Annotated in this window: 70 protein-coding genes and 3 pseudogenes (1 of these 73 only partly in view); 34 read left to right on the top strand and 39 right to left on the bottom strand. The window is 70.9% G+C overall.

Annotated features, from left to right (window positions below; translation table 11 throughout):
- Window positions 1–303, bottom strand: a pseudogene (locus tag J7E91_RS35840) (CDP-alcohol phosphatidyltransferase family protein); the annotation flags it as partial.
- Window positions 304–551: 248 nt separating this feature from the next.
- On the opposite strand from J7E91_RS35840, the gene galE reads away from it, so the two are divergent.
- The 4 genes and pseudogenes from galE to idi all read left to right on the top strand — a co-directional run bounded on the left by galE (window position 552) and on the right by idi (window position 4,298).
- Window positions 552–1,535, top strand: a complete 984-nt coding sequence (gene galE / locus J7E91_RS11730; RefSeq protein WP_214901685.1) for a UDP-glucose 4-epimerase GalE — start codon at window positions 552–554, stop codon at window positions 1,533–1,535.
- Window positions 1,536–1,677: 142 nt separating this feature from the next.
- On the top strand, window positions 1,678–2,619 hold the full coding sequence (locus J7E91_RS11725) for a cation diffusion facilitator family transporter (RefSeq protein WP_214901683.1): 942 nt from the start codon (window positions 1,678–1,680) through the stop codon (window positions 2,617–2,619).
- 225 nt (window positions 2,620–2,844) lie between these two features.
- Window positions 2,845–3,567 (top strand): annotated as a pseudogene (locus J7E91_RS11720) (class I SAM-dependent methyltransferase); the annotation flags it as partial.
- A gap of 137 nt (window positions 3,568–3,704) precedes the next feature.
- On the top strand, window positions 3,705–4,298 hold the full coding sequence (gene idi / locus J7E91_RS11715; RefSeq protein ID WP_214901681.1) for an isopentenyl-diphosphate Delta-isomerase: 594 nt from the start codon (window positions 3,705–3,707) through the stop codon (window positions 4,296–4,298).
- Here the strand turns inward: idi and J7E91_RS11710 are convergent.
- Window positions 4,264–4,743 carry an ATP-binding protein gene (locus J7E91_RS11710; protein WP_214901679.1) on the bottom strand — a complete coding sequence of 160 codons (480 nt, stop codon included), beginning with the start codon at window positions 4,741–4,743 and terminating at the stop codon, window positions 4,264–4,266. The genes idi and J7E91_RS11710 overlap by 35 nt on opposite strands.
- Window positions 4,744–4,837: 94 nt before the next feature.
- The gene (locus J7E91_RS11705; protein ID WP_214901677.1) at window positions 4,838–5,449 is read right to left on the bottom strand and encodes an HdeD family acid-resistance protein; all 612 of its coding nucleotides are present in this window, start codon (window positions 5,447–5,449) and stop codon (window positions 4,838–4,840) included.
- Window positions 5,450–5,530: 81 nt separating this feature from the next.
- Between J7E91_RS11705 and J7E91_RS11700 the strand changes: the two genes are divergently transcribed.
- Entirely contained in the window at window positions 5,531–6,271 is a 741-nt protein-coding gene (locus J7E91_RS11700) for an enoyl-CoA hydratase/isomerase family protein (RefSeq protein WP_214901675.1), read from the top strand.
- 12 nt (window positions 6,272–6,283) lie between these two features.
- On the opposite strand, the gene J7E91_RS11695 is transcribed toward J7E91_RS11700, so the two are convergent.
- Window positions 6,284–6,928, bottom strand: coding sequence for a DJ-1/PfpI family protein (locus J7E91_RS11695; protein ID WP_214901673.1), 645 nt, complete (start codon window positions 6,926–6,928; stop codon window positions 6,284–6,286).
- An 11-nt stretch (window positions 6,929–6,939) separates the two neighbouring features.
- Window positions 6,940–7,956 carry a GlxA family transcriptional regulator gene (locus J7E91_RS11690; RefSeq protein ID WP_214901671.1) on the bottom strand — a complete coding sequence of 339 codons (1,017 nt, stop codon included), beginning with the start codon at window positions 7,954–7,956 and terminating at the stop codon, window positions 6,940–6,942.
- Window positions 7,957–8,067: 111 nt separating this feature from the next.
- On the opposite strand from J7E91_RS11690, the gene J7E91_RS11685 reads away from it, so the two are divergent.
- The 3 genes from J7E91_RS11685 to J7E91_RS11680 all read left to right on the top strand — a co-directional run bounded on the left by J7E91_RS11685 (window position 8,068) and on the right by J7E91_RS11680 (window position 11,675).
- On the top strand, window positions 8,068–8,928 hold the full coding sequence (locus tag J7E91_RS11685) for a hypothetical protein (RefSeq protein WP_214901669.1): 861 nt from the start codon (window positions 8,068–8,070) through the stop codon (window positions 8,926–8,928).
- 115 nt (window positions 8,929–9,043) lie between these two features.
- A complete protein-coding gene (locus J7E91_RS35835; protein WP_167367988.1) occupies window positions 9,044–9,190 on the top strand; it encodes an LPFR motif small protein in 147 nt (48 codons plus the stop codon).
- Between the two features lie 94 nt (window positions 9,191–9,284).
- On the top strand, window positions 9,285–11,675 hold the full coding sequence (locus J7E91_RS11680; protein WP_214901666.1) for a Tex family protein: 2,391 nt from the start codon (window positions 9,285–9,287) through the stop codon (window positions 11,673–11,675).
- Between the two features lie 102 nt (window positions 11,676–11,777).
- Here J7E91_RS11680 and J7E91_RS11675 read toward each other — a convergent pair whose 3' ends face one another.
- Both J7E91_RS11675 and J7E91_RS11670 read right to left on the bottom strand, forming a co-directional pair.
- A complete protein-coding gene (locus tag J7E91_RS11675) occupies window positions 11,778–13,415 on the bottom strand; it encodes an ABC-F family ATP-binding cassette domain-containing protein (RefSeq protein ID WP_214901664.1) in 1,638 nt (545 codons plus the stop codon).
- Window positions 13,416–13,598: 183 nt separating this feature from the next.
- On the bottom strand, window positions 13,599–14,627 hold the full coding sequence (locus J7E91_RS11670; RefSeq protein WP_214901662.1) for an oxidoreductase: 1,029 nt from the start codon (window positions 14,625–14,627) through the stop codon (window positions 13,599–13,601).
- Window positions 14,628–14,694: 67 nt separating this feature from the next.
- Between J7E91_RS11670 and J7E91_RS11665 the strand changes: the two genes are divergently transcribed.
- Window positions 14,695–15,624 carry an FAD-binding oxidoreductase gene (locus J7E91_RS11665; protein ID WP_214901660.1) on the top strand — a complete coding sequence of 310 codons (930 nt, stop codon included), beginning with the start codon at window positions 14,695–14,697 and terminating at the stop codon, window positions 15,622–15,624.
- A gap of 201 nt (window positions 15,625–15,825) precedes the next feature.
- Here J7E91_RS11665 and J7E91_RS11660 read toward each other — a convergent pair whose 3' ends face one another.
- The 3 genes from J7E91_RS11660 to J7E91_RS11650 all read right to left on the bottom strand — a co-directional run bounded on the left by J7E91_RS11660 (window position 15,826) and on the right by J7E91_RS11650 (window position 20,824).
- Window positions 15,826–17,562 carry a BCCT family transporter gene (locus J7E91_RS11660; RefSeq protein ID WP_374224670.1) on the bottom strand — a complete coding sequence of 579 codons (1,737 nt, stop codon included), beginning with the start codon at window positions 17,560–17,562 and terminating at the stop codon, window positions 15,826–15,828.
- 71 nt (window positions 17,563–17,633) lie between these two features.
- The gene (locus J7E91_RS11655; protein ID WP_214901656.1) at window positions 17,634–18,917 is read right to left on the bottom strand and encodes a M14 family metallocarboxypeptidase; all 1,284 of its coding nucleotides are present in this window, start codon (window positions 18,915–18,917) and stop codon (window positions 17,634–17,636) included.
- Window positions 18,917–20,824: a Xaa-Pro dipeptidyl-peptidase gene (locus J7E91_RS11650; RefSeq protein WP_374224672.1), complete on the bottom strand. Its 1,908-nt coding sequence runs from the start codon at window positions 20,822–20,824 to the stop codon at window positions 18,917–18,919. Before J7E91_RS11650 ends, J7E91_RS11655 begins: the two co-directional genes overlap by 1 nt.
- 235 nt (window positions 20,825–21,059) lie before the next feature.
- Between J7E91_RS11650 and J7E91_RS11645 the strand changes: the two genes are divergently transcribed.
- Together J7E91_RS11645 and J7E91_RS11640 are read left to right on the top strand one after the other, a co-directional pair.
- Window positions 21,060–22,583, top strand: a complete 1,524-nt coding sequence (locus J7E91_RS11645) for a M1 family metallopeptidase (protein ID WP_214901652.1) — start codon at window positions 21,060–21,062, stop codon at window positions 22,581–22,583.
- 136 nt (window positions 22,584–22,719) lie between these two features.
- Entirely contained in the window at window positions 22,720–23,754 is a 1,035-nt protein-coding gene (locus J7E91_RS11640; RefSeq protein ID WP_214901651.1) for a LacI family DNA-binding transcriptional regulator, read from the top strand.
- 36 nt (window positions 23,755–23,790) lie between these two features.
- On the opposite strand, the gene J7E91_RS11635 is transcribed toward J7E91_RS11640, so the two are convergent.
- From J7E91_RS11635 to J7E91_RS11625, 3 genes are all read right to left on the bottom strand, one after another.
- Window positions 23,791–26,568 carry a glycosyl hydrolase gene (locus tag J7E91_RS11635; RefSeq protein WP_214901649.1) on the bottom strand — a complete coding sequence of 926 codons (2,778 nt, stop codon included), beginning with the start codon at window positions 26,566–26,568 and terminating at the stop codon, window positions 23,791–23,793.
- 182 nt (window positions 26,569–26,750) lie between these two features.
- Complete coding sequence (locus J7E91_RS11630; RefSeq protein WP_214901647.1) at window positions 26,751–27,635, bottom strand: oxygenase MpaB family protein; 885 nt, start codon at window positions 27,633–27,635, stop codon at window positions 26,751–26,753.
- 24 nt (window positions 27,636–27,659) lie between these two features.
- A complete protein-coding gene (locus J7E91_RS11625; RefSeq protein WP_251015537.1) occupies window positions 27,660–27,917 on the bottom strand; it encodes a hypothetical protein in 258 nt (85 codons plus the stop codon).
- Between the two features lie 234 nt (window positions 27,918–28,151).
- Here J7E91_RS11625 and sph point away from each other — a divergent pair, with 234 nt between their 5' ends.
- Together sph and J7E91_RS11615 are read left to right on the top strand one after the other, a co-directional pair.
- The gene (gene sph, locus J7E91_RS11620; RefSeq protein WP_214901645.1) at window positions 28,152–29,177 is read left to right on the top strand and encodes a sphingomyelin phosphodiesterase; all 1,026 of its coding nucleotides are present in this window, start codon (window positions 28,152–28,154) and stop codon (window positions 29,175–29,177) included.
- 122 nt (window positions 29,178–29,299) lie between these two features.
- Window positions 29,300–30,310, top strand: coding sequence for a cation diffusion facilitator family transporter (locus J7E91_RS11615; protein WP_214901643.1), 1,011 nt, complete (start codon window positions 29,300–29,302; stop codon window positions 30,308–30,310).
- Between the two features lie 217 nt (window positions 30,311–30,527).
- Here the strand turns inward: J7E91_RS11615 and J7E91_RS11610 are convergent, their stop codons facing one another.
- The gene (locus J7E91_RS11610) at window positions 30,528–32,051 is read right to left on the bottom strand and encodes a serine hydrolase (RefSeq protein ID WP_214901641.1); all 1,524 of its coding nucleotides are present in this window, start codon (window positions 32,049–32,051) and stop codon (window positions 30,528–30,530) included.
- A 29-nt stretch (window positions 32,052–32,080) separates the two neighbouring features.
- Between J7E91_RS11610 and J7E91_RS11605 the strand changes: the two genes are divergently transcribed.
- Window positions 32,081–32,680 (top strand): TetR/AcrR family transcriptional regulator C-terminal domain-containing protein, encoded by a 600-nt coding sequence (locus J7E91_RS11605; protein ID WP_214901639.1) that lies wholly within the window; start codon window positions 32,081–32,083, stop codon window positions 32,678–32,680.
- Between the two features lie 129 nt (window positions 32,681–32,809).
- Complete coding sequence (locus J7E91_RS11600; protein ID WP_214901637.1) at window positions 32,810–33,538, top strand: MerR family transcriptional regulator; 729 nt, start codon at window positions 32,810–32,812, stop codon at window positions 33,536–33,538.
- A gap of 193 nt (window positions 33,539–33,731) precedes the next feature.
- Here J7E91_RS11600 and J7E91_RS11595 read toward each other — a convergent pair whose 3' ends face one another.
- Genes J7E91_RS11595 through J7E91_RS11580 form a run of 4 tightly spaced genes read right to left on the bottom strand, consistent with a single transcriptional unit; the run spans window position 33,732 to window position 39,502 of the window.
- Window positions 33,732–35,906 carry a 3-hydroxyacyl-CoA dehydrogenase NAD-binding domain-containing protein gene (locus J7E91_RS11595; RefSeq protein WP_214901629.1) on the bottom strand — a complete coding sequence of 725 codons (2,175 nt, stop codon included), beginning with the start codon at window positions 35,904–35,906 and terminating at the stop codon, window positions 33,732–33,734.
- Between the two features lie 36 nt (window positions 35,907–35,942).
- Window positions 35,943–37,157, bottom strand: a complete 1,215-nt coding sequence (locus tag J7E91_RS11590) for an acetyl-CoA C-acetyltransferase (RefSeq protein WP_214901627.1) — start codon at window positions 37,155–37,157, stop codon at window positions 35,943–35,945.
- Window positions 37,158–37,217: 60 nt separating this feature from the next.
- A complete protein-coding gene (locus J7E91_RS11585; RefSeq protein ID WP_214901625.1) occupies window positions 37,218–38,360 on the bottom strand; it encodes an acyl-CoA dehydrogenase family protein in 1,143 nt (380 codons plus the stop codon).
- A complete protein-coding gene (locus J7E91_RS11580; protein ID WP_251015521.1) occupies window positions 38,357–39,502 on the bottom strand; it encodes a CaiB/BaiF CoA-transferase family protein in 1,146 nt (381 codons plus the stop codon). Before J7E91_RS11580 ends, J7E91_RS11585 begins: the two co-directional genes overlap by 4 nt.
- A 132-nt stretch (window positions 39,503–39,634) precedes the next feature.
- Between J7E91_RS11580 and J7E91_RS11575 the strand changes: the two genes are divergently transcribed.
- Entirely contained in the window at window positions 39,635–40,840 is a 1,206-nt protein-coding gene (locus J7E91_RS11575; RefSeq protein WP_214901623.1) for a trans-acting enoyl reductase family protein, read from the top strand.
- A 31-nt stretch (window positions 40,841–40,871) separates the two neighbouring features.
- Here the strand turns inward: J7E91_RS11575 and mmpA are convergent, their stop codons facing one another.
- On the bottom strand, window positions 40,872–41,054 hold the full coding sequence (gene mmpA, locus J7E91_RS11570) for a morphogenic membrane protein MmpA (RefSeq protein ID WP_214901622.1): 183 nt from the start codon (window positions 41,052–41,054) through the stop codon (window positions 40,872–40,874).
- Window positions 41,055–41,125: 71 nt separating this feature from the next.
- Window positions 41,126–41,827, bottom strand: a complete 702-nt coding sequence (locus tag J7E91_RS11565; protein ID WP_214901620.1) for an endonuclease V — start codon at window positions 41,825–41,827, stop codon at window positions 41,126–41,128.
- Window positions 41,828–41,861: 34 nt separating this feature from the next.
- Between J7E91_RS11565 and J7E91_RS11560 the strand changes: the two genes are divergently transcribed.
- Window positions 41,862–42,164 (top strand): YciI family protein, encoded by a 303-nt coding sequence (locus J7E91_RS11560; RefSeq protein WP_214901618.1) that lies wholly within the window; start codon window positions 41,862–41,864, stop codon window positions 42,162–42,164.
- Window positions 42,165–42,382: 218 nt separating this feature from the next.
- Here the strand turns inward: J7E91_RS11560 and J7E91_RS11555 are convergent, their stop codons facing one another.
- Window positions 42,383–43,456 (bottom strand): oxidoreductase, encoded by a 1,074-nt coding sequence (locus J7E91_RS11555; protein ID WP_214901616.1) that lies wholly within the window; start codon window positions 43,454–43,456, stop codon window positions 42,383–42,385.
- Window positions 43,457–43,607: 151 nt separating this feature from the next.
- On the opposite strand from J7E91_RS11555, the gene J7E91_RS11550 reads away from it, so the two are divergent.
- The 3 genes from J7E91_RS11550 (at window position 43,608) to J7E91_RS11540 (ending at window position 47,170) form a co-directional block, all read left to right on the top strand.
- Window positions 43,608–44,024 carry an SsgA family sporulation/cell division regulator gene (locus J7E91_RS11550; protein ID WP_214901614.1) on the top strand — a complete coding sequence of 139 codons (417 nt, stop codon included), beginning with the start codon at window positions 43,608–43,610 and terminating at the stop codon, window positions 44,022–44,024.
- A 328-nt stretch (window positions 44,025–44,352) separates the two neighbouring features.
- Window positions 44,353–45,969, top strand: a complete 1,617-nt coding sequence (locus tag J7E91_RS11545; RefSeq protein ID WP_214901613.1) for an ABC-F family ATP-binding cassette domain-containing protein — start codon at window positions 44,353–44,355, stop codon at window positions 45,967–45,969.
- A gap of 226 nt (window positions 45,970–46,195) precedes the next feature.
- A complete protein-coding gene (locus J7E91_RS11540) occupies window positions 46,196–47,170 on the top strand; it encodes an acyl-ACP desaturase (RefSeq protein WP_214901611.1) in 975 nt (324 codons plus the stop codon).
- Between the two features lie 125 nt (window positions 47,171–47,295).
- Here the strand turns inward: J7E91_RS11540 and J7E91_RS11535 are convergent, their stop codons facing one another.
- The 3 genes from J7E91_RS11535 to J7E91_RS11525 all read right to left on the bottom strand — a co-directional run bounded on the left by J7E91_RS11535 (window position 47,296) and on the right by J7E91_RS11525 (window position 50,266).
- Entirely contained in the window at window positions 47,296–48,891 is a 1,596-nt protein-coding gene (locus J7E91_RS11535) for a GMC family oxidoreductase (RefSeq protein ID WP_214901609.1), read from the bottom strand.
- A gap of 91 nt (window positions 48,892–48,982) precedes the next feature.
- The gene (locus J7E91_RS11530) at window positions 48,983–49,228 is read right to left on the bottom strand and encodes a WhiB family transcriptional regulator (RefSeq protein WP_214901607.1); all 246 of its coding nucleotides are present in this window, start codon (window positions 49,226–49,228) and stop codon (window positions 48,983–48,985) included.
- Window positions 49,229–49,285: 57 nt separating this feature from the next.
- A complete protein-coding gene (locus J7E91_RS11525) occupies window positions 49,286–50,266 on the bottom strand; it encodes a multicopper oxidase domain-containing protein (RefSeq protein ID WP_214901605.1) in 981 nt (326 codons plus the stop codon).
- A 176-nt stretch (window positions 50,267–50,442) separates the two neighbouring features.
- Between J7E91_RS11525 and J7E91_RS11520 the strand changes: the two genes are divergently transcribed.
- Together J7E91_RS11520 and J7E91_RS11515 are read left to right on the top strand one after the other, a co-directional pair.
- Complete coding sequence (locus J7E91_RS11520) at window positions 50,443–52,932, top strand: ThuA domain-containing protein (protein ID WP_214901598.1); 2,490 nt, start codon at window positions 50,443–50,445, stop codon at window positions 52,930–52,932.
- A 60-nt stretch (window positions 52,933–52,992) separates the two neighbouring features.
- Window positions 52,993–55,155: an OmpL47-type beta-barrel domain-containing protein gene (locus tag J7E91_RS11515; protein ID WP_214901730.1), complete on the top strand. Its 2,163-nt coding sequence runs from the start codon at window positions 52,993–52,995 to the stop codon at window positions 55,153–55,155.
- A 22-nt stretch (window positions 55,156–55,177) separates the two neighbouring features.
- Here J7E91_RS11515 and J7E91_RS11510 read toward each other — a convergent pair whose 3' ends face one another.
- Both J7E91_RS11510 and ligD read right to left on the bottom strand, forming a co-directional pair.
- Entirely contained in the window at window positions 55,178–56,266 is a 1,089-nt protein-coding gene (locus J7E91_RS11510) for an ABC transporter permease (protein WP_214901596.1), read from the bottom strand.
- A 7-nt stretch (window positions 56,267–56,273) separates the two neighbouring features.
- A complete protein-coding gene (gene ligD, locus J7E91_RS11505) occupies window positions 56,274–57,287 on the bottom strand; it encodes a non-homologous end-joining DNA ligase (protein ID WP_214901594.1) in 1,014 nt (337 codons plus the stop codon).
- A gap of 95 nt (window positions 57,288–57,382) precedes the next feature.
- Here ligD and J7E91_RS11500 point away from each other — a divergent pair, with 95 nt between their 5' ends.
- Entirely contained in the window at window positions 57,383–58,459 is a 1,077-nt protein-coding gene (locus tag J7E91_RS11500) for an ATP-dependent DNA ligase (RefSeq protein ID WP_214901592.1), read from the top strand.
- Window positions 58,460–58,466: 7 nt separating this feature from the next.
- On the opposite strand, the gene J7E91_RS11495 is transcribed toward J7E91_RS11500, so the two are convergent.
- Window positions 58,467–59,924, bottom strand: coding sequence for an NAD(P)/FAD-dependent oxidoreductase (locus J7E91_RS11495; RefSeq protein WP_374224671.1), 1,458 nt, complete (start codon window positions 59,922–59,924; stop codon window positions 58,467–58,469).
- A gap of 482 nt (window positions 59,925–60,406) precedes the next feature.
- Between J7E91_RS11495 and J7E91_RS11490 the strand changes: the two genes are divergently transcribed.
- A complete protein-coding gene (locus J7E91_RS11490) occupies window positions 60,407–62,494 on the top strand; it encodes an MDR family MFS transporter (RefSeq protein ID WP_308376376.1) in 2,088 nt (695 codons plus the stop codon).
- A gap of 12 nt (window positions 62,495–62,506) precedes the next feature.
- Here the strand turns inward: J7E91_RS11490 and J7E91_RS11485 are convergent, their stop codons facing one another.
- From J7E91_RS11485 to J7E91_RS11465, 5 genes are all read right to left on the bottom strand, one after another.
- Window positions 62,507–63,628, bottom strand: a complete 1,122-nt coding sequence (locus J7E91_RS11485; protein ID WP_214901588.1) for an HTTM domain-containing protein — start codon at window positions 63,626–63,628, stop codon at window positions 62,507–62,509.
- Window positions 63,625–64,251, bottom strand: a complete 627-nt coding sequence (locus tag J7E91_RS11480) for a DUF5819 family protein (RefSeq protein WP_214901586.1) — start codon at window positions 64,249–64,251, stop codon at window positions 63,625–63,627. Before J7E91_RS11480 ends, J7E91_RS11485 begins: the two co-directional genes overlap by 4 nt.
- A 164-nt stretch (window positions 64,252–64,415) precedes the next feature.
- Complete coding sequence (locus J7E91_RS11475; protein ID WP_214901584.1) at window positions 64,416–65,063, bottom strand: endonuclease; 648 nt, start codon at window positions 65,061–65,063, stop codon at window positions 64,416–64,418.
- Window positions 65,060–65,401 (bottom strand): DUF3140 domain-containing protein, encoded by a 342-nt coding sequence (locus J7E91_RS11470; protein ID WP_214901582.1) that lies wholly within the window; start codon window positions 65,399–65,401, stop codon window positions 65,060–65,062. Before J7E91_RS11470 ends, J7E91_RS11475 begins: the two co-directional genes overlap by 4 nt.
- A gap of 153 nt (window positions 65,402–65,554) precedes the next feature.
- Window positions 65,555–66,022 (bottom strand): YchJ family protein, encoded by a 468-nt coding sequence (locus tag J7E91_RS11465; protein ID WP_214901580.1) that lies wholly within the window; start codon window positions 66,020–66,022, stop codon window positions 65,555–65,557.
- A gap of 145 nt (window positions 66,023–66,167) precedes the next feature.
- Here J7E91_RS11465 and J7E91_RS11460 point away from each other — a divergent pair, with 145 nt between their 5' ends.
- Window positions 66,168–67,946 carry an FAD-dependent oxidoreductase gene (locus J7E91_RS11460; protein WP_251015520.1) on the top strand — a complete coding sequence of 593 codons (1,779 nt, stop codon included), beginning with the start codon at window positions 66,168–66,170 and terminating at the stop codon, window positions 67,944–67,946.
- Here the strand turns inward: J7E91_RS11460 and J7E91_RS11455 are convergent.
- The 5 genes and pseudogenes from J7E91_RS11455 to J7E91_RS11435 all read right to left on the bottom strand — a co-directional run bounded on the left by J7E91_RS11455 (window position 67,907) and on the right by J7E91_RS11435 (window position 74,899).
- Window positions 67,907–71,281: an NACHT domain-containing NTPase gene (locus tag J7E91_RS11455; protein WP_214901578.1), complete on the bottom strand. Its 3,375-nt coding sequence runs from the start codon at window positions 71,279–71,281 to the stop codon at window positions 67,907–67,909. The two genes, J7E91_RS11460 and J7E91_RS11455, sit on opposite strands and share 40 nt — an antisense overlap.
- Before the next feature lie 25 nt (window positions 71,282–71,306).
- Window positions 71,307–72,057, bottom strand: a pseudogene (locus tag J7E91_RS11450) (amino acid ABC transporter ATP-binding protein).
- On the bottom strand, window positions 72,054–72,935 hold the full coding sequence (locus J7E91_RS11445; RefSeq protein WP_251015533.1) for an amino acid ABC transporter permease: 882 nt from the start codon (window positions 72,933–72,935) through the stop codon (window positions 72,054–72,056). Before J7E91_RS11445 ends, J7E91_RS11450 begins: the two are co-directional and overlap by 4 nt.
- A gap of 2 nt (window positions 72,936–72,937) precedes the next feature.
- Entirely contained in the window at window positions 72,938–73,837 is a 900-nt protein-coding gene (locus J7E91_RS11440; RefSeq protein WP_251015519.1) for an ABC transporter substrate-binding protein, read from the bottom strand.
- 108 nt (window positions 73,838–73,945) lie between these two features.
- Entirely contained in the window at window positions 73,946–74,899 is a 954-nt protein-coding gene (locus J7E91_RS11435) for a helix-turn-helix domain-containing protein (RefSeq protein ID WP_308376387.1), read from the bottom strand.
- Between the two features lie 137 nt (window positions 74,900–75,036).
- On the opposite strand from J7E91_RS11435, the gene J7E91_RS11430 reads away from it, so the two are divergent.
- The 7 genes from J7E91_RS11430 (at window position 75,037) to J7E91_RS11400 (ending at window position 83,167) form a co-directional block, all read left to right on the top strand.
- On the top strand, window positions 75,037–75,456 hold the full coding sequence (locus tag J7E91_RS11430; protein ID WP_214901570.1) for a cupin domain-containing protein: 420 nt from the start codon (window positions 75,037–75,039) through the stop codon (window positions 75,454–75,456).
- A 58-nt stretch (window positions 75,457–75,514) separates the two neighbouring features.
- Window positions 75,515–76,795 (top strand): VWA domain-containing protein, encoded by a 1,281-nt coding sequence (locus tag J7E91_RS11425; RefSeq protein WP_214901568.1) that lies wholly within the window; start codon window positions 75,515–75,517, stop codon window positions 76,793–76,795.
- Complete coding sequence (locus tag J7E91_RS11420; RefSeq protein WP_214901566.1) at window positions 76,795–77,589, top strand: hypothetical protein; 795 nt, start codon at window positions 76,795–76,797, stop codon at window positions 77,587–77,589. The genes J7E91_RS11425 and J7E91_RS11420 overlap by 1 nt, the downstream gene beginning before the upstream one ends.
- 134 nt (window positions 77,590–77,723) lie before the next feature.
- The gene (locus J7E91_RS11415; RefSeq protein ID WP_214901564.1) at window positions 77,724–79,043 is read left to right on the top strand and encodes an MFS transporter; all 1,320 of its coding nucleotides are present in this window, start codon (window positions 77,724–77,726) and stop codon (window positions 79,041–79,043) included.
- Between the two features lie 5 nt (window positions 79,044–79,048).
- Window positions 79,049–80,257, top strand: coding sequence for an anhydro-N-acetylmuramic acid kinase (locus J7E91_RS11410; RefSeq protein ID WP_214901562.1), 1,209 nt, complete (start codon window positions 79,049–79,051; stop codon window positions 80,255–80,257).
- Window positions 80,258–80,323: 66 nt separating this feature from the next.
- Complete coding sequence (locus J7E91_RS11405; protein ID WP_214901560.1) at window positions 80,324–82,237, top strand: M64 family metallopeptidase; 1,914 nt, start codon at window positions 80,324–80,326, stop codon at window positions 82,235–82,237.
- A 207-nt stretch (window positions 82,238–82,444) separates the two neighbouring features.
- On the top strand, window positions 82,445–83,167 hold the full coding sequence (locus tag J7E91_RS11400; RefSeq protein ID WP_308376373.1) for a transcriptional regulator: 723 nt from the start codon (window positions 82,445–82,447) through the stop codon (window positions 83,165–83,167).
- 99 nt (window positions 83,168–83,266) lie between these two features.
- On the opposite strand, the gene J7E91_RS11395 is transcribed toward J7E91_RS11400, so the two are convergent.
- On the bottom strand, window positions 83,267–84,712 hold the full coding sequence (locus J7E91_RS11395) for a nucleobase:cation symporter-2 family protein (protein WP_214901558.1): 1,446 nt from the start codon (window positions 84,710–84,712) through the stop codon (window positions 83,267–83,269).
- Between the two features lie 328 nt (window positions 84,713–85,040).
- Between J7E91_RS11395 and J7E91_RS11390 the strand changes: the two genes are divergently transcribed.
- Window positions 85,041–86,261, top strand: a complete 1,221-nt coding sequence (locus tag J7E91_RS11390) for an ROK family transcriptional regulator (RefSeq protein WP_214901556.1) — start codon at window positions 85,041–85,043, stop codon at window positions 86,259–86,261.
- Between the two features lie 20 nt (window positions 86,262–86,281).
- Here the strand turns inward: J7E91_RS11390 and xylA are convergent, their stop codons facing one another.
- On the bottom strand, window positions 86,282–87,454 hold the full coding sequence (xylA, locus tag J7E91_RS11385; RefSeq protein ID WP_214901710.1) for a xylose isomerase: 1,173 nt from the start codon (window positions 87,452–87,454) through the stop codon (window positions 86,282–86,284).
- 97 nt (window positions 87,455–87,551) lie between these two features.
- Here xylA and xylB point away from each other — a divergent pair, with 97 nt between their 5' ends.
- Window positions 87,552–88,721, top strand: partial view of a xylulokinase gene (gene xylB / locus J7E91_RS11380; protein WP_214901554.1) — the 5' portion only. Its footprint extends 297 nt past the window's final position; only the first 1,170 of its 1,467 coding nucleotides appear in the window; the start codon lies at window positions 87,552–87,554; its stop codon lies beyond the right edge, outside the window.

Below are 88,721 nucleotides of genomic sequence, written 5' to 3'. Positions count from 1 at the left end.
GCCGCGCACGGCGCGGGCCAGCGCGGCGCGAGCCGCGGGCTGCGCGGTGAGCGCGCCGGGGGCCGCGGCGGCCGGGAAGCGGGGGTCGGTCAGCGCGAGGCGCAGGGAGTGGACGTGACCGACGAAGCGCGGGTCGACAAGTGCTACCCGCTCACCGGCGGGCGCCTCGTCGAGCAGCTTGGCGGTCTGCTCGGCGGCGTCGCCGTCGGACCCGGCGTACCGTACGACGAATCCCAGCGACCGCAGATCGCCCTCGAGCGGCGATCCGGGTACCGGCGGGCCGGTGAGGATGGCGGTCGACAGACGAACTCACTCCTTGGCGCTGGGCAGGGGCTGGCCTTGCGTGGCATGCGGCATTGCGGCCCGGCACGGGCGCGAGGCATGTCGGCAGAGGCTATCGGATGAACGGAAGCAGGAGTTCATGGCCCGTTAACGCCCGGATAAGACCGGGCCAGGACGCGGGCGGCCCACCGAGATCATCTTGGTCGATCAGCGCCCCGCCCCACAAACCGCGACCGCCGGGGGTCCGGACACGGCCTAGGGTGGCCGTTATGACATGGCTGATCACGGGTGGGGCGGGTTACATCGGCGCGCATGTGGCGCGGACCATGGCGGCGGCGGGTGAGCGGGTGGTCGTCCTGGACGACCTCTCGTCCGGGATCCCGCAGCGGCTGCCCGAGGACATCGCGCTGGTACGCGGCTCCGTACTGGACCGGGAGCTGCTCGACCGTACGCTCGCCGAGCACGGCGTCACCGGTGTGGTGCATCTCGCGGCGAGGAAGCAGGTCGGGGAGTCGGTCGAGAAGCCGCTGCTCTACTACCGGGAAAATGTGTACGGACTCACAGTGCTCCTGGAGGCCGTCGCGGCGGCCGGGGTGCGGCGGTTCCTCTTCTCCTCCTCCGCCGCCGTGTACGGCATTCCCGAGGCGGAGCTCATCTCGGAGGACGCCCCCTGCGTCCCCATCAATCCGTACGGCGAGACCAAGCTGGCCGGCGAGTGGCTCGTGCGGGCCGCGGGCCGGGCGCACGGCTTCTCGACCGCGTGCCTGCGCTACTTCAATGTGGCGGGCGCGGCGAGGCCGGAGCTCGCCGACACCGGAGTGTTCAACATCATTCCGATGTTCTTCGACCGGATCACGCGCGGCGAGGCCCCCCGGATCTTCGGGGACGACTATCCGACGCCCGACGGCACCTGCATCCGTGACTACATTCACGTCGCCGATCTCGCCGATGCCCACCTGTCGGTCGCGCGGGCGCTGACCGCGCGGGACGAGCCGGCGGACATGACCTTCAACATCGGCCGCGGTGAGGGCGTCTCGGTGCGCGAGCTCGCCGATCTGGTGGGCGAGATCACCGGTTCCACGCTCGCCCCCGTGGTCGAGCCGCGTCGCCCCGGCGACGCGGCGAAGGCGGTCGCCTCATCCGATCTGATCGCCAAGGAGCTGGGCTGGACGGCCGGGCGCGGGGTACGCGAGATGGTCGCCTCGGCGTGGGAGGGCTGGCTTCTCCGGCATCCCGATGCCGCCCGGAACTGATCAGGCCGTCGCTCTGACCTGCGGTCATTTCCGCAGGTCAGAGCACATGACAACGGTGTTCAGTCCCGTGTTGCGCATACCCCCCGCCCGTAGTTCACTGGCTGCTCGGCAGACCATTCACACCACTGGGGAGGCGTCCTTCATGGGGGCTGGGCACGATCACGGGCATACGCACGGGGGGCCGCCGCCCACCGGCACAGCGGCCGCCGCGTACAAGGGGCGGCTTCGTATCGCGCTCGGCATCACCCTGACCGTCATGACGGTCGAGATCGTCGGCGGTCTGCTCGCCAATTCGCTGGCGCTGATCGCCGACGCGGCCCATATGGCGACGGACGCCCTCGGCCTCGCGATGGCGCTCCTGGCGATCCACTTCGCCAACCGCCCGGCGACCACGAAGGCCACCTTCGGGTACGCCAGGGCCGAGATCCTCGCCGCGCTCGCCAACTGTCTGCTGCTGCTCGGCGTCGGCGGCTTCCTGCTCTTCGAGGCCGTCGACCGTTTCATCACCCCGGCCGAGACCAAGAGCGGTACGGCGATCGTCTTCGCCCTGGTCGGTCTCGTCGCCAACATGATCTCGCTGTCCCTGCTGATGAAGGGCCAGAAGGACAGCCTCAATGTGCGCGGCGCCTTCCTGGAGGTGCTCGCGGACACCCTGGGCTCGGTCACCGTGCTGGTCTCGGCCGGCATCATCATGGCGACCGGCTGGCAGGCCGCCGACCCCATCGCGTCGCTGGTGATCGGCCTCATGATCGTGCCGCGCACCTGGAAGCTGCTGCGGGAGACGCTGAGCGTGCTCCTGGAGATCGCGCCCAAGGGCGTGGACATGGCGGAGGTACGGGAGCACATACTCGATCTGCCGGGCGTCGACGACGTACACGATCTGCATGCCTGGACGATCACCTCGGGCATGCCGGTCCTGTCCGCGCATGTCGTCGTCAGCCAGGACTTCCTCGACTCGATCGGGCACGAGAAAATGCTGCACGCTCTCCAGGGCTGCCTCGGGGAGCACTTCGACGTCGAGCACTGCACGTTCCAGCTGGAGCCCGGCGGTCACGCGGAGCACGAGGCGAGGCTCTGCCACTGATCCGCCGGTGCTGTTAGGGTCTTCGACGAGACATCCAGGTCTCGGGGACACGATGAGGGGAGCTGAGGTTGATGGCCGTCACGGTCGACGCTGCTGCGAGCAGTGTCCGGTTCCTCCTCGACTCCCGGGCTCTCGGCTGACCCCTTCGTCGCGATCTTCCGCGATCTTCGTGCGCGTCGGCCGGAGCCCTCACACCAAAGGGTTCTCACGTTGACCGACAACGCCATGTTCGAAGCTTTCATGACCCTGCACCGCGGGCTTCCCCGCCAGGGCCCCGGCTCCGACGCCACCACCCGCCACCTGCTCTCCCTCGCCGGACCGCTGCCGCACCGGCCGCGCGTGCTCGACCTGGGCTGCGGCCCGGGCAGGGTATCGCTGCTGCTGGCGGCGGAGTGCGGCGCCGAGGTGACGGCCGTCGATCTGTACGAGCCGTTCCTCGCCGAGCTGCGGAGCGCCGCCGAAGAGCGCGGGCTCAGCGGCCGGATCCGTACCGTCGAGGGCGACATGGGCGAACTCCCCTACCCGGACGGGTCGTTCGACCTGGTCTGGGCGGAGAGTTCCGCCTACAGCATCGGCTTCGACACCGCGCTGCACAAGTGGCGGCGCCTCGTCGCACCCGGCGGCGCGCTCGTCGTCACCGAGTGCGAGTGGACGTCCCCCGATCCGTCGGCCGGGGCGCGCGCGTTCTGGGACCAGCACTACGCACTGCGCACCCGGTCCGAGAACACCGCGGCGGCCGTCGCGGCCGGCTACGACGTGATCGGGGTGTACGGACAGCCCGAGAGCGACTGGGACGAGTACTACGTCCCGCTCGGCGCCCGTGCCGACGCGGCCGACCCCGCCGTGCCCGGAATGGAGCAGGCGCTCGCCGCCACCCGTGAGGAGATCGCGGTGCGCGCGGAGTACGGCACGGAGTACGGTTACACGGGCTACGTACTGCGGCCCGCCGCCGTCCTGAGCTGACGTACTGTCCGCCCCCGCCGCTCCGTGCGGCGGGGGCGGACATGCGGTGGGTGCCGTGAAGTACGGACAAGACGCTTTTTTACGGCAGACTTGGACGCCGGGTACCGAAGCGAAGGATGGTCATGCCGAGCACACCAGTCACCGCGGCGAACAGCTCGTCGAACGGCACAGCGGAAGAGATCCTGCTCGAGCTGGTCGACGAGGACGGCAATACCATCGGCACCGCGGAGAAGCTCTCCGCCCATCAGGCTCCCGGCCGCCTGCACCGCGCCTTCTCGGTCTTCCTCTTCGACGAGTCGGGGCGGCTGCTGCTCCAGCGCCGCGCGCTCGGCAAGTACCACTCCCCCGGCGTCTGGTCCAACACCTGCTGCGGACACCCCTACCCCGGGGAGTCGCCGTTCGCCGCGGCCGCCCGGCGTACGTACGAGGAGCTGGGGATCTCCCCCTCGCTGCTCGCCGAGGCGGGCACCGTCCGCTACAACCACCCCGACCCGGACTCCGGCCTGGTCGAGCAGGAGTACAACCACCTCTTCGTCGGGATGGCCCAGAGCGCGCTGCGGCCCGATCCGGAGGAGGTCGGCGAGACGTCGTTCGTGACGCCGGGCGAGCTGGCCGAGCGGCACGCGAAGGCGCCGTTCTCGGCGTGGTTCATGACGGTGCTGGACGCGGCGCGCCCGGCGATCAGAGAGCTGACGGGCCCGGCCGCGGGCTGGTGACGGCCGGCCCCGCCAGCGGCAGGGCGACCCGGATGACCTTCCCGCCGCTCGCGGTGTGCTCGATGTCGCACACCCCTCCGGCCTCGGCGGTGATCTCCCGCACGAGGAGCAGGCCGCGGCCGCCGGTCTGCGCGTAGTCCCGCTCCAGGGCCTTGGGCCGGTAGGGGTGGTTGTCCTCGACGGAGACCCTGATCCACTCCCTGCCGATCGCCACCTCGACGGCCAGCTGCGGAGAGAGCAGCGCCGCGTGCCGTACGGCGTTGGTGACCAGCTCGGAGACGATGAGCAGCAGCCCCTGCAGCAGGTCGTCCTTTGCCGGTACGCCCTGCCGGTTCAGCAGATCGCGGACGGCGTGCCTGGCCTCCGGTACGGAGGCGTCCGTGGCCGGGGCGGTGAAGCGCCAGACTCCTTCGTACCCCGCCAGTGCGTCTTCTCTCGTCACCACGCGTCGAGTGTTGAGAACCCGGCAGTCCGGACCCGCCCACTGAACACAAGTCGGTCGTAATCGATGGTTTTTGACCGCGCCGCCTATGACAGCGTCAGTTGTGCGTCTCTTCCTGATCCCCCGATGTCGCTGCCGAGACCATGTTGACCATCTGACGGCCGCCCATGCCGATCGCGATCAGGCCGAGCCCGTCGAAGAGCAGCGCGAGAGAGAAGAAGCAGCCGAGTACGTACAGGCTGCTGTGCGGCCAGTCGAAGAGCACGAAAAGGCCGAGCAGTACGCCGAAGGCGCCCTGCACCAGCGTCCAGCCGAACTGCGGGCCGCGCACCACCACACTGCCGACCAGCCGGAAGACGCCACCGGTCAGGAAGAGCAGCGCGGCGAACATCGTCAGCGCCTCCGCGGTGCTTTCGGGGTGGCGGATGACGACGATTCCGGCCGCCAGGTTCAGCGCGGCGACCACCACACCGAGCCAGAAGAAGTTCGATCCGCGCGACTGGACCGCTTGGAGCAGCCCGACGAGACCGCCGACGAGCAGCAGCCAGCCGAAGAGGAGCATCGAGGTGAGGGTGGCCACGCCGGTGTAGACGAGGCCGACGATTCCGCCGAGCACGAGAACCGCGCCGAGGACGGTCAGCCAGCCGAAGCCGCGCCTGAGCTTCTTGCCCTCACTCGTACCCGCACGTGTACGCCCGCGACCGGCCATGAGCGACTCCTTAACGCAGCGGCGTCCGCTTCTCGCCCCTTCTTGATCATAGGTTCGTACGGTCCGGATAGCATCCGGCGCATGGAGCCGCAGCTTGAGCACACCGTCGCGGACGGGGTCGCCACCGTCGTCATCAGCAACCCCGCCAAGCGCAACGCCATGACCGCCGGCATGTGGGCCGCGCTGCCCGGGCTGCTGGAGCGGCTGGCCGGGGACCGGGGCGTACGGGCGCTCGTGCTGACCGGGGCGGGCGACACCTTCTGCGCGGGGGCGGACATCTCGTCGCTACGCGAGGGCGACGCGCCGCAGGGGCTCGCCGTACGGGCCGAGGACGCGCTGGCCGCGTTCCCGAAGCCGACGCTGGCCGCTGTCAGGGGCTACTGCGTCGGCGGCGGCAGCCAGCTGGCCGCCGCCTGCGACCTGCGGTTCGCGGAGGAGGGCGCGTCCTTCGGGGTGACGCCCGCCAAACTCGGGATCGTCTATCCCGCGTCGTCGACCCGGCGGCTCGTCGCGCTGGTGGGGCCTTCGGCCGCCAAGTACCTGTTGTTCTCGGGCGAGTTGATCGGTGCGGAGCGGGCGCTGCGGACCGGTCTGGTGGACGAGGTGCTGCCCCGGGGGGAACTCGCCAAGCGGGTGGCCGAGTTCACGCGGGTACTCGTGTCGCGCTCGCAGCTCACTCAGGCCGCCGCGAAGGAGTTCGCCGACGGCCGGGGCGACCGGGACGCGCACTGGGCCGGGCAGGCGCGCGGCAGCGGCGACACCGCCGAGGGGGTCGCCGCCTTCCTGGAGCGCCGGGCCCCGGACTTCACGTACGAGGTGTGATCCGGGCTCCGTTCAGTCCTGGACGGTCAGGACCTTGTCCGCCTGACCACGCCAGTACGCGACGATCTCGGCCGGGGCCTTCTCCGGTGAGCCGGCGTCATACGGCGGCTGGGGGTCGTACTCCGTGAGCAGCTGCACGGTCTGTGCGACGGCGTCCCCGCCGATCCGTCCGAGCAGGTGGAGTGCCATGTCGATGCCGGACGAGACGCCCGCGGCCGTGACGTACTTCCCGTCGAAGACGACGCGCTCGCCGGTCGGTTCGGCGCCGAGGGACCTCAGGTCGTCCAGTGAGAGCCAGTGCGTCGTGGCGCGGCGGCCCTTGAGGAGTCCGGCGCCCGCGAGGACCAGTGAGCCGGTGCATACGGATGTGGTCCAGGTGCTGGTGGCGTCGGCCGTACGCAGCCAGTCCAGGATCGTCTCGTCGCGCATGGCCTGCCTGGAGCCGGGGCCGCCGGGCACCAGAACGATGTCGGGGCGGGTCACCTCGGCGAGCAGCCGGTCGGCGACGAGGGCGAGGCTGCCCTGGTCGTTACGGATCTGACCGGCCTCCTTCGCGACGAACACCGTCTCGGCACCGGGCAGCCGGGCGAGCAGCTCGTAGGGCCCGACGGCGTCGAGCGTGGTGAAGCGGTCGTAGAGCAGAACGGCGATCTGCATGGGTGGTCCTCTCAGTGGGTGGGTTGCTGTCGCGCGGGCTGCGCGGGGGCGTGGAAACGGCGGCGGTACTCCGCCGGTGATGTGCCGAGGCTCTTCACGAAGGCGCGGCGCATCGCCTCGGGTGTGCCGTAGCCGCAGGTCCGGGAGATCTCCTCGATGCCGTCCCTGGAGTCCTCCAGGAGCCGCCGCGCGTGTTCGAGGCGTACTCGCTCGACGTACTTGCCGGGAGTCGTGCCGGTCTCGGACTGGAAGGCGCGGGCGAAGTGGCGGGGCGAGAGGCTGGCGCGGGCTGCCAGCGACTCGACCGACAGGTCGTCCCCGGGGTGCTCGGTGATCCACTGCTGGACCTCGCGCAGGGGTTCGCGCTGCGCGGTCTGGGCGGTGAGCTGGGCGCTGAACTGGGCCTGGTTTCCGGGGCGGCGGAGGAAGACCACGAGGTGGCGGGCGACGGTGAGGGCGATGTCCCTGCCCAGGTCCTCCTCGACGAGCGCCAGTGCCAGGTCGATGCCCGCCGTGACGCCGGCCGAGGTCGCCACGTTCCCGTCGCGGACGAAGATGGGGTCCGGGTCGACCTCGACCGCCGGGTAGGTGCGGGCCAGGTGGTCGCTGACCCCCCAGTGCGTGGTGGCGCGGCGGCCGTCGAGGAGTCCGGCCGCGGCGAGCAGCAGCGCTCCCGTACAGACGCTGACGAGGCGCTCGGCGCGCGGGGCGTTCTCGCGCAGCCAGTCGATCAGGCGCGGGTCGGGGTCGCGGGTGCCCTGGCCGCCGGGGACGAGGAGGGTGTGGGGCGCGGGTTCGTCGGTGAGGGCCGCGTCGGGGACGAGGGTGAGCCCGCTGGAGGTGCGGACGGGAGAGCCGTCGAGCGAGGCCGTGCGGATGCGGTACGCGTCGTCCGGGCCCCCGCCGGCCCGGCCCTCCGCGGCCTGACTGGCCGCGCCTGCGAAGACCTCCACCGGGCCGGTTACGTCCAGGCTCTGCACGTCGTCGAACAGAACGACGAGCACGGACCGTACGGATCGCTGCGTCATGCGCCCATCCTTCGGGACGCCCGCGCGTGTCCGCAATGACGAGTACCCCACCTTTACTGCCACGGGGCCCCGACACTTCCCGGCGTACTGACCAGTCGGTAGCATACGGACATGACCTCTCTGCCCGCGCGCGCCGGCCGCCGCTGCCACAACGTCCTCAATCCGCTGCACTCGACCGTGTACTTCTCCCCGGACTTCACGAAGGAGCTGGCGGGGGTGGGCATCGAAGACGGCAGGGCCGCCTACTTCGCGGGCCGCGGCGCCGCCATGGGGGCGGTCGGTGCCGGCGTGATCACCGCCGCCTTCTTCAACTTCAACCACGACCTCGTCGCGCGCCACGTCCCCGAGGTGTGGAGCATCGCGTCGCCCGGCGTCGTACTCGAAGCGCGGCTGCGCGCCGTCGACACCACCCTGCGCAGGCTGCTCGGCGAGGAGGCCGTCGCCTCCGACGAGATGGCCGAAGCAGCCGGGCTCGCCCTGCGCGCCGCCGAGGCATGCACCCGCCACGCGCGCCCGCTGTACGCCGCCCACGCCGACCTGCCCGTACCGGAGCGGCCCCACCTCGCCTACTGGCATGCCGCGACGCTGCTGCGCGAGCACCGCGGCGACGGTCACCTGGCGGCGCTGCTCGCCGCCGGGCTCGACCCGCTGGAGGCGCTGGTCAGCCACACGGCGACCGGCAAGGGCATGTCACCGCGCTGGACGCTGGCGACGCGCGGCTGGCGCCGTACGGACTGGGATGCGGCCTCGGAACGGCTGCGGGAGCGCGGCCTCCTGAACGGGGAAGGCGAGTTGACCGAGGCGGGCACGGCGCTGCGCGCCGAGCTGGAGGAAGCGACGGACCGGCTCGACGCGGCGCCGTACGAGCACCTGGGCGCCGAGGGCACCGAGCGGCTCACGGAGCTCGGCCGCGGCTTCCTCGGAGTCGCGCTGGGGGCCGGCGCGTTCCCCGACGATCTCACCGGCAAGTGACCCGGCACGTGACATTGCCCGCTGAGCGGGGCGTTTGCGCGGCGCGATGACGGACACCCGTGCTGTGTCGGACAACGCAATGTGTGTCCGGCACCGAGACAGCAGGAGGTACAACGTGTTGCGTGCGATTGCAGATGGACTCCGGATGATCGGCTCGGCCATCGCGACGGTAGTGACCTTGCCCTTCCGGCTGGTCGCCAAGCTCTTCGGAGGGGCGTCGAGCACCGCGTCCCGCGGCGGCGGGCGAGCGCGCCGCGCCTGACGGCCCGGCCGGGGCGCGCGCGACACGGGACCCGACGACCCTGCACAATGCAGGCTCAAGCACAGCCCGCAGGAGAAGGCGAGTCGGGAACATCGTGACGACGTCCATCGAAGGCAGGATCGCCGAGGAACTCGGCGTAAAGGAGCGGCAGGTCCGAGCCGCCGTCGAATTGCTCGACGGCGGCTCGACCGTGCCGTTCATCGCTCGCTACCGCAAGGAAGCGACCGAGATGCTCGACGACGCGCAGCTGCGCACCCTCGAGGAGCGGCTGCGTTATCTGCGGGAGCTGGAGGAGCGGCGGACCGCGATCCTGGAGTCCGTACGCGAACAGGGCAAGCTGGACGAGGCCCTGGAGGCGCGCATCCGGGCCGCCGACACCAAGGCCCGGCTGGAAGACATCTACCTGCCGTTCAAGCCCAAGCGCCGGACGAAGGCGCAGATCGCGCGCGAGGCGGGACTCGAACCGCTGGCCCAGGGCCTGCTGGCCGACCCCTCGGTGGAGCCGCTGGCGGCCGCCGCCGCGTTCGTGGACTCCGAGGAGGGCGTGGCCGACGCGCAGGCCGCTCTGGACGGTGCGCGTTCGATTCTCACCGAGACCTTCTCGGAGGACGCCGATCTGATCGGTGAGCTGCGTGAGCGCATGTGGTCGCGCGGGCGGCTGGTCGCGAAGGTACGGGAGGGGAAGGAGGAGGCCGGCGCCAAGTTCGCCGACTACTTCGACTTCGCCGAGGCCTTCACCGCGCTGCCGTCGCACCGGGTGCTCGCCATGCTGCGGGGCGAGAAGGAAGACGTACTGGATCTGGTCCTGGAGCCCGAGGAGCCTTCGGAGGCCGCCGGGCCTTCCACGTACGAGAACATGGTCGCCCGGCGCTTCGGGATCTCCAACCAGGGCCGCCCCGGCGACAAATGGCTCGGCGACACGGTGCGCTGGGCGTGGCGGACCCGGATTCTGGTGCACCTCGGCATCGACCTGCGGCTGCGGCTGCGTACGGCGGCTGAGGACGAGGCGGTACGCGTCTTCGCGACGAACCTGCGCGATCTGCTGCTGGCAGCGCCGGCCGGGACGCGGGCGACGCTCGGGCTCGATCCCGGTTTCCGTACGGGCGTGAAGGTCGCTGTGGTGGATGCGACGGGCAAGGTCGTCGCGACCGATGTGATCTACCCGCACGTGCCCCGGAACAAGTGGGACGAGTCACTGGCGACGCTGGCCCGGCTCGCCAAGGAGCACGCTGTCGAGCTTGTGGCCATCGGGAACGGTACGGCTTCCCGTGAAACCGACAAGCTCGCCGGTGAGCTGTGCGAGAAGCACCCCGAGCTGAAGCTGACGAAGGTGATGGTCTCGGAGGCGGGTGCGTCCGTGTACTCGGCCTCGGCCTTCGCCTCGCAGGAGCTTCCGGACATGGATGTGTCGCTGCGCGGCGCCGTGTCCATCGCGCGGCGGCTCCAGGATCCGCTGGCCGAGCTGGTGAAGATCGACCCGAAGTCGATCGGGGTCGGGCAGTACCAGCACGATCTGGCGGAAGTGAAGCTGTCGCGCTCGCTGGACGCGGTGGTCGAGGACTGTGTGAACGGGGTGGGCGTCGACGTCAATACCGCCTCCGCGCCGCTGCTTTCGCGGGTCTCGGGCATCAGCTCCGGGCTCGCGGAGAACATCGTGGCGCACCGTGACGCGCATGGTCCGTTCCGGTCGCGGAAGGGGCTGAAGGACGTGGCACGGCTCGGCCCCAAGGCGTACGAGCAGTGTGCGGGCTTCCTGCGCATCCGGGGCGGCGACGATCCGCTGGACGCGTCGAGCGTGCACCCCGAGGCGTATCCGGTGGTGCGGGCGATGGTGAAGACGGCGGGGAGCGGGGTCGGGACGCTCATCGGGAACACGGCTGTGCTGCGGTCCCTGCGGGCCGCTGACTTCGTGAACGACACGTTCGGGCTGCCGACCGTGTCGGACATTCTCAAGGAGCTGGAGAAGCCGGGGCGCGACCCGCGGCCCGCGTTCAAGACCGCGACCTTCAAGGAAGGCGTCGAGAAGATCGGCGACCTGGCGGCCGGGATGATCCTGGAGGGCGTGGTGACGAATGTCGCCGCGTTCGGGGCGTTCGTGGATGTGGGGGTCCATCAGGACGGGCTGGTGCATGTGTCCGCGCTGTCGAAGACCTTCGTCAAGGACCCGCGGGATGTGGTGAAGCCGGGTGACGTGGTCAAGGTCAAGGTCATGGACGTCGACATTCCGCGTAAGCGGATCTCGTTGACGCTGCGGCTGGATGACGACGTGGCGACGGCGTCTTCCGGTGAGGGGAAGCGGGAGCGGAGCAGCTCTGGCGGCCGTCCGCCGGCGCAGCGACAGGGTGGCCGCGAGCGTCGCGGTGGTGGCGGCAGCGGTGAGCGCCGTGGTGGCGGCGGAGCTTCGCGGCAGGCGCCCGCGCCGGCCAACAGCGCGATGGCGGATGCGTTGCGGCGGGCCGGGCTTACGGATCCGAAGCGGGGCTGACGGGGTCGGGTGGGGCGGGTGCGGTGCGGGTTCCGCTTCGGGGCTTCGCCCGACCCGCCCCTTCCCGACCGGGGCGCCGGTGGCTTACGCCCGGCGCCCGCGTCAGAGTTCGGTGACCTTGCCGTCCGCGACCTCGACGCGGCGGGTCGTACGGACCGCGTCCAGCATCCGGCGGTCGTGCGTGACCAGCAGCAGCGTGCCCTCGTACGAGTCCAGTGCGGACTCCAGCTGCTCGATCGCCGTCAGGTCCAGGTGGTTCGTCGGCTCGTCGAGGACGAGCAGGTTCACGCCCCTGCCCTGGAGCAGCGCGAGCGCGGCGCGGGTCCGCTCCCCCGGGGAGAGCGTGGTGGCGGGGCGCAGTACGTGGTCGGCGCGCAGGCCGAACTTGGCCAGGAGGGTGCGTACTTCCGCCGGTTCCGTGTCGGGGACCGCCGCGCAGAAGGCGTCGAGGAGCGACTCGGAGCCGTAGAAGAGGCCGCGGGCCTGGTCGACCTCGCCGACCACGACACCCGGGCCGAGCGCCGCGTGGCCCTCGTCCAGCGGGAGGCGGCCGAGGAGGGCGGCCAGCAGCGTGGACTTGCCCGCGCCGTTGGCTCCGGTGATCGCGACGCGGTCGGCCCAGTCGATCTGGAGCGACGCCGGGCCGAAGGAGAAGTCGCCGCGCCGCACTGTCGCGTCGCGCAGTGTGGCGACCACCGCGCCGGAGCGGGGGGCCGCCGCGATCTCCATGCGCAGCTCCCACTCCTTGCGGGGCTCTTCGACGACGTCGAGGCGTTCGATCATGCGCTGCGTCTGGCGTGCCTTGGCCGCCTGCTTCTCGCTCGCCTCACTGCGGAGGTTGCGGCCGAGCTTGTCGCTGTCGGTGGCCTTGCGGCGGGCGTTCCTGACGCCCTTGTCCATCCAGCCGCGCTGCATCTGGGCCCGGCCTTCGAGCGCGGTCTTCTTGTCGGCGTACTCGTCGAAGTCCTCGCGGGCGTGGCGGCGCGCGGTCTCGCGCTCCTCCAGGTACGCGGCGTAACCGCCGCCGTAGAGCTTGATCTGCTGCTGGGCGAGGTCCAGCTCGAGGACCTTGGTGACGGTGCGGGTGAGGAACTCCCGGTCGTGGCTGATGACGACCGTGCCCGCGCGAAGGCCGGAGACGAAGCGCTCCAGGCGCTCCAGGCCGTCCAGGTCCAGGTCGTTCGTGGGCTCGTCGAGGAGGAACACGTCGTAACGGGAGAGGAGGAGGGAAGCCAGGCCCGCGCGGGCCGCCTGGCCGCCGGAGAGGGCTGTCATCGGCTGGTCGAGACCGACTGTCAGGCCGAGGCTCGCGGCTACCTCCTCGGCGCGCTCGTCGAGGTCCGCGCCGCCCAGGTCGAGCCAGCGGTCGAGGCTGTCCGAGTACGCGTCGTCCGCACCGGGGGTCTCGTCGACGAGCGCCTGAGTGGCCTCGTCGAGGGCGCTCTGGGCGGCCGCCACTCCGGTACGCCGGGCCAGGAAGGCCCGTACCGTCTCGCCGTCGCGGCGCTCGGGCTCCTGCGGGAGATGCCCCACGGTGGCGGTGGGCGGCGAGAGCCGCAGCTGGCCCTCCTCGGGGGTTTCGAGCCCGGCGAGGAGGCGCAGCAGTGTGGACTTGCCCGCGCCGTTCACGCCGACGAGGCCGATCACGTCGCCGGGGGCGACTACGAGGTCGAGCCCGGAGAAGAGGGTGCGGTCGCCGTGGCCTGCGGCGAGATCTTTGGCGACGAGAGTGGCAGTCATCAGGCCACGATCCTACCGAGCGCGCGGGACTGGCCGACCGGCAGCGGTGTGGGTGGGTTGCCATGGAGCCGACCGCGTGGGTGGCGGCGGGCTGACCGCCTGGGTGGCGGCGAGCCGTCGGCGTGGGTGGCGGCGAGCCGTTGGCGTGGGTGGCGGCGGGCCGTCCGCGTGGGTGCGTAGGTGTCAGTGGATCATCCGGGTCACCAGTACCGCTCCCGTGGTGCGGGCCACGATGAACGACTGGCCCTTCGTCGCCCGGGCGTCCAGCGGGATCCGGTGCTTCCCCGGTTCCAGCACGTCATGGAAGACCTCGTGGGTGTGCGTCCGGTACAGCCGGTCCAGGCGGTACGCGATCAGCTGTACCCGGCAGGTGGACGTCACCTCGACCCCCGCCTCGCCCTCCACCGCCACCAGCCGCGTGAGGCGGCGCCGCTCCGGTGGGCTGCGGTCCAGGGCGGCCTCCAGCTGGGCCACGAGGAGAGGGACGATCGGGGCCAGGCCGTCCACGTAGGCGACCTCGGCACCCGCTCGCTCGAACGCGGCCCGCGTGGTGGCGCGCGTGTGCTCGTCGACCGCCCTGCCGAAGGCCACCGCTCCGTACGCCCGCAGCTCGTCGGGCGGGACGTCGGCGGCGTCGCTGGTGATGTCCGCGCCGATGTTGATCGTGCGCAGGGCGGCGGCCAGTTTCGCCAGGACGTCGACGCGCGCGCCGATCAGCAGGACGCGGCGGCGGGGCGGCGGCTCCTCGTCACCGGCCACGAGCAGCTGCTCCAGTGCCGTGCGGTACTCCTGGCCGCGGAAGCGGAACGGGCCTATCCCGTGGTAGCCGTTCAGGTCCAGGTCCGCGGTCTCGTCCGTCTGCCAGGCGAAGTCCCGCCAGACGAAGTCGTCCCCCACCCGCTCGATCACGGCGGTCACCGCGCCGCATTCCAGGCTTTCGCACTCGGGGCAGCCGTAGATGACGTACCGGCCTGCCGGGAGGGGCGCGTCCGCTTCCAGCAGCAGGCTGCGTACCTGGGCCGTGAAGATGGCGGGCGGTACGTCGGAGGCAAGGGGGCTGACCGCGTCGAGGTCGGAGAGCTGGTGGAGCAGCGGGTGGCCGTCGATGATGAAGTCCATGAAATCGCGGTGCACTTGGTAGTCCCCGTTGATGAGAACACCACCGGCCCGCATGGCCGGAGCCAGCCCGAAAGTCACGTAGTCGGCAGACATGTCCTGAGTATCCCCACCTATGACGTGATGTGAGCACAGCAGCGCGGATTGGCGTTAGCGTCCGGTCATGAGCGGTGAAGTGGTAGTGGTGGGCAGCGGGGTGGCAGGGCTGGCCACTGCTGTCGTCCTCGCGGAAAGTGGCTGGTCGGTGCGGGTGTGGAGCAGGGAGCCGGCGGAACGGACCTGCTCGGCGGTGGCGGGCGCGCTGTGGTGGCCGTACCGCGTCGAACCCGAGGAACTGGTGGGCGACTGGTCACTGGACTCGCTGCGGGTTTACGAGGAGCTCGCCCGTACGCCCGAGGACACGGGTGTGCGGCTCGTGGCCGGGGTCATGGCGGGCACCACGCTGGCCGGGCTCGGCGCGTGGGGTGCGGGGGTGGCGGGGTTGACCGATGGTTCGGACGGCTTGCGCGCTGTCCTGCCGCTGATCGACATGCCGGCACATCTTCGGTACCTGCGGCGCAGGCTGGAGGCGGCGGGAGGTGTGGTGGAGCTGCGCGGCGTGACGCGGCTGGCGGAGGCGGCGCCCTCCGCTGGGCACGCCGTCGTCAACTGCACCGGGATGGGAGCGCGGGAGCTGGTGCCCGATGGTGGAGTGCGGCCGGTGCGGGGACAGTTGGTCGTCGTGGAGAACCCTGGGGTCGAGGAGTGGTACGTGGGGGCGACTGGTGGCACGGATTCGGTTTATCTGTTTCCTCAGCCGTACGGGCTGGTCCTCGGCGGGACCGCCCAGGAGGACCAGTGGGAGCAGGAGCCCGATCCTGCGGTTGCGCGGGCGATCGTGGAGCGGTGCGCGTGGGTTCGGCCGGAGGTGGCGGGGGCGCAGGTGCTTGAGCACCGGGTCGGGCTGCGGCCCGCGCGCGACGGAGGCGTACGGCTGGGGGCGGAGCGGCTGGCGTCCGGCGCGTTGTGCGTGCACAACTACGGGCACGGCGGGGCGGGGGTCACGGTCGCGTGGGGCTGCGCGCGGGAGGCGGCGCGGCTGGTGGGGGGTTGAGGGGCGGGTGGCCGGGGTGGGCGCGGGGGGGGGGGGGGGGGGGCGGGGGGGGGGGGCCGCGCCGGGGCGTCTCCTCGGGTATCGAACGTTCGGGTAGGTGCTGGTTCGTTCTCGGGGGTTGCGTTCGACACCCTGCGGGGAGCGCCCCCGCACGTCCCCGCCCGGCACCTCGGAGCGCGAGACGGTGCCGGGCTCGTCCCGTCAGGGGTGCTGCTTGTCCTGGTCGGTGCCGTCCTCCGGGGTGCCGGGGCCGATGCGGATCTCGAACTCACCTGCGTACTTCTCGTGGCCCGCGATCACGGCGCTCTCCACCGCCTCCTCGGCCAGCTCCCCGCGGACGATCAGCGGGTCCTGGCGCAGGTCGCGCATGAGGGCCAGGCACATGCCCACCATGACGAGTACGAAAGGTGCCGCCACAAGGATGGTGAGGTTCTGGAGGCCGGCCAGCGCGTCCCCCTTGCCGTCGCCCACGAGCAGCATGACCGCCGCCACCGCGCCGGTCACCACGCCCCAGAAGATGACGACGAAACGGGCCGGTTCGAAGGTGCCCCGCTGGGAGAGCGTGCCCATCACGATCGACGCGGCGTCGGCCCCTGAGATGAAGAAGATGCCGACGAGGATCATGACCAGGAGGCTCATGACGCTCGCGATCGGGAATTGCTGGAGTACGCCGAAGAGCTGGCCCTCGGGTGTCGACGCGTCTCCGAGCTGGTCGCGCTCCTGGAGTTTCATCGCCGTACCGCCGAAAACGGCGAACCAGACCAGGCTGACGCTGCTGGGGACGAGGATGACACCGCCCACGAACTGACGGATCGTACGGCCGCGGCTGATGCGGGCGATGAACATGCCGACGAACGGCGTCCATGAAATCCACCAGGCCCAGTAGAAGACCGTCCAGCTGCTCAGCCAGTCGGCTACGTCGCCGCCACCGGTCGCCGCCTCGGTACGGCCTGCCAGCTGCGGGAGTTCGTCGATGTAGGCGGCGAGGGAGGTGGGCAGGAGGTCGAGGACGATGATGGTCGGGCCCGCGATGAAGACGAAGACCGCCAGGATCACGGCCAGGACCATGTTGGTGTTGGACAGCCACTGAATGCCCTTCTCGACGCCGGAGACGGCGGAGAAGACGAAGGCGGCTGTGAGGACTCCGATGATGGAGATCAGGAGTCCGGTGCCTGCTTTCTCCATCCAGCCCAGTTCCCGGAATCCGCTGCCGATCTGCAGGGCGCCCAGGCCGAGGGAGGTGGCGGAGCCGAAGAGGGTGGCGAAGATCGCGAGGATGTCGATCACCCGGCCGGGGGTGCCGTCCGCGCGCTTCTGGCCGATCAGCGGCACGAAGACGGCGCTGATGGTCTGCCGCCTGCGGCGCCGGAAGGTGCTGTACGCGATGGCGAGGCCCACCACCGCGTAGATCGCCCAGGGGTGGAGGGTCCAGTGGAAGAGCGTGGTGGCCAGGGCCGTCTGCATGGCGTCCGCCGAGTCGGCGGGATCGGTGCCGGGCGGCGGGGTGACGTAGTGCGCGAGCGGCTCGCTCACGCCGTAGAACATCAGGCCGATGCCCATACCGGCGCTGAACATCATCGCGACCCAGGAGACGGTGCGGAATTCGGGTTCTTCGTGTTCCTGGCCGAGCTGGATCCTGCCGTAGCGGCTGACGGCGAGCCAGAGAGCGAAGACGACGAATCCGGAGGCGGCCAGGACGAAGGCCCAGCCGCCGTTGTGGATCAGGCCGCTCAGCAACGTGTCGGAGACAGTCTCCAGCGCCTTGGTGAAGACGATGCCCCAGATCACGAACGCGAGGGTGAGAACGGCCGTCACGCCGAACACCACCCGGTCGGTCCGGGGCGTCTCGTCCTCGTGCGGGTGGCGGCCCGGGAGAGCCGCCCTCACCGGCAGCCGAAGCCGTTGAGCCGGTTCCTGTTCGTGCGACACAAGCGGCACCTTTCGGGAATCACGGAGCCTGATTTCGCTCTCCCGTACCCCCTACCACATGTGTTGCACGTCACAACTCTCTAACAGGTGGTGTCGGGCCTCCCGGTCGTGAGGTGGTACGCCGCACGGTCGTCGAGCAGGAGGGCGGCCAGGTTTCGCTGGGACTGGCGCAGCGGTACGTACGCGCCCTCGGAGTTCCGGTGCGAGGTGATGCCGTGCAGTGCCAGTTCGTCTCCTACTTCCGCGTACTGCGCCGGCGAGAGGTGGTAGCCGCAGGGGGGATTCTGGATGGTCTCGGCGGGGGTGGCCGGGTCGTTGTCGGCGCCACCCAGGTAGACCGGGCCACGGTCCGCGAAGCCCTCCAGGCGTGCGCGGGCGGTGGCGGCCCTAATACGTTCGCGGCGCTCGTCCGCGAAGGCCAACGCGCCGGTGAGCGCTGCCAGTTGGGTGTCCACGCGGCGCTTCTTGTTGAGGGCGGGGCTCTTCTTTTCCTGCTCGGTGAGAGCGTCTACCCGGGTTTCCACCAGGAGGCCTACCGAGTGCTTGATTCCGGCCGTGTTGCGCAGGATGCGCTCCTGGCCGTCGCCCGCCACCTGTTTGACCGGCTCGCCCGTCACCGGGTCCGTCCAGATGCCGTAGATGCCGCTGCTGAAGCCGGCGTCCTCGGCGTGGGGGCGTACATAGCTCTCGGACAGGGTGTGGGCCTCCGCGTGCACCTGGTGGTGCGTGTTCGGGTTGCGGGGCCAGAGGGACAGCAGGTCCTTGTCGTAGTACGGCGGGGTGGCGCCGTACTCGTGCAGGTCGTAGACGATGTCGGGCCGGTGGTCACGGATGACGGCGGCCATCGCCCGGGCCTCGGCTGTTTTGAGGGCGATGTGGTCGCGGTTGATGTCGACGTTGTCGGAGTTGGTACGGGTGTTCGCCGCGCGGCCGTCGGGGTTGGCGGTGGGGATGACGAGGACCGTGGTGCGGGCGAGGAAGTCGAGAGTTTGCTTGTCCTTGGCGTAGGCGAGGTCCCGGACGGTCGTCAGGCAGGCTTCTCGTCCTGACGGTTCGTCGCCGTGTTGGGAGCAGATCAGCAGGACAGTGCTGGAGGTGTGTCGTTGGGCCGCTATGCGTACGAGTTGGAGCGGGCGGCCCTCGTCGGTAGTGCCGATCGTGGACATCGTGACGCGGTTGGTGGCGCGGTCGACCGTGGTCAGGAAGGTCTGTTCCTCGGGCTGGGTCGTCCAGCGGGCGCCGTCGGTCGCCTCGAAGCCGGTACGGGGCGGGGCCGGGGTCGCCTGGGCCGTAGTGGTGGCCAGTGGTGCGATGAGGGCCGCTGCGGCGGCGCCGATGATGAGGGGCCGGATACGCGTGTGCATCAGCGGGTGGCTCCCGGGATCGGGCGGATGGAGCGCGGTTCGGCCACGCCGTCGAGGCGGGCGCCCGGCGGGGTGGAGACGCGCGAGCCGGCGGTGGCGCGGGCGAATGCCTTCGCGCCGCCGACGACCGGCAGCTCCGCGGCCGTACGGGACAGGTCGATGCCGAGGGTCGGGGTGGTCGAGGGCGGGTCGATGAGGCCCGCGTCGGTGCCGCCGACGATCAGCGCGAGACGGTGCCCGGCGGGCACGACGTGGTCGGAGGCGTGGAGGTCCAGGGTGATCGTGTAGCGCTTGCCCGGTGTGAGCGGGCGGCCCTTGCCAGCGTCGGCGTAGGTGCCGAGGTCGGCCCAGCCACGGCTGAAGACGGTGTAGTCGACGTTCGCGGTTCGGGCCTTCGTCTCCTTGAAGCAGGAGCTGTCACCGGTGGTGCTCGGGCCCCAGCAGGTGCGGTGGGTGAGTGTGGTGATGCCTTCACCCGAGGCGGTGTAGTCGCGGATCGTGTCGGGGCCGAGGTCGACGAGGACCGCGGAGAGGTGCGCGGTGGAGGTGGAGGGTGTCGCGGTGATCGTCACCTTGGAGGAGCCGGACAGGCGCAGGTCGCGGGTGAGCGGCTTGGTGGTGAACCCGGCTTTGGAGGGGGTGGATTCGTCGATCCGGGCGGCCCAGTCGCTTTCGCCGAGCTTCGGGTCGTCGGTGAAGGTCTCCGTGGCGCCGGGCGCGGCGGGCTTCAGGGAGAGAGTGCCGACGCCGGGCGCGGAGCCCTTGCCCGGGCGCAGGCTGGTGGCGTCGGTGGAGCGGGGCGGCCAGACCTTGTCCGTGGACCACTGGTCGGGGGCGCGCTCGATGTCGGCCATCGGCTCGCGGTCGATGCCGTTGTCGAAGCCGAGGAGTTCATGGTCGAACCAGCGGTGCAAAGTCCTCACCCAGTCTCCGCGGCGGAAGTCGAACGGGTCGACGTGGCCGGTCTGTGACAGCCAGATCTTGCGGTCGACGCCGGCGTCGGCGAGGGCGTCCCACCACTGGCCGAAGTGCTTGGCGCGGACGTTGAGGTCCTGCATGCCGTGTACGGCGAAGACGCTGGCCTTCACGTTGTCCGCGTCCGGTACGTAGTCGCGCTCGGCCCACAGGCGGGTGAAGTCGCCGTTGCGCGGGGCCTCGTCGACCAGGCGCTTCTGCACGGCCTGGCAGCGGGTGCGGGCTTCGGGGCTCTCGACGTAGTCGGACAGCCACTCGGGGCCGCTGTCGTAGAGGGGGGCGCCCTGGGCGAAGTAGTAGTCGTACCAGGAGGAGATCGCGCCGATCGGGACGATCGTCCTGAGGCCCTCCACGCCGGTCGCCGCGACGCCGTTGGCGATGGTGCCGTCGTAACTCTTGCCGATCATTCCGGTGTTGCCGGTGGTCCAGCCGGCCTTGGCGCGCTCGCTGCCGGTGCGGCTGGTGTACGCCTTGCCGCGGCCGTTCAGCCAGTCGACGACCGCCTTCGCGGACTGGATGTCGGAGTGGCCGCCCACGTCCACACAGCCGTCGGAGCGGTTGGTTCCGGCGAGGTCGACGGCGACGAAGGCGTAGCCGCGGGGCACGAAGTAGTTGTCGTAGTAGAGCGGGAACTGGACCGGGTTGCCGTTCGCGTCGTACGTCTTCTTCTGGCTCTCGTTGCCGCGCCCGCAGCAGGAGTAGTACGGGCTGGCGTCCATGATGACGGGAATTTTGCGGCCCTGTTGGGCCGGCTCCCTGGGGCGGACGATGTCGACGGCCACCCGGTCGGTCCTGCCGTCCGCGTCGCCGTCGATTCTGGTGTCGACCCAGACGGCTTCGCGAATCGCCTTGTCGTACGAGTAGACCGGTCTGCTCTCCTTGGGGCCGGTCGCGGCGCCCTGGGCGCCCGCCGGGGTCAGCGCCACCGCCATCAGGGCAGCCGTGGCCGCCGGTACGAGCCTTCGCCACTTCAAGCGGGATCCCCGCGCAGGTATAGGCATGGGCATGGAAAGTACTCCGGTCAACTCCCGTGCAAAAGGGGGCAGGCCTGGGGCTCGTTTCGGCCGGATGGCAGTTGCGTGACAGGAGCGACCATGGACATGACTGGTGGCGCGTGGGCTGAATAGGGTGCGAACAGATCCTTCGGACTGACCACTTGGAGCATTCGTGCACCGCAGACTTCTCGCCCCCGGCGTGCTGGCGGCCTCACTCCTGCTGGCGATCCCGGCATCGGCCGCAAATTTTGGACCGGGTGCACCGGGCATCGGCGACCCCTACTACCCGGCCAGCGGCAATGGCGGATACGACGTTTCGCATTACGACCTCCGCCTGAAGTACCAGCCCAGGACCGACCTGCTGGAGGGTACGGCGACGATCCTCGCCACCACCGAGCAGAACCTCTCGCGTTTCAACCTCGACTTCGGTCTGGGTGTGAGTGAGGTGCGGGTCAATGGGAAGAAGGCGAAGTTCTCCAAGGAGGGGGACCAGGAGCTCGTTGTCACCCCCGCGGTTCCGCTGGAGAAGGGCCGGGCCCTCTCGGTCGTCGTCCGTTACGCCGGGAAGCCGTCCGAGCTGAAGATCGGCGGCTACACCGCCTGGCACCGCACCCCGGACGGCGGCGTCGCCGCCCAGGAGCCCGACTCGGCCGTCTGGTGGTTCCCGAGCAACGACCACCCGCTGGACAAGGCGACGTACGACGTGTCTGTTTCGGTGCCGGACGGCACGCAGGCCATCAGCAACGGCGTACTCCAGTCGCAGAGCTCGAAGCTCGGGTGGACCCGCTACAACTGGCGCTCGAACAAGCCGCAGGCCAGCTATCTCACCACGCTCGCGGTCGGCAGGTTCGACATCACGACGGACAGGACCGCCGACGGGCTGCCGGTGTTCAACGCGTACAGCAAGGACCTCGGTGACAACGCCGGGGCCGCGCGCGCCAGCATCGAGCGGACCGCCGAGGTCGCCGAGTACCTGACCGAGGTCTTCGGCCCGTACCCCTTCAACGCGCTCGGCGGTTACGTCCCGAACGTGACCAGCGGCTACGCCCTGGAGACGCAGACCCGGCCGTTCTACAGCCCGCGGCAGTTCGCGAACGGCGCGAACATCTCGGTCGTCGTCCATGAGATGGCCCACCAGTGGTACGGCGACAGCGTCGCCGTCAAGGGCTGGAAGGACATCTGGATCAACGAGGGCTTCGCCCGCTACAGCCAGTGGCTGTGGTCCGAGAAGGAGGGCGAGGGCACGGCGCAGGAGCTCGCCGACTACGTGTACGGGACGCGCGCGGCCGACGATCCGTTCTGGACGGTCGCGCCGGGCGACCCGGGGCCGGACAACCAGTTCCACGTCGCCGTCTACGACCGGGGCGCGCTGGCCGTGCAGGCGCTGCGCAACGAGGTCGGTGACGAGGACTTCTTCAAGATCCTCAAGGGGTGGCCGGCCACGTTCGCCCACGGCAACGCGAGTGTCAGCGACTTCGTGAAGTACGCCGAGAAGGTCTCGGGCAAGCCGCTCGCCGAGCTGTTCGACACCTGGCTGTACGAGCCGTCGAAGCCGGACGCACCGACCGCGGCCGAGTCCCGGATCGCGCGCTCGGACGCGGGTGAGGGCACCGGGGAAAGCGCGAAGCCCGTGCAGCCCAAGTCGTGGAAGAAGATCGCCGCGACGAACACGGTCCACGAGCACGCACACCGCTGACGGTGGTACGCCGCTCCCCTCGTGAGGGGGGCGGCGTCATTCGCGTGAGTGGATGAAAGCGCTCTCAAGGGGGCGGGCCGGCGGATACTGTCCGTCCCAGCAGCCCTCTCCCCCGAGCCGTCGAGGAGCGCCCCCCTTGCCCGAGCAGTCCCCCGGTTCCCGCCCCACCCTCGAAGCCGTCGCCGCCCGCGCCGGAGTCTCCCGCGCCACGGCTTCCCGTGTCGTCAACGGTGGTGCGGGTGTCCGGCAGCCACTGGCCGACAAAGTGCGGGAGGCGGTCGAGGAGTTGGGGTACGTCCCCAACCAGGCGGCCAGGTCCCTCGTCACACGGCAGAGCGGTGCGGTCGCCGTGATCATCGCCGAACCAGAGTTCCGGATCTTCTCGGACCCCTTCTTCGAGCAGCAGGTGCGCGGCATCAGCAGGGAACTGACCGCTAACGACGCACAGTTGGTGCTGCTGTGGGTGGAGGGCCCCGGCGACTACGACCGGATCGCCCGCTACCTCGCGGGCGGTCACGTCGACGGCGCGCTCGCCTTCTCGCTGCACAACCACGACGGACTGCCCGCCCTCATCCGCCGCGCCAAGGTCCCGACCGTCTTCGGCGGCCGGCCCGGCGCCGGGGCGGCGGCGGTCCCGTACGTCGACTGCGACAACCGGGGCGGAGCCCGTACGGCCGTACGCCATCTCGTCGGCCTGGGCCGTGAACGTATCGCGCACATCGCGGGCCCCCGCGACCAGACGTCCGCCATCGACCGCGCCGACGGCTACCGCGACGTACTGTTCGACGCCGATCCCGCGCTGACCGCACAGGGCGACTTCACGGAGGACAGCGGTGCGCGCGCGATGGCGGAGCTGCTGGAGCGCAGGCCGGATCTGGATGCCGTCTTCGCCGCGAACGACCTGATGGCGGCGGGTGCTCTGCGGGTCCTGCGGGAGCGGGGGCGGCGGGTGCCGGATCAGGTGGCGGTCGTCGGCTTCGACGACATGGTGACGGTCGCCGAGTCGGCGAAGCCTTCGCTGACCACGGTCCGCCAGGACATCGAGGGAATGGGGCGGCTGATGGTCAGGCTGCTGACGCGGGTCCTGAGCGAGGGCGGCGACGGCCGGCAAGTGGGCGCGCCTGCCTCGGTGATCATGCCGACCGAGTTGGTGCGGCGGGCCTCGGCCTGAGCGGCCGGGGCCCGCCGCGTGGGGGGTGCGTTCCGGTCACTGGAAGGGAATCACCAGGACCGAATCGCCCGTTCCCGTGCGGAGTTTCGCCGTGCCGTTGCCGATGGCGCTCCACACTTCGAGGCGTACGGTGCCGCCCTTGAGGTCGCCGAGCGAACCGGTCGCCGACTTGAGGCCGCGCGCCTGCGTGTACTCCTCCCAGCCCGCCACCGGGTCGGTCGCGAAGTAGTTGTACGTCTCCGTCCGGTCGTACGTGCCGTCGCCCGTCAGGTCGTAGCTGACGCGGGTCTGCTGGCCGAGGCCGACCGTCGTGCCCGCGTCGACCTGGAGGCGGAAGGCCGTCGGCGTACCGGACTTGAGCGTGCCGTTGACGCCCTTGGCCGTGTACGTCAGCGGCTGGTGCGGGGTGCCGTCGTGGTTGGCGCCGCCCGCCGAGGCGATGGTGTCGGTGGCCGCGGTGGTCCCGGTGGTGGTGGTGAGGGAGCCTCCGGTGCGCAGTTGGAAGGTGTTGCCTGTGGGCGGCTCCGGGTCAGGGTCCGGGTCGGTGCCTCCGGTGCCGGTGCCCGTCGCGGTCGAGCGGGCGGGGACGGTGAGCTTCCCGCCGTCGGAGAAGGTCACGGTGCGGGCGGTGGAGGTGTGGTTGTGGGCGGCGTACGTCCGTACCGTGCCCTTGGTGAAGACGGCGGAGGTCGGGATGTCACCGCTCACCGTCGCGGCGGGCGCGCCGAGCGTGTCGAGGGTGCTGATCCAGTGGTAGGTGTGCGCCTTGGACTCGCCCTGCTCGGGGGTGTAGGCGGCGTGGCCCGCGTCCCACTTGGCCTTGGCGGCGGCCGGGTCGGCCAGTGACTGGAACTCCCAGAGGATGTCGCGCCATTCGACGGCGGGTCCGCCGTTCTCGCGTTCCATCTCGGCGAGGTTGCGCCGGATGGCGTCCTTCTCGCCGCCCAGGTGCAGTGAACCGCCGGTCACCGGGAGGACGTTGATGCCGTGGATCTCCTCGCGGTTGGCCGTCCACCAGGTGGCGTACGCCCCACCGCTCCCCCACACCATGCCGACCGTGTCGTGGCCGAAGGAGGACGGGAAGACCTGCTCGTCGGCGTCGAACCAGTACTGCGCGATCGCCTCGGACTCGGTGGTCAGGAGGTACGTGCCGAGGTCGCGCAGGGCCGTGTCACCGGTCGCCGCGCCCCACAGGACCAGGCCGGCGCTGAGGTTGGTGGACTCCGAGGAGGACTCCTGGCTGTTGCCCGCGGCGAAGCCCTGGTGACCGGAGGCCCAGCTGTGGCCCGCGTAGACGTCGAAGCCGCGCAGGAAGGGGAAGGCGGTGTCGGTGCGGCTGGGGTTCGCCGCGTCGCGGACCAGCGTCTTGACCATGCCGCCCCAGGCGGAGTCGGCGGCCCAGGCCTGGTCGTACTGGGCGACGATCGCGGCCGCGTAGACGTAGTAGCTGTAGTGGAAGTGGTGGTCGTTGAGCTCGGTGTCGCTGCCGTACGACGCCGGGTAGCCGGTGAGCGTCTTCCAGGTCTTGTCGTACGAGAATTCGTTGGCTCCGCCCGCCGTGAACCAGTCCTGGAGGCGGCCCTTCATCAGGCCGAGCAGCTTGTCGCGGACAGCGGTCTCACCGATCTGGTCCGCGACGGGTACCAGCTGGGCGAGGCGGCCCAGCGCCTTGCCGGTCCAGTACGTGTCGGTGGCGCCGGAGAACGGGTCGGCGGCGTTCGCGGCCTCGTTCAGATAGCCCCTGAGCCTGGCCTTGTCGACACCGCTCGACTGCGGCAGGGCGGGCAGCACGCCGGAGGCCCGCTGGCTCGTGGTGAAGGAGGCGCCCTCGCGGACCTTCATCGTGCCGCGCGGTGAGACGTACGTGTACGGGGTGAGCGGGTCGGAGGTGTGCAGCCACTGGTGGCGGTAGAGGGCCTGCAGCGTGCCCCTCTCGCTGCCCTCTTTCGCCTCGGTGGTGAGGGTGTACGTCGCCTTCACCGTGCCGCCGGTGGTGTTCCAGCTCGCCCTGGAGCCGGTGACGAAGCTGTACGCGTACTTCTTGTACGTCGCGAGGGCGTCGGGGGAAGGCAGTACGGCGAGCGAGAAGTAGTCCTTGGCGCCCAGGCCCGCGGTGAGGGTGGATCCGGCGATGTTCCAGTCGCTGCCGGTCGGCGCGAAGAGCGCGTAGTGGTGGCCCGCGACGGTGATGCCGAGGACGTTGCCCTGGTCGGCGAAGACGGTGGGCGCGGCGGCGGTGGTGATCTGCGCGCTGCCGCCCGAGCCCTTGGCGTACACGAAGGGCATGCCGTGGCCGATCGTGGTGCGCAGGGTGCGGGCGCCGTCGGACCAGTACGGGGTGACGGTCCAGTCGGACCAGTCGTCGGCCTTGGTGTCGGGCGAGTTGAGGCCGGTCAGGCCGAGCGTGAGGTCACGCTTGTGGGCGTACTCGTACTGGCGGCCGTCGCCGACGACGGCGGGGGTGGTCGGGTAGCCGACTTCGAGGCCCGCGGCTGTGGCCTGGTAGGTGAGCGGGTGGCCGTACATGGGCGTGGAGTGCGGGTTGTCGCCGTACCGCTGGAAGGCCAGGGAGGACCACCAGTCGTTGGTGGGGAGCGGCTTGTCCTTCGCGGCCGGGGTGAGCTTGGGGGTGACGGGTGTGCCGGTGTTGGTGGTGGGGCCCGATGTCCCGGCGGGGCGGACGTCGGAGTAACTGCCCGACCCGACGGGGACGGTGGCGGCGGCTGCGGGAGCGGCGGCCGAGCCGAGGCCGAGGGCGGTCAGAGCGGAGACAAGGATCAGCGCGGACGCGGTTCTGAAGGGAGGAGCTGGCATGGACGGCACCTCGAAATCGTGGGGGAAGGGCGTCCGAGAGCGCTCTCAGATGTCAGGGAACGTAAAACTTCTGAAACACAAGTGTCAATACGTCTGACACAAACGGCAGTTGGAGGCGCGGCAGACCGCCGTGCGTTCAACTGTTGACGGGCACGGGCAGGTGGGAGCATGCTCCGAGGGGATTACTGAGAGCGCTCTCGGTTGCCGTCGGCGACCTCGTTCCGGTGCCGCGCCCTGGCCTCGCGCGCCAGGGGCAGATAGCGCAGCCGCTCGGGCAGCAGTGGCACCAGGGTGCGTACGACGCGACTGAACCGGCGCAGCCTGCGCTCCTGTGCGTCGCTCCACTCCAGCCCCAGCGCCTCGCGCGCGTCCGGCGGCAGGTAGCCGACGGTGAGGAACGCCCTGAAGCGGGCCAGTGGCGGCAACAGAAGCGGCCACAGGGCGCGCAGGGCCAGACGTACCGGAAGCGGTCCTCGGCCGGGGGCGGGCACCGGGCTGTCGGTGGCGATCAGTTCCCGCACCACCACGGTCGCTTCCACCTCGTCGGCCAGCGTCTTGCGGAAGTACGGCCAGAACTCCTCGACGGTCTGCGGCATGTCCCGGTCGTTGATCCCGAGTATCCGGCCTACCTGGAGCCACTCCGCGTACAGCTGCCGTTCCTGCGCCTCGGTGAGCGGCCGGAAGAGATAGCGCAGCGCGTGCTGGTAGCAGGGGAAGCCGGTGGCATGGACCCAGGAGTAGTGGGCCGGGTCGAGCGCGTGGTAGGGACGGCCGTGCGCGTCGGTGCCCTGGATGGTCTTGTGGAGCTGCCGGAGCCTGCGGCCCTCCTCGGCGCCCGCCTCTCCCCCGTACACCCACAGCTGCACGGAGCGCAGCGACCGTTCGCCGCGTCCCCACGGGTCCGTACGGAAGACCGAGTGCTGGTCGACGCCCGCGCCGACGGCCGGGCGCGCGACCTGCAGGGTGAGCGCGGCGGGCAGCATGAGCAGCGCCCGCACATCACCGGCGACCGTCCACAGGACGCCGCCTGGCGGAGGCGGTACGGGGTCCTGCCCACTGATCTTCATGCCTCCAGTATGCGCAAGGACCCGTTACGGCCGGTGGTCGGCTGCCGAGGCGGGCAGGGGCTCGCCCAGGACCCGGCCGGCCAGTTCCCGCGCCAGATCGTCGACGTACGGGCGGAGTGCGGCCTCGGCGGTGGCCCGTTCGGCAGCGATGACCGCGGCACCGTCGGTGAGGATCTGTTCCCGTACGCGCATGCCGTCCGCGCGGGCGGCGGTGATCAGGGCGACGCCCTCCTCGTGCGCCTGCTGGCGGGTCCTCGCGGCGGCGTGCCGGGCGTCGGCCAGCGCGGACTCGTACAGCGCGCGGATTGAGGGGGCCTATGTTCATCGGCAACAACTGCGTATTCATGCTCGGGACCTACCCGTTCGCACAGGTGCACCAACCCGGCTCGTAACGGGAGTTGGGGTGATGGTGAGCTCCCGGCAAGTCATTCGCCGCCCAATGGCTACCGGAAGGTAACTCCGGCTGGTTGGATGTGCCGCGCCGATCCTTACCCCCCACCCGAAACGGGAGTCCCAGTGCCGCACTCCGCGCTCCGCCGTACCCCTGGCGCAGCCCTGGCCACCGTACTGGCGGTCGCCACACTTGCCACGACCGCCCCGTCCGCCTCCGCGGCCCCGGTGACCCCGGCCGGCGCCTCCGCATCCGCATCCGCATCCGCCGAGGTGCCGTCGCTGAAGGTGCTGTCGTACAACGCCTTCCTCTTCAGCAAAAACCTTTACCCCAACTGGGGCCAGGACCACCGCGCCAAAGCCATACCCGCGGCCTCCTTCTTCCAGGGCAACGACGTCGTCGTGCTCCAGGAGGCCTTCGACAACGGCGCCTCCGACGCGCTGAAGAGCAACGCCGCGGCGCAGTACCCGTACCAGACGCCGGTCATGGGCCGCGGCAAGACCGGGTGGGACGCGACCGGCGGGTCGTACTCCGCCACGACTCCCGAGGACGGCGGGGTCACGGTGCTCAGCAAGTGGCCGGTCGTCCGCAAGGAGCAGTACGTCTACAAGGACGCGTGCGGCGCCGACTGCTACTCCAACAAGGGCTTCGTGTACGCCGTACTGGACGTCAGCGGCGCGAAGGTACACGTCGTCGGCACGCACGCGCAGTCCACAGATCCGGGCTGCGGCGCGGGCGAGGCCGCCCAGATGCGCAGCCGGCAGTTCAAGGCGATCGACGCCTTCCTCGACGGCAAGAACATCCCCGCCTCGGAGCAGGTGGTCGTGGCGGGCGACCTCAATGTCGACTCGCACAGCCCCGAGTACGCCTCGATGCTCGCCGACGGCGGCCTGACCGGCGCCGACGCGCGCACCGGTCACCCGTACTCCTTCGACACCGCGGACAACTCGATCGCCTCCGAGCGCTACCCGGACGATCCGCGCGAGGACCTCGACTACGTCCTGCACCGCGCCGGGCACGCCAGGCCCGAGGGCTGGACGAACGAGGTGATCAAGGAGCGGAGCGCGCCCTGGACCGTCTCCAGCTGGGGCAAGCAGTACACGTACACGAACCTGTCCGACCACTACCCGGTCGTGGCGAGCGCACGCTGACCCGTGCGGAGGGTGCGGGGCGGGTGCGGGGGCGTGCGGCGTAATCGCAAGCGGTTCGCACCTGGTCATGGGCGGTTTTTCGGCAGTGGCCGCAAGGGAGTTGGTGTGCCACGGTGGTGGTCATGACGGGTCACGGACACGGGCACGGGCACGGGCACGGGCACGGGGATGGTCACGGACGCGGGCATCATCATCACCACTCCCACGACCGGATCGACTCCGCGCTGGAAGGGTCGGCGGCGGGGCTGCGGACCCTCTGGTTCTCCTTCGCCGTCCTGGCGGCGACCACTGTCGCCCAGGCCGTGGTGGCCGCGCTGTCCGGTTCGGTGGCGCTGCTCGGCGACACCGTCCACAACGCCACCGACGCCCTGACCGCACTGCCCCTCGCCGTCGCCTTCCTGCTGGCACGGCGGGCGGCGACCCGCCGCTACACCTACGGCTTCGGGCGGGCCGAGGATCTGGCGGGCGTGTTCGTGGTGCTGGTGATCGCGGCCTCAGCGGTGTTCGCCGGGTACGAGGCCGTACGGCGCCTGCTCGATCCGCAGGAGGTCAGCCATTTGCCGGCCGTCGCCGCGGCGGGCCTGATCGGCTTCGCGGGGAACGAGTGGGTGGCGCGGGCCCGTATCCGTACCGGCAGGAGGATCGGCTCCGCCGCGCTGGTCGCCGACGGGCTCCACGCCCGAACCGACGGCTTCACCTCGCTCGCCGTACTCCTGGGCGCGGGCGGCTCGGCGCTCGGCCGGCATTATGCCGACCCCCTGATCGGGCTGCTGATCACGGCCGCGATCGTATGGGTGCTGCGCGGCGCGGCGCGGGAGGTCTGGCACCGGCTGATGGACGCGGTCGACCCGGCGCTGGTGGACGAGGCCGAGCATGCGCTCTCCCATGTCGAGGGCGTACAGGCGGTGGGCGCCGTCCGCATGCGGTGGGTGGGCCACACCCTGCGCGCCGAGACGTCCGTGGTGGTCGACCCCTGCCTGACGGTGGTCCAGGGACACGCGGTGGCGGTGGCGGCGGAGCACGCGCTGTTGCACGCGGTGGACCGACTGGCGGGGGCGACGGTCCACGTGGACCACGCACCGCAGCCGGCTGCCCCGGATCCACACGCGCCGTTGGCCCACCACGCCGCCTGAAGCCGCCGCGCCCCATTCACCCGAACGAGATCGTAACTCTGAGCAATGTGGCTGGTAACTTGGAGTGACCATCTGGGAGTCCGATCTGAGATCTGCTTTTTGGGGGATGCCGTGGCTGCGAATCCGATCGAAGTGAGCCCGGGCGACGCGCGCTATGACGCTCTGCGCCGGGGGTTCAATCAGCGCTGGATCGCCACACCCGACTACGTCGTGGTGGCTACGACGGCGGACGACGTGGTGGAGGCAGTCGCCAAGTTCGTCGGGAACCCGGCCAATTTTTTTCCGCCACGACCGTCTTCGGCGCGGCCCGCATGCCGACGTACACGCAGCCGTTGCCGTCGGGGAGGGTGGAGAACACCACGGGCATCCAGTCCTCGCTGAAGGACGGGCCCGCGCCCGAGGCGGCGAACACCGTCTCCGACACCGGGACCAGGTCCATCTCCAGCGGCGGGGAGAAGTCCTTCATCCCGTCGACGAACTCGTACACCAGGTGCGGTGTTCCGTCGCGCTCGCTGACGGTGATGACGACGCCTTCGCGCGTGTCCGTGCCGGTGAGTGGTGCGATGTCGACCGCGGGCGGCTGAGCAGTCGGCGCGAAGGCGTCCGGCATCCTCACTCCGGCCAGTTCGTCGAGCAGTTCCCTGAGCAGCGCGGCGTAGAGCTGACGCGCGCCGCCGCCGTTGGTGAGCAGGGCGACGGCCACACCTGCTTCCGGCACCACACGCAGGTAGCCGTACTGGCCGATCGACGCGCCGTCGTGGCCGAACCCCGGCGTACCGAACCAGTCGTACAGCGTCCAGCCGAGGCCCCAGCCGTCGGCGCTGACGGTCCACTTGTCGGGGACGTCGACCTCGCGCCGCTGCATCGCCCCGACGGTCTCGGCCGCCAGCACGCGGGTCCCGTCCGGCGCCGTACCGCCGTCCAGGTGCATCCGGGCCAGCCGGAGCACGTCAGTGGCGGTGGCGCAGACTCTGCCGTACGGACCTGCCGAGCGCGGCATGAGGTCCCACGCCGGTGCCGGGTCCGGGTCCTGTCCCGGCTCCCCGAGGTGTCCCATCGCCGCCCGGAACCGCAGAACCTCTTCGGGCAGCGTCACCGTTTCCGTGAGCCCGAGCGGGGTGAGGAGGCGGTCCTTGAGTGCCTCGTCCCAGGTCTGGCCGGTCAGCACCTCGATGATGCGGCCGAGGACGTTGTACCCGACGCTGCTGTAGGAGACCGCGGTTCCGGGCGGGCAGTCCAGCGCCACCCCCTTGGCGGCTTCGACGTAACGGGCCAGACAGTCGTCACCGCGGCCGGTGCCGAGGGTGAAGTCGCAGGTCAGACCGCTGGTGTGGCTGAGCAGTTGCCGGGTCGTGATGGTCTTGGTGGCTTCGGCGTCGGCGGTGGCGAACTCCGGCAGTACGTCGACTACCGGCGCGTCCAGGTCGAGGTCGCCGGATTCGGCCAGCTGCATCACGAGCGTGGCGGTGTAGATCTTGGCGATCGAGCCGAGCTGGAACACCGAGTCGGTCGTCGCCTCGACACCGGTCCCCCGGTGCAGCACACCACTGGCCGGCGCGTGGATGTTCCCGTCGGCGAGCACGGCCAGGGACGCGGCCGGGACGTGATGGGCGGCGCACAGCTCGTCGAGCCGCGCCTGCCAGCGGTCAAGGTCCAGCCGACGGCCACCGGAGTCCCTGACCCCCCAGCCGCCCTTGGCCTTCCAGTCGCCCTTCACATCCCAGCTCAGGTCGTTCTTCATGCTCTTCCCCCTCCATCGAGGCCCTGAGCATGCGGCGTCTGGGCACCCGCCTCGGCGCCGGGGCCACCTCGCTCTACCGGCATGTCGCCAACAAGGACGAGCTGATCGAGCTGGTGGTGGACGAGGTCTACGGCGAGTTGGAGGTGCCGGACGCCGACGGTCCGCAGGGCTGGCGGGCCGCCGTCGGCGGGAGTGCGTACAGCCTGCGGTCGATGGCGCTGCGGCACCCTTGGGTCGCCTCAGTGCTCGGACAGGTCGGCCTCGTGCATCTCGGGCCGAACGTGATGCGGATGCCCGATCGCATGCTCGCCGTCTTCGAAGCGGCGGGCTTCCCGCCGGAAGAGACCGATCAGGCCATGAGCACGCTCATCGCGTACGTCATCGGGATGGCGACCAGCGAGGCCGCGTACCTTTCGCTGATCGCCCGCAGCGGCAAGGACGAACGGGAGTTGATGGAGAGCCTGCGGCCGTCCGCCGAGCAGGCCGTGCGGGACCATCCGCGACTGCGGGAGGGGCACGTCGCCCAGCGCGGCAAGGACCCGCAGCAGCTCCGCGAGGCCAACTTCGACTACGGGCTCCAGCGAGTCCTCGACGGCCTGGAGGCCCGGCTCGGCCGGAAGGACGGTTAGGCGGCTGGGCGGCTGTCGCCATGGGACGGCCGGACGCTTTCACAACAATGGTGAGACAGCAATACTGTTGCACCGTATGGCAGTACGGCGGTTGGTTCGCAGCAGTGGGACGGGAAGCGAGGCGCAGTCATGACGACGGACACCGAGGAGCCGACGCTCACGGTAGACGAGCTGGCCGCACGGGCCGGGGTCACGGTGCGTACGGTCCGCTTCTACAGCACGCGCGGTCTGCTCCCGCCGCCGGTGATCGGCCCGCGCCGGGTGGGCCGGTACGGTCCCGCCCACCTGTCCCGGCTCGCGCTCATCGAGGAGCTCCAACACCACGGCATGACGCTCGCCGCGATCGAGCGCTACCTGGAGCAGTTGCCGCCCGACCTGAGCGCACACGATCTGGCGATCCACCGCGCGCTGGTGGCGACCTGGGCGCCCGACTCGGCGGAGGACGCGACCCGGGCGGAGCTCGACCGCCGCGCGGGCCGGCCCCTGTCGGAGGAGGACATCGACCGGCTCGCCGCGATGAACGTCCTGGAGCGCGCGGACTCCCCCGACACCTTCCGCGTCGACCCGGGGCTGCTGGCCCTCGGCGTACAGCTTCTCGGCGTCCCCATAGCCCACGAGACGATCCTCGCGGCCCGCACGATCCTGCTGGAGCACACCCGGTCGGCCGCGCACGCGCTGACGAACCTCTTCAAGGACGAGGTGTGGGGGCCGTACCGGGAGCGCGAGTCGGACCCTGAGCATGTGAAGGCGATGAAGTCGCTGTCGGCGCACATGCAGCCGATGGTGGTGCAGGCACTGGTGACGGCGTTTCAGCGGTCGCTGAAGGAGGAGTTGCGGGCGGCGTTCACGGCGGGTTGAGTGGGGCGGCTTGGCGGTGCGGGTGCGGGTGCGGGTGGCGGTGCGGGGTGCGGGGCTTTCCCCACCCCGCCCCTTCCCGAACTGGGGGCAAGCCCCCAGACCCCCCGGACGCCCTACGGGCGTGTCCTCAAACGCCGGACGGGCTGGATTTTCCAGCCCGTCCGGCGTTTGAGGACCGGGGCCGGCGGCAGGGTTACGCGTCGCTGAACGTCTCGCCCCGCTCCGCCTTCTCCACCAGCAGCGCCGGCGGTGTGAAGCGCTCGCCGTACGTCGCCGCCAGCTCGCGCGCCCGGGTCACGAAGCCGGGCAGGCCGCCCTCGTAGCCGTTGATGTACTGGAGCGCGCCGCCCGTCCAGGCCGGGAAGCCGATGCCCATGATGGAGCCGATGTTGGCGTCGGCGACCGACGTGAGGACGCCCTCCTCGAAGCAGCGGACCGTGTCCAGCGCCTCGGAGAAGAGCATCCGCTCCTTCATGTCGGCGAAGGGGATCTCGGTGCCCGGCTTCGTGAAGTGCTCACGCAGGCCCGGCCACAGACGCGTGCGCCTGCCGTCCTCGTCGTACTCGTAGAAGCCCGCCCCGCCGCTTCGGCCCGTACGCCCGAACTCGTCGACCATGCGGTCGATGACCGCGTCCGACGGGTGCCCCGGCCAGGTGCCGCCGGCCGCCTCGACCGCCCGCTTCGTCTCGTTGCGGATCTTGCGCGGGAGGGTGAGGGTCAGTTCGTCCATCAGAGACAGGACCTTCGCCGGGTAGCCGGCCTGGGCCGCCGCCTGCTCGATGGACGCGGGCTCGATGCCCTCGCCGACCATCGCCACGCCCTCGTTGATGAACTGGCCGATGACGCGCGAGGTGAAGAAGCCGCGCGAGTCGTTCACGACGATCGGCGTCTTCTTGATCCGGCGTACGAGGTCGAACGCGCGGGCCAGTGCCTCGTCGCCCGTCCGCTCCCCCTTGATGATCTCGACGAGCGGCATCTTGTCGACCGGCGAGAAGAAGTGCAGCCCGATGAAGTCGGCGGGGCGGGAGACGCCTTCCGCCAGGCCGGTGATGGGGAGGGTGGAGGTGTTGGAGCAGAGCAGCGCGTCCGGCTCGACGATGTCCTGGATCTCCTGGAACACCTTGTGCTTGAGCGACGTGTCCTCGAAGACGGCCTCGATCACGGCGTCGCAGCCCGCGAGGTCGGACGGGTCGGCGGTCGGGGTGATGCGGGCGAGGAGTTCGTCCCGCTCGGCCTCGGTCGTACGGCCGCGCGAGAGCGCCTTGGCGAGGAGCTTCTCGGAGTACGCCTTGCCCTTGGCGGCGGCTTCGGCCGTCACGTCCTTGAGGACGACGTCGAGGCCGGCGCGGGCGCAGGAGTACGCGATGCCCGCGCCCATCATCCCGGCGCCGAGGACGGCGACCTTGCGGACGGGGCGGGGCTCGATGCCCTTGGGGCGGTTGGCGCCGGAGTTGACGGCCTGGAGGTCGAAGAAGAACGCCTGGATCATGTTCTTGGCGATCTGCCCGGTGACCAGCTCGGTGAAGTACCGCGCCTCGATGGTCTGCGCGGTCTCGAAGTCGACCTGCGCGCCCTCGACGGCCGCCGCGAGGATGTTGCGGGGGGCGGGGTAGGGGGCGCCGGCCGTCTGCTTCTTGAGGTTGGCCGGGAAGGCGGGGAGGTTCGCGGCGAAGCGCGGGTTGGACGGTGTGCCGCCGGGGATCTTGTAGCCCTTGACGTCCCAGGGCTGGTGCGATTCCGGGTGGGCGTCGATGAAGGCGCGCGCCTTGGCGAGCATCTCCTCGGGCGTGGTGGCGAGTTCGTGGATCAGGCCGTTCTCCAGGGCCCGCCGCGGGTTGTACTGGGTGCCCTGGAGCAGGACCTTGAGGAGCGCGTCCGCGATGCCCATGAGGCGTACGGTGCGGGTGACTCCGCCGCCCGCCGGCAGGAGACCGAGCGTGACCTCGGGCAGGCCGATCTTGGAGCCGGGCGCGTCGAGGGCGACGCGGTGGTGGCAGGCGAGGGCGATCTCGTAACCGCCGCCGAGGGCCGCTCCGTTGATCGCGGCGACGACGGGCTTGCCGAGGGTCTCGATGCGGCGCAGGGATTTCTTGATCGCCGTACCGGTGTCGAAGGCCTGCTGGGCGTTCTCCGGACCGACCTTGATCATGTCCTTGAGGTCGCCGCCCGCGAAGAAGGTCTTCTTGGCGGAGGTGAAGATGATGCCGCGGATGGAGTCCTTCTCGGCCTCCGCGCGGTCGGCGATAGCCGCGATGGAGTCCTTGAACGCCTGGTTCATGGTGTTGGCGGACTGGTTGGGGTCGTCGAGGACGAGGGTGACGACACCGGTCTCGTCCTGTTCCCAGCGGATGGTGGTGCTCTCGCTCATGGGTTTTCTTCTCCGTAAGGGGGTGGGACGGGACGGTCAGAGACGCTCGATGACGGTGGCGATGCCCATGCCGCCGCCGACGCACAGCGTGGCCAGGCCGTACCGCTGGTCGCGGCGCTCCAGCTCGTCGATGAGCGTGCCGAGGATCATCGCGCCGGTGGCGCCCAGCGGGTGGCCCATGGCGATGGCACCGCCGTTGACGTTGACCTTGTCGAGCGAGAGGCCCATGTCCTTGACGAAGCGCAGTACGACACCCGCGAAGGCCTCGTTGATCTCGACCAGGTCGATGTCGTCGATGGTCAGGCCGGCCTTGGCGAGAGCCTTGCGGGTGGCGGGCGCGGGCCCTGTCAGCATGATCGTCGGCTCGGAGCCGGAGACGGCGGCCGAGACGATACGGGCGCGGGGCGTGAGTCCGTAGCGCTCTCCGACCGCCTGCGAGCCGATGGCGACGAGGGCCGCGCCGTCCACGATGCCGGAGGAGTTGCCCGCGTGGTGAACGTGGTCGATCTTCTCGACCCAGTGGTACTTCTGGAGCGCCACGGCGTCGAAGCCGCCGTGCTCCCCGATCATCTCGAACGACGGCTTGAGCGCGGCGAGGGAGTCCGCGGTGGTCCCCGGACGCATGTGCTCGTCGTGGTCGAGGACGGTCAGGCCGTTGCGGTCCAGGACGGGTACGACGGAGCGCGCGAAGCGGCCGTCCTTCCACGCCTCGGCTGCCCGCTCCTGCGACAGGGCGGCGTACGAGTCGACGTCGTGGCGCGTGAAGCCCTCGATGGTGGCGATGAGGTCGGCGCCGATGCCCTGGGGCGCGAAGCCGGTGTCCCAGCTTGTCATCGGGTCCATGGCCCAGGCACCGCCGTCGGAGCCCATCGGGACGCGCGACATCGACTCGACGCCGCCCGCGAGCACCAGGTCCTCCCAGCCGGAACGGACCTTCGCCGCCGCCATGTTGACGGCTTCGAGACCCGACGCGCAGAAGCGGTTCTCCTGTACGCCCGCCACGGTGTCCGGCAGTCCGGCGGCTACGGCAGCGGTGCGCGCGATGTCCGAGCCCTGGTCGCCGAGCGGGCTGACGACGCCGAGGACGATGTCGTCGACGGCCGCCGGGTCGAGGTCGGGGAAGCGGCGGCGGATCTCGTGGATGAGGCCGACGACGAGGTCGATCGGCTTGGTGCCGTGCAGGGCGCCATTGGCCTTGCCGCGCCCGCGCGGGGTGCGGATCGCGTCGTACACAAACGCTTCGGTGCTCAAGACAGCAGCCTTTCGGGGGTTACGTGACAGAAGTCGGGCGAGAGGTCGGGCGAGACGTGCTCAGGCGAGGAGCGAGCGGCCGATGATCTCCTTCATGATCTCGGTCGTGCCGCCGTAGATCGTCTGGATACGGCCGTCGGTGAATGCCTTGGCGACGCGGTACTCGCTCATGTAGCCGTATCCCCCGTGCAGTTGCAGGCAGCGGTCGGCGACGCGCTTCTGGAGTTCGGTGGCCCACCACTTGGCCATCGACGCGTGGACCGCGTCGAGTTCCCCGTTCGAGTGATCGACGATGCAGCGGTCGAGGAACGTACGGGTGACCGCGCATTCGGTCGCCATCTCCGCGATCTCGAAGCGGATGTGCTGGAGCTTGGACAGCGGCCGTCCGAACGCCTCGCGCTCCTTGACGTACTGCGTGGTGATCTCCAGCAGGTACTCGGCGGCGGCGATCCCGGCGACCGCGATGCCCATGCGCTCCTGAGCGAGGTTGGTCATCAGGTGGATGAAGGCGCCGCCCCGCTCGCCGAGCAGGTTCTCCTTGGGGACGCGTACGTCGTTGAAGAACAGCTCGGCGGTGTCCTGCGACTTCTGGCCGATCTTGTCGAGATTGCGTCCGCGCTCGAAGCCTTCCGCGCCGCGCTCCACGACGAGCAGGGACAGCCCCTTGGCGCCGCCCTCGGGCGACGTCCTGGCGACGACGATCACCAGGTCGGCGAGGATGCCGTTGGAGATGAACGTCTTCGAGCCGTTGAGCAGCCAGTGGTCGCCCCGGTCCTCGGCCGTCGTACGGATGCCCTGGAGGTCGGAGCCCGCGCCCGGCTCCGTCATCGCGATGGCGGTGATCGTCTCGCCCGTGCAGAAGCCCGGCAGCCAGCGCCGCTTCTGCTCGTCGGTGGCGAGCCCGGTGAGGTAGGGGCCGATGATGTCGTTGTGCAGGCCGAGCGCGAGCCCGGCGGCGCCCGCCCTGGTGAATTCCTCGGCCAGTACGGCGCTGTAGCGGAAGTCGTCGTTCCCGCCGCCCCCGTACTCCTCCGGTACGGCGAGGCCGAGCAGCCCCTGCCTGCCTGCCGCCAGCCACGCCTCCCGGCTGACGATGCCGTCCTTCTCCCACTGCTCGTAGTACGGCGTCACTTCCTTCGCCAGGAAGGTGCGCACGGTCTCCCGGAACGCTTCGTGCTCCGCGGTGAAGATCTGACGCTTCAACTCTGCCTCCTGCGGCCGGCCTTCTCGATGCTCGGTACGTCCCAGTCGCGGGCCACTTCGGCGGTGTCCGCGCCGGGCCGGGCGGGTGGGCTGTGCACGGCCCCCGGTGTGGCCGAGAAGCGCGGTGCGGGCGCGGGCTGGGTCAGTCCGTCGTGGGTGATGAAGGTGGAGCGGGCGGCGAGGTGCGGGTGGGAGGGGGCCTCGCGCAGGGAGAGGACGGGGGCGACGCAGGCGTCCGAGCCCTCGAAGACGGCGGTCCACTCGGCGCGGGTCCTCGTCCGGAAGCGGGCGGCGATCACCTCGCGCAGCTCGCCCCAGCGGGCCATGTCGGCGCGGGCATCCGCTTCGGATTCCCCGATTCCGAGGAGGCCGGTGAACTCGGCGTAGAACTGCGGCTCCAGGGCGCCCACCGCCATGTACTGACCGTCGGACGTCTCGTAGGTGCCGTAGAAGGGGCAGCCGCCGTCGAGCAGGTTCGACCCGCGCCTGTCCTGCCAGCCGCCGGCCGCCAGCATGCCGTGGATCATCGTGGCGAGGTGGGCCGCGCCGTCCACGATCGCGGCGTCGACGACCTGGCCCGTGCCGCCTTCGGTGCGGGCGTGCTGGAGCGCGGCGAGGACGCCGATGACGAGGTAGAGCGAGCCGCCCGCGTAGTCGCCGACGAGGTTCGCGGGGACGGTGGGCGGCTCGTCCGGCCTGCCGAACATGCCGAGGGTGCCGGTCAGGGCGATGTAGGCGATGTCGTGTCCGGCGCGCTGCGCGAGCGGCCCCTCCTGGCCCCAGCCCGTCATCCGCCCGTACACGAGCCGCGGGTTCCGGGCCAGGCACGCGTCGGGGCCGACGCCGAGGCGCTCGGCGACACCGGGCCGGTAGCCCTCGATGAGCACGTCCGCGCGCTCGACGAGGTCGAGGACCTGGGCAGGGCCGTCCGCCGACTTGAGGTCGACGATCACCGAGCGTTTGTTGCGGTTGGTGAGGTCGTACGCCGGATCGATGCCCAGGCCCGCGCCACCGGGGCGGTCGACGCGGACCACGTCGGCGCCGAGGTCGGCGAGGAGCATGGCGGCGAAGGGGCCGGGGCCGATTCCCGCCAGTTCCACCACACGCACTCCGGAGAGCGGGCCGTTCCCTGCCGCTGCCATCAAGCCCCCAGCACTGTGACACAACTGATGTAACATCAATGATGCTAAGAACGTGTTCCACTCTGCACAAGCCCTTTGGGCGAGCAAGCGCTTAGTTCTTTTTACCGGGGATCACCGCTACCCTCTGCCCCCATGACCGAGACGGTTCCACGCAGAGGCGGCGCGGAGCGCCCGTACGACATCGTGCTCTTCGGGGCGACGGGCTTCGCCGGGGAGCTGACCGCGCAGTACCTCGCCGCGCACGCACCGGCCGACTGCCGCTGGGCGATTGCCGGACGCACCCCCGCAAAGCTGGAGAAACTGCGCGAGCGGCTCGTCGCGGTCAACCCGGCCTGCGCGACCCTTCCCGTCCTGCACGCCGACGCGGCCGACCCGGCCTCGCTGCGCGAACTCGCCGCCCGTACACGCGTGGTGGCGACGACCGTCGGCCCCTACATCCGGTACGGCGAGGGGCTCGTCGCCGCCTGCGCCGAGGCCGGCACGGACTACGCGGACCTGTCGGGCGAGCCGGAGTTCGCCGACCGGATGTACCTGGCGTACGACGCGCGGGCGCGGGAGACCGGGGCACGGATCGTGCACGCGTGCGGCTTCGACTCCGTACCGCACGACCTCGGCGTGTACTTCACGGTCAAGCAGCTGCCCGAGGGCATACCCCTGCGCGTCGACGGATTCGTCCGCTCCAACGCCATGTTCTCGGGCGGCACCTTCGCCTCCGCGCTCACCGCCTTCGGGCGCGGGCGGCAGACGCTGCGGGCCGCCAAGGAGCGGCGGCTGTCCGAGCCCAGGCTCGTGGGACGGCGGGCGCGGGCCCCGATCGGCGCGCCGCGGCGCAGCCGCGAGACGGGGGCGTGGGCGCTGCCGCTTCCGACCATCGATCCGCAGGTGGTGGCCCGTTCGGCGGCGGCGCTGGAGCGGTACGGCCCGGACTTCCGCTACCGGCATTACGCGGCGGTGAAGTGGCTGCCGGTGGCGGCCGGCGGAGTGGCGGCGGTGGGAGCCGTGTTCGCGCTGGCCCAGGTCCCGGCGGCGCGGGCGTGGCTCATGGGCCGGTACGCGGCCGGTTCGGGGCCGGACGAGGAGCGCAGGGGGCGGAGCTGGTTCACGGTGCGCTTCGTCGGCGAGGGCGGCGGGCGGCGGGTGTTCACCGAGGTGTCGGGCGGCGACCCCGGCTACGACGAGACGGCGAAGATGCTGGCCGAGTCGGTGCTGTGCCTGGCCTTCGACGAGCTGCCCGCGACGTCGGGGCAGGTGACGACGGCGGTGGCGATGGGGGACGCGCTGCTGGAGCGGCTGGTGGCGGCCGGGCTGAAGTTCCGAGTCGCGGCCGTGCGGGAGTGACGCGTACGCGGCGGTGCGCGAGGCCCGCGGGTCAGCCGCCGGTGAACCAGCCCGCGATGGTGTAGATCATCCCGCCGGTCCAGCCCAGCGCGGCCAGGCCGCCGACCAGAATGACCGTGTTCGTACGGCGGCCCGCCCGGTGGAGCGTCACGGACTCGGCCGACCTCGGCGGGCTGGGGTGCGTGGGGTGCTCGGGGTGCGAATACATCGTCATGCGATCACTCTGTCCGATTGTGGCGATCCAAACATCCGTACAGGTACTCAGTTACGTGGTTGTTTACTCAGTTACGTGGTTGTTCCGAAACCGGCACCAATCGCCTCGCGCAGGGCCCGGCGGCACAAAGTGTCCGCCGCGCGCGTGGACTCCGGGAGCCGGAAGTCGGGTGCCAGGCGCAGGGTGTGCGCGCAGGCGTTGTCCAGGCTCACGCGGTGGCCGACGGAGACGAACACCGGCTTCACGCCGTCCTGGGTGCGCAGCGCTCGGCCCACTTCCTCGTCGGCCTCGGCGAGGAGGGGGGACTCGGCGCCGCGGCGCGGGCCCGGCTGCTCGTACGTGAAGGTGAAGGGGTTCTTGGCCACGCCGATGGTCGCGAGGCCCGTCACGACGCCGAGGTGACTGGCCAGGCCGAAGCGGCGCGGGTGGGCCTGCCCGTATCCGTCGCAGACGACGAGGCCCGGGTCCGCCGACAGGGATTCGAGGGCCGCGAGCACGGTCGGGAGCTCCCGGAACGCGAGCAGTCCGGGGACGTACGGGAAGGCGACCCGGCCGACCGCCGTGGCTTCCTCCACGACGGTGAGCGTCGCGGCGTCGAGGACGACGGCCGCCGCGGCGACGACGTCACGCTCGTCGTCGTACGCCACGTCCACGCCCGTGACCAGCCCGGTGCCGGGGGGCGGGCCCGGCTCGTCGAGCACTACGCGGGTGCGCAGTTCGTCCTGGATCGCTCGGGCTTCGGCTTCGTCGGCGGGGGAACGCAGGCTGTTCATAGTGGTCAGAAGGGTACGGGGTAGCCTGGCGATCATGTTCGTAATGGAGTTGACCTACACCGCACCTGTCGAGCGCGTCGACGAGCTGATGGAAGCGCATGTGGCGTGGCTGGACGCGCAGTACGAGGCGGGGGTTTTCATCGCCTCGGGGCGGAAGCAGCCGCGTGACGGCGGGGTGATTCTGGCCGTCGCGGACGACCGGGCGCGGATCGAGGAGATCGCGGCGGCGGATCCGTTCACGGTGGCGGGGGTCTGCGCGTACCGGATCACGGAGTTCGTGGCGACGAAGACGGCGCCGGAACTCGCCCCGTACCGGCAGCAGTTGCCGACGGCGTAGCGGCGCGGGCGCGGGCGTAGGCACGGGCGGCGCGGGCGTGGGCGGCGGGGGGCCCTGCGGGGCTGTTCCCCTCCCCGCCCCTTCCCGAACCGGGGCTCCGCCCCGGGCCCCGGTCCTCAAACGCCGGACGGGCTTGATCCTGCGCAACTTCGGCCCGTCCGGCGTTGAAACCCCGCAGGGCCTCCCGAGCTGGGGTCGGCGGGGCGGCGGCGGCCCCGTCAGGGTTCCAGGCGGGCCACTCGGCCCTTTTCGCCCGACGCCCAGCAGCCGAAGTCCCGTGCGCAGTCGACCGTGTCGTACGAGCCGGTGTCGATCGTCCGCCAGTGGCGGCCGCCGTCGAGCGTGAGGTCCGTCCCCGTGGGGCCGACCGCCAGCGCGCCGGACTTGGTGTGCGGCAGCCACGTCACGCCCGAGCGGTACGCCGGCGGCGGGGTCTTCGCCTGCTGCCAGGTGCTGCCGCCGTCGCCGGTCAGCGCCGCCGCCTTCGGCGATGCCTGGCCTGTGCGGTAGTCGCCGCCGACCGCGATGCCGCGGTCGCGGTCGCGGAACGCGAGGCCGAAGACGCCGCGTGCCGGATCGCCAGCCGGGATGGTGGTGTCAGTGGCGGTCCAGGTCAGGCCCCGGTCGGCGGAGTGCAGAACCCGGCCCGTGGCGCCGCCGCCCGTGGCGAGCCAGACGTCCCGCGGGCCGGCGCTGACCAGGCACTGCCCGCTCGCCGCGAACCCCGCCTCGCCGGTGTGGGCGGCGGGCATGCCCGCGTCCGGCAGGACCTTCCAGGACCTGCCGCCGTCGCCGGTGGACAGGATGCGGTACTTGCCGTCGACCGGGTCGCTCATCCCCAGACCGTTGCGGCTGTCGAAGAAGGTCACGCAGTCGTAGAACGCCTTCGGGTCGGCGTTGCGGAAGCTCTCGGTCCAGGTCGCGCCGCCGTCCTCCGTACGGAAGATCCGCGACGCCTCGCCCTCACCGATCGCCAGCACCACCGCGCGCCGCCCGTCGAAGGCCTCGATGTCGCGGAACTCCAACTCGCCCGCGCCGGGCGGCGACACATCGAGCCAGCCGCGCCCTCCGTCGGCCGTACGCAGCACCGTGCCCCTGGAGCCCGCCACCCACGCGGTCGTCCTGCTGACCGCCGCCAGGCCCCGGAACCGTACGTCCTTGCCAGTGTCCTTCAGCTGCCAGCCGGGCCCGTTCTGTACGTGCGCCTGCGCCGGTGCGGCCAAGGCGGCGGCCAGCGCCGCCCCGCACAGCCCCAGCGACACCGTTCGTCTCGTCTTCCCCATGCCCCTCATGGCGCTGGAAGCTAGCCCACGGCCACGACGCCGTCCAGGCCGTCCAGCGCGGTGACGCAGGTCACATCGCCCTCGCATGCACGGATTCCCGTGTTCTTACGTCTGTCCCTGTGACAGGACGCATCAACCGAACCGTGAGAGGGAGCAGGCCTTGTCTCCCGTGATTGAACAAGCCGTGCAGGCCCGTCTGGTCTCGTCCGCACCCCGGACCGAAACGGTCTCCGCGACCCTGCGGTACAACCGCGCCGACCCGTTCGCCGTACGCATGGCCTTCCCGCCCTCCGCCACCCTGGAGGGCGTCGAGGTGTCCTGGGCGTTCGCCCGCGAACTGCTGGAGACGGGCATGGAATCGCGGGCCGGCCTGGGCGACGTACAGGTGCGGCCGTACGGGTACGGGCGGACCGTACTGGAATTCCATGCCGCGGAGGGCACCGCGATGGTCCACATCCGCACCGCCGATCTGCGCCGCTTCCTCAAGCGCACGCACGCGCTCGTCCCCGCCGGCGGCGAGCATCTGCACCTCGACGTGGACCACGACCTGGCCGAACTGCTGCGCGACGCGCTGTGAGGGACCGGGCGTCGACCGGAAAATAACCCGGAAAATAATCGGTTGGCATCCCATGGGGCCGCGACGTACTTTTGTCGTGGCCCTGTTGTCGTCGATCGGAGTGGACGTTGCTCGTCTGAGGTCCTGAGACACCGTGTCGCACAGCTTCTGTCTGTGCGCTCCGCGTGCGACCTCGGCACTTGAGCCGTCCTTCCCCGGACCGGGGCCTTTTCGCGGCCCTGCTTGCTGTCCCGGCGAAGGACTGTCACACCTCTCCGGCCGTACGTCGCCCACGCCCCCGGTGTCTCCACCCGTTGCCCTGCTCGTTCCCAGCAACCGGGAGGCCACCTTGTCCACCTTCCCCACCCATCTCACCTGCTCCGCGCTCTCCTTCGGCTGGCCCGACGGAACGCCCGTCTTCGACGGATTCCAGCTGGCCGTCGGTCCCGGCAGAACCGGACTCATCGGCCTCAACGGATCGGGGAAGTCAACCCTGTTGCGGCTGGCCGCCGGGGAACTCACCCCCACCGGCGGAAAGATCCAGGTAACCGGCGAGGTCGGCTACCTCCCGCAGGACCTGGTCCTCGACACGACGCTGCGCGTGGACGAGGCCCTGGGCATCGCCCGGACGCGCGCCGCCCTGCACGCCATCGAGGCGGGCGAGGCGACGGAGGAGAACTTCACCGCCGTCGGCGACGACTGGGACGTCGAGGAGCGCGCCCGCGCCACCCTCGACCAGCTCGGGCTCCACCGGATCGGCCTCGACCGGACGATCGGCGAGGTCTCGGGCGGTGAGTCGGTGCTGCTGCGGCTCGCCGCGCTGCTGCTGCGCCGCCCCGGCGTGCTGCTCCTCGACGAGCCGACGAACAACCTGGACCGCCACGCGCGCGAGCGTCTCTACGCCGCGGTCGAGGCCTGGTCCGGCGTGATGATCGTGGTCAGCCACGACCGCGGACTCCTGGAGCGCGTCGGCCAGATCGCCGAGCTGCGGGAGGGTGAAGTCCGCTGGTACGGCGGGAACTTCTCGGCGTACGAGGCGGCGCTGGCCGTCGAGCAGGAGGCGGCCGAACGCATGGTGCGGGTCGCGGAGGCCGACGTACACCGGCAGAAGAAGGAACTGGCCGAGGCGCAGGTGAAGCTGGCCCGCCGGAAGCGGTACGGGCAGAAGATGTTCGACAGCAAGCGCGAGCCGAAGATCGTCATGAACGCACGCAAGCGCGCCGCGCAGGAGTCGGCGGGCAAGCACCGCATCATGCACGCCGAGAAGCTGGCGGAGGCGAAGGAGCGGCTGAGCGGGGCCGTGGACGCGGTGCGCGACGACGACGAGATCAACGTCGTACTGCCGCACACGACCGTGCATCCGGGGCGCAGAGTGCTGACGCTGCGTGACCTCGGACTGCGGTACGGAGCCGGGATCACCGGGGAGTTCGAGGTGCGCGGGCCCGAGCGCATCGCACTGACCGGGCGCAACGGGGCGGGCAAGACGACGCTGCTGCGCACGATCACCGGGGAGCTCGATCCGGTCTCGGGCGAGGCGGTCGCGCACGTGCCGCTGCGCTTCCTGCCTCAGCGGCTGGACGTACTGGACGACGGGCTGACGGTGGCCGAGAACGTGGCGAGGTTCGCGCCTTCGGCGACCAACAACGCCATCAGGGCGCGGCTGGCGCGCTTTCTGTTCAAGGGGGCGCGGGCGGATCAGCCGGCCGGGACGCTGTCGGGCGGCGAGCGGTTCCGGGCGACGCTGGCGGCGCTGCTGCTGGCCGAGCCCGCGCCGCAGTTGCTGCTGCTTGACGAGCCGACGAACAACCTGGACATGGCGAGTGTGCGCCGGCTGGTGCAGGCGCTGGAGTCGTACGAGGGCGCGCTGATCGTGGCGAGCCACGACGAGCCGTTCCTGGAGTCGATCGGGATCACCCGGCGGCTGGAACTGGGACGAGAGGAGGGAGAGGTGGCCGGCTTGAGCTGATATCGGGGATATAGGGGCTATCCGGGCTATCCGGGGGGGGCCGGAATATTGAAATCCGCGTGACATGGCTCTCGGTATAGCCGCGTGACCTGTGGGCATAACTGAACGTAACGGGACATTACAAAGGGGGACTTGGCTCAGCTCTTACGACCCCCTTAACCTACGGTCACGTAACCTACGAAGCCGTAGGTATTTCTGCCCTCGCCCCCGTCCCCCAGGAGCACCAGTGACGATCGCCTCTCCCCAACTCGGCAGTTCGGACGCGTGGACCGACGCCCGACTGCTGTACGCGCTGGAAGAGGTGGTGGAGAAGGAACTCAACCGCCATCTCAAGGTCGCCAAGGACTGGATGCCGCACGAGTACGTGCCGTTCTCCGACGGCCGGAACTTCCCGGGCATCTTCGACGACGGTCAGGCCTGGGAGCCTGAGCAGTCGAAGGTCACCGACATCGGCAAGATCGCCCTCGTCGTGAACCTGCTGACCGAGGACAACCTCCCCAGCTACCACCACGAGATCGCCTCCCTCTTCGGCCGCGACGGCGCCTGGGGCACCTGGGTGCACCGCTGGACGGCCGAGGAGGGCCGGCACGGCATCGTGATGCGTGACTACCTGCTCACGTCGCGTGCCGTCGACCCGGACAAGCTCGAAGCGTTCCGTATGCAGCACATGTCGGAGGGCTTCGAGTCCGACAACCGCCACTCGATGCTGCACTCGGTCGCGTACGTCGCCTTCCAGGAGCTCGCGACGCGCGTCTCGCACCGCAACACCGGTCACCAGTCGGGCGACCCCGTCTGCGACCGCATGCTGGCGCGCATCGCGACCGACGAGAACCTGCACATGGTCTTCTACCGCAACCTGCTGGGCGCGGCCTTCGAGATCGCTCCCGACCTGACCATGCAGTCGGTGCGCGACGTCGTCGTCAACTTCCGGATGCCCGGACACGGCATGCCGGGCTTCGAGCGGGCCGCCGCCCAGATGGCGATCGGCGAGATCTACAACATGCGCATCCACCACGACGACGTGCTCCAGCCCGTCCTGCGCTACCTGAAGGTCCTGGAGATCGACGGGCTCGGCCCGGAGGGTCTCAAGGCACAGGAGGAGCTCGGCCTGTACATGAACGGGCTGGACGCCGAGGCGAGCAAGTTCGACGAGAAGCTGGCCGCGCGCAAGGCCCGGATGGCCGCCCGCGCCGCCTCCTGACCCGGCTGGTCCCCGCTCCCGCTGTCCGCTGTACGCCGTCACCACGGCACAGGCCGCGTCAGATACGTCCTGTACCGGGTGGCGGCGCAGCCAGTACGCCGGTGACGGCGGCCGGGTCACGGGCGCTACGCCCGCGCGTCCTCGCGGATCAGTTCCGCCGCCTTCTCGGCGATGGCCACCGTGGGAGCCTGCGTATGGCCCCGCGTGATCCGGGGCATCACGGAGGCATCCACGACCCGCAGGCCGTCCACTCCCCTGACCCGCAGCCTCGGATCGGTCACCGAGGCGTCGTCGGTGCCCATGCGGCACGTGCCCACGGGGTGGTAGAGCGTTTCGGAGGAAGCGCGGATCGCCTGGGCCAGGGCCTCGTCGTCGACGATCCCCGGGTACGGCGCCATCGGCCCCGCGGTGTACGGCGCGAACGCGCTGTCCGCGAACAGGGCTTCGGCCTGGCGCACACCCGCCGTCAGGCGCCGCAGGTCCGACTCGTGCGTCAGGTAGCCGGGGTCGATGCGGGGCGCGGAAGTCGCCTGGTCGTCCGTGAGGGTGATGCGCCCCTCGCTGGCGGGCTGGAGCAGGATCACGCCGATGGTGAGGCCGTGCTCGGCCGGTGGTGTGAGGCCGTGCTCGACGAACGGCACCGGGGCGTAGATCAACTCGATGTCGGGCGCGGCCAGTTCCGGCGTGCTGCGGACAAAGGCGACAGCCTCTCCGACGTTCGAGGTGAGGGGCCCGCGCCCGGACAGCAGGAAGCGGCCCACGTTCGCGAGGGTGTCCGCGCCGGTCAGCGTGACCGGGAGCGGGCAGCGCATCGCCACCGCCGTGGACAGGTGGTCCTGCAGGTGGCGGCCGACGTCGGACGAAGCCGTCCGCGGCTCGATACCGATCTCGCGCAGGTGGTCCGGGTCTCCGATGCCCGAGAGCATCAGCAGGTGCGGGGAGCCGACGGCGCCCGCGCTGAGGATCACCTCCCGACGGGCGCGCAGCACGGCTCCGCCGTCCGCCACCACCCCGGTGACGCGCGTGCCGTCGAAAACCAGCCTCCGCACCCGGGCGTCCGTGACGACATCCAGGTTCCGGCGCCGCGCGGCCGGCTTGAGGTAACCGTCGGCGGTGCTCCAGCGCCGGCCCGCACGCTGATTGACCGGGGTCAGGGAAAAGCCGCTGGGATCGGGAACGTTCAGCTCGGGAAGTTCCTCCAGCCCCGCCCCCCGGCAGGCGTCCAGGAAGGCGGCCGTGGTCAGGTTCGGATCACGCGGCGGCGATACGACCAGCGGCCCCCGTGTCCCGTACACGGAGATTTCGCCCGTGCCGCCGGTCCACCGCTCGGCCCGCCGGAAGTAGGGCACGATCGCGTCGTACGACCACTCGGGCCCCGCGGCCTCGCCCCAGGCGTCGTAGTCGTCGCGGTGGCCGCGTACCCACATCATCGCGTTGATCGAGGAACAGCCGCCCAGCACATGGCCGCGCGGCCAGTACAGTTCGCGGCCACCCAGTTCGGTCTGCTTGGTGGTGCTGAAGTCCCAGTCGTACGGAGACTTGAAGAGCTTGGGGAAAGCGGCGGGGATCCGTATCTCGGCCTTGCGGTCCTTACCGCCCGACTCGACGAGCGCGACGCGGACCGCGGGGTCTTCGGAGAGCCGGGCGGCGAGCACACAGCCCGCCGAACCCGCTCCCACAATGACGTAGTCGTACGCTGCCTCTGCCTGCCTGCTGCTCAACGCGTCTCCCCTGGGAGGCCGTTCGCGGACGGTGCGGACCTCAGCATGGACGGCTCGGAGCCGCCGTGCCAGGGGGCCTGCGGGCAGTGCGTCAGCGCGTTCCGCGCCTGAGGCGCAGTCTCTCCTTCTCGGAGAGCCCGCCCCAGACGCCGAACCGCTCGTCGTTCGCGAGCGCGTACTCCAGGCAGGCCACCCGCCCTTCGCAGGCGCCGCACAGCTGCTTGGCCTCGCGGGTGGAGCTGCCTGGGGCCGGGAAGAAGAACTCGGGCCCGGCCTGGGCGCACAGTGCGGTCTCCTGCCAGGAGAGTTCCGGTTCGGTGGTGATATTGATCGGCATGGGCCACACCCTTCCCCGGAAGGATCAACATCCGATCAATGTCCGATCAACGTCCCGTCAATGCGACGCGTGCTCGTGCGGATGGTGCGGCTCGTAGCCGGGAATCGTGCCGTCCGGTTTGGCGACCAGGAAGAGCCCGGCCATCCCCATGTCGGAGTGGCTCTGGACATGGCAGTGGTACATCCATGCCCCCGCCCCGACGTGTTCACCCGCGATGATCTGGAACCCGAACGAGTCGGCCGGCCCGGTGATCTTGTTGTCGACGACGCGACTGGGGTCGTCAGGGCCTGTCAGCAGACCGGTCCGGTTGTCCGCCCACCGGTGACCGTGGATGTGGAACGTGTGGTAGAACTCGCCGTGCGTGATCATGACGATCTCGACCCGGTCGCCCACGGTCGCCTCGAAGTTGGGGCTCTGATGGCCCGGCTTGTTGTTGATGGTCATGTCGTTGAAGACGATGGTGAACGTCTTGTCCGGCAGGATGTCGCCCTTGCGCCGTACGATCACCCCGCCGTAGAGCCCCTTGCGGATGCCGCCCGTGCCGTGGTCCGTGCCCACGACGTGGTCGTGGTAGTGCCAGTAACCGGCGCTTCCGGCCCGCCAGGTGCCGTCCTTGCGCCGCCCCGGAACATGCGTGCGCCAGGTGTACGTCCGGGTCCCGCCGGGCTCGACATGACTCTTGCTGAGCTTCGTGCCGTCGCTGGCTATGTCGTAGTCGACGCCGTGCACATGGAGGCTGGCGGGTACGTCCAGCGTGTTCTCGAACTCGATGTGCACGGTGTCGCCCTCGACCAGTTCGATGAGCGGTCCCGGCACCGACGCCTTGCCCTTCTCGAAGCCGTAGCCCAGTTGCCCGTCGGGCAGTTTCTCGGCGTACATCTTCAGGCGGTGCACCTGGCCTCCGGCCGGCGCGGTCTTCGGCGGGCCCTCGGCAGCCGCCGCGGAGGTCGCGGACTCCGCGAGCGACAACGATGTCACACCGGTCGCCGCGACCGCTCCGCCCGCCAGCAACCGCCGGTTGAAGCTTCGTCTGTCCATGGCCCAACTCCCCACCGCAGTCCCGGAGATTGACGGGCACACCGTAGCGGGACGAGCCCAGTTCATCCACACCAAGGACAAAGTTCGCGGTATTCCGGTCATACCTCTTGGCGGGTCGCGAAAAGAGGTCTAGCTTCATCGGCTGTTCCTGTGACCACTGAGGGATGGGTGAACACATGCAGCGCACACCACATCGCCGGTCAAGACGCCGACGCGGCCTGGCAGCCGCTCTGACGGCCGGAGTTGTCGCATCCGGCCTGGTCGGCGGTACGTCGGCCTCCGCCAGGCCCTACCCGGAACCTCCGCCCACGACAACGTTGTCGCTCCCCACCCTGCCGTCTCCGCCCGGCGGCGCGAATGTCCGCGTGCTGGTCTTCCACGGATCGGCCGGCGGCGACGAATCACCCACGGTCAACGCCGGCATCGAGGCCATCGAGAAGATCGGCCAGGCCGGCCCGGCGGCTCAGCGCTTCCGTGTGGAGGCGACGGACGACGCGGCCGTCTTCACCACCGCCAAGCTCGGCAAGTTCAACGCCGTGGTGTTCCTGACCGGCGGCGGCGACGTCCTGGACCCCGAGCAGGAGGCGGGCCTGGAGGCGTACATGGAGGCCGGCGGCGGCTTCCTCGGCATCCACGACGCGGCGCGCAACGAACCGTACTCCGACTGGTTCGGCGGCCTGATCGGCGCGCGGCCCGCCGCGGGCGGCCCGACGAACGTACAGCGCGCCACCGTCGAAGTCGGCGACCGGCAGCATCCGGCCACAAAGAACCTGCCGCTCCAGTGGAAGCGCCCCGACAAGTGGCTGAACTGGACGAAGAACCCGTCCGGCGACGTCCACACGGTGGCGCGGGTACGGGAAGCGACGTACAAGCCGGGAGCGAGCGCCAACGGCTGGGACCACCCGGTCTCCTGGTGCCGCGACTACGACGGCGGCCGGTCCTTCTACACCGGCATGGGCGGTACGGCCGAGTCCTTCCAGGAGACGGACTTCCGTGACCACCTGCGGGGCGCACTCCAGTGGACGACGCGCATCGCACGCGCCGACTGCAAGGCGGGCATCAACGCCCACTACAAGGCCGAGCGCCTCACCGCACCCAACCAGCCCGGCCAGTCGGACCAGATCGGTGAGCCGCACGGTCTGGTGACCGCGAAGGACGGGCGGGTCATCTACATCGGCCGGGGCGGCGGCGACAACAACGCGCCGGTCGTCACCGACTGGAACAACCCGGACATCGGCAAGGGTCAGGGTCAGATCCACGTCTATGACCCGAAGACCGGGAAGGTGACGCTCGCGGGCGCGCTCACGGTCTTCGGCAACAAGGGCGGCGGCGACGAGCTGGTCAAGAACGAGGAGGGTCTGCTCGGCGTCGAGACCGACCCCGACTTCCTCACCAACGGCTGGGTGTACCTGCACTACACACCCCACTCGCAGATCAATCGCGACACGCACATGGCCGAGCGCCGCGTCTCCCGCTTCACCCTCGACCTCGCCACCAACAAGCTGGACCTCGCCTCCGAGAAGGTCCTGCTCAAGTGGCCGGTCCAGATCCACAGTTGCTGCCACTCGGGCGGCGGCATGGCCTGGGACTCCAAGCAGAACCTTTACATCGCGACGGGCGACAACAACTCGTCCCGCTTCAGCGACGGTTACTCGGGCAACAACCCGGAGCCGAACTTCAAGGGCGTGTCCTTCGCGGACGCCCGGCGTACCGCCGGCAACACCAACAACCTCAACGGCAAGATCCTGCGGATCCACCCCGAGGACGACGGTACGTACACACTGCCCGAGGGCAATCTCTTCACCGGCAAGGAGCCGGACGAGGGCGGCGGCAAGACGCGCGGTGAGATCTACGTGATGGGCGTGCGCAATCCGGCCCGGATCGCGGTCGACCCGAAGACCGACATCCTGTACGCCGGATGGGTCGGCCCGGACGCGGGGGCGCCCAGCACCACCTGGGGCCCGGCGAAGTACGACACCTTCGCCGCGATCACGAAGCCGGGCAACCACGGCTGGCCGTACTGCATGGGCAACAACCAGCCGTACCGCGACCGCAACCTGCCGGACCCGAGCAAGCCGCTGGGCTGGTACGACTGCGCCGCACCGAAGAACGAGTCCCCGAACAACGACGGTCTGGTGAACCTGCCGCCCGTCACACCCAACACCATCTGGTACTCGCCCCAGGGCGGCGGCGTCGACTACCCGCGCGACGCCAACGGCGTGCCCAGCTACAAGCAGGAGGAGCAGAAGCTGCTGCTGCCGTGGCTCAAGGGCGGCGGCCAGGCGACCATGAACGGCCCGGTCTACCGGTACGACGCGTCGTCCGGCAGCAAGGACAAGTGGCCCTCGTACTGGGACGGCAAGTGGTTCGTCGGCGACTTCTACGACGGCGACCAGCCGCGCCACGCGGTGCTGACCGACCCCAAGACCGTCGGCAACGGCGGGCTGCCCACGCACGCGGAGTCGCTCAAGAAGATCATCCCGGTGGGCGCGGACGGCATCCGCAACCTCATGGACTGGAAGTTCGCACCGGACGGCTCCCTCTACGTCCTGGACTACGGGCGCGGTTTCTTCACCTCGGACGCCAAGTCGGCGCTGTGGCGCGTGACGTACAAGGGCGGCGAGCCGACACCGGCGGCCGGTGATCTGGCCAGGAAGGCGGAGTAGGCAGTGCAGCTGAAACGAAGAACTCCTCACCTGTGGACGGCGCTGGCAGCCGCCCTGCTGATGGTCCTCGGACTGACGTCGACGGCGGCGTACGGGCGTGAGGACGACGCGGCGGCCCCGGACGCGGCCGCCGCCCAGACCCTCACCTGGACGGCGGGCGACCCGATCGACCGCTACCTGACCTTCCCGAAGACAGCGGTGGCGGGCGAGACGACGATCGTCTTCGAGAACAGCGCGGCGACCGGCAACACCACCGGGATGCCGCACACGCTGACGTTCGACGTGTCGGACCCCGAGTACAACAACGACGTACAGCTGAACATCCTCGCCAACCCGAGCGACGACCAGGGCGGCAAACACACCGCCACCGTCACCCTGACGCCCGGCCGGTACTTCTACCACTGCACCATCCCCGGCCACGGCTCGATGCAGGGCATCCTCACCGTCACCGAGGGAGGCGGCGAGGACACCACCGCCCCGGAGACCTCGGCGAAGGTGGAGGGCGAGAAGAACGCCGACGGCGCGTACATCGGGCACGCCTCGGTGACCGTCGCGGCCACCGACGCGGGCTCCGGAGTGGACAGGATCGAGTACGCGATCGGGGCCGGCGGCGCCTGGCAGCCGTACACCGCGCCCGTCATGGTCCACCAGGTCGGTACGCACAAGCTCCGCTACCGGGCCACCGACAAGGCGGGCAACACCGCCGCCGAGAAGGCCGTCGACTTCACGGTGGTCGCGCCGCCGACGGACGACAAGACCCCGCCGGAGACCTCGGCGACGGTGAGCGGCGAGAAGAATCCGGAGGGCCAGTACCTGGGCATGGCGACGGTCACGGTGACCGCGTCGGACACCGGCTCGGGGGTCAACACCATCGAGTACGCACTCGGGGCGGACGGCGCCTGGACGGCGTACACGGGCCCGGTCATGATCCACGGGACGGGCACGCACAAGGTCCGTTACCGGGCCACCGACCGCGCGGGCAACGTCGCCGCCGAGAAGGCGGTCGACTTCACGGTCGTCGCGCCGCCGACCGAGGACAAGACGCCGCCGGAGACCACGGCGACGGTGACCGGTGACAAGAACGCCGACGGCGCGTACATCACCAGCGCCAAGGTGACGCTCGCCGCGACGGACGCGGGCGGCTCGGGCGTCGACAAAATCGAGTACTCGCTCGACGGCGGCCCGTACCTGGCATACACCGTGCCGGTGATCGTCGATCGCGTGGGCCGGCACACGGTCGACCACCGCGCGACCGACAAGGCGGGCAACACGTCCGTCGCCAAGCAGGTGGCGTTCACGATCGCGGAGGGCGGCGGCGTACCCGCGCCGAACTGCCCCGAGCACGACGAGCGGCTGACGGTGATCGTCGGCACGGTCGACACCGGCGTACCCAACCGCATCACGCGCAACCGCTGCACGATCAACGAGCTGATCGAGGACGAGCGGGAGTGGACCTCCCAGGCCCTCTTCCTCAAGCACGTCGACAAGGTCCTCGACAAGCTGCTGTACGACGGTGTCATCGACGAGCGGGAGCACCGCAAGATCTATCGCGCCGCCAGGCAGTCCGGCATCGGCAAGCCCGGCCAGACGGCCGGATACCGTGACCTGTTCGACGGTACGCAGTCCTCCTTCGCCAAGTGGCAGCAGGTGGGCGGTGGTTCGTTCGGCCTGAACGCGGACGGCTCGATGACCAGCAGCACCACGAAGCCCGGCATGGGCATGCTGTGGTTCCCGGAGCGCCGTTACGAGGACTTCTCCCTCAAGCTGCGCTGGCGCGACGACGCACCGGGCACGGGCAACGCCAACGCCGGTGTCTTCGTGCGCTTCCCGCAGGTCCACGACCACCCGGAGGAGCCGCGTCCGGAGTGGGTCGCCATCAAGTACGGGCACGAGGTGCAGATCCTGGACCGCCCGGACGGCGACATGTACAAGACCGGCTCCGTCTACGGCTTCGACCGGGTGGGTCTGGGCGGGGCGGGCGTCACACCCAAGGGCACCTGGAACGACTACGAGATCCGGGTGGAGGGCCAGCACTACTCGGTCTTCCGCAACGGTGTCCTGATCAACGAGTTCGACAACAACGGTGGGCAGGACTTCTACCCGCCGCGCGGCGACGACCCGGGGACGGACGGCCGGCGGTACGCCTCCGGTTACATCGGCCTCCAGGTCCACGGGACCACCGACGTGATCTCGTACCGCGACATCCGCGTCAAGCAGCTGTAGGCCGACCGGCCTCAGCCAGGCTCTACGCCCCGGCGGGTGCGGCCGCGTGCGCAGGCGCGCGGTCGCGTCCGCCGGGGTGGCGGTGCCGGTACACCCAGAAGGCCGTGCAGGACACCAGGGACCAGGCGGCCAGCACCAGGAAGGGGAAAAAGTGCTGGTGGCCCTGGAAGTACACGGCCGTGTGCTGGGCGTTGACGGAGGCGCCCGGCGGCAGCCACCGGCCGATGTGGCCGAGTGCGGAGGGAAGCAGCGGCCAGGACACCGCGCCGCCCGACGACGGGTTGCCGAGGAGCACCATCAGGCCCCAGGTGGGGAGCATGGCCCACCGCCCGACCAGGGTGTTGAACATCGTGAAGACCATGCCCGACGTGAACATCGTCAGCGCCAGGATGAGCCAGGACTCGACGAACGGCAGGTCGAGCGCGCCGAGCAGCCAGTCCACGACGGCGGCGATCGCGAACGCGCCGAGGAGTGAGTAGGCCACGGTGAAGGCGATCCGCTCGGCCGGGTCCAGCGCGCGGGCGTGGACGCTGAGCTGGATGGCGCCGACGAAGCCGATGACGACGGCGGCGAGCGAGATGTAGAAGAGGGCCAGTCCGCGCGGATCGCCGTCCTGCAGCGGCTTGATGTCCCTGATCACGACCGGTACACCGGTCTGTTGACCGACCTTCGCGCCCGTCTCGGCGAGCACCTGCGCGACGGAGGCACCGGACGCACCCGCCACGTCGAGCTCCACGCCGGTGCCCCTGGTCCGCAGGATCGCGAACTCCTCCTGCTCTTCCACGGCCTCGCCGGCTTCGGCGTCCGTGTCGTAACGGGTCAGGACGAGCGAGGTGTTGAGCGCCTTCTCCAAGCCGGTGACGAACGTCCGGCCGCTCCCCGCCGCCATGTCGCCGACCACCGCGGTGGGAACGCGGTGCGGGGTCGGGTTGGCCATCGTGTACGTGTAGGAGCCGGCGAAGAGCCCGGCGGCGAGCGCGAGGATGAAGACGAGTACGAGTGCGGGCAGGAAGGGCGACTCCTTGAAGGCCGCCCATTTCTCGGCGCGCGTCGGCGGTCTCCCGTGCGCACCGTGCGCCGCGTCCGTACCCCCTCCCGATGCCTCGTTCATACGGCGCTCACGCGTCCTCGCGCTTCGCCCTGCTCGGCGCGACGCGTTTCGGCTCGCCCGGCATCTTCGGGTAGTCCGGCGGGTACGGCATGTCTCCCATGCCGTGGTCGCGTTCGTCGCGCTCGGCCAGCTCCAGCAGGCTTTCCAGACCGAACGCGTGGTCGTCCATGTCCGCGTGTACGTCGCCGAGTTCGGCGAACCGGACCGGCATGGTGGCGATGTCGAACTCGCGCGGGTCGGCCTCGTCGAGTTCGTCCCAGGTCAGCGGCGCGGAGACGGGGGCGTGCGGACGCGGACGTACGGAGTACGCGCAGGCGATGGTGCGGTCGCGCGCCGTCTGGTTGTAGTCGACGAAGATCTTCTCGCCGCGTTCCTCCTTCCACCAGGCGGTGGTCACCCGGTCGGGCATGCGCCGCTGGAGTTCGCGGCCGACGGCGATGGCGGCGCGGCGTACCTCCGTGAACATCCAGCGGGGCTCGATCGGCACGTACACGTGCAGTCCGCGGCCACCCGAGGTCTTGGGCCAGCCGCGCAGGCCGTGTTCGTCGAGCAGGGCGTGGAGTTCGTGGGCGGTCCTGACCGCGTCCGCGAAGTCCGTGCCGGGCTGCGGGTCCAGGTCGATGCGCAGCTCGTCGGGGTGTTCGGGGCGGTCGCGGCGTACCGGCCAGGGGTGGAAGGTCAGGCAGCCCAGGTTCGCGGCCCAGAGGACGGCGGCGGTCTCGGTGGGGCACATCTCGTCGGCCGTACGGCCGCTGGGGAAGGCGATCCGGGCGGTGGGGATCCAGTCGGGCAGGTTCTTGGGGACACGCTTCTGGAAGAAGGACTCGCCGCCGATGCCCTCGGGGAAGCGTTCGAGTGTGGTCGGGCGGTCGCGCAGGGCGCGGGTGATCCCGTCGCCCACGGCCAGGTAGTACTGCGCCACGTCCCACTTGGTGTAGCCGGACTCGGGAAAGTAGATCTTGTCCGGGCTGGACAGCCGTACGGTCCGCTCTCCGGCATGCAGCTCCACCGCTTCACCCATGTCCGCCACGCTAAGCCGGTCGGGCTTTTACCGCATACCGGGCCACGCCGGGACCATAGCGGGCGATCCGCCGCCAGCAGTCGCAGAATCGAACCATGGATCTGCCGGTGATGCCGCCCGTCAAACCGATGCTGGCCAAGGCCGTGGCCACCATCCCGCCGGGGCCCGGCATGCAGTACGAGGCCAAGTGGGACGGGTTCCGGGCGATCGTCCACCGGGACGGCGACGAGATGGAGATCGGCAGCAGGACGGGCAAGTCACTGACCCGCTACTTCCCCGAGCTGGTCGAGTCCCTGCGCGCCGCGCTGCCGCCCCGCTGCGTGGTGGACGGCGAGATCGTGATCGTCCACGACGGCCGGCTCGACTTCGACCGGCTGAGCGAGCGCATCCATCCGGCGGACTCGCGCGTGCGGACGCTCGCCGAGCGGACGCCCGCGAGCTTCATCGCGTTCGACCTGCTCGCCCTGGACGACGAGGCCCTGCTCGACGCCCCGTTCGTATACCGGCGCAGCGCCCTGGCCGGTGCGCTGGAGGACGCCCCGCCCCCGGTCTACCTGGCGCCCGCGACGAACGACATCGAGGTGGCCAGGGAGTGGTTCGAGCACTTCGAGGGCGCGGGCCTCGACGGGGTGCTGGCCAAGCCGGAGTCCATGCCGTACCGCCCCGACACCCGTCTGATGTACAAGATCAAGCACGAGCGGACGGCGGACTGCGTCGTCGCCGGCTACCGGTTCCACAAGACGGGCGCCGTCGTCGGCTCGCTCCTCCTCGGCCTGTACAACGAGGCGGGCACACTCCAGCACGTCGGGGTGTGCGCGGCGTTCCCGATGCGCCGCCGCCAGGAGCTGATCGACGAGCTGGGTCCGCTGCGCATGGAATCGCCGGAGGCCGAGGGCCACCCGTGGGCGGCCTGGTCGGACGTCGCCGCGCACGAGAGTTCCCGGATGCCCGGCGCCCCGAGCCGCTGGTCCGGCAAGAAGGACCTGTCGTGGGTGGCGCTGCGCCCGGAGGCGGTGTGCGAGGTCGCGTACGACCACATGGAGGGCGACCGCTTCCGGCACACGGCCAGGTTCCGGCGCTGGCGCGAGGACCGTACGCCCGAGAGCTGCACGTACGCCCAGTTGGAGGAACCGGTGAGCTACGACCTGGCGGACGTCCTGCGACCACGGTGATGCGGCGTCAGGGCGCGGTGATCTTGTCCCACTCCCGGCGGTCGGGGCCGGCCGTGCTCGGTACGTAGTCGGGGTGGGCCGCGAGCCAGGCCGCGACGCGCGCCCTGACCTCCGGTGCGCCGTACGCCTCGGAGGGTGGCGCCGCGAGGTGCCGGACCTTGGCGCGTGCCCGCATGACCTCCGGGTCCTCCTGGGCGCACTCGAAGAGCGCCGCCAGCTGCCGGGCGGGTCCGGCCCTGAAGTCGCGGACGGCGAAGCGCTCGCCGATCGCACGGTCGGTCATGACCTGGAAGTCGAACCAGGGCTTGAGGGTGCGCAGTGCCCAGGCGTAGTGCTCGGTCACGAAGTCCGGGGAGCCGGGGCCGGAGCGCGGGGCACAGCCGTGGCCCCGGTCGCGCCCCGCTCCGGGGTCCGTCTCCCGGGCGACCCGGCGGGCCGTCCACAGTGCGAGCGACATGCCTTGTGCGATGGTCGGGTTGGTGTGGGTGACGGCGTCGCCGACGCCGACCATGCCCGTGGCGACGGGGCCCTGTTCGTCGACGAGAGAGCTCCAGCGGTTGTCGAGACCGGCTGTCGCGAGCACCGGGGAGAGCGGCCGCGCCCCCAGCTCCAGCCACGCCTCCCCCGGCGGGAAGGTGCGGGCCGCCGCCTCGAAGACGGCGGGGTCGCGGAGCGCGCCGCGTGTCGGATCCTCGGTGTGGACGAAGAGCGTGACGGCGAACAGCCCGTTGTCGGCGGGGAAGACGGCGCATCCGGCGAACGCTCCGCCGGACACGGTCCAGGGCCGGGCGGGGCCGTCCGCACGCCCGTCCGGCAGCCGGTACCAGCGGCAGAAGTACGCGATGCCGGTACGGTGGCGCTCCACCAGCGGGGGCCGGCAGCCCGCCCCGGTCAGCCACTCCCCCGAGGCACACCGGCGGCCGCCCGCGTCGATCACCAGCTCGGCTTCGTACGCCCCGAGTGGCGTCCGTACGCCGCGGACGCGCGGCGGGGTGGACGAGGGGTCGACGAGCAGTCCGGTGGCGGGCTCGCCGTAGCGCAGGGCGGCGCGCGGCTCGGCGCGCAGCGCGTCGGTGAGCGCCGTCTCGACGACGATGCGCCGGGCCTGGACCGTCACCAGGTCCTCGTCGCCGGGGCGGGCCGGGGGCCGTTCCTCGAACCAGTCCAGCTCGTGCCGTTCGCGGGCACCGAGCCGCATGATCGTGTCGTAGACGTCGGGGGCTTCGGTGCGGAGCACGGAACGGGCGGCGCCGAGCATGAGGTGGGGCTGGGCGGCCTGCGGTACGCCGGGGCGCCGCCGGCCGAAGAAGTCCTCGTCCAGGGTGGAGCCGCTGCTGCCGGGGGCTCGGGCGTCGCGTTCGAAGACCGTTACGCGGTTTCCGCGTCTGGCCGCGAAGAGTGCCGCTGCCAGTCCGGCGATACCGCCGCCGATCACCGCGAAGTCCGCCATGCCGTCCCCCCTCAGCCCTCCCGGATTACCCGTCCCTGAAGCCTGCCCAGTACGGGCCCACCCGACCCGGCCCCTGCGAGGCTGTTCCCCTACCCGCCCCTTCCCGGCCGTGACATTGTGCGGCTCCGCCGCGTGGGGCGCTGCCCCAGACCCCGGTCCTCAAGCGCCGAACGAACTAATGGTGCGGGGAGCGCTACCGGGGCTCAGCCCCGGGCCTCGCTCCTCAAACGCCGGAGGGGCTGAGAGTTGCCGCGTTGCGGCAACATCCAGCTCCCCCGCGTCGGGGACGCCGTCGGGCGGAGGGTTGTTGCTGCGCGGCATATCCAGCCCGTCCGGCGTTTGAGGACACGCCCGTAGGGCGTCCCGGGGGGGCTGGGGGGCTTGCCCCCAGCTTCGGGAAGGGGCGGGTCGGGGAAAGCCCCCGCAGGGCCCCCACCCCCTACGGCGTACGGGCGTCACCGCGTGCGCGGCGCCCGCGCCGGTGTGAGGGTGCAAGGGTGACCACCACCCGCCGGCCCGGCCCGGCCACGGCCCCGCGCTCCGCACCGGCGGCCGCCGCCGTGCCGCCCGTGCTCGACCGGCGGCAGCGCAACATCGCCTTCGGAACGATCATGCTGGGCATGCTGCTGGCGGCTCTCGACCAGACGATCGTCGGTACCGCCCTGCCGACCATCGTCGCGGAACTCGGCGGCGCCGAGCACATGTCGTGGGTGGTCACCGCCTACCTGCTGGCCGAGACCGTCGCCACCGTCCTCGTCGGCAAGTTCGGTGACCTCTTCGGCCGCAAGCTCGTCTTCCAGGTCTCGGCCGTCGTCTTCATCACCGGCTCCTTCCTGTGCGGCCTCTCGGGCAACATGACCCTGCTGATCGCCTGGCGCGCGCTCCAGGGCATCGGCGCCGGTGGCCTGATGGTCACCTCGATGGCACTGATCGCCGACGTCATCCCGCTGCGCGAGCGCGGCAAGTACCAGGGCGCCATCGGAGCGGTCTTCGGCATCGCCACCGTCATCGGCCCGCTCATCGGCGGCCTCTTCACCGACCACCTCACCTGGCGCTGGGCGTTCTACGTGAACGTACCGATCGCGATCGTCGTCGTCATCGCCGCCGCCCGCAACATCCCGTCCGTACGCTCCGCCGTCCGCCCCGTCATCGACTACCTCGGCATCGCGCTCGTGGCGGTCGGCGCGAGCGCGCTGATCCTGGCGACCAGTTGGGGCGGCATCGAGTACGCCTGGGGTTCGAGTGTCATCATCGGCCTCTTCGCGAGCGGCATCGTCGCGCTCGCGCTGTTCTGTTACGCCGAGACGCGCGCCGCCGAGCCCATGCTGCCCATGCGGCTGTTTTCGAACCCCGTCTTCACCGTCTGCTCGGTCCTCAGCTTCGTCGTCGGCTTCGCGATGCTCGGCGCGATGATCTTCCTGCCGACGTATCTCCAGTACGTCGACGGGGACTCCGCGACGGTCTCGGGCGTCCGTACGCTCCCCATGATCGTCGGCCTCCTCATCGCGTCCGTCTTCAGCGGCAACGTCATCAGCAAGACGGGCACGTACCGGATCTTCCCGATCGTCGGCTCGCTGGTGATGGGCATCGGCCTGTTCCTGCTGTCCCTGATGGGGACGGACTCGGCCGCCTGGCTCGAATCGCTCTACATGTTCGTGCTCGGCATCGGCATCGGCCTGTGCATGCAGGTCCTGACGATCGCCGTGCAGAACACCGTGGCGTACACGGACCTCGGCACGGCCACCTCCGGCGTCACCTTCTTCCGTACGCTCGGCATGTCGTTCGGCACCGCCGTCTTCGGCACGATCTACGCCAACTCCCTGCGGCCCAACCTCACCGCGGGCATCACCGAGGCGGCCGGCGCCGGCGGGGCGGATCCAGCGGCCCTCACCCGGGCGGCGCAGAGCCCGGAAGGCGTGCACGCGCTGCCGCCCGCGCAGGCGGAGCCGATCGTCCAGGCGTACGCCGACTCGCTGCACACGGTGTTCCTGTGGACGGTCCCGGTCGCGATCGTGGGCTTCGTGGTGTCGCTGTTCCTCAAGCAGGTCAAGCTGCGTGACACCGCCCGCGCCGGCTCGACCGACATGGGCGAGGGGTTCGCGTCCCCCGGTACGGGCGATTCGGCCAAGCTCCTCGAACTGTCCGTCGCGCAGATCCTCCGCGACAAGGGCCCCGACACGGCCCGGTGGATCGTCAGCGGCTCCGACACCCGTCTGGACATCGCGGGCGCCTGGGCGGTCATGCAGGTAGCCCTGCTGACCCGGATCGTCGGACATGCCGGCCTCGGCCTGATCGCCACCCGCCGCAACATCCCGCCGGAGGTCCTGCTGCCGGTCTTCGACCGGATGGTGGACGAGGGCTACCTCACCCGCGACGGCAACCTGCTCTCGCACACCCCGGCGGGCGAACGCGAGGCCGAAGTGATCGCGGCGGCGTGGTCGCGGTGGCTCGGCGACCAGCTGGAGATGGACGACGGCGGACGGCCGGGCAGCGAGGAGCTGCTGGCCGCCCTCGACGCGATCGCCAAGCGGCTGCTCGCCGAGGACCTCGCGCAGGGCGCGGGCCTGCCGGCCGGCCACCGCTGAGCGCCGCTCCGGTTACGCCGATGAACCGACCTCGGCGCCCTTCGCTTGCCCGTCGGCCCCTTCCCGGGGTGGCGGAAGCGATGCCTCCGGTTTCTCTTCCGGAGCCGCCCGCGCCGTCCGCACCAGCCTCGACGCGGCGAGCCAGAAGGTGGTCGGCAGGAACACCAGGTCCCCGACGATCGTGATGGCCGAGAACATCGGCAGCGCCATCAGCAGACCGATGCCGATGTGCGTGGCGAGCATGACGACGAGGATGCAGTACTTGAGCCGCCGGTTGAACACCAGCGCGGGGAACAGCATCTGGGAGAAGACGGTGACGTACGCCATGAGGGCGGCGAAAGTGCCGTGGCTCGCGACCCAGGCCGAGAGTTCGGGGAAGGTCGAGAAGTCGTCGTACATCATCGTGTAGTAGAGAGCCGTGCCGTTGCGCCACGACTCGCCCTGGATTTTGTACATCGCCGCCGAGCCGTAGATCACCATGACCTGGAGCGCGATCATCGCCATGCCGCCGTTGTGCAGGATGGTGACGAGGCGCCGGCGGAGTTCCTCCGTCTCCTCACCCCAGAAGACGAACTTCGACCGGGCCGCCTTCCCCTCACCCCTGCGGGCGCGGCGGCGGGCGTCGAGCGACCAGTGGCGGCCCGACGCGACGAAGACGAGGTAGTTGGCGAAGAGCAGACTCAGCAGCGCCCAGCCGCTGTTGGCCATGGACCCGCGGACGTAGAAGGCCACCACCAGGAACCAGAAGAGCACGGCCACCACGCGGGTGCGCCAGCCGAGCATAAGCAGCGCGCTGAGCACGACAGCCAGCGCGTACCAGGACCAGAAGACGAGCGCGCTGTCGGTGACGAGGAGCGAGTACCACCAGGAGAAGGCGCCGTCCCACCCCCTGGCCTTCAGGGTCTGGTCGAACAGGTCGGCCGTGAGCGGTGAGCCCGGTCCCCACAGGCGGTCGGCGCGCACCGATTCGCGGAGCAGGTGGATCAGGTACAGGCCGCCCAGCCCGATGCGGATGGCGGCCGCGCTGTAGGGGGCGAGCGGCTGGAGGGTCAGCTTCCGGGCCGTGGCCGTGACTTGGCGGCCGAGACCCCCTGCGGAGTCGAGCCCCAGGGCGAGTGCTGCGCGTACGGTCATGAGCGGACCTTCCAGTATCCGAGGGTCTGATACTGCGGGCGCGTGACGGCGGCGTCGCTCCTGGTTCCGGGCGGAGGTATGCGGGTGCTCTTCAGGCGCAGTTGTACGGCCTGGCCCGGCTCCTCACCCATGTCTTCGAGCCTTATCAGGACCACATTGAGCAGGTAGCGCGCCGAACGGCCGGTGGCCTGCCGGGCGTTCGGGCGCGCCGCGCTGGTCCGGTACTGGGATATTGCCCGGCGCAGTACGAGCTGGTCCTCGATGCTGGGGAGCAGCTCACCCCGGTACGCCGCGTTGTCGTGCGCGGTGAGGTCGATCCAGGGGCCGAACTTTCCGTCGACGTTCGCGCGCACTTCGAGGTGCTGGTTGAACTTGGAGGGCTCCGGGGCGAAGATGCTCCAGTCCTGCGGGAAGAGCGGCCGCATCCACCCGTTGACCTGCTTCGCGTAGGTCTTGGAGAGCGGGAAGTCGGTGGCGACGGAGAGCAGCAGCATGCTGGAGTGAATCAGGGCGACGAACGCGACAAAAGCCGCGAACCACCGGACGATCTCGCGCCGCGACGCCCCGAGAGGGGTGCCTCTTGGGGCGAGTGGGTCGGGCGGCGGTATGACGGACTCGGCCACGCTGGTTCTCCTCATGGTGCCCATGAATCACAACGGCGCCCAGGGTATCCATCGGCCGGTCAGTTGCTGACCGGCCACTCCAGCGGTTCACTGTGACGACCAGGTCGTCGTCCATGTCGCCGATCTCCATGGCCTTGCCGCTCTCGTCGAGCGGCGTGCGGGGGTCAGCCTGTGTCGCGGAGCTCGTCCGCGATGTGCCGGTCGAGTGCGGCCCGTACGAGCGCCGCCGCCAGCGACGCCGTTTCGCCTTCGCCGACGAGCTTGGCCAGCTCGGCCGGGTCCGCGGGAAGCCCGAGCCGCTCCGCGCCCTGGAGGGCTTTGGCGTCGAGGTACGGCGCGACCTCGGGCCATACGGCCTGCGCCTCGCGCAGGAAGATGTCCGTACCGGCGGGCCCGAGCCCCGGCACCTCGCGCAGCAGGCGGCGCAGCGCCTGCGTGTCGCCGTCGGCGGCGGCTCGCATGCGGCGCAGGTCGCCGCCGTACTTGTCGAGGACCAGTCGCGCCCCGTCGCCGAGCTGGGTGGCGGTCCGTTCGTCGTAGCGGCGGTAACCGCCCTCACCGAGGGCGTCCACCCGCTGCTGCCAGGTGGCGTTTTCCATGCGGCGCGCGTCGCGCATTCCCGCGTCGTGCAGCGCGCGGGCGGCGGCCACGGCGATGGAGGCCTGGATACGGGCGCTCAGCAGGCAGGACAGGACGAGGAGGCGGTAGAGCGGCTGCGGGGTGTCGCGCAAGCGGATGCCGGCCTCGGCGGCGTACGTACGCCCGTGTGCGTCGAGGAGCGCGCGGAACGTGCGCTCGTTCGCGGCGGTCATGACGGCTTGAGCGGGTCGTGCCCCAGCGTCATCAGCCGGTGCCGCCAGACGCTGTCCCCCGGCGTCGGTTCGAGGTCGGTGCGCCGCTGTGCGCTGACGGTTTCCACCACCTGCCGCATGACCGTGACGTCGTCCTCGGTCAGGTCCGCGCGCCGCTTGCCCAGGATGGCCAGCACCTGCCGCCCGGTCTCGGTCCCGGCCCGCTCGGGCAGTGGCTCGCTGTTCTCGGCGGCGCCACTGGTCCGCAGCCAGGTGCTCAGCTCCTGCGACGTCATGTTCACCACGCGGTGGAAATCGTCCCAGAGCGCGTCGAGTTCCAGGGCGGTGATGCCGTCCATGGTCTGCCTCCCGGTGGTGCGTGGAGCGGTTCGTGGAGCGGTTCGTGGAGCGGTTCGTGGAGCAGTCCGCGATCGCGTCCGCAGTACCCCTGCGATGTCGCCCGAAACACCACCAGGCCGGGAGGAAAGGGCACGGTCGTCGTACGAGGGCGGCTAGCGCGTGAACACCGCGTCCAGGTAGACCCAGGCGCCCTCGTGGCGCGTGAAACGGCTCTGCTCGTGGAGTTCGCCCGGCTCGCCCTGGTGCGCGTAGTGGGCGCGGAAGGTGACCGTTCCCGTGGCGTGGAAGGCGCTGCCGTCGGTCGTGGCCAGGATGTCCAGCGCCTGCCAGCGCATGTCCGGGTCGAAGTCGAGGGTCCGGGGCCTTGTGCCGGGGTGCCAGGAGCGCAGCAGGTACGCCGCGTCCTGGGTGACGAACGCGCTGTAACGGGAGCGCATGAGGAGCTCTGCGGTGGGCGCGGCGGCCGCGCCGGAGTGGAAGCGTCCGCAGCACTCGCCGTAGGCGGCGGGGAGCCCGCAGGGGCAGGGCGAGGCGGCGGCGAGGGGTGCGGGGGCGGACGGGCCGCGGCCGGAACGGCTCTGGGGGCGGTGGCTCGTACCGCGTGAACTGCGTCGGGACATGTCCCCATTGTGCCTGCGGCCGGTGGAGCCCTTTCGCGCCAATGTGCGGCGGGGCGCGCACGTGCCTTCCGGGTCCTGGGGGCCGCCCGTATTCTCCTGGGCCTGACGCGGCGGTTACCGCCGGTAAGGCGACAGGGGGACGGGCATGGGCAGTTCCAGACGCACCTTCGTGGCAGGGGCCGCAGTGGCGGCGGCGGGCGGGGCGATGGCGCTGGGAGCGGCGCCCGCGACGGCCGCCGCCGCCCGGACTACGGCTGCGGTCAAGGCTCAGGAGTCCGTCGCCGTGCTGGGCGGCGGGGTCGCCGGCCTCACGGCCGCGCACGAGCTCGCCGAGCGCGGTTTCGCCGTCACGGTGTACGAGAGGCGGGCCCTCGGCGGCAAGGCCCGCAGCATGGACGTACCGAAGAGCGCGAGGGGCGGGCGCAGGCCGCTGCCCGCCGAGCACGGCTTCCGCTTCATTCCCGGCATCTACCACAACCTGCCGGACACGATGCGCCGCATCCCGTTCCCCGGCAACGCCAACGGCGTCCACGACAATCTCGTCGCACCGCGCGAGATGATGTTCGCGCGCACGGGCCGCGAGGACCTCCGGATGCCGATCCCCTGGCCCGGCCACCAGCCGGCCGAGCTCACCCTCGACGACATCCGCCGCGCGCTGACCGGGCTGCTCGAAACCGCCGCCAGCCTCCCCGCGCACGAGACCGCGTACTTCGTGAACCGCGCGCTCGTCTTCCTGACGAGCTGCGACGAGCGGCGCGACAACACGTGGGAGCGCACGCCCTGGTGGGAGTTCACCCGGGCGGCTCGCATGTCCCAGGACTACCAGCGCATCCTCGCCATCGGCGTCACCCGCAACATCGTCGCGACGAAGGCCGAGGAGGCCAGCACCCGTACGGTCGGCACACTCGGCGAGGCCTTCGTGCTCAACGCGCTGGGCCGGGGCGCCGACGGCCCGCCGGACCGCATCCTCAACGCGCCGACCAACGAGGCGTGGATCGACCCGTGGGTGGACCATCTGCGGGGCCTGGGCGTCGACTTCCGGATCGGCTGGACCGTACGGGAGATGAAGTACGCCGACGGGAAGATCTCAGCGGCGATGATCGAGGACCCGGACGGCGTACGCCGGACCGTGACCGCCGGGCATTACGTGTGCGCCCTCCCGGTGGAGCACGCGCGGCCCACCTGGAACGCCGCCATGCGCGCCGCCGACCCGCAGTTGGCGCGGTGCGACCGGCTGAGGACGGACTGGATGACGGGCATCCAGTTCTACCTGACGGAGCGTACGCCGATCCTGCACGGCCACCTCAACTGCGTCGACTCCCCCTGGTCCCTGACCGCCATCGCCCAGGCCCAGCACTGGCCGGACCGGGACTTCCCCGCCGACTACGGCGACGGCACGGCGGCGGACTGCCTGTCGGTCGACATCTCCGAGTGGGACAAGCCCGGCGTCCTGTACGGGAAGACCGCGAAGCAGTGCACCCGCGAGGAGGTCGCGCGCGAGGTGTGGGCACAGCTCAAGGCCGCGCTCAACGACACCGGCAAGACCGTGCTGCGCGACAGCGCACTCCACTCGTGGTTCCTCGACCCGGGCGTGGACGGCATCGGCACGCCGGACCCGAGGAACGAGGACGAGCTGCTGATCCACCCGGTGGGTACGTTCCACAACCGGCCGTCGGCGGCGACGAAGATCCCCAACTTCTTCCTGGCGGGCGACTACGTGTCCGTCGACATCGACCTGGCGACGATGGAGGGCGCGAACGCGTCGGCCCGCGCGGCGGTCAACGCCCTGCTGGACCGCGCGGGTTCGACCGCCCCGCGCTGCACGGTCACACCACTGTTCCGGCCGCCGGAGATCGAGTTCCTGAAGCGGCACGACCGGACGCGCTATCGGCTGGGGCTGCGGAACGCGCTCGATGTGGGCTGATGGCCGTTGCCGTCCGGGCGGACCGGGGCATACGCGGCGACCAGGCCGCGTACCCGGTCCAGGGTCTCCGGCGGCACACCGCGCAACTGACTGTCGGCCGTCCGGTCCAGCACCTCACGGACCGTGTCACCGAACCACCCGCTCGCCCACTGCGATTCGCGGGTCTCGGCCCAGAGGCCCAGCACCCGGCCGAAGGCGCCGCCCGCCAGGAGGGCTTCGACGACCATCTCCCAGTAGTTCCGGAGCTCGGCCCGCTCCTGCCCGGTGGCGCCCGACTCCAGTGCCACCATGGCGGCCCGCGCCTTCAGTTCCAGCGACACCTCGGGGTCGAGTTCGCGCGGGTACAGCGCGTCCAGCACACTCCACACCACGGACGCGGGCAGCCGGGCGGCGTCGTTGACCAGTTGCCCCAGGACCAGCCGGACCGCGCGTTCGCGGGTGTCCTGGTCGAGACCCGAGCGCGACCGGAGAAACGTGCCGCAGCGCTCGTACAGAACAGCCAGGTGGCCCTCCGGGGCGCCGAGGCCGCTCGCCAGCCACAGGTCCGTCAGGCTGTGGGCGACCGAAGTGGCGGTGCCCTCCGGCGTACCGACAAAGGTGGTGACCGCGGAGCCCATCCAGCGGAAGAGAGGGTCCGCGGCGTGCAGGACGAGCGCGTCGTTGGTCCCGCCGGACACCGCCATCTTGTGCCGGATCTGGTCCGGGTAGGGGCGGGACCAGCAGACGTTGCTGGTGCGGTCCCCGTGGCCCGGCGGGCGGCCGTAGAGCCAGTAGGCGTCGACCGGTTCGGGGACGAGGACATCGTCCGCCGGCCGGATGTCCAGGTCCCGCCGGTCGCCGTTCCAGGTGTGGCGGAGGTCGAGGGCTATCGCGAAGTCCGTCCACTCGGGCTCGGTGAATGCCGACCGCCACAGCAGTACGTTCCGGTGCCAGGTGCCCGCCGGATTGGTGTCACCGGGGAACACTTCGCTCGCCTTGACTCCGTCCCTGATCAGCACCGTCAGCATCATCAGGTTGGCGCCGTACAGACCGCGCCGCGAGGAGGTCGCGCGGACGGTTGGCCGGTATTCGCCGAACCGGTGCTCGGTGCGGTTGCGGTGGTCAGCCATCACGGTGACGAGTAACTCGCCGAGCCGCTCACGGTCCTGCGCGGCGATACGGCGGATCCGGGCGCCGACGAAGCGGAGCATCTGGCGGGAGGACAGCGGCGCGTAGGACAGCAGGGCGTACAGCAGGTCGTCGTCGACCCCCGCCCTGCCGAGGGAGAGCGCCGGGCGCTGGTCGAGCAGCCCGCCGAGAAGCTGTACGGCGAGACGGGCGGCGAGGTACTCACCGAAGGTGGCGTGCAGGAATTCGTACGTCGCCAGCCGCTGATCGTCGCGCAGTGCCTGCGCCCGCTGGACGAAGAAGAACCGGCCCAGCGCGATTTCCGCCTGGTCGAGCGGCGCGCGAAAGCCGGCCCGGGGAGACTCGGGGCGGCCGAGCAGCGCCGCCAGGTCCTGCTCCAGCTCGGCAGTGGTGATCCACTGCCGGTGCCGGTTGAGCATGCCGAAGGAGATCAGGGAGAGGCGCTGGAGCTCCTGCTCGACCCGGTTGGCCAGCTGCTGTCCGGCCAGCGCTGTGGCGGACTTGCCCACCTCGCGGACGGCGAACGACGCGAGGAGTTCCTCGTACAGCTCGGCCTCGCCCAGCGGTTCGTCGGCTTCGGCTCCGCATTGCAGGGCGTTCCCCGTGGCGTCGTACAGCGCGAGCATCAGCAGGAGCAGCGGCTGGGACGCGAGGGCATGATGGCGCGCCGCGACGGCGGCGGGCAGGGGCCGCAGCCCGTTCGCGGTGAGGTACGGCTCGTTGAGGCGGTTCCACAGGCCCAGCCAGCGCTCGACCTGCTGTTCCCGGAAGGGTTCGAGGCGCAGCGCCACCGCGCCCTCGGGGTAGCGCGCGCGGTCGGCGACGGCGGTACGGCTGGTGACGAGCGCGAGGACCGGACGCCCCTGGTCCGCCTCGCGCTGCTGGAAGCGGGCCACCCGTACCAGGTAGTCGGACTGGCTGACGCCGGTGGCCTGGAGCAGCTCGTCGAAGCCGTCGAAGAGGAGGACGGGTACGGCCCCCTCCGCTGACCGGACGAGGTCCGGCCAGGATGCCCGTTCGCCGGTCGTGGCCCGTACGGCGTGTTCGATCTGGTCCTGTACGTCGGCGTCGGCCGGCACTTCGCGCAGGATGATCCGGACGGGCAGGAAGCCCGCCTCCGGCAACCGGGCGGCGAGGATCTTGGTCAGTACGGACTTCCCCGCGCCCGGCTGGCCGAGGACGACCAGGGGCGCGGTGGTGGTGGCGACGGAGGTGAGGGCTCCCGCGAGGTACTCGGTGAGGTCGGACCGTACGGGCGCGGTCTCCCACCACTCCTCTTCGGCGGGCCCGTGCGGGCCTTCGGCCACGGCCCGGACACGGAAGTCGGGGTCGACGTATCCCTCGCCGAGGGTGGGCAGGCACACGCCCGTCGGCGCGTCTCCCTCGGCCAGGATCGGCCGGGGCAGGGCGGCCCGGTAGCCGGTGGTGAGGGCGGCGGCGGCGTGGGTGAACGGGCGTACCGAGGTCAGGCCCGCCAGGGCGGTCTCGATGCCGGTGAGCGCCTGACGGAGGCCGGCGCGGGTGGCCTGGTGCTCGATCTGGCCGGACCAGAATCCGAACTCCGGTACTTCCAGGGTCAATTGCGCGTACAGCTCTCCGTAGCGCTGGATGGCCCGGCGGCCCAGGTCATGGCCCAGCGCTTGCAACGTCTGTCGGCGCTTCGTCTCGTCGAGCCCGTCCCATACGGCCAGTCCGCGAAGGAATCGCACCAGCCTGAAGGAGAGCACCATGTACCAGTCTTCGAGTTCGTCGCACACTTCCTCGTAAGGCAGATGAGGCGCGGGCTGCGGGGCGGCAGTGGCGACCAGCGCGTGAATGAAGCCTTCCGCCTCCTGCCAACCCCCGGCCAGGCCGATCTGCTCGCGCCGGGTGAGCCGTAACTCGGCCAGATAGAAGGGGAGTTCCGCCTCCCCGAGCGCCTCGAAGTACGCCGTGACCACGAGCACCGCGTGCGCCGCCGCGATCCGTTCCGTACGCTCCGCCCGCTCGGAGGTACCCAGCCGCTCCCGCAGCCCCGACGTCAGGTCACGCCCGAGCCGCAGCACCCCTCCCCGCGCCTCGAACAGGTTGAGCACCGCGTCGCCGGCACCGCCCGTCGCCATCGACAGCGCGCCGCCGAGCGCCTGGTCGGCCGCCGTCAGCGCAGCGCTGTCGGCGCCGAGAATCGCTACCGCGTCGCTGTAATTGAGAAGTCGTCGCCCCCGCACCCTCCTGGTCTATCACCAGAAGGGATCACAGACGTCCCGCTTCCACAATCCGCCGCAGAAAGCGCTGGGTGCGTTCCTGCTGCGGGTCGCCGAAGATCTGCTCCGGCGTGCCGCGCTCCAGCACGACTCCCCCGTCCAGGAAGCAGACCTGGTCGGCGACTTCGCGTGCGAAGCCCATTTCGTGCGTGGCCAGGATCATCGTCATGCCGTCGGCCTTGAGGTCCCGTACGACATTGAGCACCTCGCCCACCAGTTCCGGGTCCAGCGCCGCCGTGATCTCGTCGAGCAGGAGGAGGCGCGGGCGTACGGCGAGGGCGCGGGCGATGGCGACGCGCTGCTGCTGGCCGCCGCTGAGGCGGTCCGGGTAGGCCGTGCCTTTGCCGGCCAGGCCGAGCCGGTCCAGGAGTTCACGCGCCTGCTGGACGGCCTGCGCGCGCGGTGTGCCGTGGACGCGGTGCGGGGCGAGGGTGATGTTCTGCAGCACCGTCATGTGGGGGAAGAGGTTGTACGCCTGGAAGACGACGCCGATCCGGCGGCGTACGGCGTCCGCGTCGGCCCTCGGGTCGGTGATGTCCTCGCCGTCCAGGAAGATCGCGCCGTCGTCGATCTCCTCCAGGAGGTTCGCGCAGCGTCGACTTGCCGGATCCGGACGCGCCGATGAGGGCGGTCACGGTGTGCGGGGCGATGTCGAGGTTCACGTCGCGCAGGACGGGCGTGTCGCGTCCGAATGACTTGCGTACGTTCTCCAGTCGCAGAACCGGGGCAGCGGTGGTCATGTCGTGCCTCCCTGGGCGCGCCTTCGGTCCATGCGGGCCGTCACCCAGTCGGTGAAGCGCGTCATCGGGATGGTGAGCGCGACGAAGACGAGGCCCGCGACGACGTACGGCGTGTAGTTGAAGTCCTTGCTGGCGATGATCTGCGCCGCGTACACGGCGTCGACGGCGCCCGCGATGGAGACGAGCCCGGTGTCCTTCTGGAGCGAGACCAGGTCGTTGAGCAGCGGCGGCACCACACGGCGCACCGCCTGCGGCAGCACGACGAAGCGCAGCGCCTGGCCGCTGGAGAGGCCGAGCGAGCGGGCCGCCGCCCGCTGCGAGGGGTGGACGGACTCGATGCCGGCCCGGAAGACCTCGGCGACGTACGCCGAATAGGTCAGCGTGAGCGCCGCGCCGCCGAGCAGCACCGGGTCGGTGGTGACACCGGCCAGGCGCAGGGCGGGTACGCCGAAGACCACCAGCAGGAGGCAGATGATCAGCGGCAGTCCGCGGAAGAAGTCGGTGTACGCCGCTGCCAGGGCGCGCAGCGGGAAGAACACCGGTCCGCGCAGGGTGCGGGCGACGGCGAGGAGCATGCCGATGACGAGGACGGCGGCTCCGCAGACGACGAGCAGCCGCAGGTTGAGCCAGAGTCCGTCGATGACCTTGGGCAGTGCCTCGCGGGCGTACTCGGCGCTGAAGAAGGTCTCGCGCGTACGTGGCCAGCCGGGCGAGTTCGTGACGACGAGGAAGAGGACGGCGGCCGTGACCAGGGTGCTCAGCGCCGCGATGGCGGTGGCGCGGCGGGTGCGGGCACGCTTGTGGCGCTCGCGTTCGAGGCGCCGGGCGGAGGGGACGTACGCGTCCTCCTCCGCCGCTGCCGTCACGGTCTTCTCCATCGTCACTTGAGCACCGGGGCGTCGGCGGCGTCGGACAGCCACTGCTTCTCCAGCGCCGCGAGCGTCCCGTCCGCGCGCAGGGCGTCCACGGCGCCGGTCACGCAGGGCGTGAGCGTGCTGTCCTTGTCGAGTACGAGACCGAACTGCTCGGCCGCGCCGCCGGTGTTCTCCAGCTGGCCGATGATCTTCGCTTCGGGGACCTCGGCCGATGTGATGTAGAAGGCGGTGGGGAGGTCGAGGACGATCGCTTCCACCTGGCCGTTCTTGAGGGCGGTCTTGGCGAAGTCGTTCTTCTGGAAGACGGCGGGCTGCTGCGCGGGCCTGATGGCGTCACCGATGACGTCGAGGCTCGTGGAGCCGACCTGGGCGCCGAGCTTGACGTCCTTGAGGCCGGCCAGGGTTTTGACCTTCGCGGCCCTGGAGGTCTTGAGCGCGATGACGGCCTGCCGGACGTCGTAGTAGCCGGAGGAGAAGGACACGGCTTTCCTGCGGCTGTCGCTGATGGAGATCTGGTTGAGGTCGAAGTCGAACTTCTTCTCGCCGGGCGCGAAGGCGGTGTTGAACGGCACGGTCTGCCACACCACTTGGTCCTTGGCATAGCCGAGCTTCTTCGCCACGGCGTACGCGACCGCCGACTCGAAGCCCTTGCCGTTGGCCGGGTCGTCGTCCTCGAACCACGGTGCGTACGCGGGCTTGTCGGTGCCGATGGTCAGCTTGCCCGGTACTTCGGTGGCCAGTTTGCCCGGCGCGCAGCTCGCCTTGGGGCCGGGCGCGGCGGCCGGGGACTCGGGCTGCGGGGCGCAGCCGGTGACGGCCGCGGCGGCCGTGACGGTGAGCGCGACGAGCGTCGCGAACGGTGCGGGGGCGGTCGTGCGGCGGCGGGGCCGGCTGGCAGGGCGCATGGCGGGAGCGTGGCAGCGGGCGAGGGCGTCTGTCCAGGTCGAACGGGGAAACGTCCGCATCCTGAAATGTGCCCGCAATGAGTCGCGAGACGGTGAGTTACGGCCGGTTCAGGCGCCCGGTGCGCCCGGTGCGAACCGCTCGCGGTAGGCGCTGGGGGTGAGTCCGGTGCGGCGGCGGAGCTGGGCGCGGAGGTTGGCGGCCGTACCGAGTCCGCTCGCGCGGGCCACGGATTCGACGGCTCGGTCGCCGCGCTCCATCAAGCGGCAGGCCAGCGCGACGCGTTCGGCGGTGAGCCAGGCCAGGGGCGTGGTGCCGAGCTGCGCGCGGAACCTGCGGTGCAGCGTCGCCGGGCTTACGGCCGCGTGCGCGGCGAGGCCGGAGACGGTCAGCGGCGTACCGAGCCGCTCCCTTGCCCACTCCAGGAGCGGGCCGAGGGACGTGTCACCGGAGGAGACGGCCGGGGGAATCGGGTGCTCGACGAACTGGCGCTGGCCGCCGTCGCGGTGGACGGCGAAGACGAGACGGCGGCTCACGGAGACGGCGGCCTGCACGCCGTGGTCGCGACGGACCAGGTGCAGTCCGAGGTCGAGGGCGGCGGCACTGCCCGCGGCGGTGAGTATGTCGCCGTCGTCGACGAAGAGCACGTCCGGTTCGAGCCGGACGGCGGGGAAGCGGGCGCGGAAGGAGTCCGCCCACTGCCAGTGCGCGGTGGCGCGGCGCCCGTCGAGCACCCCTGCCTCGGCGAGCGTGTAGGCGCCGCTGCAGAAGCCCACCAGCCGGGCGCCGCGTGCGTGCGCCCGCCGGACGGCGTCCAGTACCGCTGGGCGGCGCGGCACGTCGATGTCCGGCCGGTTGGGCACGATCAGGGTGTCGGCGGTGTCGGCCGCCTCCAGCCCCGCTACTCCGGTGAGTGTGAAGAACCCGTCCCTCATGAGGATGCGGGGTTCGGGGGAACAGAGGGCGAAGTCGTACAGCTCGCGGCCGAGTTCGGGCCTGCGCAGTCCGAACACTTCGATCGCGCAGCTGAGTTCGAAGGGGTTCGAGTTCTCGTCGACGATCACGACGACCCGGTGGAGGCGAGACCGGGACTGCGCGGCCTCCTGCGAGACCTCCTGCGAGACCTCCTGCGAGGATTCTTGCGGCATGTGCGATTCCTAGCACTCACAGGGAGCGCGGCGCCAGGGACGACGATCAGGCCATGGCTACGAACGAACTGCACAAGCAGCAGGAACCCATCGCGCTCGCCGACGCCCTCGGCTCCTTCGACGCGCTGTGGAGCCCGCGCATCGTGACCCGCGTCAACGACTACGACGTACGCGTGGCCAAGGTCGCGGGCGAGCACGTCTGGCACGTCCACGAGGACACCGACGAGTTCTTCCAGGTACTCGGCGGCGAGCTGACGATCGCGCTGCGCGACGGCGGCGCGGAGGGTGCGGAGCGGGCTGTGGTGCTGCCCACCGGCTCGGTGTACGTCGTCCCGCGCGGCACCTGGCACAAGCCGTCGTCGGCGGGCGGCGCGTCGATTCTCGTGTTCGAGCCGACCGGCACGTCCACGGTGGGCGACAGCCACGACCCGGTCCCGGCCCACGTGGACGCGACGACGGGGCACGCGCTCTGACAACAACCGGCCCGTCCGGCGTTTGGGGACCGGAGGTGATCTTCAATAGGATCCGGCGATGATCACAAGAAAACGGCGGGCGGCCGGCGCGCTCGGCCTGCTCGTGGCCCTGGCCGCCGGGCTCGTCCCGGCCGGCCCCGCCGCCGCCGGCGAACCGGACTCGCGCGACTCCCCCAAGGTTGAACTCGTCCTCGACGTCAGCGGTTCCATGCGGGCCAGGGACATCGACGGCCAGTCCCGGATGGCCGCCGCCAAGCAGGCGTTCAACGACGTACTGGACGCCGTGCCGGACGAGGTGCTGCTCGGCATACGCACCCTCGGCGCCGACTACCCCGGCGACAACCGCAAGACCGGCTGCAAGGACACCAGGCAGCTGTACCCGGTCGGCCCGCTGGACAGGACCGAGGCGAAGACCGCCGTCGCCACGCTCGCACCGACCGGCTGGACGCCCATCGGCCCCGCCCTCCTCGGCGCGGCCAAGGACCTCGAAGGCGGTGACGGCACCCGCAGGATCGTGCTCATCACCGACGGCGAGGACACCTGCGGCCCGCTCGACCCGTGCGAGGTCGCACGCGAGATCGCGGCGAAGGGCACCCACCTGGTCGTCGATACGCTCGGCCTGGTCCCCAACGCCAAGATCCGCCAGCAGCTGACGTGCATCGCCGAGGCCACCGGCGGCACGTACACCGCCGTACAGCACACCGACGAACTCTCCGGCCGCGTCAAGCAGTTGGTGGACCGCGCCGCCGACCCCGTCGTCACCCCGGTGGCGACCGAGGGTGCGGACCGGTGCGTGGACGCGCCGCGGCTCAAGGCCGGTCTCTACACCGACCGCGAGAAGTTCTCCGAGCACCGCTGGTACCGGGTCGACGTACTGCCCGGCCAGGAACTGCGGGCCTCCGTCAGCGTCGGCGCCGACCGCGCCGTCGACCGCGACTACGGCGTACTCCTGCGGGCGGTGACCACGCACGGCAGGGAGATCGTGCGCGGCTCGGAGGCGGGTGACGGCCGTACGGACGTGATCTCGACCGGCCTGCGCTACCCCAAGGCCCCCCTGGACGACGACACCGCCGACGAGGTGAAGCCGGCGGCGGAGACCGTATGTCTCCAGGTCAGCAACTCCTTCTCCGCTCCCGCGTCCGTCAAGACGACGCCGGGCCTGCCCGTCGAGCTGACCATCGACGTGGTGGACGGCCCCGACGAGGCGTCGGATGTCGCGTCCTTCGGGCTCGGGCACGGGTGGTGGCTGCTCGGCGTACTCGCCCTGACCGGCCTGCTCGCCGGTCTCCTGTGGGGCTGGATCTCACGCTGGCGCTTCGCCGTATGGAGGACCAACTGATGCGTACGACGACACGTGTGCTGAGCGGTGTCGTGCTGGCGGGCGCCGCGCTCTTCGGTACGGCCGCTCCCGTCCTCGCGGACTCGACGCCCTCGCCGGGCGCGAGCCGGGACGGCGAGGAGGAGGCCGCGCCGACCGAGGCGGGCACCACCTTCCGTACGGCGACGAAGATCCGGCAGGACCAGCGGGCCACGGCCGGTGCGTCCACCGGTGACTACCTGTACTGGGTCTTCGACGCCGACGCCGGGCGTACCGCCACGGTGCGGGCCACGGTGAAGCTGCCGGAGGCCGCCGCCCGGCACGGCGCGGCCACCTGGCAGCTCGATGTCTACGACGGGCTGCGCCGGCGCCAGGCCTGCGTCCACGGCAGCCAGGCCAGGGCGGCCCCGCGGGACGCCGCCTCCGTCACGGTGTCCTGCACGCTGCGTACGGTCAGGGCCTGGGCGGAGCCGTGGGCCGACGACCCACTGCCGGGGAGCTACTACGTACGGCTGACGGTCGTCGACCTGCCGCAGGAGGACCTCGGCCTGCCGGTGGGCGCGGAGGTCGTGGCGACGACGAAGGACGCGGGCGGTTCGCGGGCGGTGGACGGCGCGCTGTCGGTTCCGCTGGTGCCGGGCGCGTCCGACGCGGAGGTGGCCGAGGCGGCCGGGGAGTCGTTCTCGTCGGGCTGGTGGTCGTCGCGCTGGCTCTGGACGGTGGGCGGGGGCGTCCTGGGGGCGGCCGCGGCCATCGCCGGGTACAACATGACGCGCGGCTCCGGCCGGCCCTCGCGGGTTCCGCCGGGCGTCTGAGCGCGCGGCGGGCAACGGACAGGCGGCCCTGTCCCGCTCCGGCGGGGCGGGGCCTGCCGCCGGACAGGGGTGGGACGTACGGCAGGTGGCGCACGGGACTTGTGGTGCGGCTGCCCGGTCAGCACCCTTGCCCCATGACCACATCCGCCCCTGGTCCGGTCCCCCCTCCGGTGGCAGCCCGGCCGGTCCGCTCGCGCCGGGCACTGGTGGCGGGGTCCGTCGGCAACTTCATCGAGTGGTACGAGTTCGGCGTCTACGGCTACTTCGCCACGATCATCGCCGCGCACTTCTTCACCCCTGAGGGCGGCAGCGACGTAGAGGGGCTCATCAAGACGTACGCGTCCTTCGCCCTGGCGTTCTTCTTCCGGCCCGTCGGGGCGGCGGTGTTCGGGCGGCTCGGTGACCGGATCGGCCGCCGGCCGGCGCTCATCCTGGTGATCTGTCTGATGACCGGCGCGACGGCGCTGATCGGTGTGCTGCCGACGTACGCCTCCATCGGCGCGGCCGCCCCGTGGCTGCTGACGCTGCTGCGGATCCTGCAAGGCCTTTCGGCGGGCGGGGAGTTCGGCGGCGCGGTGTCGGTCATGACGGAGTTCGCGCCGCCGGGCCGGCGGGGGCGGTACGGGGCGTGGCAGTCGTTCACGGTGGCGCTCGGTCTGCTCGCGGGCGCGGGCATGGCGGCGCTCCTCGCGACCGTACTGACCGAGTCGCAACTGAACGGATGGGGCTGGCGGGTGCCCTTCCTGCTGACGCTGCCGCTCGGGCTCGTCGCGCTGTGGCTGCGGCTGCGCCTGGACGAGACGCCGGCCTTCGCGTCGGCCGTCGTCGAGCGGAGCGAGCCCGTGCAGCCGCCGCCCGCCGGGGAGACGGTCACGGCCGTCGCGCTGGCCGCCGGGCGGCTCATGGGCTGGTCGGCGGCCGGTTACACCTTCCTGGTCGTACTCCCCTCGTACCTCCAGAGCACGCTGAACGCGACGTTCCAGCAGGCACTCGTCGCCACGGTCCTCGCCAACCTGGGGTTCGCGGCGTCGATCCTGCCGGCGGGCATGGTCAGTGACCGGATCGGGCGGCGGACCGTGATGCTGACCGGGGCGCTGCTGGTCGCCGTGCTCGCGCTGCCGCTGCTGAATCTGGTGCAGGACCCGGGCCAGTCGGCGTACGCGAAAGGGGCGGCGCTCTTCGGCGCCGGGGCCGCCGTCGGGCTGATGGCCGGGCCGGGGCCCGCGATGCTGGCCGAGATGTTCCCGACCACGGTGCGCTATACGGGACTCGGCCTGGCGTACGCGCTGTCCAACGCCGTGTTCTCGGGCTGCGCGGGGCTCATCATCACCGAAGTCGTCAAGCGGACCGGTGACGTCGACATCCCCGCCTATTACGCGGCGGCGACCTGCGCGGTGAGCGTCCTGGCGCTGCTGACGCTGCGCGGCGACGACCACAAGCGGGCGCTGCGGTGAGCGGCATGCGGGTCATCGGCCTGATGTCCGGCACGTCGCACGACGCCATCGACGCCGCTGCCGCCGACCTCACCCTCGACGGGGACACTCTGGTGCTCACGCCGCTGGGCCTGATCAGCGCGGGGTACGACGACGGTCTGCGGGCGGCGCTGGCCGAGGCGCTGCCGCCCGCCGGGACAACACTCGCCGCCGTGTGCCGGCTCGACACCCGCATCGGGCAGGCCTTCGCCGACGCCGCTGTCCGGGCCGACCGTGAACTGTGCGGTGGGCGTGCCGACTTGATCGCCTCGCACGGACAGACCGTCTACCACTGGGCCGAGGACGGCCGGGTGCACGGCACGCTCCAGATCGGTGAGCCGGCCTGGATCGCCGAGGCGACGGGCCGCGCGGTCGTATCGGGCTTCCGTACGCGCGATGTGGCCGCCGGGGGCCAGGGCGCGCCGCTGGTGAGCCTCGTCGATGTCCTGTGGCTGCGCGGGCGGCCGGGTGTCCCGGTGGCGCTGAATCTCGGGGGCATCGCGAATGTCACGGTGGCCGACGGTGGTTCGGGCGAGCCGCTGGCCTTCGACACGGGGCCCGCCAACGCGCTGATCGACGCGGCGGTGGCGGAGTCCGCGGGCGGCGGCGCGGCGTACTCCATGGACGTGGACGGCGCGCTCGCCGCGCGTGGCAGCGTCCATCGCCCGCTGCTGCGGCGGCTGCTGGACGAGCCGTACTACGCGAAGCCCGCGCCGAAGACAACGGGCAAGGAGCTGTTCCACCTGCCCTATCTGCGCGCCGCGCTCGCCGGTTTCGGGCCCCTGCCCGCCGAGGATGTCGTCGCCACGCTGACCCGGCTCACCGCGCGGACGGTGGCCGACGCCGTCCGGCCCTTCGGCGCGACGGAGGTGATCGCGTCCGGCGGTGGCACGCGCAATCCGGTCCTGATGGCGTTGCTGCGCGAGGAGCTCGGCGGCGTACCACTGCGGACGTCGGACGAGCTCGGGCTGCCGTCGGCCGCCAAGGAGGCGTACGCCTTCGCCGTTCTGGGCTGGCTGACCGCCCACGGCCTGCCCGGTACGGTCCCTTCGTGCACCGGCGCCCGCCGCCCGAGCGTCCTCGGCTCGGTCACGCCCGGCGGACCCGGCCTGCGCCTGCCGGAACCGGTGGCGACGGCGCCGACCCGGCTCACAGTTTCCGCCACGGGCAACACCGGCCCCTTTACCGGGCGTTGACCGCACCCGTACGCTCCCCGCCACCGCGTGATCACCAGTCGTACGGCAGACGGAGGGTGCACCACCATGAGACTTCTGAACAGACCCGCGCTTCTCGCGGTGGCGGGGGCACTCCTCGCCGCCTGCGCCATCGGCACCACACCGTCGGCCTCGGCGGCGACGGGGGCGCCGCACCCGGTGACCGTGAACGCCAAGGTGGTACCGGTCCAGCAGACGGGCCCGGCCGACAAGCGCTTCAATCTCGTCGTCCTCGGTGACGGCTACACCGCCGGAGACATGGCCGGCTTCCGTACCGATGTCGACAAGCACGTCAATGTGCTGTGGAGCATGGAACCGTTCGCCTCCTACCGTTCGTACATCAACGTCTGGGCGGTGGAAGTGCCGTCCGCCGAGTCGGGCGTCGACTGCGATCCCGGCCTGGACGCGCCGCGCCGTGACACCCCCCTGGACATGGGCTTCTGGGGTGGCTGCAACCCGGCCAGTGTGCAGCGGCTGTTGTCGATCGACTCGGCGGCGGCGACGGCTCTGGCCGACCTGATCCCCGGTTCGAAGAGTTCCAACCGGCAGATCGTCGGCCTCGCCAACAGCGCGACGTACGGTGGTGCGGGCGGCACCTTCGCGACCGCGTCCGGCGGCAACGCACTGTCCTCGCTCATCACCCCGCACGAGATCGGCCACTCGCTGGGCAAGCTCCAGGACGAGTACGACTACTACGCGCGCGGCGTCCCCGGCGGTACGTACGAGGGCGGCGAGCCGGCCTCCGCGCACCACACGCTGCTCACCGAGGAGCAGATGCGCTCCGAGCAGCGGAAGTGGTGGCGCTGGCTGGGCGAACGCAGCGACGCCGGCGGCGTCATCGGGCGCCACGAGGGCGGCATGTACCAGACGAAGGGGGTCTGGCGGCCGAGCAGGCACTCGATGATGAAGACGCTCGGTTACGCCTTCGACCAGGTGGAGCGGGAGGTGATGACGCAGGCCATCTCCGCCAAGGTGAACCTGGTGGAGGGCCACACCGCGAACAGCGCGGCGATCGGGGACGACCATACGGTGTGGGTCGACACGCTGCATCCGGTGGGAGGGGAACTCGTCACGGTGTGGCGGCTGGACGGGCGGAAGGTGGACGGCACGGAGGGCAGGCGCAGCCTGGACCTGCGGCGCCTCGGTCTCTCCGAGGGGCGGCGCCACACCCTCACGGCGACGGTCTTCGACCCGACTCCTTTCGTACGGGACCCGGAGATCCGCGCCTCTGCGGCGCTGACGCGCACCGTCACGTGGACGGTGGACCCGTCTCTCACGACCGAACCGTCCTCCATCCCGGTGGAGTTCACCGGCCACACCGGCACTGCCTCCCCGGTAGGTGCCGAATCGGTGGTGTACGCCGACACCACGCATCCCACGGGCCGCGCCCCACAGGTGCGGTGGACGCTGGACGGGCGGCCGGTCCACAACCCCGGCAACGACCGCGACCTCGACCTGGGCGCGCTGGCGCTGCGCGGCGGCAGCCACACCCTGAAGGCGCGTATCGCCGGTACGGACCGGACGCTGACGTGGAACGTCGACGCGGCGCCCGCGAAGGCGGCGTACGAGCTGTCCGATCCGGTGCGCACGGTGCGGCGGCCGGGGAAGCCGGTGGAGTACGTCTATGACGGTCCGTTCACGATGAAGCTGACGGCCCGCGACGATCAGGCGGGTTACGTCGTCACGCAGTTCCGGGTCGACGGCGACGGCTGGTACACGTACTTCGGCTGGCCGACGGACGCGAACGCACCGTTCCGGTTCACCCCGGGCGGCACGGTCATCGACGACCTGGTCTACGGCAAGCTCGGCATGCCGCGTGTCGTGCCGTGGGACGACGCGACACCGGAGTACGGCTCGCACACGGTCGAGTACCGCACGATCGATTCGGCGGGCAACGCCGGCCCGGCAAAGTCGTTCCGCGCAACGCTGATCCCGCCGGGGGCGGGGGACGACGAGGGTTAGGGCGGGCGCGGTGCGGTGCGGGGAACGCTCTTGATCCCCGAGGTGACGGCCGGGAGGCCCACGCCTTCGTGTGCCTTCGTATCCAAGGGCAGCCAGGGGTTCGTACCACTGGATGTTCTGTTAATCTGCCCGCTCCTGGATGTTCGTCCACCCGTCCGTCTCCCCCAAGCGCCCAACGCCCGCCGGGTGCAGCGAGGTGTCTCGTCCGTGTACAGCATTCCGTTCTCCCCCGCAGAAGCCAGAGCCGCGCGCGCCCGGATGGGCCTGACCACGACTCAGGTCGCGCACTCCATGGCGGCATGCGGTGCCCCCACCCACCCCGACCTGATCGCCGCCTGGGAGCAGGGCACCCATGTGCCGTCGGAGCCGCAGCTCTTCGCGCTGGCCGATGTCCTGTGGTGCACCTCCACCACGCTGATGGGCATCGAACCGCGGACCCTCGCCGAGCACCGGCTGGCCCGGCTGCTGAGCGTGGAGCGGCTGGCGTACAGGATCGGCATGGACGCGGCCGACTACCGCGCTGCCGAGGCGGCTCAGCGGTGGGACGGGGATCCGCGCCAGACCAGGGCTCTGGTGGACGCCCTGGGGCTCTCGCTGCGGAAGCTGATCGGGATCATGGGCCGGGTCGACGAGCTGGCCGAGCATCTGCGGTCGGCCATCGAGGGGCGGTGGAAGGCGCATGTCGGCCCGGTGGCGGAGATCGTCTGTGTCGACGAGACCCTGGTGGGCGATGCGCTGCGCACGATGCACACGGAGTTCGCCGCGTTCTCCGAGCGCTACATGGGGCACTTGGTGGCGCGCAACGACGACGCCCGGCTCAAGGAGATCGCGGCCGAACGTGCCGCGTATCTGCGCCGGCTGGTCGACCACTTCTGGGAGCTGATCGGCGAGGCGGGCGACGTACCGCCGTTCGACACGGTGGGCCGCTGACCCCTGCGCCGTACGCCGGTACGCCCCGTACGCCCGTACGCCGGTTGGGGCCGGCGAGGGCCTGGACAGCCCTCCCGGCCGCAACCGATGGCGCGCCGCTCAGCGGGCAGTGGCGCCGATGCAGGGCTCCGCCGAGCCGTCCGGCTCCTCCATGTCGTCCCAGTCGATCTCCATGACCCTGCGGCGCGTGAAGACGTTGAAGAACAGATTCAGCGTGATGGCGGTGAGGCCGCCCAGCGTGATCCCGCTGTCGAGGACCGCCTGTACGTCGTCCGGCATCCGGTCGAAGAACGACGGAACCGTGGTGGGCAGCAGCGCGGCGCCGAGACTCACGGCCAGGATCAGTGCGTTGCGCTCCTCGCGCAGGTCCACCTTGCCCAGGATCTGGATGCCGACGGCGGCGACCATGCCGAACATCGAGATCGCCGCACCGCCGAGCACCGGATGGGGAATCGCGGCGACCAGACTGCCCGCCTTCGGCAGCAGCCCCAGGACAATCATGAAGACTCCGGCCGCGACGACGACGTACCGGCTCATGACCTTGGACATCCGCACCAGACCGATGTTCTCGGCGAACGCCACGTACGGGAACGAGTTGAGGACGCCTCCGAGAACGGTCGCGGCACCATCGGCACGCAGCGCCCTGGCGACGGTGTCCCCGTCGACCTTCTTCCGGGTGATCTCCCCGATGGCGTACACGTCGCCCGTGGTCTCCACCATCGTGATCAGCATGACGACGGTCATGGCGATGATCGGAAGGAGCTCGAACTTCGGCATGCCGTAGTGGAACGGTGTGCTGACCCCGAACCAGTCCGCCTGCGCCACCGCGCCGAAGTGCGCGTCGCCGAGGAGCCAGGCGACGGCCGTACCGCCGACCAGCCCCAGCAGCACGGCGAGACTGCTCAGGAACGGCTTGCCGACCCGGACCATCGCCAGGATGAAGAGGAGGGTGCCGAGCGCGTACGCGAGGTTCTTCGGATCGCCGTAGGCGGGGTCGCCCATCAAGTGCGAGCCGCCTGCCGCGTCCTGGAGGCCCACCGGGATGAGAGTGAGGCCGATGATGGTGAGAATCGTGCCGATGACGACCGGTGGGAAGTACTTCACCAGCTTGCTGAAGAACGGTGCGAAGAGGAACGTCGCTATGCCCGCCGTGATCACCGCGCCGTAGACGACGAGCAGTCCGGCGGTGCCGCCGCCCGCCCCCAGGCCGATGGCGATCATGGGAGAGACGGCGGTGAAGGTGACGCCCTGGACCAGAGGCAGCCTGGCGCCGATCTTCCAGACGCCGAGGGCCTGGATGATCGAGGCGACACCGCAGGTCAGCAGGTCCGCGTTGATCAGGTAGACGAGCTCCTGCCCGGACAGGCCCATGGCGTTGCCGAGGAGGATCGGGACGATCACGGCTGCCGCGTAGAACGCGAGGACGTGCTGGAAGCCGTAGAGGGTGAGCTTGGGTAGCGGGAGCATGTGGTCCACCGGGTGGACCGGCTGCCGGGTGACGTTCCGGGCGGACTGTCGGGCGGACTTTCGGGAGACTCGTGCCATCTCTGCCTTGCCTTCGCGCGAGGTAGGTGAATGAGAGAGGACCGCCGCCGTCGGGTCCCGGGTGACAGGAGGGGGAGGGCGGATCGGCTCGTACGGAAGCCGACGTCTGGCGGAGTTGCCGACACCACGTCGCCCTGAGCTAACATTGCGTCCTGGATTGGCAGGACTTCCTTCGATTGACACAGCAAAGCCCGGTTCACCCATGGGATCCGCAGGTGCTGTCGAATCGAAGCGCTCACCTTAGAGCAACCTCGCCGTTCCTCGCGAGTAACCGGCGCCCCGGCCGTACGTCCGGGCGCCGAACGGCTTCGCTTAGGCTCTCGGTGCCATGAGAAGCAACCCCCCGCGCCTGGAACCGAAGGCCGACAAGGACACCGTGCGCAGGCACAACCTGAGCCTCGTGCTGCGCGCCGTCCACGACGGGGGCGAGGCGACCCGCGCCGGGGTCGCGGCCCGGGTGGGGCTGACGCGGGCCGCCGTCTCCTCGCTGGTCGAGCAGTTGCTGGACAGCGGTTTCGTCACCGAGTCGGGAAAGACGTTCAGCGGGCAGGCGGGGCGGCCCGGCACCGTCCTGAAGGTGGCACGTACGGGCGTGGCGGGGCTGGGTGTCGAGGTCAACGTCGACTACGTGGCGGTGTGCGTGACCGACCTGTCGGGCGACGACCGGGTACGGCTCACCGAGCACACCGACAACCGTGGCGCCCGGCCGGGCGAAGTCCTGGCGCGCGCCGCCGCGATCACGTCGCGGGCGCTGGAGTCGGCGGCCGGGTTCGGCCTGCGGCCTGTCGGCGTACAGCTGGCGCTGCCCGGTCTGGTCTCCGGCGGTACGGTCCGCCAGGCGCCCAACCTGGGGTGGAACGGCGTCGCGGCCCAGGAACTCTTCGCACGGGCGCTGGCGGAACTGCTGCCGGGGCCAGGGACGCTGCCGGTCGGTTCGGACAACGAGGCGAATCTGGCGGCGCTGGCCGAGCTGTGGTTCGGCGGCCTCGGCCGGGAGCGTACGTTCCTCTACCTGAGCGGCGAGATCGGCGTCGGCGGCGCGCTGGTCCTGGGCGGCGAACTGCTGCGCGGCGCGCACGGTTTCGCCGGGGAGATCGGGCATGTGGTGGTGGACCCGGAGGGGCCCGAGTGCCGCTGCGGCTCGCGGGGCTGTCTGGAGCAGTACGCCGGCCAGCGGGCGGTGCTGCGGGCGGCGGGCATCGACGAGAACGCCGGGCTGCCGGGCGTGGCGGAGCTGGAGTCCCGGGCGCGTGCGGACGACGCGCGGGCCGTCGCGGCGATCCGGCAGGCCGGGGCCATGCTGGGGCTCGTCCTGTCCGGGGCGGTGAATCTCTTCGATCCGGACGCGGTGGTGCTGGGCGGGATCTACCGGACGCTGATGCCGTGGCTGTCGCCTCCCGCCGAGCGGGAGATGGAGCGCCGGGTGGTGTCCGGCCTGTGGCCGGGCGACAGCGGCCGGCTGCGCGCCTCGTCCCTGACGGGGGACGCGGCGCGCGGCGCGGCGGCGCTGGTCGTACGGGACGTACTGGCGGACCCGGCGGCGTACTGACGAACCGGGGCCGGCCCCCGCTATTGGCGTACGCCCAGCAGGTGGTCGAGCGCCAGTTGATCGAGCACCTCGAAGGCCATGCTCCGTTCGGCTGCCGCCGTGACGTCGAACTCCTCGTACGCGCCACGGTCGGCGAGCAGCGCCGCGAGGCCGTCGGCGGCGGTGGGGCGGGCGAGGTCGTCGAGGCGGGAGGCACGCAGCGCGTCCTGGACCGCCGGGTCGGCGCGGAAGGCGGCGGCCCGCTCCTTGAGGATGAGGTAGTTGCGCATACAGCCGGCGGCGGAGGCCCATACGCCGTCGGTGCCATCCGTACGTACGGGCTTGAAGTCGAAGTGGCGGGGCCCTTCGTAACCGGCCGTCTCCAGCAGGTCGACAAGCCAGAAGGCCTGGCGCAGGTCGCCGGCGCCGAAGCGGAAGTCCTGGTCGTACTTGATGCCGGTCTGGCCGTTGAGGTCGATGTGGAAGAGCTTGCCCGCCCACAGGGCCTGGGCGATGCCGTGCGGGAAGTTGAGGCCGGCCATCTGCTCGTGGCCGGTCTCGGGGTTCACGCCGACCAGTTCGGGGCGTTCCAGGCGCTCGATGAACGCGAGGGCGTGGCCGATGGTGGGCAGGAGGATGTCGCCGCGCGGCTCGTTGGGCTTGGGTTCGATGGCGAAGCGCAGGTCGTAGCCCTGCTCGGTGACGTACGCGCCGAGGAGGTCGAAGGCTTCCTTCATCCGGTCGAGGGCGACGCGCACGTCCTTCGCGGCCCCGGACTCCGCCCCCTCGCGGCCGCCCCAGGCGACGTAGGTGGTGGCCCCCAGTTCCACGGCGAGGTCGATGTTGCGGATGGTCTTGCGCAGGGCGTAGCGGCGTACGTCGCGGTCGTTGGCGGTGAAGGCGCCGTCCTTGAAGACGGGGTGGGTGAAGAGGTTGGTGGTCGCCATCGGCACCTTCATGCCGGTGGCGTCCAGCGCCTGGCGGAACCGCTTGACGCACGCCTCCCGCTCGGCGTCCGAGGAGCCGAAGGGGATGAGGTCGTCGTCGTGGAAGGTGACGCCGTGGGCGCCGAGGGCGGCGAGGCGCTGGACGGACTCGACCGGGTCCAGGGCCGGGCGGGTCGCCGTACCGAAGGGATCGACGCCCTGCCAGCCGACGGTCCACAGACCGAAGGTGAACTTGTCGTCCGGGGTGGGGGTGAAGCGCTCCGTCATGCGACTCATGTGACCGGCCTCCATTTGTTTGTTGACATGACTAATACTGCACGACCAATCTGTCCCACAGAAGCGAACCGAGGAAACGAGGGGTCCCATGCCGCCGAGCACCGTCGTCATCGGGGTGGACAGTTCCACGCAGTCCACGAAGGCGGCGTTCGTCGACGCCGCGACCGGCCGGCTGCTGGCCGTCGGGCGCGCGCCGCACGAGGTCACCGGCGAGGCGGGTGCGCGCGAGAGCGATCCGCAGGGGTGGTGGCAGGCGCTGGGCGAGGCGGTCGCCGCCGGACTGCGGGAGTCGGGGGTACGGGCGTCCGCCGTCAGCGGCATCGCGGTCGCGGGCCAGCAGCACGGCCTGGTCGTACTCGACGGCGCGGGGCGGCCGCTGCGTCCCGCCCTGCTGTGGAACGACACCCGTTCCGCTCCGCAGGCCGCCGCCCTCACCGCGGCGCTCGGCGGCCCCGCGGCGTGGACGGCACGTACGGGATCGGTCCCGGTCGCCTCCATGACGGCCGCGAAGTGGCAGTGGTTGCGCGAGAACGAGCCGTACGCCGCCGAGTCCGCCGCCGCCGTACGCCTGCCCCACGACTTCCTCACGGAACGGCTGGCCGGGGTGGCGGCGACCGACCCCGGCGACGCCTCGGGCACCTGCTGGTACTCCACCGCCACCGGTGCGTACGACGCGGAACTCCTCGGCCTGGTCGGCCTGGACGAGAAGCTGCTGCCGACCGTGGCCCCGACCGGCGCCACCCGCATCGGTTCCCTCACGCGCGCGGCGGCCGAGCGGCTCGGCCTGCCCGCCGGGATCGCCGTCGCGGCGGGTACGGGCGACAACATGGCCGCGGCGGTGGGGCTCGGCCTCGGCGGCGCCGGGCTGCTGGACCATCCGGTGCTCAGCCTGGGCACCTCCGGCACGGTGTTCGCGGCGACCCGCACCCGGCCGGCGTCGCCCGCGCTGGCCGGTTTCGCCGCCGCCGACGGCGGTTACCTGCCGCTCGCCTGCACCTTGAACTGCACCCTCGCCGTCGACAAAGTCGCGGCCCTCCTCGGCCTGGACCGCGACGACGCCGCTCCGGGCGGCGAGGCCGTGCTCCTCCCGTACCTCGACGGCGAACGCACTCCCGACCTCCCCGCCGCCTCCGGCCTCCTGACCGGCCTGCGCCACGACACCACGCCGCAGCAACTCCTGGGCGCCGCCTACGAGGGCGCGGCCGTGACCGTCCTGCGGGCCCTCGACGAGGTACTGCGCGCCTGCGGCCTCGACCCC

The organism is Streptomyces sp. ISL-99 (assembly GCF_018614005.1).
In the GTDB taxonomy this organism is placed as follows: domain Bacteria; phylum Actinomycetota; class Actinomycetes; order Streptomycetales; family Streptomycetaceae; genus Streptomyces; species Streptomyces flavidovirens.
This window is presented reverse-complemented; position numbering and strand designations above follow the sequence as displayed.

What these genes read in the sequence shown, in the direction of transcription:
- galE (WP_214901685.1), top strand. Translation starts at nt 552, where the DNA reads ATGACATGGCTGATCACGGGTGGGGCGGGTTACATCGGCGCGCATGTG.
- J7E91_RS11725 (WP_214901683.1), top strand. Translation starts at nt 1,678, where the DNA reads ATGGGGGCTGGGCACGATCACGGGCATACGCACGGGGGGCCGCCGCCC.
- idi (WP_214901681.1), top strand. Translation starts at nt 3,705, where the DNA reads ATGCCGAGCACACCAGTCACCGCGGCGAACAGCTCGTCGAACGGCACA.
- J7E91_RS11705 (WP_214901677.1), bottom strand. Translation starts at nt 5,449, where the DNA reads ATGGCCGGTCGCGGGCGTACACGTGCGGGTACGAGTGAGGGCAAGAAG.
- J7E91_RS11700 (WP_214901675.1), top strand. Translation starts at nt 5,531, where the DNA reads ATGGAGCCGCAGCTTGAGCACACCGTCGCGGACGGGGTCGCCACCGTC.
- J7E91_RS11695 (WP_214901673.1), bottom strand. Translation starts at nt 6,928, where the DNA reads ATGCAGATCGCCGTTCTGCTCTACGACCGCTTCACCACGCTCGACGCC.
- J7E91_RS11690 (WP_214901671.1), bottom strand. Translation starts at nt 7,956, where the DNA reads ATGACGCAGCGATCCGTACGGTCCGTGCTCGTCGTTCTGTTCGACGAC.
- J7E91_RS11685 (WP_214901669.1), top strand. Translation starts at nt 8,068, where the DNA reads ATGACCTCTCTGCCCGCGCGCGCCGGCCGCCGCTGCCACAACGTCCTC.
- J7E91_RS11675 (WP_214901664.1), bottom strand. Translation starts at nt 13,415, where the DNA reads ATGACTGCCACTCTCGTCGCCAAAGATCTCGCCGCAGGCCACGGCGAC.
- J7E91_RS11670 (WP_214901662.1), bottom strand. Translation starts at nt 14,627, where the DNA reads ATGTCTGCCGACTACGTGACTTTCGGGCTGGCTCCGGCCATGCGGGCC.
- J7E91_RS11665 (WP_214901660.1), top strand. Translation starts at nt 14,695, where the DNA reads ATGAGCGGTGAAGTGGTAGTGGTGGGCAGCGGGGTGGCAGGGCTGGCC.
- J7E91_RS11655 (WP_214901656.1), bottom strand. Translation starts at nt 18,917, where the DNA reads ATGCACACGCGTATCCGGCCCCTCATCATCGGCGCCGCCGCAGCGGCC.
- J7E91_RS11650 (WP_374224672.1), bottom strand. Translation starts at nt 20,824, where the DNA reads ATGGCGGTGGCGCTGACCCCGGCGGGCGCCCAGGGCGCCGCGACCGGC.
- J7E91_RS11635 (WP_214901649.1), bottom strand. Translation starts at nt 26,568, where the DNA reads ATGCCAGCTCCTCCCTTCAGAACCGCGTCCGCGCTGATCCTTGTCTCC.
- J7E91_RS11630 (WP_214901647.1), bottom strand. Translation starts at nt 27,635, where the DNA reads ATGAAGATCAGTGGGCAGGACCCCGTACCGCCTCCGCCAGGCGGCGTC.
- J7E91_RS11615 (WP_214901643.1), top strand. Translation starts at nt 29,300, where the DNA reads ATGACGGGTCACGGACACGGGCACGGGCACGGGCACGGGCACGGGGAT.
- J7E91_RS11610 (WP_214901641.1), bottom strand. Translation starts at nt 32,051, where the DNA reads ATGAAGAACGACCTGAGCTGGGATGTGAAGGGCGACTGGAAGGCCAAG.
- J7E91_RS11605 (WP_214901639.1), top strand. Translation starts at nt 32,081, where the DNA reads ATGCGGCGTCTGGGCACCCGCCTCGGCGCCGGGGCCACCTCGCTCTAC.
- J7E91_RS11600 (WP_214901637.1), top strand. Translation starts at nt 32,810, where the DNA reads ATGACGACGGACACCGAGGAGCCGACGCTCACGGTAGACGAGCTGGCC.
- J7E91_RS11595 (WP_214901629.1), bottom strand. Translation starts at nt 35,906, where the DNA reads ATGAGCGAGAGCACCACCATCCGCTGGGAACAGGACGAGACCGGTGTC.
- J7E91_RS11580 (WP_251015521.1), bottom strand. Translation starts at nt 39,502, where the DNA reads ATGGCAGCGGCAGGGAACGGCCCGCTCTCCGGAGTGCGTGTGGTGGAA.
- J7E91_RS11575 (WP_214901623.1), top strand. Translation starts at nt 39,635, where the DNA reads ATGACCGAGACGGTTCCACGCAGAGGCGGCGCGGAGCGCCCGTACGAC.
- mmpA (WP_214901622.1), bottom strand. Translation starts at nt 41,054, where the DNA reads ATGACGATGTATTCGCACCCCGAGCACCCCACGCACCCCAGCCCGCCG.
- J7E91_RS11565 (WP_214901620.1), bottom strand. Translation starts at nt 41,827, where the DNA reads ATGAACAGCCTGCGTTCCCCCGCCGACGAAGCCGAAGCCCGAGCGATC.
- J7E91_RS11560 (WP_214901618.1), top strand. Translation starts at nt 41,862, where the DNA reads ATGTTCGTAATGGAGTTGACCTACACCGCACCTGTCGAGCGCGTCGAC.
- J7E91_RS11555 (WP_214901616.1), bottom strand. Translation starts at nt 43,456, where the DNA reads ATGAGGGGCATGGGGAAGACGAGACGAACGGTGTCGCTGGGGCTGTGC.
- J7E91_RS11530 (WP_214901607.1), bottom strand. Translation starts at nt 49,228, where the DNA reads ATGCCGATCAATATCACCACCGAACCGGAACTCTCCTGGCAGGAGACC.
- J7E91_RS11525 (WP_214901605.1), bottom strand. Translation starts at nt 50,266, where the DNA reads ATGGACAGACGAAGCTTCAACCGGCGGTTGCTGGCGGGCGGAGCGGTC.
- J7E91_RS11520 (WP_214901598.1), top strand. Translation starts at nt 50,443, where the DNA reads ATGCAGCGCACACCACATCGCCGGTCAAGACGCCGACGCGGCCTGGCA.
- J7E91_RS11515 (WP_214901730.1), top strand. Translation starts at nt 52,993, where the DNA reads ATGGTCCTCGGACTGACGTCGACGGCGGCGTACGGGCGTGAGGACGAC.
- J7E91_RS11510 (WP_214901596.1), bottom strand. Translation starts at nt 56,266, where the DNA reads ATGAACGAGGCATCGGGAGGGGGTACGGACGCGGCGCACGGTGCGCAC.
- ligD (WP_214901594.1), bottom strand. Translation starts at nt 57,287, where the DNA reads ATGGGTGAAGCGGTGGAGCTGCATGCCGGAGAGCGGACCGTACGGCTG.
- J7E91_RS11500 (WP_214901592.1), top strand. Translation starts at nt 57,383, where the DNA reads ATGGATCTGCCGGTGATGCCGCCCGTCAAACCGATGCTGGCCAAGGCC.
- J7E91_RS11485 (WP_214901588.1), bottom strand. Translation starts at nt 63,628, where the DNA reads ATGACCGTACGCGCAGCACTCGCCCTGGGGCTCGACTCCGCAGGGGGT.
- J7E91_RS11475 (WP_214901584.1), bottom strand. Translation starts at nt 65,063, where the DNA reads ATGACCGCCGCGAACGAGCGCACGTTCCGCGCGCTCCTCGACGCACAC.
- J7E91_RS11470 (WP_214901582.1), bottom strand. Translation starts at nt 65,401, where the DNA reads ATGGACGGCATCACCGCCCTGGAACTCGACGCGCTCTGGGACGATTTC.
- J7E91_RS11465 (WP_214901580.1), bottom strand. Translation starts at nt 66,022, where the DNA reads ATGTCCCGACGCAGTTCACGCGGTACGAGCCACCGCCCCCAGAGCCGT.
- J7E91_RS11460 (WP_251015520.1), top strand. Translation starts at nt 66,168, where the DNA reads ATGGGCAGTTCCAGACGCACCTTCGTGGCAGGGGCCGCAGTGGCGGCG.
- J7E91_RS11445 (WP_251015533.1), bottom strand. Translation starts at nt 72,935, where the DNA reads ATGGAGAAGACCGTGACGGCAGCGGCGGAGGAGGACGCGTACGTCCCC.
- J7E91_RS11440 (WP_251015519.1), bottom strand. Translation starts at nt 73,837, where the DNA reads ATGCGCCCTGCCAGCCGGCCCCGCCGCCGCACGACCGCCCCCGCACCG.
- J7E91_RS11430 (WP_214901570.1), top strand. Translation starts at nt 75,037, where the DNA reads ATGGCTACGAACGAACTGCACAAGCAGCAGGAACCCATCGCGCTCGCC.
- J7E91_RS11425 (WP_214901568.1), top strand. Translation starts at nt 75,515, where the DNA reads ATGATCACAAGAAAACGGCGGGCGGCCGGCGCGCTCGGCCTGCTCGTG.
- J7E91_RS11420 (WP_214901566.1), top strand. Translation starts at nt 76,795, where the DNA reads ATGCGTACGACGACACGTGTGCTGAGCGGTGTCGTGCTGGCGGGCGCC.
- J7E91_RS11415 (WP_214901564.1), top strand. Translation starts at nt 77,724, where the DNA reads ATGACCACATCCGCCCCTGGTCCGGTCCCCCCTCCGGTGGCAGCCCGG.
- J7E91_RS11410 (WP_214901562.1), top strand. Translation starts at nt 79,049, where the DNA reads ATGCGGGTCATCGGCCTGATGTCCGGCACGTCGCACGACGCCATCGAC.
- J7E91_RS11405 (WP_214901560.1), top strand. Translation starts at nt 80,324, where the DNA reads ATGAGACTTCTGAACAGACCCGCGCTTCTCGCGGTGGCGGGGGCACTC.
- J7E91_RS11395 (WP_214901558.1), bottom strand. Translation starts at nt 84,712, where the DNA reads ATGGCACGAGTCTCCCGAAAGTCCGCCCGACAGTCCGCCCGGAACGTC.
- J7E91_RS11390 (WP_214901556.1), top strand. Translation starts at nt 85,041, where the DNA reads ATGAGAAGCAACCCCCCGCGCCTGGAACCGAAGGCCGACAAGGACACC.
- xylA (WP_214901710.1), bottom strand. Translation starts at nt 87,454, where the DNA reads ATGACGGAGCGCTTCACCCCCACCCCGGACGACAAGTTCACCTTCGGT.